The sequence below is a fragment of the Gardnerella sp. c10Ua_31 genome (assembly GCF_055700915.1).
In genome coordinates this window covers 461,373-576,715 of sequence record NZ_JANUYG010000001.1, presented here as the reverse complement: position 1 = coordinate 576,715, position 115,343 = coordinate 461,373, and the positions used below count along the sequence as shown (strand labels likewise).

General features: G+C 44.4%; 77 protein-coding genes, 5 tRNA genes and 1 pseudogene (2 of these 83 cut by a window edge). 61 read left to right on the top strand and 22 right to left on the bottom strand.

Going from position 1 to position 115,343, the window contains the following annotated elements:
* A protein-coding gene (locus NYP55_RS02260; RefSeq protein WP_004112141.1) for an ABC transporter permease crosses the window boundary here: on the bottom strand, nt 1-716 show its 5' portion. The gene continues 148 nt to the left of window position 1, outside the view; only the first 716 of its 864 coding nucleotides appear in the window; its start codon is at nt 714-716; its stop codon lies beyond the left edge, outside the window.
* 177 nt (nt 717-893) lie between these two features.
* Between NYP55_RS02260 and NYP55_RS02255 the strand changes: the two genes are divergently transcribed.
* Together NYP55_RS02255 and NYP55_RS02250 are read left to right on the top strand one after the other, a co-directional pair.
* Complete coding sequence (locus tag NYP55_RS02255; protein WP_472781494.1) at nt 894-1,736, top strand: NAD-dependent epimerase/dehydratase family protein; 843 nt, start codon at nt 894-896, stop codon at nt 1,734-1,736.
* A 64-nt stretch (nt 1,737-1,800) separates the two neighbouring features.
* On the top strand, nt 1,801-2,772 hold the full coding sequence (locus tag NYP55_RS02250) for a glycosyltransferase family 2 protein (protein ID WP_472781493.1): 972 nt from the start codon (nt 1,801-1,803) through the stop codon (nt 2,770-2,772).
* Nucleotides 2,773-2,844: 72 nt separating this feature from the next.
* Here the strand turns inward: NYP55_RS02250 and NYP55_RS02245 are convergent, their stop codons facing one another.
* Nucleotides 2,845-4,533: a glucosyltransferase domain-containing protein gene (locus NYP55_RS02245; RefSeq protein ID WP_472781492.1), complete on the bottom strand. Its 1,689-nt coding sequence runs from the start codon at nt 4,531-4,533 to the stop codon at nt 2,845-2,847.
* Between the two features lie 154 nt (nt 4,534-4,687).
* Here NYP55_RS02245 and NYP55_RS02240 point away from each other — a divergent pair, with 154 nt between their 5' ends.
* The 6 genes from NYP55_RS02240 (at nt 4,688) to NYP55_RS02215 (ending at nt 12,533) form a co-directional block, all read left to right on the top strand.
* Nucleotides 4,688-6,010, top strand: coding sequence for a glycosyltransferase family 2 protein (locus tag NYP55_RS02240; RefSeq protein WP_472781491.1), 1,323 nt, complete (start codon nt 4,688-4,690; stop codon nt 6,008-6,010).
* 88 nt (nt 6,011-6,098) lie between these two features.
* Entirely contained in the window at nt 6,099-8,042 is a 1,944-nt protein-coding gene (locus tag NYP55_RS02235) for a rhamnan synthesis F family protein (protein ID WP_472781490.1), read from the top strand.
* Complete coding sequence (locus tag NYP55_RS02230) at nt 8,035-9,186, top strand: acyltransferase family protein (protein WP_004132768.1); 1,152 nt, start codon at nt 8,035-8,037, stop codon at nt 9,184-9,186. Before NYP55_RS02235 ends, NYP55_RS02230 begins: the two co-directional genes overlap by 8 nt.
* 1 nt (nt 9,187) lies before the next feature.
* A complete protein-coding gene (locus NYP55_RS02225) occupies nt 9,188-10,084 on the top strand; it encodes a glycosyltransferase (protein WP_004132767.1) in 897 nt (298 codons plus the stop codon).
* Nucleotides 10,085-10,103: 19 nt separating this feature from the next.
* Nucleotides 10,104-11,246, top strand: coding sequence for a glycosyltransferase family 2 protein (locus NYP55_RS02220; RefSeq protein WP_032843041.1), 1,143 nt, complete (start codon nt 10,104-10,106; stop codon nt 11,244-11,246).
* Between the two features lie 57 nt (nt 11,247-11,303).
* On the top strand, nt 11,304-12,533 hold the full coding sequence (locus tag NYP55_RS02215; RefSeq protein WP_032819470.1) for a UDP-galactopyranose/dTDP-fucopyranose mutase family protein: 1,230 nt from the start codon (nt 11,304-11,306) through the stop codon (nt 12,531-12,533).
* A 93-nt stretch (nt 12,534-12,626) separates the two neighbouring features.
* Here NYP55_RS02215 and NYP55_RS02210 read toward each other — a convergent pair.
* Nucleotides 12,627-12,711: transfer RNA gene (locus tag NYP55_RS02210), tRNA-Ser, on the bottom strand.
* 550 nt (nt 12,712-13,261) lie between these two features.
* Between NYP55_RS02210 and NYP55_RS02205 the strand changes: the two genes are divergently transcribed.
* The 5 genes from NYP55_RS02205 (at nt 13,262) to NYP55_RS02185 (ending at nt 23,595) form a co-directional block, all read left to right on the top strand.
* Nucleotides 13,262-14,209 carry a DMT family transporter gene (locus NYP55_RS02205; protein WP_004132758.1) on the top strand — a complete coding sequence of 316 codons (948 nt, stop codon included), beginning with the start codon at nt 13,262-13,264 and terminating at the stop codon, nt 14,207-14,209.
* 11 nt (nt 14,210-14,220) lie between these two features.
* A complete protein-coding gene (locus NYP55_RS02200; RefSeq protein ID WP_421782058.1) occupies nt 14,221-14,889 on the top strand; it encodes a tRNA (cytidine(34)-2'-O)-methyltransferase in 669 nt (222 codons plus the stop codon).
* Nucleotides 14,890-14,953: 64 nt separating this feature from the next.
* Nucleotides 14,954-15,715, top strand: coding sequence for a peptide ABC transporter permease (locus NYP55_RS02195; protein ID WP_472781489.1), 762 nt, complete (start codon nt 14,954-14,956; stop codon nt 15,713-15,715).
* A gap of 200 nt (nt 15,716-15,915) precedes the next feature.
* A complete protein-coding gene (gene rpoB / locus NYP55_RS02190) occupies nt 15,916-19,482 on the top strand; it encodes a DNA-directed RNA polymerase subunit beta (protein ID WP_472781488.1) in 3,567 nt (1,188 codons plus the stop codon).
* Nucleotides 19,483-19,575: 93 nt separating this feature from the next.
* Complete coding sequence (locus tag NYP55_RS02185; RefSeq protein WP_116689748.1) at nt 19,576-23,595, top strand: DNA-directed RNA polymerase subunit beta'; 4,020 nt, start codon at nt 19,576-19,578, stop codon at nt 23,593-23,595.
* Between the two features lie 48 nt (nt 23,596-23,643).
* On the opposite strand, the gene NYP55_RS02180 is transcribed toward NYP55_RS02185, so the two are convergent.
* Complete coding sequence (locus NYP55_RS02180; RefSeq protein WP_004132749.1) at nt 23,644-23,778, bottom strand: hypothetical protein; 135 nt, start codon at nt 23,776-23,778, stop codon at nt 23,644-23,646.
* Between the two features lie 304 nt (nt 23,779-24,082).
* Between NYP55_RS02180 and NYP55_RS02175 the strand changes: the two genes are divergently transcribed.
* From NYP55_RS02175 to NYP55_RS02160, 4 genes are all read left to right on the top strand, one after another.
* On the top strand, nt 24,083-24,859 hold the full coding sequence (locus NYP55_RS02175; protein WP_472781487.1) for a hypothetical protein: 777 nt from the start codon (nt 24,083-24,085) through the stop codon (nt 24,857-24,859).
* A 98-nt stretch (nt 24,860-24,957) separates the two neighbouring features.
* Nucleotides 24,958-29,880, top strand: coding sequence for a PD-(D/E)XK nuclease family protein (locus NYP55_RS02170; RefSeq protein WP_472781486.1), 4,923 nt, complete (start codon nt 24,958-24,960; stop codon nt 29,878-29,880).
* Entirely contained in the window at nt 29,870-34,117 is a 4,248-nt protein-coding gene (locus tag NYP55_RS02165) for an ATP-dependent DNA helicase (RefSeq protein ID WP_472781485.1), read from the top strand. The genes NYP55_RS02170 and NYP55_RS02165 overlap by 11 nt, the downstream gene beginning before the upstream one ends.
* 87 nt (nt 34,118-34,204) lie before the next feature.
* Nucleotides 34,205-34,885 carry a GNAT family N-acetyltransferase gene (locus tag NYP55_RS02160; RefSeq protein ID WP_472781484.1) on the top strand — a complete coding sequence of 227 codons (681 nt, stop codon included), beginning with the start codon at nt 34,205-34,207 and terminating at the stop codon, nt 34,883-34,885.
* Nucleotides 34,886-35,073: 188 nt separating this feature from the next.
* Here NYP55_RS02160 and NYP55_RS02155 read toward each other — a convergent pair whose 3' ends face one another.
* Entirely contained in the window at nt 35,074-36,477 is a 1,404-nt protein-coding gene (locus NYP55_RS02155) for an MFS transporter (RefSeq protein ID WP_102704921.1), read from the bottom strand.
* 327 nt (nt 36,478-36,804) lie between these two features.
* Here NYP55_RS02155 and NYP55_RS02150 point away from each other — a divergent pair, with 327 nt between their 5' ends.
* The 6 genes from NYP55_RS02150 (at nt 36,805) to NYP55_RS02125 (ending at nt 44,874) form a co-directional block, all read left to right on the top strand.
* A complete protein-coding gene (locus tag NYP55_RS02150) occupies nt 36,805-36,948 on the top strand; it encodes a hypothetical protein (protein WP_004132738.1) in 144 nt (47 codons plus the stop codon).
* A 152-nt stretch (nt 36,949-37,100) separates the two neighbouring features.
* Nucleotides 37,101-39,056 (top strand): ribonuclease J, encoded by a 1,956-nt coding sequence (locus NYP55_RS02145; protein ID WP_032843039.1) that lies wholly within the window; start codon nt 37,101-37,103, stop codon nt 39,054-39,056.
* 115 nt (nt 39,057-39,171) lie between these two features.
* The gene (gene pepN, locus NYP55_RS02140) at nt 39,172-41,784 is read left to right on the top strand and encodes an aminopeptidase N (RefSeq protein ID WP_472781483.1); all 2,613 of its coding nucleotides are present in this window, start codon (nt 39,172-39,174) and stop codon (nt 41,782-41,784) included.
* A 132-nt stretch (nt 41,785-41,916) separates the two neighbouring features.
* A complete protein-coding gene (locus tag NYP55_RS02135) occupies nt 41,917-43,497 on the top strand; it encodes an aminopeptidase P family protein (protein WP_472781524.1) in 1,581 nt (526 codons plus the stop codon).
* Between the two features lie 277 nt (nt 43,498-43,774).
* On the top strand, nt 43,775-44,671 hold the full coding sequence (locus NYP55_RS02130) for a carbohydrate kinase family protein (RefSeq protein ID WP_004132728.1): 897 nt from the start codon (nt 43,775-43,777) through the stop codon (nt 44,669-44,671).
* Between the two features lie 26 nt (nt 44,672-44,697).
* Nucleotides 44,698-44,874 carry a hypothetical protein gene (locus NYP55_RS02125; protein WP_155237437.1) on the top strand — a complete coding sequence of 59 codons (177 nt, stop codon included), beginning with the start codon at nt 44,698-44,700 and terminating at the stop codon, nt 44,872-44,874.
* 287 nt (nt 44,875-45,161) lie between these two features.
* On the opposite strand, the gene NYP55_RS02120 is transcribed toward NYP55_RS02125, so the two are convergent.
* A tRNA-Ile gene (locus tag NYP55_RS02120) sits at nt 45,162-45,235 on the bottom strand.
* A gap of 160 nt (nt 45,236-45,395) precedes the next feature.
* Nucleotides 45,396-46,112, bottom strand: coding sequence for an ECF transporter S component (locus tag NYP55_RS02115; RefSeq protein ID WP_472781482.1), 717 nt, complete (start codon nt 46,110-46,112; stop codon nt 45,396-45,398).
* Between the two features lie 337 nt (nt 46,113-46,449).
* Between NYP55_RS02115 and NYP55_RS02110 the strand changes: the two genes are divergently transcribed.
* Nucleotides 46,450-47,904, top strand: coding sequence for a bifunctional folylpolyglutamate synthase/dihydrofolate synthase (locus tag NYP55_RS02110; RefSeq protein ID WP_032839658.1), 1,455 nt, complete (start codon nt 46,450-46,452; stop codon nt 47,902-47,904).
* 74 nt (nt 47,905-47,978) lie between these two features.
* On the opposite strand, the gene NYP55_RS02105 is transcribed toward NYP55_RS02110, so the two are convergent.
* The 6 genes from NYP55_RS02105 to NYP55_RS02080 all read right to left on the bottom strand — a co-directional run bounded on the left by NYP55_RS02105 (nt 47,979) and on the right by NYP55_RS02080 (nt 53,573).
* A complete protein-coding gene (locus tag NYP55_RS02105) occupies nt 47,979-49,760 on the bottom strand; it encodes a UDP-N-acetylmuramoyl-L-alanyl-D-glutamate--2,6-diaminopimelate ligase (protein ID WP_472781481.1) in 1,782 nt (593 codons plus the stop codon).
* 143 nt (nt 49,761-49,903) lie between these two features.
* On the bottom strand, nt 49,904-50,674 hold the full coding sequence (locus NYP55_RS02100; RefSeq protein WP_018637528.1) for an exonuclease domain-containing protein: 771 nt from the start codon (nt 50,672-50,674) through the stop codon (nt 49,904-49,906).
* A gap of 167 nt (nt 50,675-50,841) precedes the next feature.
* Complete coding sequence (locus tag NYP55_RS02095; RefSeq protein ID WP_369803150.1) at nt 50,842-50,916, bottom strand: 50S ribosomal protein bL37; 75 nt, start codon at nt 50,914-50,916, stop codon at nt 50,842-50,844.
* A gap of 69 nt (nt 50,917-50,985) precedes the next feature.
* Complete coding sequence (ybaK, locus tag NYP55_RS02090; protein WP_016794941.1) at nt 50,986-51,486, bottom strand: Cys-tRNA(Pro) deacylase; 501 nt, start codon at nt 51,484-51,486, stop codon at nt 50,986-50,988.
* A gap of 95 nt (nt 51,487-51,581) precedes the next feature.
* Nucleotides 51,582-52,637: a type I glyceraldehyde-3-phosphate dehydrogenase gene (gene gap, locus NYP55_RS02085; RefSeq protein ID WP_004130004.1), complete on the bottom strand. Its 1,056-nt coding sequence runs from the start codon at nt 52,635-52,637 to the stop codon at nt 51,582-51,584.
* 198 nt (nt 52,638-52,835) lie between these two features.
* Nucleotides 52,836-53,573, bottom strand: a complete 738-nt coding sequence (locus tag NYP55_RS02080; RefSeq protein WP_472781480.1) for a thiamine diphosphokinase — start codon at nt 53,571-53,573, stop codon at nt 52,836-52,838.
* 255 nt (nt 53,574-53,828) lie between these two features.
* Here NYP55_RS02080 and infC point away from each other — a divergent pair, with 255 nt between their 5' ends.
* The 5 genes from infC to NYP55_RS02055 all read left to right on the top strand — a co-directional run bounded on the left by infC (nt 53,829) and on the right by NYP55_RS02055 (nt 57,844).
* A complete protein-coding gene (gene infC, locus NYP55_RS02075; RefSeq protein ID WP_016636400.1) occupies nt 53,829-54,596 on the top strand; it encodes a translation initiation factor IF-3 in 768 nt (255 codons plus the stop codon).
* Nucleotides 54,577-54,771 (top strand): 50S ribosomal protein L35, encoded by a 195-nt coding sequence (gene rpmI / locus NYP55_RS02070; RefSeq protein WP_004112988.1) that lies wholly within the window; start codon nt 54,577-54,579, stop codon nt 54,769-54,771. Before infC ends, rpmI begins: the two co-directional genes overlap by 20 nt.
* 54 nt (nt 54,772-54,825) lie before the next feature.
* The gene (rplT, locus tag NYP55_RS02065) at nt 54,826-55,209 is read left to right on the top strand and encodes a 50S ribosomal protein L20 (RefSeq protein ID WP_004114536.1); all 384 of its coding nucleotides are present in this window, start codon (nt 54,826-54,828) and stop codon (nt 55,207-55,209) included.
* 241 nt (nt 55,210-55,450) lie between these two features.
* A complete protein-coding gene (glmM, locus tag NYP55_RS02060) occupies nt 55,451-56,860 on the top strand; it encodes a phosphoglucosamine mutase (RefSeq protein WP_472781479.1) in 1,410 nt (469 codons plus the stop codon).
* A 330-nt stretch (nt 56,861-57,190) separates the two neighbouring features.
* On the top strand, nt 57,191-57,844 hold the full coding sequence (locus NYP55_RS02055; protein ID WP_004130015.1) for a peptide deformylase: 654 nt from the start codon (nt 57,191-57,193) through the stop codon (nt 57,842-57,844).
* A gap of 100 nt (nt 57,845-57,944) precedes the next feature.
* On the opposite strand, the gene glnA is transcribed toward NYP55_RS02055, so the two are convergent.
* The gene (glnA, locus tag NYP55_RS02050) at nt 57,945-59,381 is read right to left on the bottom strand and encodes a type I glutamate--ammonia ligase (RefSeq protein ID WP_004112221.1); all 1,437 of its coding nucleotides are present in this window, start codon (nt 59,379-59,381) and stop codon (nt 57,945-57,947) included.
* A gap of 123 nt (nt 59,382-59,504) precedes the next feature.
* Between glnA and NYP55_RS02045 the strand changes: the two genes are divergently transcribed.
* The 5 genes from NYP55_RS02045 to NYP55_RS02025 all read left to right on the top strand — a co-directional run bounded on the left by NYP55_RS02045 (nt 59,505) and on the right by NYP55_RS02025 (nt 66,864).
* On the top strand, nt 59,505-61,145 hold the full coding sequence (locus NYP55_RS02045; RefSeq protein ID WP_174191389.1) for an AI-2E family transporter: 1,641 nt from the start codon (nt 59,505-59,507) through the stop codon (nt 61,143-61,145).
* Nucleotides 61,142-62,368, top strand: a complete 1,227-nt coding sequence (locus tag NYP55_RS02040; RefSeq protein ID WP_018637507.1) for a glycosyltransferase — start codon at nt 61,142-61,144, stop codon at nt 62,366-62,368. Before NYP55_RS02045 ends, NYP55_RS02040 begins: the two co-directional genes overlap by 4 nt.
* Before the next feature lie 148 nt (nt 62,369-62,516).
* Entirely contained in the window at nt 62,517-63,398 is an 882-nt protein-coding gene (locus NYP55_RS02035; RefSeq protein WP_472781478.1) for an ABC transporter ATP-binding protein, read from the top strand.
* 20 nt (nt 63,399-63,418) lie between these two features.
* Nucleotides 63,419-65,071: a hypothetical protein gene (locus tag NYP55_RS02030; protein WP_472781477.1), complete on the top strand. Its 1,653-nt coding sequence runs from the start codon at nt 63,419-63,421 to the stop codon at nt 65,069-65,071.
* A 140-nt stretch (nt 65,072-65,211) separates the two neighbouring features.
* Nucleotides 65,212-66,864, top strand: a complete 1,653-nt coding sequence (locus NYP55_RS02025) for a D-alanyl-D-alanine carboxypeptidase/D-alanyl-D-alanine-endopeptidase (RefSeq protein WP_472781523.1) — start codon at nt 65,212-65,214, stop codon at nt 66,862-66,864.
* Nucleotides 66,865-67,238: 374 nt separating this feature from the next.
* Here NYP55_RS02025 and tilS read toward each other — a convergent pair whose 3' ends face one another.
* Nucleotides 67,239-68,327 carry a tRNA lysidine(34) synthetase TilS gene (gene tilS / locus NYP55_RS02020; RefSeq protein ID WP_472781476.1) on the bottom strand — a complete coding sequence of 363 codons (1,089 nt, stop codon included), beginning with the start codon at nt 68,325-68,327 and terminating at the stop codon, nt 67,239-67,241.
* 69 nt (nt 68,328-68,396) lie between these two features.
* On the opposite strand from tilS, the gene hpt reads away from it, so the two are divergent.
* The 9 genes and pseudogenes from hpt (at nt 68,397) to NYP55_RS01975 (ending at nt 85,159) form a co-directional block, all read left to right on the top strand.
* Nucleotides 68,397-68,951: a hypoxanthine phosphoribosyltransferase gene (gene hpt / locus NYP55_RS02015; protein WP_472781475.1), complete on the top strand. Its 555-nt coding sequence runs from the start codon at nt 68,397-68,399 to the stop codon at nt 68,949-68,951.
* 170 nt (nt 68,952-69,121) lie between these two features.
* On the top strand, nt 69,122-71,986 hold the full coding sequence (gene ftsH, locus NYP55_RS02010) for an ATP-dependent zinc metalloprotease FtsH (RefSeq protein WP_472781474.1): 2,865 nt from the start codon (nt 69,122-69,124) through the stop codon (nt 71,984-71,986).
* Nucleotides 71,986-72,495, top strand: a complete 510-nt coding sequence (locus NYP55_RS02005; RefSeq protein ID WP_016803229.1) for a DUF3180 domain-containing protein — start codon at nt 71,986-71,988, stop codon at nt 72,493-72,495. The genes ftsH and NYP55_RS02005 overlap by 1 nt, the downstream gene beginning before the upstream one ends.
* Nucleotides 72,496-72,599: 104 nt before the next feature.
* Nucleotides 72,600-74,276, top strand: a complete 1,677-nt coding sequence (gene ettA / locus NYP55_RS02000; protein WP_004130043.1) for an energy-dependent translational throttle protein EttA — start codon at nt 72,600-72,602, stop codon at nt 74,274-74,276.
* 212 nt (nt 74,277-74,488) lie between these two features.
* Nucleotides 74,489-75,544 carry a lipid II:glycine glycyltransferase FemX gene (locus NYP55_RS01995; RefSeq protein ID WP_472781473.1) on the top strand — a complete coding sequence of 352 codons (1,056 nt, stop codon included), beginning with the start codon at nt 74,489-74,491 and terminating at the stop codon, nt 75,542-75,544.
* Nucleotides 75,545-75,802: 258 nt separating this feature from the next.
* Nucleotides 75,803-81,596: pseudogene (locus NYP55_RS01990) on the top strand (MiiA motif-containing surface protein).
* An 819-nt stretch (nt 81,597-82,415) separates the two neighbouring features.
* Nucleotides 82,416-84,290 carry a DEAD/DEAH box helicase gene (locus tag NYP55_RS01985; RefSeq protein ID WP_415697509.1) on the top strand — a complete coding sequence of 625 codons (1,875 nt, stop codon included), beginning with the start codon at nt 82,416-82,418 and terminating at the stop codon, nt 84,288-84,290.
* A gap of 293 nt (nt 84,291-84,583) precedes the next feature.
* On the top strand, nt 84,584-84,856 hold the full coding sequence (locus NYP55_RS01980) for a hypothetical protein (protein ID WP_115757313.1): 273 nt from the start codon (nt 84,584-84,586) through the stop codon (nt 84,854-84,856).
* Nucleotides 84,857-84,874: 18 nt separating this feature from the next.
* Nucleotides 84,875-85,159 (top strand): hypothetical protein, encoded by a 285-nt coding sequence (locus NYP55_RS01975; RefSeq protein ID WP_415697511.1) that lies wholly within the window; start codon nt 84,875-84,877, stop codon nt 85,157-85,159.
* 213 nt (nt 85,160-85,372) lie between these two features.
* Here the strand turns inward: NYP55_RS01975 and NYP55_RS01970 are convergent, their stop codons facing one another.
* Together NYP55_RS01970 and NYP55_RS01965 are read right to left on the bottom strand one after the other, a co-directional pair.
* Nucleotides 85,373-87,835, bottom strand: coding sequence for a LacI family DNA-binding transcriptional regulator (locus tag NYP55_RS01970; RefSeq protein WP_472781472.1), 2,463 nt, complete (start codon nt 87,833-87,835; stop codon nt 85,373-85,375).
* Nucleotides 87,836-87,897: 62 nt separating this feature from the next.
* Nucleotides 87,898-89,217 carry a sugar porter family MFS transporter gene (locus tag NYP55_RS01965; RefSeq protein ID WP_472781471.1) on the bottom strand — a complete coding sequence of 440 codons (1,320 nt, stop codon included), beginning with the start codon at nt 89,215-89,217 and terminating at the stop codon, nt 87,898-87,900.
* Nucleotides 89,218-89,438: 221 nt separating this feature from the next.
* On the opposite strand from NYP55_RS01965, the gene NYP55_RS01960 reads away from it, so the two are divergent.
* Together NYP55_RS01960 and NYP55_RS01955 are read left to right on the top strand one after the other, a co-directional pair.
* Nucleotides 89,439-89,993 (top strand): helix-turn-helix domain-containing protein, encoded by a 555-nt coding sequence (locus tag NYP55_RS01960; RefSeq protein WP_016636318.1) that lies wholly within the window; start codon nt 89,439-89,441, stop codon nt 89,991-89,993.
* A gap of 23 nt (nt 89,994-90,016) precedes the next feature.
* Nucleotides 90,017-90,718: an IS3 family transposase gene (locus tag NYP55_RS01955; protein WP_415697513.1), complete on the top strand. Its 702-nt coding sequence runs from the start codon at nt 90,017-90,019 to the stop codon at nt 90,716-90,718.
* A gap of 5 nt (nt 90,719-90,723) precedes the next feature.
* Here the strand turns inward: NYP55_RS01955 and NYP55_RS01950 are convergent, their stop codons facing one another.
* Entirely contained in the window at nt 90,724-91,881 is a 1,158-nt protein-coding gene (locus NYP55_RS01950; protein WP_472781470.1) for an IS3 family transposase, read from the bottom strand.
* 328 nt (nt 91,882-92,209) lie between these two features.
* Nucleotides 92,210-92,632: a DUF3052 domain-containing protein gene (locus NYP55_RS01945; protein ID WP_004130062.1), complete on the bottom strand. Its 423-nt coding sequence runs from the start codon at nt 92,630-92,632 to the stop codon at nt 92,210-92,212.
* A gap of 237 nt (nt 92,633-92,869) precedes the next feature.
* Between NYP55_RS01945 and nrdD the strand changes: the two genes are divergently transcribed.
* The 6 genes from nrdD (at nt 92,870) to NYP55_RS01915 (ending at nt 100,928) form a co-directional block, all read left to right on the top strand.
* Entirely contained in the window at nt 92,870-95,317 is a 2,448-nt protein-coding gene (gene nrdD, locus NYP55_RS01940) for an anaerobic ribonucleoside-triphosphate reductase (protein ID WP_472781469.1), read from the top strand.
* Between the two features lie 121 nt (nt 95,318-95,438).
* The gene (gene nrdG, locus NYP55_RS01935) at nt 95,439-96,146 is read left to right on the top strand and encodes an anaerobic ribonucleoside-triphosphate reductase activating protein (protein ID WP_016636315.1); all 708 of its coding nucleotides are present in this window, start codon (nt 95,439-95,441) and stop codon (nt 96,144-96,146) included.
* A 418-nt stretch (nt 96,147-96,564) separates the two neighbouring features.
* A complete protein-coding gene (locus NYP55_RS01930; RefSeq protein ID WP_472781468.1) occupies nt 96,565-98,448 on the top strand; it encodes an ABC transporter ATP-binding protein in 1,884 nt (627 codons plus the stop codon).
* Nucleotides 98,438-100,624, top strand: a complete 2,187-nt coding sequence (locus tag NYP55_RS01925) for an ABC transporter ATP-binding protein (RefSeq protein ID WP_472781467.1) — start codon at nt 98,438-98,440, stop codon at nt 100,622-100,624. Before NYP55_RS01930 ends, NYP55_RS01925 begins: the two co-directional genes overlap by 11 nt.
* A gap of 115 nt (nt 100,625-100,739) precedes the next feature.
* Nucleotides 100,740-100,813: transfer RNA gene (locus NYP55_RS01920), tRNA-Asp, on the top strand.
* Nucleotides 100,814-100,855: 42 nt separating this feature from the next.
* Nucleotides 100,856-100,928 (top strand) — tRNA-Phe (locus NYP55_RS01915).
* 81 nt (nt 100,929-101,009) lie between these two features.
* Here NYP55_RS01915 and galE read toward each other — a convergent pair.
* Complete coding sequence (gene galE, locus NYP55_RS01910) at nt 101,010-102,020, bottom strand: UDP-glucose 4-epimerase GalE (protein WP_472781466.1); 1,011 nt, start codon at nt 102,018-102,020, stop codon at nt 101,010-101,012.
* A gap of 201 nt (nt 102,021-102,221) precedes the next feature.
* Here galE and trmB point away from each other — a divergent pair, with 201 nt between their 5' ends.
* The 7 genes from trmB to NYP55_RS01875 all read left to right on the top strand — a co-directional run bounded on the left by trmB (nt 102,222) and on the right by NYP55_RS01875 (nt 109,729).
* Entirely contained in the window at nt 102,222-103,163 is a 942-nt protein-coding gene (gene trmB, locus NYP55_RS01905) for a tRNA (guanosine(46)-N7)-methyltransferase TrmB (protein ID WP_415697579.1), read from the top strand.
* A gap of 145 nt (nt 103,164-103,308) precedes the next feature.
* Nucleotides 103,309-103,380: transfer RNA gene (locus tag NYP55_RS01900), tRNA-Glu, on the top strand.
* 118 nt (nt 103,381-103,498) lie between these two features.
* Entirely contained in the window at nt 103,499-104,236 is a 738-nt protein-coding gene (locus NYP55_RS01895; protein ID WP_020759091.1) for a hypothetical protein, read from the top strand.
* Nucleotides 104,237-104,261: 25 nt separating this feature from the next.
* Nucleotides 104,262-106,976, top strand: coding sequence for an HAD-IC family P-type ATPase (locus NYP55_RS01890; RefSeq protein ID WP_415697580.1), 2,715 nt, complete (start codon nt 104,262-104,264; stop codon nt 106,974-106,976).
* Between the two features lie 62 nt (nt 106,977-107,038).
* A complete protein-coding gene (locus tag NYP55_RS01885; protein WP_101896641.1) occupies nt 107,039-108,517 on the top strand; it encodes an L-serine ammonia-lyase in 1,479 nt (492 codons plus the stop codon).
* Between the two features lie 267 nt (nt 108,518-108,784).
* A complete protein-coding gene (locus tag NYP55_RS01880; protein WP_004132678.1) occupies nt 108,785-109,192 on the top strand; it encodes an FKBP-type peptidyl-prolyl cis-trans isomerase in 408 nt (135 codons plus the stop codon).
* A gap of 57 nt (nt 109,193-109,249) precedes the next feature.
* Nucleotides 109,250-109,729: a GreA/GreB family elongation factor gene (locus tag NYP55_RS01875; RefSeq protein ID WP_004132677.1), complete on the top strand. Its 480-nt coding sequence runs from the start codon at nt 109,250-109,252 to the stop codon at nt 109,727-109,729.
* A 186-nt stretch (nt 109,730-109,915) separates the two neighbouring features.
* Here the strand turns inward: NYP55_RS01875 and lexA are convergent, their stop codons facing one another.
* The gene (gene lexA / locus NYP55_RS01870; RefSeq protein WP_102704945.1) at nt 109,916-110,638 is read right to left on the bottom strand and encodes a transcriptional repressor LexA; all 723 of its coding nucleotides are present in this window, start codon (nt 110,636-110,638) and stop codon (nt 109,916-109,918) included.
* Between the two features lie 160 nt (nt 110,639-110,798).
* On the opposite strand from lexA, the gene NYP55_RS01865 reads away from it, so the two are divergent.
* Nucleotides 110,799-111,158, top strand: a complete 360-nt coding sequence (locus NYP55_RS01865) for a LysM peptidoglycan-binding domain-containing protein (protein WP_415696358.1) — start codon at nt 110,799-110,801, stop codon at nt 111,156-111,158.
* 312 nt (nt 111,159-111,470) lie between these two features.
* Nucleotides 111,471-111,917 carry a transcriptional regulator NrdR gene (gene nrdR / locus NYP55_RS01860; protein ID WP_032812895.1) on the top strand — a complete coding sequence of 149 codons (447 nt, stop codon included), beginning with the start codon at nt 111,471-111,473 and terminating at the stop codon, nt 111,915-111,917.
* 234 nt (nt 111,918-112,151) lie between these two features.
* Here the strand turns inward: nrdR and NYP55_RS01855 are convergent, their stop codons facing one another.
* Nucleotides 112,152-114,428 (bottom strand): HelD family protein, encoded by a 2,277-nt coding sequence (locus NYP55_RS01855; protein ID WP_102704947.1) that lies wholly within the window; start codon nt 114,426-114,428, stop codon nt 112,152-112,154.
* A gap of 199 nt (nt 114,429-114,627) precedes the next feature.
* Between NYP55_RS01855 and mraZ the strand changes: the two genes are divergently transcribed.
* On the top strand, nt 114,628-115,343 hold the 5' portion of the coding sequence (mraZ, locus tag NYP55_RS01850; protein WP_102704948.1) for a division/cell wall cluster transcriptional repressor MraZ. The gene runs 82 nt beyond the window's last position; 716 of the gene's 798 nt are visible here — the first part of the coding sequence; it begins with the start codon at nt 114,628-114,630; its stop codon lies beyond the right edge, outside the window.

Below are 115,343 nucleotides of genomic sequence, written 5' to 3'. Positions count from 1 at the left end.
AATCCGCGGTGGAATGCTTCAACGCTTATTGCAATAGGATTTGCATAATACATCTCTAAAACCCATCGTGGCGCGTGGGCTGCAACCATTTGCCACGTGTAGAAGCACGGCGCAAGCCATACAGCAACCATTGCTACCAAGTCTGTAATGTTTTCTGCATCTCGGTAAAAAACGTTTATTGCTCCAAAGAATAATCCAAGACCAAACGCAAACGTACACACGCTAATAAATCCGATTATTGCCACTATTACGCCTGCAAAATCTGGAATCCACCCCATGCATAAGGCTCCGATTATAAGCACGATTACTTGTGGGAAAAAGTGCACAAAAGCAACTCGTAGCGATGCAAGTGGGAATAGTTCTCTAGGAAGATAGATTTTTTGTATTAAGCCAGCATTAGAAAGTATTGATCTTGTGCAATTAGAGAATGCTTCTACAAAAAAGTTTGTTACTATGATTCCGCTAAAAAGGTACAGTGGGTAGGCTTGAATTCCACCTCCGCGGCCAAGTCCTAAGAAAATTCCCATTGCAACGTAGAACACTACAAATTGTGTTATTGGCTTTACGTACGTCCAAGCCATACCGAGCCAAGAACCGCGATATCTTATGCGTACTTCTTTTTTTACAAGTAAGTCAAGCAAATAAAGGTATCTTGGAATGTCAATCAGACCTTTGCTTCTACCAGGGTGATAGATGGCGTCAGACTTTGTTGTCATCGCTGCCTTTCTTACAAAATTTGCAGTGTGCATGCACGTATAACTTTGTTAAGTTTACATTTGGGGATTGATTTGTGCTAATAACTAGCACGTGTTTTGTGTTAGGTTGCTTTTGTTTATAGCTTTACTGTGCTTGGCATGTTTGAAAGTTTTTATACGCTGCTAAACTGAAAAATTATGAGTAAGCGAATTCTTGTTACTGGTGCTGGTGGGTATATTGGTCGTCACGTTGTTAAAGCTCTTTTAGATGCAGGCGCTAGCGTAATTGCTTCCGACTTGCGTTTAGACGGTGTTGATGAGCGCGCAACGCGTATTGAAGCGAATATTTTTAGCGATGATGCTGATTTGTTTGCAAAGCTTGGGTCTCCAGACGTTTGCTTGCACATGGCTTGGCGCAACGGTTTTAAGCATGCTGCAGACACTCATATGGAAGATTTATCGAATCATTATCGATTTATTCGTCTTATGCTTCAAGGTGGCTTAAAGCAGATTGCTGTTATGGGTTCTATGCACGAAGTTGGCTACTGGGAGGGCGCTATTGATGAGAGCACGCCTTGCAAGCCAGCTTCTATGTATGGCATTTCTAAGAATGCTTTGCGTGAAGCTACTTTGCTTTTGGGTAAAGAGTATAATGCCACTGTTCAATGGATTCGCGCGTACTACATTGTTGGCGACGACGCTCGTGGAAACTCTATTTTCTCTAAACTTCTTCAAGCTGCTCAAGAAGGAAAGAAGACTTTTCCGTTTACCACTGGAAAAAACAAGTACGATTTTATTAATGTAGACGTGTTGGCTAAGCAAATTGCTGCAACCGTTTTGCAAGATGAAGTAAATGGCGTAATTAATTGCTGCACGGGGGAGCCTGTTTCGCTTGCAGATCGCGTTGAGCGTTACATTCGCGAGAATAATCTTGATATTTCGCTTGAGTATGGCGCATTTCCAGATAGACCATACGATTCTCCAGCAGTTTGGGGAGATAATAGCAAAATCCAAAAGATTATGAGTGATTTTCTAAAATAGTTATTGCAAATCGTCACTTTTCTGGATTTTAATGTTAAATTATCGTTTTTAGAAAGGATTAAAGTTGCGTGAAACATTACAAAACGGCAAGTGCCCATGCATATATTTTGTTCTTCCTTGCTACAACGAGGAGCCTGTTCTTCCGCATACTTCTAGTATTCTTTTAAGCAAAGTTACTTTTCTTATTGAAAATAAGATTATTTCGGATTCTAGCCGTATTCTTTTTGTGGATGATGGTTCTAGAGATTCAACTTGGAATATTATTTGCGATTTACACCAGTCGAATCCTTCGCTTTTTGGCGGAGTAAAGCTTGCGCATAATCGTGGTCATCAAAATGCTTTGCTCGCTGGCTTAACTACAGCATATAAATCGGGTTGCGATGCTGCAATTTCCATGGACGCTGATTTGCAAGACGATGTTGATGTTGTTGATCAATTTATTGCAAAATATGTGGAAGGCTACGAGGTTGTGTATGGCGTTCGCTCGTCTAGAGAAACAGACACATGGTTTAAGCGCAACACTGCATTAGCTTTTTACAGTGTTTTTAAGTGGATGGGTGCAGAAACCGTTCCAAATCATGCCGATTATAGACTTATGGGCAAGAATGCGTTGAAAGCTCTTTTGGAATATAAAGAAGTTAATCTTTTCTTGCGTGGCATAGTGCCGTCGATTGGCTTTAAGTCAACAAAAGTTGAGTATGTACGCGGTAAGCGCAAAGCTGGCGTGTCTAAGTATCCGCTTAAAAAGATGATTTCGTTTGCTATAGACGGCATTGCGTCTTTTTCTACTAAGCCTTTGAGTTTTGTAACATTTGCAGGATTCGCGTCTATTTTAGTTTCGCTATGCGTATTTGTTTACGTAATAGTTTCCGTTTTGCAAGGGAAAGCAGTTGCTGGTTGGGGCTCTGTTATGTTCTCAATGTGGTTTATTGGCGGATTGATTATGCTTTCAATCGGCATTGTGGGCGAATATATTGGAAAGATTTACATGGAATCTAAGCATCGCCCACGTTACGAGATTGAAACACTTATTTAAGTTGCTAACGCCTTATACTTGTTTGTTTGGTACATTTATAAAGCGTTAACAACTTTATTTTTAGTTAGTAATTTAGAATTTTACGATTATATACTTGTTATCTAAAACAGTAGTGCATTCATTCGAAGGCCAAGAAGGAATATCTTGCGCGGCTTTTTCTGCATTCATATAGTCGGATTCTGATCCAAGTGTTTCTAGATTAACTCCAGTAGTTGAGCTTATGAAACCACTTTTTACCCATGTGCCGTGAGTAGTTGAGAATCCAATCTCAAACATTGATCGCCCAATAAGTTCAAGCTGATTTGGCTTAAATTCACTAGGATTGTAGTTTGCTTTATGATTTCCAACGAATACTACTTTAAGCGGATTTTTATGATTTGCTTGTATTGCTTCTATTCTTCTAACAACGTCTTGAGCAATGTAATAGTCTTGGTTGTAAGTCATGTATTCCGTGTAGTACAAGCGGTTTACTGTAAACGACTGGCTTAATCCAATAATTGCAAGAAGAACGCATGCAATAATCGTTGTTAAAGTCTTTTTGCTAAATTGCATAATGTAATGCAACAAATACATGCATGCAAAAGCTCCAGCAAGAGGGTATGTTAGTTCCGTTCGCGCTACTCCAGATGTGCCAAGTATTACGCTCATCATCATAGGGCTTGCAACTATAGCAATAGCAAAAATAATAGTAAAAGCGTTAAGTTTTTTACGAATCACTTGAACAATAATTAACAGCACTAAAGCAATTAATGCAATTGTTATAAATACGCTATGGAATATTGTTCTTCCTAGATACATGCTTTTTGCATGCGAAAGTATAGTATGAATGATTGTTGATATAGGGTCTTTGCCCCAGCGCATTTGGTTCTTAATGTATGGATCCGTAAAGGTGTGGTTGGCAGCCATAACAATCTTGTTCAAAATCGCATAGCATGCATAACTTGCTATAAACACGCAAATATACGTAAAAACGTAAGTTACTGTGTTTTTGAATTTGCATGCATAGTTTCCTTTAACTATTAGCGCAATCATGGCTGTTCCAGCAATAAAAACAGTAGTCATTGCTAGGTAGATTGTGAATCCAAAAAGTGCAAAAACAATAGCCATTAGTGAGTATGTTAAAAGAGTTTTAAGTTCTTTACGAGTTTGGTACGCGTTATGCGCACACATAAGCGATATGCTAACAAACATTAGCGCACAAGCTACATCATCTCCCATAAGCAAGAATCCAAGCATTTCTGCAAGAATAGGAGCGCTTATAAACGGAATTATAAATAAAGCTGGGTGGAATTTTGCGCCTAAATTATGCGATTTGCTAAACAAGTATGCCCATGTTGTTGCAGACGCAAAAAGCGCAAGAACCATTAAGATTCCAGCTAATGAATTGTTATACCAGTATCTTCCTGTAATGTACTTAAAAGCTAGCAATCCAAAGCGTTCTAGGCGAATCCAAGAATTATAAAGATTGTTTGCGCGTGCAATCATCCCCTCTGTATCTATAGAGAAAGTGTTAGAAAAAGCTTTTTGGCCGTATGCAATAATCAAAAAAATCGCGCTTATTGCAAGTTCTGCAACATTAGATTTACAAAAATAAATGAAGTCTTTAAAAGAATACGTTTTTTCTGCAACTGTATCAATTGCGTTATTATCTATGCTTTTTTCGTTATTTTTTACTAGCACGTTATTTTTTACTAGCACAGATGAGTTGTGTATTGGATTATTATTTAGTGTTTTAATGCCACTAGACTCCGTTTGATTCATGATACAACCTTTCTATGCGTTTAATCTATATGCGCTACTTACAATTGTATTATAAGATTCTATACATGCTCAACAAGCTATAAGGATTACGTTTAGTAGTACAATAGACATGATTTGTGCTGTTTTACTGATTAGAGTGCAATGGAGACGATTTATGAATCCTGCAATTTCCATAGTGGTTCCCGCTTATAACAAAGAGCCGTATATTAAGCAATGTATGGATTCACTTATTAATCAAACTCTTAAAGACATTGAGATTATTGTTGTTGACGATGCTAGTACAGATAATACTTTGCAAATTCTTCGCGATTATGAGCATAAAGATTCTAGAGTAAAAATTATTGCTAAGGCTTTGAATGGCGGATTGCATATGGCTCGCAAAACTGCTGTTGAGGCAACTACTGGAGATTACGTTCTTTTTGTTGACGCAGATGATGAGATTGAGCTTAAAACTTGCGAAGTTCTTTACTCGTACGCTAGTAGTCATCCTGCAGACATATTGCATTTTGGTGTTTCTATTCACCCAGAAGGCAAATCGGAGGAGGATTTTGCATACAGATACGATCAAATGTTTGCGCAAACTAATGGGGATCAATCGGGAGACAATATTATAAAATCGTCGTTTTCTAGCAATCTTGCTCATTGGGTGCCTTGGAGTATGTTAACAGCACTTTTTAAGGGTGATTTAATACGCGCTTCTTTTGAAAAAACAGTTTCTACTAGACTCACTAAAGTCGAAGACGCATACGAATACTTTGTAACGGCATCTTCTGCTAATACTTTGAAGGACTTAACGGCGTTCCGCGCGCTTAAATACCATATTGGCAGAGGAATTTCTGGAAGATCTAAAATAAGCGTTGAAAGATTTAGCACGGAACAGCAATACATTAAAGATGTTGTGAATGCTTTTTGCGATTTTGCTGGCGATTTTGTTGACGATTCCAACGGTGCTTTTGTTAATGATTCTTTCGACGATTGCGCGCTGAAAAGTCGCAAGCAAACCGTTGAAGAAGCTGCAAAATGGTTTAATAATCGCGCTTTGAAAATAGTAAAAGATGAGTTCTTTACAAGACTAAAAGTCGAGGATTTTCAAGAAGCAATAAACGCTGTTATTGAAACATGGGGATTAGAGCGCGCGTGCTTGATTGTGCTAGAAGAGCTTGTGCACCTTATGAATCAAGTTGTAGAAGATGATTGCGTAATAAAACACGGCTCCGTTTGTGATGCTCTTCTTAACGTTTACCGAAACATTAAACCAGATAGTTTTAATGATTCACAGAACGCAACTTATGCTGAGCAAGTAGACTTAATGTCTTTGCATATTATGCAAGTGAGTAAACAAAAATACGAAGAAGAACAAAAACGTTTGCAAATTGAAGAGCAAAAACGTTATGACGCAATGCCAGCTTATAAGCGTTTTGCAAAAAAGATAAAAAATATGGTTAAAAACTTAACTAAACCAAAGAATGATAAATAAAGTCTAAAAAATAAATTTGAGATTAAACAAAATACAAAATTACACAATAGAATAATCAAAGATAATTAAAGGTAAATCGGGAGATAACATGATTTTGGAAAATCCAAAGCGCTTGGGCATTTTCTTCTTCTATGATGCGCAAGGTCACGCAGACCGTTATGTGTCTACGTTGCTTGACGGATTTAAGCCATTCTTTAACGAGCTTGCGATTGTAGTAAACGGAAAAATAGACGAACCAAGCAAAGCAATGCTTAAAAGCTATGCGAATAAGTTTATTTTGCGCGAAAACAAGGGTTTTGACGTGTGGGCGTACAAAACTGCAATGGACTCTTACGGTTGGGAGAATCTGGAAAAGTTTGATGAAGTAGTGTTATTTAACGCTACGATTATGGGGCCAGTTTATCCGTTTAGCGAAATGTTTAACGCTATGAACGCAAAAGACCTTGATTTTTGGGGCATAACAAAGTTTCATAAGGTTAATGGAGACCCGTTTGGATACAGTCCGTACGGATATTTGCCAGAACATATTCAATCGCATTTTCACGCATACAGAAAAAGCTTTGTTCAATCCAAAGATTTTCAGGATTATTGGAATAATCTTCCACCAATCAACAGCTACTTTGAGTCGGTTGGATTACATGAATCTGTGTTTACAAAGCGATTTGCAGACAAGGGATACAAGTGGTCTGTATACGTTGATACGAGTGATTTAGAAGGCTATTCTTATGGTCCAATAACGTATGCTGCAAGGCAGATTGTGGAATATAAGCGTTGCCCGATTTTTAAGCGCAGGTCGTTCTTCCACGATTACTCCGACGTTTCTACGCAATCTGTTGGAAACCAAGCATTGGATTTATACGAGTATTTGCGGGATCACACCGATTACAACACGGATTTGATTTGGGAAAATGCTTTGCGAAGCATGAATATGGCAGATTTGATGAAGAATCTTCATTTGCGATACATTTTGCCGCAAAATCAGATTGTAGAAAACTCATCAACAGCTACATCAACATCTACTGCTAAGCCTGCATCTAAGCCAAAAGTCGCGTTGTGCATGCACTTGTATTACATGGATTTGCTAGATAAAAGTTTGCACTATATTCAATTCATGCCGCAAGGATGTGACGTTATTTTAACTGTAGGATCGAAAGAAAACCAGCAAATCGTGAAACAACGCGTGAAACAACTTCCGTATAACGTAGACGTGCGGTTGATTGAAAATCGAGGTAGAGATGTGAGCGCATTCTTAGTGGGCGGCGGCGCAGATCTTATGAAGTACGATTACGTATGCTTTGCTCACGATAAAAAAGTCACGCAATTATCTCCTCGAAGCATAGGTGACGGATTCGCTTACAAGTGTTTTGAAAATATTCTTGCAAGTAAAGAGTATGTGCAAAACGTTATAAATCTATTTGAAACGCATCCGCGACTTGGAATGGCAATGCCAACGCCGCCAAATCATGCAGACTACTTCCCAGGATTTACATACACTTGGGGTCCAAACTTTGAGGGTACAAAGAAATTCCTAGAAAAAACGTTAGGAATTAGCGTTCCGTTAGACGAAAATAAAGACGCTATAGCTCCGCTTGGCACAATGTTTTGGTTCCGTACAAAAGCACTGCACGGGCTATTGGATAGAAAGTGGACTTACGAAGATTTTCCAGCAGAACCGCTAAAAATAGACGGAACGTTGTTGCACTTTATAGAGCGAGCATACGGGTATGTGCCGCAATCCAACGGATACTACGACGCATACATATTCTCCAACCACTTTGCGCGAATAGAAATGACGAATCTAGAATTCGATGTTCGAGAACTATCAAAATCTGTTAGCACGCCGTGGATTAAGCACAATTTGGAAGAAACTTGTAGAGAAGTAATGCGCGGAAAGCGCTTCCGCTACACTGTTTTAAGAGTGCTAAAAAGTATCGCAAAACGCGTATTTTATAAGGCTTTGTACATAGCTCAAAGAATTGTACACATTTGTCGTAAAGGTAACGTTGGTAGTGAAGGTAAAGAAGATGAGTGATATAAGCGTAAATACAGACGCAACAAAATGCGTTCGCGCGCGCGCAAAAAAACCGCGACTTTTCTATTTGGATTGGATTCGCGCAATAGCTGCGATTTTGATTGTTGTAACTCATTTTAACAATCCGTATTTGGAGCCTACGCGATTCTTTGTAAATAGGCCATTTGGAATTTACATTGGTGGATTAGGAGTATCGCTATTTTTGATTATTTCTGGCGCCGCTCTTATGTACAACTACGGGGATAGAGAAAGCCTGGATTTGCGCACATTCTACACAAAGCGCGCAAAAACGTTGTATCCAATGTTTTGGGTGGCATTTGTAGTGGCGAATATTTTACTGTTTGTTCGCAATAATGGCTATATTTTTGTACCAAGGCATAAGATAACAGTAATTTTTTCGCTTTTTGGAATGGATGGATATGCTTCTGCATTCGGTGTAGGCACATTTTACACTTTAGGTGAATGGTTCCTCGGATTCATAATACTGTTTTACATAGTGTTTCCGCTTTTAAGAGTTGGTGTAAACAAAATGCCAATAGCAACTGTGTGCATTGTGTTGACTCTATATGCTGTAACAGTTGTGTTCTTTATGTTTTACCAGATTCCACGAGTGCCGTCTGATATTCTTTTAACAACAAGATTGCCAGAATTAGTATTTGGCATGATTTTTGTAAAGTTTATTAAAAAAGTGCCGCATTGGCTTGCTGCAGTATCTTTTGTGATCCTTGCAGCACAACAATTAACGCACATATTAAAAGACAATATTGCAGTTACGATTGTAGGAATATTTGCATTCCTATTGCTATCTTATATTGGCGAACTTGTTAAAAGTTTTAAGCCACTAAGCGCGTGCACAAAGTTTATATCCGCATATTCGTACCCGATTTTTTTGGTTCACCACGTGTTAATAATGCAAGTGTTTACAGTAATATACCCTGTGTGGCTTAATCGCTGGCAAGCGTACGGATTGCTAATCGCAGAGTTTGTGGTGATTCTTGTGCTTTCTGTAATACTCAAGCGTTTTACAAACTTGATTGTTGGTTTTGTGAGCAAATATTTAGTGAAAAGTAGTAGCAAAAATAGTGTTGAAAGTGCTGTGAGGAATCGCAGTGATAATAGCAGCACGAATCGCAGTTTGGATTAACATGCATATTTGTGCAGGAATAATCACCTATAATCCAACTTTAACAGACGTAAGCACGTGTTTAGAAGCGCTATGCAATCAAGTAGAGCGCGTAATAATCGTAGACAATGCGTCTAAAAATGTTAAAAGCTTGCAAGAAGTTGTAAGCAAATACACAAACGTGACTTTAGTTAAAAACAGTCAAAATATTGGTTTTGCAAAAGCATTGACGCAAGTGTTTGAGTGGGCAAAATCGCAAGGTTTCAACTGGGTTCTAACGCTTAACGACGATTCTGTTGTGCCAAGCAACATGATTAGCGAATACAAGAAAATCCTAGAAAATCAGGGAAGTCTTGTAAATCAAAAAAATGCAAAAAATTCAAAAATCGCAATTGTATGCTCTTTGCTAAAAAACCGTTTAGACGGCACGATTTTACACAGCAAGTGTCACGAAGACGAATGCATAACGTCTGGAAGCTTAACAAGCGTAGAAGCGTGGGCTAAGATCGGCGGATTTGACGAATGGCTAGAAATCGACGGAGTAGACTTCGACTTTTCAAGGAGACTAGTGCGCGCTGGCTGGCAAATCGTAGAGTGCCAAAACGTTATAATGGAACACCAAATCGGCAAAGCGCGCTCAATAAACTTGATTATAAAACACCCAATCGTGTGGAATCACAACGCAAATCGCAAGTACTACATAGCGCGAAATATGCAAGTAGTGGACTACAAAATGGGAACATACTCGTATGCTAAGTCGTTGCGTGCAGTTGTGCGAGATATGATTTTCGTTGCGCTGTGGGAAAAGAATAAATTTGCGAAAATTCGCGCGATGATACGCGGATTTAAGGATGGGCAGCAAAAGATTCGTCAAATGCGCAAAATCTCATCTTGTAAAGCAGAACAGAACGCGGTTTGAAAGGATAGCAATGACAGCAATGGAAAATTATGCTAAAAACGAAAATCCGCTAGTTTCTATAATCGTGCCAGTTTACAATTCTGCAAAATATTTGAGCGGATGCGTGGACTCGATTCTTGCGCAAACTTACAAAAACATAGAGCTGATTTTAGTAGACGACGGATCCAAAGACGACTCGGGTAAAATTTGCGATTCATACGCATCAAAAGATTCGCGAGTTAAAGTAATACACCAACAAAATGGCGGAATATCGCGCGCGCAAAACGCGGGGCTTGATGCGGCTCGTGGCGAATTTATAGCGTTTGCAGACAATGACGATATTCTAGATTGCAAAAATATTGAGATTTTGTTAAACGCGCTTTTGCAAAGCGGAGCTAGCATGAGCAAAGCAAAATGGCGTCAATTTGGGCTAAGTAGCTTAGAGCAGATTAAAAAAGAAGCTGGATTGGATGCGCGTGGAGTGGATGCGAGTGACTTGCGTTCGGAAAAGTCGCCAGCAACCGCGCGTTTAGAGAACATGCCTCAAATAAAAATCGTAAAAAATCCTCTAAAAGCGTATCAAACTGTATTTTGCAAAATATTTAGAATAATCGGAAACAAGCTGGGCAAAAACAGCGAAGCGCGCTACTTTAACGAAGCGAATTGGTGCAGGCTGTACAGGCGAGAGGTTTGGGAAGGAGTGCGATTCCCAGAAGGAAAGTTTGCGCAAGATACGGCTATGGCGAGCGTGCTGTACTCGCGCATGAATTGCGTGGCGCATGTGGACGCAGTGTTGTATTACTGGCTGCAACGCGCAGATTCCGTAACGCACAAAATGCGAGACGCGGACTTTTACCACGATCATATAGACGCTGTTCGAGCAAATTGGGATTTGTGCTTAGAACACAACGTTGTGCCAGCAAGAAGCTACTACACAATGGTTGGAAATTTGAGGTACGAGCGATGCGCGCTGAAAAGCGGAGAAAATACGCTTAAAAGCGGAAAAAATAGCGACGCAGAAATCCAAAAAATATACGAAAAAAATTATGATAAAGACGTAAAATTTGCTAAATCAGCTGTTAAAAAGCTTACGATTTTACAGCGCGCGCAATGTTTTACGATGTCGTGTGTAAGAAATCTTGAAAAAATAATCTACGATTGCAAAATCAAAAATATGAAGTAATGCAATTAAAAATCGAAGAGTAAAGTGTAAATCAGAAAGCAAGAAATGAGTGGGAAAATGAGCGAATACCCAGATTTAGTAGTTGTTGGAGCAGGATTGTTCGGCTTAACCGTAGCTCAGCAGGCTGCAGAACGCGCTGGCGCTCGCGTTGAGATTATTGACGTGCGTAATCACATTGGCGGCAACGCTTACTCGTATTTTGACGAGCGCACGGGAATTGAAATTCACAAGTATGGCGCGCATCTTTTCCACACAAGCAACAAGCGCGTGTGGGATTATGTGAACCGCTTTACAACGTTTACTAACTACGTGCATCGCGTTTATGCAACGCATGATGGCGAGGTGTATTCGTTGCCAATCAACTTGGGTACAATTAACCAATTCTTCCACGCGCACTACACGCCAGAAGAAGCAAAGGCGCTTATTGCAAGCCAAGCAGGGGAGTTTGCTGGTAAAGATCCGCAAAATCTAAACGATAAGGGTATTAGCTTAATTGGGCGCCCGCTTTACGAGGCGTTTATTAAGAATTACACGGCAAAACAGTGGCAAACGGATCCTTCTAAGCTGCCTGCTGGAATTATTAAGCGCTTGCCTGTGCGATTTAACTACAATAATCGCTACTTTAAAGACACTTGGGAAGGATTGCCAACGGACGGATATACGGCTTGGATGCAGCGCATGATTGACAATCCGCGTATTCACGTTTCGCTTGGCGTGGACTTTTTCGACGAATCGCAGCCGTTTAACAAGCGCGCGCTGGCGGAAGCTGGAGTGCCAGTGGTTTATACGGGGCCAGTGGACAGGTATTTTGACTACGCACTTGGCGAGTTAAAGTGGCGAACTGTTGACTTTAAGGAAGTGCGTTACAAGGAGAGCGACCACTTTGGCTGCCCAGTTATGAACTATTCAGATGCAGATGTTCCGTTTACGCGCGCGATTGAGTTTAAGAACTTTAATCCAGAGCGCGAGGAGGTTGGCGATTGCGAGGCTGGCGGCGTTGCTAGCTGCGATGCTGATTTTGTGCCAGGTAAAAGCGTTAAAGCTGGGGAGACTGTTGTTTGGCAGGAGTATTCTCGCGCTGCAACTCGCGACGACGAGCCGTATTATCCAGTGAATACTGAGGAAGATAAAGCCTTGTATGCGCGCTATGCAGAGCTTGCAGCTGCTGAGCCGAACACTGTTTTTGGTGGGCGATTGGGAACGTACAGTTACTACGATATGCACAATGTGATTGATATGGCTTTGCGCGCTTACGAATCGCAAGTAGCGCCACTTATTGCGCGTTAAGCGTAAATAAGGCTGGAGCAAGTAAGGCTGGCGCAAAGTATATAAGTACGAAAAAGGGTTCCAACCAACAGTACTGGCTAGAAACCCTACTCGCGGAGAATACGAGATTCGAACTCGTGAGGCTGTTACACCAACACGCTTTCCAAGCGTGCGCCATAGACCACTAGGCGAATTCTCCACATCAATCATTGCGCTAAACACACAACGAAAGACAACTTAAATAAGATAACATAGTGTGCGGATAATGCAAAATCGCGCGTTGCGCGACGACCTGCCTTTTCGCTTAAAGCGTAGCGCGAATCGACGATTTCGAGCTGCATAATGCGCGAGAAATCACCTCGATTCGCTGAGCCGCTCAAACGTAAAGTCCAGTGGACTTTACGTGCGGCGAAGACGTTAGCGCGCTTAGACCGCGCTAACGATTTTCCAATTCGGAGCGCTGAGCCGCTCAAAGCAGAAGCACTGCTTCTGCGCTGCGAAAACGTGAGCGCGCTGTAACGCGCGAGCGACATTTTTAACGTTTTTACGATTCTTAAATCACCTTAATAGATTTATTGCACACACAATCCTTGCAATTGCGTGTTGTTGATTATGTGCGTGTTGTTGATTATATGATAGTGTAGATTTTTCATATGTAGTAAGCGATTTGCGATTTGCGACTTACTACAGATGCGCAAAACTACAGGATTATTAGCAAATACAGGATTTAAGTTTAGAAGGTGTTTAGCATGGATGTTGGTTTTGTAAAGAATATCCAAAAAATAAAGCCTAAAAAGACAAATCCTGCAGTTGATCATAGTCCGCGCACAATGATGATTGGCATAATCTTAACAATTCTTGGCGGCGCACTTTGGGGCACAAACGCTACAGTTTCTAAGATTCTAATGTCTAAATACCTTGTAAGTCCGTTGCAAATCGCGTGCGTTCGTCAGCTTGCTGCAGGTGTGCTTTTTGTAATTGTTGCCTCAATTGTTAATCGCAAGCAACTTGTTGGCGCATTAAGCACAAAAAAATCATGGCCAATGCTAGTCGTAACAGGTATTGTGTGCGTGCTTTTAACGCAAGTTGCGTATCTTTTTACAATCGACTGGACTAACTCTGGAACAGCTACCGTTTTGCAAAGCCTCAATCTGCTTTTTGTGCTTGTTTACGTGTGTTTGCGGTCAAAAAGAACTCCGACTTTGCGCGAAAACATTGGTGTTTTGCTTGCGTTTGCAGGAACTGCGCTTATGGCAACGGGCGGCAATTTTAGCTCGCTTTCACTGCCGTTAATGGGGCTTTTGTGGGGATTAGCAGATGCTGCAAGTACGGCGGCGCTTGCGATTATGCCAGTTAAATTGATTGCAAAATGGGGAAATCTTACTGTAAACGGAATCACGTTTATTATTGCAGGTCTTATTATGCTGCCATTTGTGAAGCCATGGCAAACAATGCCTCCTTTAGATTTGCGTGCGTATTTGCTGTTTACTTTTACAATTGTTGGCGGAACTTTTGGCGCATATTGGATGTTTTTGGCTGGCATTATGCGAGTTGGATCTGTGCGCGGAACGCTTTTAGGTGCGAGCGAGCCTGTTATGGCTGCAATCACGGCTGTTGTATTTACGGGAGCTGTGTTCTCGTGGGCTGATTTTGCAGGATTTGCGCTTATTTTTATTATGATGATTTTATTGAGGTGATTATTACGAATATGCAAGATGCACAAAACACGGATGCACAAAACCTAGATGCACAAAACCCAGTCAATCGCGTAGAGCAGATGTATGAGTACGGCTACCGAAAGTCAAACTACGGCCCAGACGAGCTTGTAACAGACGCGCACGGAAATCCAATCAGCGTTATGGATGCCATGCTAAGCGCGCAAGATGCAAGCACTGCGCAAACTCAAACTCCGCACTTGTGCTTCTATTCGCCTAGAATCCCAGGAAACACAGGCTCTGCGATACGCCTTTGCGCTGTAACGGGCACCATTTTGCATCTTGTAGAGCCGCTTGGATTTAATCTTCAAGACACAAAGCTTCGTCGTGCGGGTCTTGATTATCACGATATGGCACACGTTGTTATGCATCCGAATTTTGAAAACCTTGTTGAGTCAATGCCAAATTCTCGCATAATTGCGTTTACTGCAAACGCCACAAAACTTTACACAGATGTTGAGTATAAGCCGAACGATATTTTGCTTTTTGGGCCAGAGCCAGGAGATGTTCCAGACCCAATGGATATTATGGCAGGCCCGCATGTTGCGGAACAGGTTCGCTTGCCAATGCGTCCTTCGCTTAGAAGCTTAAATCTTACGAATTGCGCATCAATCGCCATTTATGAGGCGTGGCGTCAGCTTGGATTTGAGGGCGGAAAATAGTAATAAATAGCTAGAAATCGCCATAAATAGCCAAAAATAGTCTTAAAACTACTCATGCATTACAATGGTTAATATGCCTGTGTTAAAACGTAAACCGAAGCGGAAGATTAGTGCTGCGCGACGCCGCATGTACATTCGCCGCCGAATCGTAGTTTGCGTGGGGCTGCTGGCTGTTTTAGCATTCTGCATTTTTTGCATAGTCAGCATTTTTAAGGGCATTAGCGCAATTGGAACCGCTATAAACAAGCATTCAGACGTTACGTTATCTAAACAACTTGTGCCAGATCCAAGACCCGTTGGAATCATAAAAAAATGCAATTCAAAAGACGTTAGAATTGAGCTATCTTCTTCGTCTCAAGCTATTCCAATGGGCGGAAGTGTAGAGTTTAATGCTCATATTGTTTACGAAGGCGATGATTCATGCAGGATTGACGCTTCGAGCGGAAGAATGGTGTTGACTGTAGGCCAAAGTGCAAGCGATTCATCGCAAGCGGCTGGCGATTCTTCTGGCGCAAAAGGTAGTAAGTCGAATAAGCAAAATAAATCGTCTAAATCTAAAACAAAAGAAAAACCGCAAGCAGCTGTTCCGCAATGGCAGTCAGATATGTGCGTAATTCCACTCAAGCCGCTACTTATGGCAAAAGGCGATTCGTACGATAAAAAGTTTACTTGGAATGCAAACGCTACGATTGGCACGCCGAGTGGAGAAAATTGCGCGAATGACTCCGATTTGCCTAAAGTTTTGCGCGGAACATACATTGCGCAAATAGAGCATAAGGACGTAGCAGGGTTGCAAAGCAATCCCGTGGTTATTTCTGTTCGCTAGTGCCTGCATAAATGACGATAGAAAGTCGAAGCGAAGGGGTAAAATCGTTTCTTTGTACACGGTGTGTCATATAGCGGGCATACTCAAGGAACCGAAGAAGGCGCCCGCAAACCCAAAATCATTGATTTTAAGCGCGTTTGCTGCGATTTTCTAAAGCTCCCAAGGATTAATAAAACTAGCTAGCGATAAAGGAACGTCCATTGGCTGCTGAACAAGCTACGACGAACACCACCAAAGTCATCGCGCGTGCCGACGAGCACAGCATTAAATTGCACAAAGCGTCGGATCGTGTGAATTTCGGCTCCATTTGTGAGCCAATCGATGTGCCATACCTCCTCGGTGTGCAAACCGACAGCTTTGACTGGCTGATCGGCTCCGAGCGTTGGAAGAAGCGCGTCGAAGAAGATGAGGCAAATGGCACTCACACTGTGCCACACGTCTCTGGTCTGGAAGAAGTGTTCCAAGAGATTTCTCCAATCGAGAATTTTGCTGAGACAATGAGCCTCACATTCTCGGATCCATATTTTGAAGAGCCACGTCACACTGTGCTTGAGTGCAAAGAGAAGGATTACACATATTCCGCTCCTTTGTACGTAAATGCAGAGTTTGAAAACGGCGAAACTGGCGAGATTAAGAGCCAGACTGTTTTTATGGGTGATTTCCCATTACAAACCCCACACGGAACATTCATTATTGGCGGCACTGAGCGCGTAATCGTGTCTCAGCTTGTGCGTTCCCCAGGCGTGTACTTCGATCGCACGCAAGATCGCACTTCCGATAAAGACGTTTTTGGCGCAAAAATCATTCCAAGTCGCGGAGCGTGGCTTGAGTTCGAGATTGATAAGCGCGATGTTCTTGGCGTGCGCGTAGATCGCAAGCGCAAGCAGTCTGCAATCGTATTCTTAATGGCAATCGGCATGACTAAGCCAGAAATTGCCGAAGCATTCCAGGGTTATCCTCTTGTTCTCGACGCTCTAGAAAAAGAGCCAATCGATACTCAAGACGATGCTCTTACAGACTTGTACAGAAAGATTCGTCCAGCAGATACAGCAACTGCCGACGCGGGTCGCAATTTGCTCGAATCCTTCTACTTCAACACAAAGCGCTACGATTTGGCGCGCGTTGGTCGCTACAAGATTAATCGCAAGCTTGGTTTGGAAGCGGATTACAACGATCGCAGCTTGAATCGCGAAGACATTATTGCAACAATCAAGTATTTGGTTACTTTGCATGCTGGCGAAAAGACCTTCCCAGGCAAGCGCGATGGCGAAGATGTGCAGTTGCGTGTAGACGTAGACGATATTGATCACTTTGGAAACCGCCGAATCCGCCAGGTTGGCGAGCTTGTACAGAATCAGATTCGTACTGGCTTAAGCCGCATGGAGCGCGTTGTGCGCGAGCGTATGACAACTCAAGACGCTGAGGCGATTACACCACAGTCATTGATTAACATTCGACCAGTTAACGCTACGATTAAGGAGTTCTTCGGAACTTCCCAGCTTAGCCAGTTTATGGATCAGAATAATCCTTTGGCAGGCGTTACAAACAAGCGTCGTCTCTCTGCGCTTGGTCCTGGTGGTCTTTCTAGAGACCGCGCATCTATGGAAGTTCGAGACGTGCACCCATCCCACTTTGGTCGTATGTGCCCAATCGAATCCCCAGAAGGTCCAAACATCGGTCTTATCGGCTCTCTTGCAACCTTTGGTCGCATCAACCCATTCGGCTTTATTGAAACGCCTTATCGCAAGGTTGTTAATGGTCATGTGACTAACGAAGTCGAATATATGACTGCAGATCGCGAAGCCGAGCACGTTATTGCTCAGGCAAACCAGGAGCTTGACGAAAACGGCAACTTTGTTGGCACTCAGGCTCTTGCTCGCGTGGACGAAGAAGAGGCAGTCGATGTGCCTGTTAGCACTGTTGACTACATGGATGTTTCTCCACGTCAGATGGTTTCTCTTGGCGCAAGCTTGATTCCATTCTTGGAGCACGATGAAGGACACCGTGCATTGATGGGTACCAACATGCAGCGTCAGGCTGTGCCGCTTATTAAGTCGGAGCGTCCACTTGTTGGTACGGGTTCCGAATGGCGTGCTGCAGTTGATTCTGGAGACGTGATTCTTTCCGAAAAGCCAGGCGTTGTAACCTACGTTTCTGCAGATATTATTCGCGTTATGAACGATGACGGAACTCAATCTAGCTACAAGCTTTCTAAGTTCCAGCGTTCCAACCAGACTACTTGCTACAACCAGGTGCCGCTGATTAAAGATGGCGAGCGCGTTGAAGCAGGAACTGTACTTGCAGACGGTCCTGCAACTGAAAAGGGTGAACTTGCATTGGGTAAGAATTTGCTCGTTGCGTTTATGCCTTGGAATGGCTACAACTACGAGGATGCTGTGATTATTTCTCAGCGACTCGTGCAAGACGATACGCTTTCTTCGATTCACATTGAAGAGTACGAGATTGACGCGCGCGAAACCAAGCTTGGTGCCGAAGAGATTACTCGCGACCTTCCAAACGTTGGTGAAGACGCTATTGCAAACCTCGACGAGCGCGGTATTATTCGCATTGGTGCCGAGGTTGAAGCTGGCGATATTTTGGTTGGTAAGGTAACACCTAAGGGCGAGACCGAGCTTACTCCAGAAGAGCGCTTGCTTCGCGCAATCTTTGGCGAAAAGAGCCGCGAAGTTCGAGACACTTCGCTTCGTGTGCCTCACGGCGAAACTGGTACCGTGATTGCTGTTAAGGAGATTACTCGCGAAGACGCTGAAGACGATGGCGATGAGCTTCCAAATGGCGTAAACCAGATGATTCGCGTGTACATTGCTCAGCATCGCAAGATTACGCAGGGCGATAAGCTTTCTGGTCGTCACGGTAATAAGGGTGTTATTTCCCGCATTTTGCCAGAAGAGGATATGCCATTCTTGGAGGATGGTACTCCAGTAGACATTATGCTTAACCCGCTGGGCGTGCCTTCTCGAATGAACTTGGGCCAGGTGCTCGAGCTTCACTTGGGTTGGATTGCTCACGCAGGCTGGGATATTAACTTGGATCCAGACCTTGAGGCTGCTTGGAAGAAGTACGTGCCAGAAGGCGCCGAGCACGGCGATCCATGCACTCCTGTTGCAACTCCAGTGTTCGACGGCGTGCGCCCAGAGACTTTGAAGGGTCTTTTGAGCACTACGCTTGCAGACCGCGATGGCAATAAGCTTGTTGGCTCCGACGGTAAGGCAACACTGTTTGACGGCCGCACTGGTGAACCATTCCCTAAGCCAATTTCTGTTGGTTACATGTACATCTTGAAGCTGCATCACTTGGTTGATGATAAGATTCACGCTCGTTCCACTGGTCCTTACTCTATGATTACCCAGCAGCCGTTGGGTGGTAAGGCTCAGTTCGGCGGCCAGCGCTTTGGTGAGATGGAAGTGTGGGCGCTTGAGGCTTATGGCGCTGCGTACACATTGCACGAAATGATGACCACAAAGTCTGATGACGTTGACGGTCGCGTGCGCGTGTATGGCGCTATTGTTAAGGGCGATAATCTTCCACCTGCTGGTATTCCTGAGTCCTTTAAGGTGTTGCTCAAGGAAATGCAGTCGCTCTCCTTGAATGTTGAGGTGCTTAACTCCGAAGGAGTGGCAATCGACATGAAGGATGAAGATGATGATCCGGTGTCGTCTTCTGAAAATTTGGGCTTTAATATTGGTGCACGACCAGATTCGTCTGCCAAAGAAGACCAAGTTATTCAAGAACCTGAATACCAGTGATACAAGTGTTACAAGTGTTTTAATCACTAATCACTAATCACTAATCACTTTAAGAAACTTAGAAAAACAATTTCATGAGACAGGACGATAATAGTGCTGGACGTCAACGCATTTGACAAACTGAGGATTGGACTGGCCACTGCCGAAGACATCCGTAGCTGGAGCCACGGCGAAGTTAAGAAGCCAGAAACCATTAATTACCGTACCCTTAAGCCAGAGAAGGATGGTCTGTTCGGTGAGCAGATTTTTGGTCCTACTCGCGATTGGGAGTGCGCGTGCGGCAAGTATAAGCGCGTACGCTTTAAGGGAATCGTGTGCGAGCGATGCGGCGTGGAAGTTACACGCAGCCGCGTTCGCCGTGAACGCATGGGTCATATTGAGCTTGCGGCTCCTGTAACACACATTTGGTTCTTCAAGGGTGTGCCAAGCCGCTTGGGATATTTGCTCGATATTGCTCCAAAAGACTTGGAAAAGGTCATCTACTTTGCAGCCTACATGGTTACTAAGGTGGACGAAGAGCAGCGTCACCAGGATCTTCCAGACTTGCAAGACGAGTTTGATACTGAGATTGGCAATCTTCGCAAGCGCCGCGACAACGAGATTGATGCGCGTGCAAAGAAAGCAGAAGAAGATCTTCACGAGCTAGAAGAATCGGGCGAGGCAAAAGGTAGCGCAAAGTCTAAGTTGCGTGCTGGAGCTGAACGCGAAATGTCTGCTATCCGTACTCGCTACGACGAGCAAATTCAGCGTTTGAACGCAGTTTTCGATCGCTTTAAGGGCTTGCGTGCAGGAGATATGGAAGGCGATGTTGATCTTTGGCGAGAGATGGAAGATCGCTATGGCGATTACTTTGAAGGATGCATGGGCGCGGAAGCAATCAAGAAGCGCTTGCAAGACTTCGATCTTAAGTCTGCTGCTGTAGAACTTCGCGAAGAGATCGACAATGGCACTGGTCAGCGCAAGGCGCGCGCTTTGAAGCGACTTAAGGTTGTGAACGCGTTCTTGACTACTGGAAACAAGCCAGAAGCAATGGTTTTGGATGTTATTCCAGTAATCCCACCAGACTTGCGTCCAATGGTTCAGCTTGATGGTGGACGTTTTGCAACATCCGATTTGAACGACTTGTATCGCCGCGTAATCAACCGTAACAATCGTTTGAAGAGGCTGATTGAGCTTGGCGCTCCTGAAATCATGCTTAATAACGAAAAGCGCATGCTTCAGGAAGCTGTTGATTCGCTGTTCGACAATGGTCGCCGTGGACGCCCAGTAACTGGCGCATCCAATAGGCCACTAAAGTCGCTTTCCGATATGCTTAAAGGTAAGCAGGGTCGATTCCGCCAGAACTTGCTCGGTAAGCGAGTTGATTATTCTGGCCGTTCCGTAATCGTTGTTGGTCCAAGCCTTCGCATGCATCAGTGCGGTTTGCCTAAGCCAATGGCGTTGGAGCTGTTTAAGCCATTCGTTATTAAGCGTTTGGTAGATCAGGGCTTTGCACAGAACATGAAGAGCGCCAAGCGCCTTGTGGATCGCGGAGATTCCGAGGTTTGGGGCGTGCTCGAGGAAGTTATTTCCGAGCATCCTGTTCTTCTTAACCGCGCACCTACGCTTCACCGCTTGGGTATTCAAGCATTTGAGCCAATCTTGGTTGAAGGTAAGGCAATTCACTTGCCACCACTTGCTTGCGCAGCATTCAACGCCGACTTCGATGGTGACCAGATGGCAGTGCATTTGCCACTTTCCGCCGAAGCTCAAGCAGAAGCTCGCAGCTTGATGATGGCATCCGACAATATCTTGAAGCCAGCAGATGGTCACACTGTTACAATGCCATCTCAGGATATGATTTTGGGCTTGTACTACTTGTCTACCGTAATCGACGGTGCAAAGGGTCAAGGCCGAATCTTCTCCTCGCTTGCAGAAGCTCAAATGGCGCTAGACAAGCACGAGATTGACATGCAAGCTAAGGTGTTAATTCGCGTTCCTGCAGACTTTGTTTTGCCAAAGGATTGGGAGCCTTCCGAGCTTAAGGTTGTAGACCCAGAGCCAGGCAGCCCAGATGTTGTTCACGAAGAGCGCTTTAAGGATGGAACTGTTCTGTTTGCAACGTCTTGCGGTCGCGTGCTGTTTAATAGCACTCTTCCAGAGGACTATCCGTTTGTAAACCAGCAGGTTCCAAAGGGTGTTCTTTCTAAGATTGTTGACGACATTGCTACGCGTTATTCCACCGCGCAAGTGGCGGCAAGCCTTGATGCTTTGAAGGATCTTGGCTTTACGCGCGCACCTTGGTCTGGCGTTACAATGGCATTCTCGGATATTGTGCTTCCTCCAAATCGCGAGCAGATTGCGCAAGATTACGAGGATCAGGCTGCAAAGATCAACTCCCAGTACGATATGGGTCTTCTTACAGACGAAGAGCGTCGTCAAGAGTTGATTAACTTGTGGACAGAATGCACAGATAAGGTTGCAGACGCAATGCGCGAGAACTTCCACGACGACAACAACGTGAACATTATGGTTCAGTCTGGCGCGCGTGGTAACTGGATGCAGATTCGTCAGATTGCTGGTATGCGAGGCTTGGTGGCAAATCCTAAGGGTGAGATTATTCCTCGTCCTGTTAAGTCAAACTACCGCGATGGCCTTTCCGTGTTGGAGTACTTCATCTCTCAGCACGGTGCTCGTAAGGGCTTGGCAGATACCGCACTTCGTACAGCAGAATCTGGTTATTTGACTCGTCGTCTTGTGGACGTTTCGCAGGAAGTTATTGTTCGCGAAGAAGATTGCGGCACGAAACGTGGCCTTATGATGAAGATTGCGGACCGCGACGAAAACGGCAATTTGACGCTTGTTAAGGCTGCTGATGGTGGCCCATACTCTCGCTTGCTTGCTGCAGACGTGCTCGATCCTGCAGACGGTACAACAGTTTTGGCAAAGTGTGGAGACGCGCTTTCTATGGACGTTTTGCGCAGTTTGGTTGCGCACGGCGTTGAAGAGGTTAAGGCTCGCTCTGTGCTTACTTGCGAGTCTAAGCGCGGCGTTTGCGCAAAGTGCTACGGCTGGTCTTTGGCTACAAGCCGACTTGTGGACGTTGGTGAGGCTGTTGGTATTGTTGCAGCACAGTCCATTGGTGAGCCTGGTACGCAGCTTACGCTTCGTTCCTTCCACTCTGGTGGCGTTGCTTCGGCAAGCGATATTACGCAGGGTCTTCCTCGTGTTACCGAGCTTTTCGAGGCTCGTACTCCTAAGGGTGAGGCTCCAATCGCAGAGTTCCCAGGCGTTGTAAAGGTAGAAGATACGGATCACGGCCGTCAAGTCACTTTGACTCCAGACGATACAACCGTTGAGCCAATCGTTTACCCAGTAACTCGCCGCGCTCCAATGCTTGTTAAGGATGGCGACCACGTTGAGGTTGGCACGCAGCTTATTGAGGGTTCTGTGGATCCTAAGAAGATTTTGCGAATCCTTGGTCCGCGCGCTGCTCAGGTGAATATTGTGGAAGAAGTTCACAACGTTTACCGTTCTCAGGGCGTTGATATTCACGATAAGCACATTGAGGTTATTGTTCACCAGATGCTTCGCCGTATTACGGTGATTGATTCTGGAGACACTGAGCTTCTTCCAGGTGAGCTTGTGGATCAGGCAAAGTTCCGCGAGGCAAATCTTGCTGCCGTTAAGAATGGCGGTAAGCCTGCTGCTGGCCGACCAGAGCTTATGGGTATTACCAAGGCTTCTTTGGCTACGGATTCTTGGCTTTCTGCCGCATCCTTCCAGGAGACTACACGCGTGCTTACTGAGGCTGCTTTGAGTCAGAAGGAAGATGATCTTAAGGGTCTAAAGGAGAACGTGATTATTGGTAAGCTCATTCCAGCTGGTACTGGTTTGGCGCGCTACCGTAATGCGGATGTGTCTGCGGATCCAGAAGTTCGTGACGCTATGTATCCAAATCTTGCTGTGACTGCTGAAAATAGCACTCCATCAAACTTTGGTGAAAGCGACATGGCGGATGTTGACTTCTCTAACATTGATTTTGGAGACATGAAGCTCGGTGATGATTTTAATCCAGATGATTACCTTGACGATCAAGGTGGTCAGAGTGATTACGATGATGACATTGAGTAATCATGTGATTGCTTAATTGGGTGATTGCTTAATTGGGTGATTGCTTAATTAAGTAAGTCCACTTCGACTAGCCGTTGCAAGTTGTTTTACGCATCTTGCAGCGGCTTTTTTGTTCGCTTTGACTGAGCTTGAAATTGCATAACGCGTTTCAAGCTCCTTCAAAGCGTGATTTGGCTCAGGCATAAAGTCCAGTGGACTTTATGTGCCAAATCAGCCGAGCGGCTGCTAATAGCCGTGCGCTCCGACCTGCCTTCTCGCGCTACGCTTTAAGCGAAAAGGTAGGTCGTCGCGCACGTTGCTGCAGATTGTTTGGCATTATCTACAAAAATCGCCATTAAATTTTGCAAGTTTTGCTATTTATAGATCGGAGTCAAGTATAGTAAATCTTATTTATGTAAAACGAAATGTGTTTATGTGAAAAATCGAAAAACATAAATAATCGAAGAACATAAATAAGAATTAAAACTTATTTGAAAGCGAGCTTAAAATGAGCGAAACACTAGTCCTAACGCGCAAAGATTACGTTACAAGAACCATAATTCGAGTTATTGCAATAGTTTCGTCCATTTACGGAATGGCAATGTCTTGGGATTCAATGGCACTAACGTATTTTACGAATCTTTCTAACTTGATGATTTGCTTTGCGCTTTTTGGCTCGCTGATTCTAGACACGCGAAGTGCTCTTAAGTCTAAAAGCGATGAGCAGGGTGTGCAGGCTGAGCGCACTGGCGGCTGGGTAGATTCAAAACCAAACGCATGGTACATTTTTAAATTTATGATGACGATTTCAATCGCTGTCACTTTTACGCTATACCTGTGCTTTTTGGCTCCTACAAACAAGCTCGGATTTGTTGGCGCGTATATGAACAATGGGTGCTCAAGCTTATGCGTGCATTTTATAACGCCGTTGCTTGCGATTTTTGACTTTATTCTTTTTGATTACAAGTACAAGTCCAGCCGCGCGCACGTTTATTTTGCTACGATTCCGCCGCTCACTTACGTTGCGTACGCTGTTGCTCTAAGCGAGTTTGCTGGCGTGCGTTGGGGAGAGCATGCTATGGCAGCGCCGTACAACTTTTTGAACTACAAAGCGCCTGCTGGGTGGTTTGGTTTTGCGCCAAACACGTTTAATTCCACAACGCTTGGAGTGGGTGTTGTTTATTTGCTTGTGATTTTTACGCTGATTTTTATTGGCATTGGAATAGCATTTCTTGCGATTAAAAACGCTCGCGCGGATTATCTGCGCTCGCGCGTTACGCTTTGAACGCGAAGGCAGGTCGTCGCGCCCGTGTTTGTTCCCAAAATTGGCCAAAACGTAAACAAACGCGGGAATAGCTCGCGTCAGTTGGTAGAATTGTGTTTATGTGTACGGAAGATTCTGCGCTGGATGCTGTTCAATCGTTGTTAAATGGCACTCTTAAAAACGCGCATGGACGCAACACCAATGTTTTGCTTGTTTTTGGAGCACCAAACGCTGGCAAGTCAAGCTTTGCGCTTAACTCGTTGCTTTTGGGTTTGCGTTTTGATTGGAGCGCGGCATCTGATTCGCCTTGCTTGCTCAATAATCGCGCTGCGCAGCTTTTGCTAAAAAATGCTATTCGTAGTGATATCGCTGTTGCTGCTGCTCAAAATCGCTCCACATCTGCACGAATGTCGGATTACGTAATTCAAAACTTGGGTGTTTCGCACCAATCGCGACCAGTTGGCACGCTTTCCGCACTTGCGTTTAGTTTGATTTCCGCGCGAAATAAGCTTTTTGGCATGCCTGCGCCTAAGTTGCTTAATGGCGCCGAGCAAGACGTGCTTCTTCGCGAAGTTGTGTGCGTACACGTTAATCACGTTTTGCAAGGCGATAGTGGCAATTGCAAAGTTTGCGCTCTTTTTAGCGAGTATTTTGCTAGCGACTATTCTAAGAATTCTTCGTCTAAAGATTCTTCTTCTAGTGATTCTTCTAAAAATTCTTGGATTTACACAATTTCTAAATTACAAAACGCGCAAAATAGCGATGATTCGCTCGATTCACCTGATTCGCTAGATTCTAATTACATCTCTAACATCTCTGTAAATAGCGCTTTTATTCACCAACTTCGAGATATGCTCGCGCGCTTAGACGAGATGGGCATTGTAAGCGATTTTGCGGAAAAAAATATGTTGAACAGTTTGGACTCGCATCTTAGTGTTAACTCGGATTTTGTATCGTCTATTATTGTTAGCCGCATTAGAACTCAATGGAATTTGGCTTTTGCTCTTAGAAGCGAGTATGCGGATTGTGTGCGCAAGAAGTATCCAAACGCTTTTAGGCTTGATTCTTCTAGGCTTTTGGCAAGTGGCGTTCAAATTTTGAACGATATTTTTAATAATTTACATTGCGATAGTGCTAATGAATCTTCGGCGGCTTGCGATTCTTGCGATTCTTCCCTTGAGTTTTACGCTCTTAAACTCTTCCTTCCGCGCATGTTAGTTGTTGACGATTTTCACGACGTAACGCTTGCTGGCTTGGCTTTTCTTGAGTCGCTAGCGCGCTTGGGCGTGAGAATTGTTTTAACGGCAAATCCCGACGAATCCGTGCAATCCTTCCGTGGATCGTACCCCGATTACGTTGTTGAATCAGCGCAAAATGGCGTTATGCAAGCTGCTGTTTCTAAAATTTGCGATTATAAAGTCGAAGGATTTGGCGAAGATTTTGCAAAACAGATATCGCAAGATGTAAAGCGCCAAGAATCGCATAATCTACCTGATTTTATAAACCATTCCAATCGCTCAATTTCGCTAAATCTTTTTTCTGCACGCGTTTCGCTTTCGATTGCTTCGCTTATGCCAACGCAAACGCCTATCGCCCGCAGGGCTTGGAAAATGGCCAATATCCAAGGTGCTTTTCCTATAGAAAAAATCGAATTAAATTCGCAAAAAACAGAAAATTCTTCGGTTTCTGGCGATTTGTACAGAACTCCTAGCCAAGAGATGGATTGCGTTATTTGGCAAATAAAGCGCGCTCATTTAGACAATAAGATTCCTTGGAAAAACATGGCTTTAATTGCGCACGATAATGCAACAGTTCGCGCGTTTGGCGAGCGTCTTAGAAAAGACGGTGTTCCTGTGCGCTACTCGAGCGTCACGCGCGCGCTTAGAGACGAGCCGTTTATTAAAGCGCTTTTTGCGATTATTGAGTTAGCGCAATTTAGTCAAAAAAGTGTTGATGATTTAGCAAAAAGCGTGCATTCGGGTAATTACACGCTTTATTCGATTGCACATTTTGTTCGCTCTAGAATAAAGACCGTTTTGGAAAGTCCGCTTGTGGATTCTGGCGATTACAATTGCGCGGATTTGGCGGCTGTTGATTCTCTTATGCGCTCAATTTGTTCACTTAGCGAAGTGATTTCAGGCGCAAATGCAAGTGGTGCAAAGGCGAACGGTGCAAAGGCGAACGGTGCAAATGCAAGCGGAGAAAATTCGCCATTACACGGTCTTATAGAGCAATGGAAAGCGCTTAGCAATCGCCTTTTAGGCGCAAACGAGCCATCTGCGATTGAAAGCGCAAGCGTTACGGTTGACAATCGCGTTTTTAGCGCGCAACCAAACGCAAATAGCACGCAATTTAGCATTGAGTCGTGTTATCTTTTGATTCTTAAGGCGCTTATTGACGGCTGCTCTGCGGATTCTGGCGATTTAGGTGATTCAGAAAACGAAGAGAATCAAGGCGTAAAATCTACAGAAATCTTTTCTGTTTTGCAAAAAATGCGCCCAAACAGTGTTCATATGCGTGCGTTGATGCGCGTGTTTAATATTGTTCTAAGACTTTCTAAAAATCTAAAAAATAACCTTGAAAAAGTTAAAAACAGCGGAGAAAATCAAGTTAGCTACGTTTTAAGCAAGGCTTGGAATCTTTGCAATTGCGCTAAAAAGTGGCAAATTCAAGCGCTTAGTAATAGTGATGAAGGCCGCGCGGCAAACGATAGGCTAGATGCTGCAATGCGTCTTTTTGAGTACGCGGATTCGTTCTCGTATACAGTCTCACAAGGCCAGCAGACGCCTAATGGAGTCTCGGCTGCTCCAACAATCGTGGAGTTTATTGATCAAGTTCGCCAAATGGAAATCGAAGCGGATTCGCTTGCAAGCGTGGCGCCTCTTCCAGACGCTGTGACTCTTACAACGCCTTCTGGCTCGGTTGGAAGAACGTGGGATTACGTGTGGATTCCTGCGGTTCAGCAGCGAGTTTGGCCGAATACTGCCGCTAGAAGCACTATGTTTGCTTCGGAAACGCTTGTTGATATTGTGCTAAATAGCAGGATTTTAAGTGGAGAAAGTGGAGATATAACGTACTTTTTTGACGCGTATTCTAAAAATCCTAATGGCATTTGCGTAAGTGATAAGCAAGCGATTTTTACTGGCGAACAGCGCAGCTTGCTAATGGCAATTACGCGCGCTCGCAAGCATCTTTGCATAAGTGCGGTTAATAGTGATGATTGCGTTCCTTCGGACTTTTTGTACTACTATTTGCCAGAGATTTATTGGAGAAATCAAGACGGAAGCTGCGATTACACAGATTTTTGTGGCGATTTTGCGGCGGTTGATGCCGATGCAAGAGGTCTTGTTTGTGCGTCTAGAATCACGCTTGCTAAAGAGGAGTGTGGCTCTAATGATGGCCATAAAATGGCAAAAAATTCTACGATTCAAGATGCGTTAGATGCGTTAAATCTGCTCAAAAACAACGGAGTTGATGCAGCAAATCCAGATAATTGGGATTTTATGCGTAAAAATTACGATTCTGCGATTGGTTCTGCGAAGCCAGAATCGCAAGCAACCGAAGAATCGCAAGCAACCGCTGAATCGCAAGAAGAATCGCCACTAAAGTCACAAGAAAAGTCACAAGAAAAAATCTCCACTAATAAAAATCTTGTAACTCTATCTCCTTCAATGGTAGATAAACTTTGGTCTTGCCCAGTTTGTTGCCTTTTGGAGAGTAAATTTGCTGGCCCGACTGTAGGAAGTACGGCAGCGCAATTCGGCACGCTTATTCACGAAACTGCAAGGTGGGCAAGTCAAGATGAGCATTTAGACAACGATTATTTGCGCAAAAACTACCCACAGCTTCAAGCTTTTGTTAGTGGGTTTGTTGGCGCTCGCGCGCAGGAATTTTCGGACTTTGATTTTTCGTTTGAATCGTTTAGTGCTTTGCAAAAAAAGGCGATTGAAGATGTTGCGAATAAGATGATTGAGCATTATTATTCGATTTGCCCAAGTGATTCTAGTATTTCTAATGTAAAAGACCGCTACCGTTTTATAAAAAACGATTTGAATGTTCGCCGCGCGCTTTACACGATTGCTCAATATTTTGTAGGCTCGCTAAACGGGCAGAATTACCCGATTCTTGCGCAAAAAGACGAAGATGGTGTTGTAACAAAGATTCTGCCTGCTCCAGAAAAGTCAAAAACAGCAAAGCCGACTATTGCAGATGTTCCTTTGGGTAGTCTCGAGGAAGCTTATTGCGAGTGCAAAATAAACGCCACTTTTGGCTTTGACGATATTCTAAACGCGTACAATCTTGCTGCTAAATCGCAAATAAGCTTGGAAGATCTTTATTCAATAATGGGATTTTTGGTAGGCGGATGGCCTAATGGCGGCTCATGCGATTTGCGCGTTAGAATCCAGGGGCGAATCGACCGCATGGAACTTAGAAAGTTAAACGACAACACGCAACAAATTCGCCTAATCGACTATAAAACAGGAAAAGTTCCTAAAACACAGCAAGTTTTTAATGATTTGCAGCTTATTTGCTATCAACTGGGAATTGTTTTTTGCTCCGAAAACAATAAAGACTATGAGCAATTGCTAAAGCTTAAGCACACAAAAATCGCGCGAAGTGCGCTGTTCCACGTTGTGTACAAGGATTCTCCTGCGCAAGATAATGGCGTTGCAGAGAACATTTGTCAGCCTTCGCTGTTTGATGAGGATGGCTCGTTAAGCGCTAGTGAAATCATAAGTCGTTACAGATATTCTAACAATAATCGCCTTTACGATCTTCCAAATATTGATGCTCAAAATCCTGCGCAAGGCGTAAGTCAAAGTGCGTGGGCGGATTTTGTAGGCTTGCCAATGCGCGCAAAATGGTCGCTTATGATGATATCTCGCGTATTTTTTGCCGCTGCTGCTGTTAAATCAACGAGTTTTGCTGTAGAGCCAAAAGCGGATCATAAAAATTATTGTAGATGTTTAGACGTTTGCCCTGCGTGTGCGGAAAAAGTGGACACTGTTTACGAAGTGATTGAAGGTAAAAATGAGCAATAACAACGTTAGCGCCATAAAGTCCACACATAATAGTGGTCCAAGCTTAGAGCAAAAAAACGTTATAGAAGCGCCGATTAATCAAGACGTGCTAATAGTTGCTGGAGCTGGAAGCGGCAAAACGTACACCATGACTCGTCGCGTAATACATTTAATTAAAAGCAAAGTTCCGCCAGAGTCTATATTGGGTTTAACGTTTACAAACAAAGCTGCTGCAGAATTGCTAAGTCGCGTTTCGGCGGAGGTTAGTGCAAGCGGAGCAAAGTCATTCTTAAAGCCAGAAGTTATGACGTATGACGCGTTCTTTCAATCAATCGTAAGAAGATACGGCCTTTTGGTTGGCTTTAATCAAAACACAATGCCATTAAGCGACGCTGGCGCGATGGAAATCATAAAAAGTATAATCGGAAAATATTTAGATAATCCACAAAATAACGCTAAAAATTTAAGTAAGCTATATAATTTTGACACTTTGTGTGCTGATGTTATTAATCTTTGTGCCGAAATATCGTGCTCGATGATTGGAGTAGATAGTATAGGCGAAACGTGCTCAAGCGTGTCTCAAGCTGTTCAAAAAATACGCGAGTGGAATAATGAGTTTGCAAAACACTTAAAAAATGTTATTGCAGATAGAAAAGTAGAATCGCCGCTAAGCGCAAAAGCTCCAGCGATTCCAAAATACAAAAAAGTCAAAAAAACAGCTGGAATGAGTGAGCAAGACGTGGAGAAAGCGTCTGCGGAAAAATTTAAGAATGCGTGCAAAAATTACGAAAAATATTGGAATGATTCGTGCTTGCAATTTTGCATAAATCTATACAACGCTTGCCTAAAACGAGACATTTTGCTAGATCTTGTTTTACAATTTGACGCCGAAAAAAAGCGCGTAAACATGGCGCAATTTAGCGATTTTACGATTGCAGCTTATTATTTGGTTACGCATTTTCCTTCGATTTGCGCGCAATACAGGAATCAATATTCGCAAGTTCTTTTAGACGAGTATCAAGATACTTCTACAACGCAAGCAATGCTTATAAATACGCTGTTTTATGGTAATGCTGCTGCAGAAGGGAATCGCACGCATGTTATGGCAGTAGGTGACCCGTTCCAAGCAATCTATTCGTTTAGAGGTGCTTCGACTGGAGCTTTTTGCAAGTTTGAACAAGACTTTAACATAAGCGCGCAAAACAAGTATTCGCTAACTGTTACGCGCAGAAATTCGCTGTTTATACTAAAAGTTGCAAACGCGCTAACCGAGCCGATGCGCGCGGAAAATGGCGATAATTCAACGCAAAACGCAAGTCGTAGATTTAGCAGCATTGACGATCGCGAAGTGCAAGTGGAAACTTTAAAGCCAAAAGATGATGCGCCAAATGGAACTGTTTGCGCGTTGTTTATGCCAAATCAAGGCGAAGAAATTGATGCAGTTGTGCAATTCGCTAAGAAAATCGTTGAAAAATATGGCGAAAATCCACTGGAACCACAACTTGCGATTCTTTTTAGAAGTAAAGCAAAAATGCCGCAATATGCTCAAAAGCTGGAGGATGCTGGTATTCGCACGAGCATAGTTGGCTACTCTTCGCTTATTGAAAAGCCTGCTGTTAAAGATGTTTTGAGTTTGCTAAGAGTGATTCAAGACCATAGCGACTCCAATTCGCTTATGCGTCTTCTTGCCACTCCTCGTTTTGCGCTATCTACCGCGGATTTGGGTGTGTTGGCATCAATCGCAAATAGTGCGAATACGGAATATCTTTACAACGTGTATGCATCGGCTGGGCTTGTTGAGGATGGATTGCCTAGAAGCCAGTGGGATTCTGCCGTTCGCAATCTTAGAAATAAGGCGAATAGTGGGGAAATATCGGCGCAAGTCATAAATATTTATGGCGGAGTGTATTTAGCGGATTTGATTATGCGCGATTTTGGCGATTTTGGGGCGAGTGGGGATTCTGGCGATTCTGGTAAGTCTGCGGTTGCTGGCGATTATTGGGTTAGCCAAATGCGAGAAAAGCTGAGCGCACATGCATTTGCTGCAGTAAGTCGACTTAGTAAAATCCTAAATAAAGTTGATCGCGTGCAAAGAAATTCTCTAACAAGCGTTATGCAATCGGCTGTTGAAGCGCTTAACGTAGATATTGATAGCGCTGTTGGAGCGGCCTTAAAATACAAGGATTTTAGCAATCAAACAATGCTTAACGACATGCACAATGTTCTAGATTCGCTAAACGCGATTGTAGAAACGTATGTGCAAGAGATGGGCGAGTGGCAAGATGTTAGTTTGCGCGGACTAATCAATTGGATTGACTCAGCAAAAACGCTTGATTTGCAAGCTTCTGGAACAGAGCAAAATAGTGCGCAAGTTGTTTTAATGACAGTTCACCAATCAAAGGGTTTGCAATGGCCAGCAGTTGCTGTAGTTGGGCTAAACGAGGGCGCTTTTCCAAGCAATCAAGGCGATTCGCTAAAAGTTGATGATAATGGGCAAGCCAGCGCTCGCATACCGATTGAGTTTGCTGCAAGCGTGCCTTCTGCGTTGCGCGTGGATGCCAATATTTTGCCGCATTTTCCGCATACAGTAACGCGTGCCGAGGCAATGCATCCGCAAAAATCCATGCAAAGTTTAGATAGTGTGCAAAAGATTTTTGACGAGATTAAACCAGATAGAATCAAAGCTTTGTGTGATTTTGCGGCTGCTGTTCAAGAGGTGGATGCTGGCTCTGAGGATTGTGGTTCTGCGGATTCTGGCGATTTTTTGAGCGAAGAAACTCGCCGTGTGTATAATGCGTATAAATCCCAGCAAAGCGTTGATTTTATGCCATTTACGCAAAGTGAGGAGCGCGGAATCCAGCTTCACATGGACGAGCGCCACCTTATGTACGTTGCTCTTACGCGCGCAAAGTTTGCAGCGCTTTTAACTGGTTCAGCAAATTCGGGAGATTCGGAAGAAAATGGGCGTAAGCGTGCAGCTTCGGTGTTTCTTAAGGAGTCGATGGAAGCTATAAAGTCGCTTAATGGTGTGATTGAAGTTAAAAAATGCGAGGCGGAAAATTCTGGCGATTCTGTCTCTGGTGATGCTGCGAATCCTAGTAATTCTGCGGATTCTGGCGATTCCGGCGAAGACGTTTTTGGCTTTATTGCAGGCGATTTTGCAGGTGAGCTTTCTAAAGAGTTTGGAAAAATTAAAGTTCAAAGCGATTCGCGTGCTAAAGAAAGCGTGCTTGAATGGCCTTGTGCTTTGAGTGAAGATGTAGAAAATGCGCTTCAAGAATCTGCAAAGCTTGTTAAGGGTGAAGATGTTAAAAGTGAAGATTTTAATGGTGATTTTAGTGGCAATGCCGATGGCGAATCTTCCTTAATATCACATCAAAAATCGCTTTATTACCGCGCAAAAGCGTTTGTTCAAGACGCCGATTTAACATCGCAAAACGCTGGCGATTATTCTCTAGAAGACTTAGCAAAAAAGGTGGAAAAGATTTCCAACGGATCTAGGCTTAACGTAACGTCTTTGCAAAAAATAAGCAAAGTTGCGCCTGATGTAAACGCAAACGCAAACGCTAGCGCGCGCGCAAACGATCGAGTTTACAACAATCTATTGGCTTGCATTCGCCCAATTCCGTCCGTTTCGTCGATGGATGCAAATCTCGGTACAAAATTCCACGCGTGGGCGCAGCAATTTGTGGATTCGGCAGTGTCTTCTAGTGCATCCGAGTGCGCTAAGTGGCGTACTATTGTAAAAAATGGCACTTTGCTGGATGAGCAATTTATTCCTCAAGATCGCAAAGATTTGCTTTACGAGTTTAATCAGAATCGCAAGGATTCGGATTCTCAAAGTTGCGCACTAAATCAATGGAAGCAACGGCTTATAGAATCGCGTTGGGCAAAACGAGTGCCGCTTGCTGCAGAAATGCCGATTTTAATGCAAGTCGATAATACGGAGTTTGCAAATAGAATCATCAACGGCACTTTGGATGCTGTTTTTGCAGGAGGATTAGACGCTAACGACGAATCAAAACTCTACACAATCGTTGATTGGAAGACGGGTAAGCGGCCAAAAAGTGCGGAAGATATTCGCCTAAAACTTGAGCAGCTTGACTGGTATAGGCTACTGCTTGCGCGCGCTACAAACGTTGATTTAAGCTGCATTGACGCCACTCTTTACTACGTTAGCGAGGCGCGTGCGGAAAATCGCGAGATTCACGCGCTGTGCAAAACTCGTGACGAGATTTTGAGCGAGGCATCTTTTTAGAATCAACGTATTTGGTAATCTAAAAGTAGAGCATAAGCCGATTTAAGTTAGTAAAAGTAAAGTTAGTAAAAGTAAAAGAAGGACAAAATGACGGTTGAGTTTCGTCCAGTTAAAATTAACGACATTGACGCAATCGTAGAAGAATACGAGCGCACATGGGGGATTGCGAATGCTGTTGGAGCAGACGCTTCGCGCAATCTTTCTAGGCGATTCGTGCTGCACTATTTGGAGCCTTCTACTTACGGAACTGTTGCAACAATAAACGGCAAATTTATGGGGCTGCTTCTTGCGCGCGTGTACGGAGATAAAGTGCTGTTTAAGCAAGTTCAGAAGATGCTAGAAGAGCAAGAAGCAAAGATGTCTAGCAAAGACGATTCTTTGCACGTAAAAGCGCTGGATTCTGCGATTTCAATGGGTCAGATTGAGCGCAAGTTGGAGGCGATGAGCCATATAAACGACTTGACTCAGGCAGAGTTGGAGCTTTTTATTGTTTCTCCAGACGCTCGCGGGCACGGAGTCGGCGGCGGATTGTGGAAGCGCACAATGCAACATTTGCGCAGCCGCGGAGTGAACCGCTACTTTTTGCACACAGACACGGCTTGCGATGTTAGTTTTTACGATTATCACGGGCTTAGGCGAGATGCTACGTGGGCTAAAAAAGATCACGAAAAGTATGCGGATCGCGTAAAAGACCTTGTTGAGGACTTGTACATATACTCGGGCGAGCCGTTTGTAAACCGCACCAGACGCACGCATCAATCGCGTTGATTAACTCCGCTTTTTGTACCAAATTTGGCCAATCGTTCGCGCGGTCTAAGCGCGCGAACGTCTTCGCCGCGCAGAAGCAATGCTTCTGCCTTGAGCGGCTCAGCGCTCCGAATTGCCCTCGCACGCTACGCTCTAAGTGCTCAGGCAGGTCGTCGCGCGTACAAAATACGGAAGAATGCTTGCGCGTATTAGCTGCGCTTGCGCGTTACAATAATCCACCCAATTGACGCGATTGGAATCGCAACAAGCGTAGAAATCCACGGAACCATCATTCCGCCGTGCGAACTCCACGCGTCAATCGCAAAGCCTGCAACCATGGATCCAAGCGAAGCGCCAGTAGCCGATGCTGTTGGCAGCCAAGATAATCCTTCGGTAAGCGAATGCTCTGGAATCGTGTCTTTAACAATAAGGTTTCCAGTTGCAAAAATCGGCGAAACGCATAATCCACTTAAAAGCTCAAAAATGCTTAGAAGCACAAGTCTATCTATGTTAATGTTCATAAGAATAAAGCCAATGGTAAGCAGGCTTAGAAACACGATTAGATGAGACCAATTAGAACCGCGGAATTTATGCGAGCCAAAAATAACGGCTCCAACTAAAGACCCGCATGCAAACAGCGCAAGTTGCAAGCCGATCAGTTTGTCTAATCCTTGTGCGCGCATTGCTGCTGTAACAGATACGTCAAAGGCGCTAAAACTCATGTTAAAAACAAGGAACATAACAACAAGCGGTATAATTCCGCGGTATAGAAGCACGTTTTTTGACTTGTTTTTGCGATTTGTGTTCCTCAGCTGTTTTAGTGAAAGCCTATCTCTAAGATTTTTTGCGATTAGTTTCTTGCCATTTTTTGACGAGTCTTCCGCCGAGTCTTCCGATGTACGGTAAGGGCCATTTTCCAGCGCAGCTCGCACATCTTCATCATTTGCGGGTGCGCTTTCTACTTGCACAATTTTAACAACCGCAGGTTGCGTGTTTTTAAGTGACAAGAACCATGCTCCGCCTAGTCCGCTTGCCAAAACTGGCACAAAAAGCTGAGATACAGGGTGAACGCTAGTGGCAAGCCACGCTGCAAGAATTGGTCCGAATATAAACACAATCTCGTCGATTCCAGATTCCAGCGCGTATGCAACGTTTAGCAGCGTGTCGTCAGTTTGACTTTTAAGAGTGTATGCCCAGCGAGTTCTAACAAGCGCGCCGAACGCAAATTGTGTAACACCCATTAAAATTGCAAGCGCAAACAGTATTGGCAAAGGTATGTGGAAAAGTGCGGCGGTTGCAAACGACAGCATGCAAACAACTTGCGCACTTAGGGCGATTACACCCACTTTTCGCTGGCCGAATCTATCAAAAAGCTTTGCATATAATGGCGTTACGGCTGCTTGCGATAGCACGTATGCGGCGCTCATAGTGCCTGCAATTGTCCAATTATTATAAATGTGGTTTAAGGCTAGAACAATTCCTAAGCCCATCATCGAAATAGGCAGCCTTGCTATTGCTCCAGATATGCAAAACGCTCGTGTTCCTTCAAAAGAGAACAATTTTGCGTAGTTTGACATAGGCGAAGACTTTTGCTGCGCCGATTGCGATGACATATTCACTTCCCTTAAATTTGTACGCGCTTAGCATGTTTAGCATGTTTAGCATGATTGATTTTTGAGTGTCTTTCTAGTCTACATTATGGCGTCAAAGTTTGCCGATGTTGTTTTGTTTTCCCGTGTTTGTACGTGTTTTGGGTCAAATGTGGTACAAAGTGCGGAAAAGTTTTCGCGCAGATTAGTCGCGTCTATTGCGATGTGATTGTTTTTACGATTTTTTGCGATTGTATATAGAGATTATCTTTTGAAGAAAAGTATTGTAGAATTAGAGATAATTGATTTTCTCTAATAAAAATGAGAAACAAGAATTTTAGAAGGTGCGTAATGTTTGGTTCACTTATTTGCTCGGCATCTGGATTTGCTAACATTCAATCAGGTTCTGCAATACTTGGCTCCATGATTTTTGCAATCGTGGTTGTTCTTGTTGGTATTGGAATTAAGATTTGGAAAAAATACGGCAAGCACTAGAGTGCATTAGAGTATTTGATTGCTAGAGCATTAGATTTAGCTTAATATTTTCGACTTTTATTTTTTACGGCATTTTTGTGATTGCCGCTTTTGTTGACGTGCGAAGTCGCAGTTTTGTAAATCCGTTGAGGCTTAACGCTACAATAGAGCAGATGAGTGATACAACGATGCAATCGACGGATGAGATTCTTGCAGAGATTGTAGACTCTGTAAAAATTCCTCAATCCTCAGATATAAACAATAAAAAGTCAACAAAAACTGTGAAAAAAGAAAATAAAACTACAAATAAAAATACAAAAACTAAAAAAACTAAAGACTCTGAATCGAATAAGGTGAGTAGGGCATCTAAAGGATTTAAGTCTCCTAAAAGCTCTAAAGCCACTTACAATGCGCTTCCGCCAGTGGTAAATGATCAGCGAGAGGGCGCGCTTGTTGCGCCTCCAAAGTATCGCAAGGGGTCAATGCGAATCGTTCCGCTTGGTGGATTGGGTGAAATTGGCCGAAATATGAACGTTATTGAATATAACGGCCATATTTTGCTTATAGATTGCGGAGTGCTTTTCCCAGAAGAAGAGCAGCCAGGCGTGGATCTGATTTTGCCAGACTTCCACTACATTCAAAACAGACTAGATAAAGTAGACGCGCTAGTTTTAACTCACGGCCACGAAGACCACATTGGCGGCGTGCCGTATTTGCTTAAAATGCGCCCAGATATTCCGCTAATCGGGTCTAAGCTCACTCTTGCGTTTGTTGAAGCAAAGTGCGAAGAACACAAGATTAAGCCAAAAACAATTCAAGTAGAAGGCCGCTCAAAGCTAAAAGTTGGCCCATACAATTTGGAGTTTATTAGCGTAACGCATTCAATTCCAGACGCTCTTGCTGTATGCGTAAAAACGCCAGCGGGAACGATTATAGACACTGGAGATATAAAGTTAGATCAGCTTCCACTAGACCATAGGCTTACTGATTTAGTTGAATTCGGAAAGCTTGGCGAGCAAGGAATTGACCTATTAATGGCTGATTCCACAAACGCTGAGATTCCAGGATTTGTTAAGCCAGAAACCACTATTGGACCGGCTTTGGATCAAGCGTTTGCTAACGCATCGCGCAAGATAATCGTAGCAAGCTTCTCTAGCCACGTTCACCGCGTTCAGCAAGTCGTAGATGCTGCGCACAAGTATGGTCGAAAAGTGGTGTTTGTTGGGCGATCAATGGTTAGAAATATGTCGATTGCGGCCGATCTTGGCTACTTGCATATTCCAGAAAATACTGTTGTAGATCTAAAGCAAGCAAAAGATATTCAAGACGATAAGCTTGTTTATATGTGCACAGGATCTCAAGGCGAGCCAATGGCAGCACTTGGACGAATCGCAGACGGAATACACAAAGATATTACAGTTAACGAGTTCGATACCGTTATTCTTGCAAGCTCTCTAATTCCAGGAAACGAGCACGAAGTTTATAAGGTTATTAACAAGCTTGTGCAAATGGGCGCTCGCGTAATCAACAAAGACAATGCTGCAATCCACGTATCTGGTCATTGCAACGAGGGTGAGTTGCTCTATTTGTACAACATTGTTAAGCCAAAGTGCGCTATGCCAATCCACGGAGAACACAGGCATCTTGTTGCAAACGGTTTGATTGCTGTTAAAACGGGCGTGGACCCTAAGAATGTTGTTTTGGCAGAAGATGGCGATGTTGTGGACTTGTACCACGGAAATGCTGCTGTTGTTGGCTCTGTTCCATGCGGATACGTGTACGTTGACGGCGATTCCGTTGGAGAGCTTACAGACGAAGAGCTGGAAAAGCGCAGAATCCTTGGTACGGAAGGCTTTGTGTCTAGTTTTGTAGTTGTAAATACAGATAGCGCAGACGTTGTAGCAGGTCCAAAGATTTACTTGAATGCTGTTGCAGAAGACGAATCTGATTTTGAAAAGGTTCGATCTCAGATTGTTTTCCAGCTTCAAGATGCCATGATGCACGGCGAGAAAGACACGCACAAGCTTCAGCAGATTATGCGAAGAACGCTTGGAAGTTGGATTGCGCGCGCGTTGCGTAGAAAGCCAATGATTGTGCCTGTTGTTGCGGATCTTGCGCAAAAGGATTAGTCAAGTGATTAGTCAAGGACTAGTCAAGCGATAAGAGCCACGTAAAAATCATAAATAAAGTAAAATCACCATAAATACACAAGTAAATACACAATAAACACAAAAGGAAGTTAATATGCCAGGAGCAAATCTGACTCGCGTAGAAGCTGCGGAACGTTTTAGCGCTATCCAAATGCCAATTCACTACACTGTTGCACTTGATTTAGGCAAGGGTGGCCGCGATTTTAAGTCGCACACAAAAATTGAGTTTGGCGCAAAAGTTGGTGGAACAAGCTTCCTCGATTTGATTGCAAACAGTGTTGAATCCGTTGTGCTTAATGGCGTTTCTCTTGACGTTTCTAAGGTTTTTGCAGATAGTCGCATCGAGCTTGCAAATTTGGCTGAGCACAACACAGTAGAAGTTGTAGCAAATTGCCAATATTCCAACACGGGCGAAGGCTTGCACAGAAGCGTTGATCCTTCCGACGGCAACGTTTACCTTTACACGCAATTTGAGGTTCCAGACGCTCGCCGCGTTTATGCAGTGTTTGACCAGCCAGATTTGAAGGCTGTTTTTGACTTTAGTGTGGATGCTCCAGAAAGTTGGATTGTTACTTCCAACATGCCAGTTAAAAGCGAAACTGCGATTGAAGGGCGCAAGACGGAAGATGGCACTTTGGAAAATGGCGCTGTAGAAGGCATGAAGCGCTGGGTGTTTGAGTCAACTCCAAAAATGAGCTCCTACTTAACTGCGATTTGCGCAGGTCCTTACGCGCAATGGCACACGTCTTACAACAATGAGGACGGCCGCGTAGTTCCAATGGCAATGTACTGCCGTCAAGCACTTAAAGACGCGTTTGCAAAAGACGTTGACTACTTGTTCGATATTACAAAGAAGGGCTTTGCTTTCTATGCTAAGACTTGGAGAGTGCCATACCCATACGCAAAGTACGATCAGATTTATGTGCCAGAATACAACGCTGGAGCTATGGAAAACATTGGTATGGTTACGATTCGAGACCAGTACGTGTTTGAATCCAAAGTTACGGACGCTTATGCTGAGCGCCGCGTTGTAACAGTTTTGCACGAGCTTGCACACATGTGGTTCGGCGACTACGTAACTATGAAGTGGTGGAATGATTTGTGGCTTAACGAGTCTTTTGCCGAGTTTACGTCTACGCTTGCAACTGCTGAAGCAACCGAATGGCATGACGCTTGGAGCACTTTTAATTCTGGCGAGAAAAGCTGGGCGCTTAATCAAGATCAGCTTCCAACAACGCACCCAATCGTGGCTCCAATCAACGATTTGAACGACACTTCCGTAAACTTCGACGGCATCACTTACGCAAAGGGTGCTTCTGTATTAAAGCAACTCGTAGCGTATGTTGGCAGAGAAAAGTTCTTTGAAGGAATCCACAACTATTTGAGCAAGCACGCTTATAGCAACGCAACTTTGGCTGATTTGTTGCATGAGTTAGAGCTTACAAGCGGACGCGATCTTAAGGCTTGGAGTGCGCAATGGCTTGAAAAAGCTGGAATTAACACGATTTCTACCGAAGTCGAAGAAGCAGCTGATGGCACTATTGCTTCCTTGCTTTTGCGCCAGAGCGCGCCAGATGAGCATCCTGTTCTTCGCGCACACCGCTTGGCTGTTGGATTCTACAATGTAGACGAAGCAACTGGCGAAATTAAGCGCACAAAGCGAATTGAACTCGATGTTGATGGCGAAGTGACGGAAGTTGTTGAGGCGCGCGGATTGCAAAGGCCTGCGCTTATTCTTGTAAACGACGACGACTTGACTTACACAAAGCTACGTTTTGACGCAAAGTCGCTTGAGTTTGCTGCCGAAAATCTTTACCGCTTTAAGGATTCTTTGACGCGCTCTCTTATTTGGCTCGCATTGTGGGATATGACTCGAGATGCGGAATTCCCAGCAGAGCGCTTTGTGGAACTTAGCCTTAAGGCCTTGGCAACCGAGCGCGAATCTACGACTTTCCGCTATGCTCTTGGTCAAGTAAAGGTAACTGCAAGCCACTACGTTGTTCCAGAGCGCCAAGCACAAGTTGCAAAGCATGTAGCTCATGAACTTTGGCAGTTGGCTTTGGCAGCTTCTGCAGGCTCCGACGAGCAATTCCAGTTGCTCAAGGCTTATCTTGGATATGGCGAAGTTGGAGATGCTGAGTTTGTGCGCGTAGCTAACGGATTGCTTGACGGCTCTGTGCGCTTAGAAGGCTTGGAAATCGACAACGACTTGCGTTGGAGCATTCTTATTGCGCTCGCAGGTGTGAATGCTTTGGACGAAGCTGGAATTGATGCGGAACTCGCTAAGCGCGATACTACCGAGAATCGTGAATACGCATATCAGGCTCGTGCGGCTCGCTCAACTGCAGAAGCTAAGGATTGGGCTTTTGAACAGGCTTTGCGCAATCTCAATTTAACTAATATGCAAATGGGTGCTGTTGTTGCTGGATTTGCAAGCACTGCTAAAGGTGATTTGGTTAAGTCTTATGTTGAGCGCTACTTTGCGGAAGTTGAGTGGATTTGGAAGAATCGCACATTCCACATGGCGGAAACTTTGATTGAAGGCTTGTATCCAAATTATGCGGATGTAGACGAATTAGTTGAGCGCGGGCAAAGCTGGCTTGATGAGCACAAGGATGCCGACCTTGCTTTGCGTCGCATGGTGCTCGGCAAGCTCGATTCTTCTCGACGCACGCTTAAAGTGCAGCATTACAACGCTTCGCTCTAGTTTTTTGCAATCAAATAGCAATTTTCAATGTACATTCCTAATAAGAAAATAGGGAAATGTAGATTGAATCTAAGTTGATTAAGATTAAGTTGATTAAGATTAAAATCAAGGAGTCGCAAGATGGCAGAAGATATGCATCAATCAACACCAACAATACATGGAGAGCAACTAAACGCGGATGGCACGCAAAAAGCACAAGACCGCGTAAACAATCGATCTTTGCGACCAAACAGCGATTCCTTTAAAGAGTTTATGACTAGCGGCTGGGATAACCAGGAGCCTCAAATCGAACCGCTTGAATCGTCGAAATACACACCAGCGCGTCTAGAAGCGCTTGGCAAGCGATTCCCAGGTGAGCGCCTTGTTGTTCCAGCAGGTCAGCCAAAAGTGCGCAATAACGATTGCGACTACGCTTTTAGGCCAGACACAACTTTCGCATATTACACTGGCTTGGGTCAGGATTACGAGGCTGGCGCTGTGCTTGTACTTGAGCCAGTGCAAGCAGGCAGTTGCGAGGAGGCTGCTGGCAAAACTCACATTCCGCAGCTTTTTGTTGCTCCTCGCGCAGACAATAGCACTGCCGCATTCTACAAAGATCCGCACTACGGCGAATACTGGGTTGGCCCTCGCGCAGGACTTAAAGAGCTTAAGGCTATGACTGGCATTGAAACGCGCGATATTGCCGAGCTTGACGACGCGATTGCAAAAAACGTTAGCGACGATAATAGCGCTGCAGAAAGCGTGCGCGTGCGAATTGTGCGCGAGTCGGATGCTGATTTAACTGCGCGCGTAGATGCTTTAAGAGAAGCGAGTGGATTTAGCGACGAAGATGCTAACATTGCTGCAGACGATAAGCTGCACGAAGTGGCTGCCGAGGCACGAATGCTTAAAGACGCTTACGAGATTGGCGAAATGCGCAAAGCTGTTGCTGCTACAAAGTTGGGCTTTGATCGCATGCTTACGCGTTTGCCTCAAGCTTTGGGCAAGGAGCATTCTGAACGCATGATTGAAGGCGCTTTTAACTCCGTTGCTCGAGAAGTTGGAAACGAAGTTGGCTACGATACAATTGTTGCTTCTGGCAAGCACGCTCCAATTTTGCACTGGATGCGCAACACTGGCGTGGTTTCTAGCGGCGAACTTTTGCTTATTGACGCAGGCGTAGAAGTCAATAGCCTTTACACTGCAGATATTACGCGAACCTTCCCAACAAACGGCAAGTTCACGGATTTGCAAAAGAAGCTTTACCAGTGCGTTCTAGACGCACAGCAAGCTGGTTTTGAGGCAGCTAAGCCGGGCGCAACTTACAGCGATATTCACCACGCTTGCATGCGCGTGCTCGCGGAGCATTTGCACGAGTGGGGTATTCTAAAGGTTAGCGTTGAAGAATCGCTTTCTCCGCAAGGTCAGCAGCATCGCCGTTGGCATGCTTGCGGTGTTGCTCACCACTTGGGTCTAGATGTTCACGATTGCGCTCAAGCTCGCTACGAGGCGTATCAGGGTGCAAAGATTACTCCAGGAATGATTTTCACAATCGAGCCTGGCTTGTACTTTGCTGCCAATGATCTTATGCTTCCGCCAGAAATGCGCGGAATTGGAATCCGCATTGAAGACGATGTTTTGATGACGGAGAATGGTCCTGAGTGGCTTTCTATTGATATTCCTAAGCAAATCGAAGATGTTGAAGCTTGGATGGCTCAGCGCGCTGCTAAATAGTGTGCTGCTATCTAAACGGATTGTCTAGGATTATTTAGAATCATCTAAGATCATCTAAATTAATTATCTAATCTTTACGCAATAATGTTGTTATAGCACTTAGTTGTTATAACAACATTACTTTATTGCGGCTTATGTGGCTTGTGTGCTGCATAAGCTTTATATGTTTCATGCGTTTTATACATTTATGTGTTTTATGCATTTATGTGACTTGTTGCAATAAAGATGTTGATTAACTAGTCGCAGCAAAATCATCGATACTCTCGAAAGGAATACAATGACTAAGCCAATCGTTCTTTCACTTGGAGAACTACTGTGGGATTTGCTTCCCCAAGGAAAACGAGTTGGAGGTGCTCCAGCGAATTTTGCGTATCACGCGCAATGCAATGGTGCAGAAAGCTACGTTATTAGTGCTGTTGGAGAAGATTCTCTTGGCAATGAACTTGTTGAAGAAGTTGAAAAAGCAGGGATTAAGCACGTTATTCAGCGCAATGCTTGGCCAACTAGTACGGTAGATGTTTCGCTTAGAAATGGTATTCCAGAGTACACGATTGTGCGAAACATTGCGTGGGATCATATTGTTTATACGCGCGAACTTGTGGATCTTGTTAGCAAAGCAGACGCGATTTGCTTTGGAACTCTTAGCTTAAGATCGCAAGAAACGCACGATACTGTTTTGGAGCTTTTAAAGCATGCAAAGCCAAACGCCATGAAGTTCTTCGACATAAACATTCGTAGCGATCATTATTCAAAGGATTTGATTGACGCTCTTCTTAAAGAGGCAACTGTTTTTAAGCTTAACGATTCTGAGCTGCTTCTTCTTAGAGATATGTTCAATATTCGCGAAACTTCCGACAATGAGGCTTGCAAATGGTTCCAGGCTCGTTACGGTTTGGATTACGTGATTTTGACTGGCGGATCTACTTTTAGCGCAATCTTTACTAAGAATGGCGAAAGCTCTACCTACCCAACTCCTCATGTGGAAGTTAACGACACTGTTGGCGCTGGAGACTCATTCTCTGGCACGTTTACTGCAAGGATTTTAGCTGGCGATTCGCTTAAAGACGCGCATCGTGCTGCAATCAACACTGCTGCGTACGTTTGCACTCAAGCAGGAGCGTGGCCAGAGTACCCGAGCGAAATCCCAGACTATCTTTCTAAAGCAGGACTGTAGGCTGTAAAGAATATAAAGGTATGCTCATGGCTGATTTTGTTTGGGACGATAATAAGGCTAAGCACTATGATGGCAAAGAATCCGAGCAGATGATTCAAGCAATGTTTATGCGCGCAGCAGATGATGCGCCAGACATTGATACTGCTGTAAGGCTTCTAAGAGCTGGACGGCCGCGGCAAAATCCTGGACGACACTACTACTGAAAATAAGTGGCGCGCAATATGCTCAAAGTATTCTCTAATTGAGAATACAAGTTGAAAATTAGTAATTACCCCTCGCTCCATGCGGGGGGTAATTTTTTATACTCTTAACTTTTTGTGAAAATGATATAATAGAAGTAGGTTCTTTTTGGCGTGTCACACGCGGTTTTAAGAGCAGTTTAATCGCTTAAACATGCTTAAACATAGTAGTCTAGGTGTGTCGTTTGGTGTGTCGTTACTGTTTGTGACTTGCTGAAAACGTTGAAATAAAGCCATTTTGAGTTATTTAGTGGGGCCTCAGGGGCTTGAACCCTGGACCGACGGATTATGAGTCCGTTGCTCTAACCGACTGAGCTAAAGCCCCACGCTAACAAAGTTAGCAACGACTAGATTAGCACACACCCATAAACGTTTAACACGCTGTTTAACATGCTGCGATTCACGCTACGATTAGCGCATTGTTTAGCGAGCAAAATCGCATGAGTGCGCGCAAGACAAGTCGCAAGCAGCTTTAGAGCAAATAGCTACGCTACTACTTCTTGGTCTCTTCCAGAAGCAAAATTGCTTAAAGCTCCAGTCTTACGAACTGCAACGAATAGAATCCAAGGAACAATTCCTGCAATCACAAAGCCGCTTATAAGCTCGCAAATCATGTGAATTGTAAGATAGTTTGCGCTCTTGCCCTGGTAAACCACAAACATTAAGTAAATGCCATATTCCAGAGCAGTGAGAGTGCCAGAAATTACGCTTAAAGTAAGATTGTACTTTTTGTAGCGAGCAATAGCAAAAGGAAGCTCGCTAAACACGGCTTGCAAAGCAGCGGAAGCAAGAACCATAAACGCAGAGTATTGCTGGCCAAGAATGTTCTCAAACACGGCGCCAACAACGTTTACGTAAATCGCAGCACCAGGCTTGCGGATTAAAAGGAGTGCAAGCGGGCCAGACATGTACCAAACGCCGTGCAAAATGCTGCCAAATCCAGGCAAAACCGTGCGCAAAATAGGGGAGATTTGTGAGAAGAACACAATGGTAAAGCCCCAGTAGATTATGCCAAACAAGGCGGCTAGAGCGGCGCCGAGCGATATATCTGCAACGCGCCATTTAAGACTTGCGATTGTTGTTGGTGCAGGATTTGCGTTTGCACGAGCCTTATCGGTTATTGGAGTTTCGGATTGTGCGGAGTATTGTGCGTTTTCTTCGCTTTGATTGTTTGCGGATTCGTTGTTTAGAATATCACTCATTAGTGTTCCTAACTATTGATTGCTGCGCATTGTAATTTCTTTGAGCGTTTCTCGACCTACGCAGCCTGGGCAGAAACGCCAACGTGTACTTTACCATTTAATCGCCACTAACACGCCTTTATGCGCTAGTTTTGTGCGATTTGTAACGTTTTTGATTATTGCAGAAATCTATAACGCGCTATAAAACCGATTATTCAACGCAAACTCTATTTCCGCTTTTTGTTGCTCGACACGCCGTAAATCAGGTACAAAAACACTACAGTTATTAATCTAGATAGTTGGAAAAATGAGCGAAACGTAAATCCGAAAACGTAAATCAAAAATAGGGGAGCACAAAATGTCGATGGAACATCCAAATCGCACCAATGAGCGAATTGTTGACGTTGAGCGAGATATTATGAGCCGCGCTCCAGAGCATAACAAGACAAATCTTGATTTAGATAGAATGCGCTTAATTCTTGATATTTTGGGGCATCCAGAGCAGTCTATGCACGTGATTCACATTACTGGCACCAATGGCAAAGGCTCCACGGCGCGCATGGCGGAGGCGATTTGCCGCGCGTACGGTTTGCGCACGGGTCTTTACACTTCGCCGCATTTGCAACGCGTAAATGAGCGAATTATGATTGACGGTCAAGAAATTAGCGATGACCAGTTTGTTGACGTGTTTGATCAAATGAAAGACATTATAAACATGGTTGACGCTCGCATGGATGCTGATGGCAAGCCGCGCATGAGCTTTTTTGAAGTGCTTACAGCTATGGCGATTTGGGCTTTTGCTGACGCTCCTGTAGATGTTGCTGTGATGGAAGTTGGCATGGGCGGCGAATGGGACGCCACTAATGTTATGAACGCGGATGCTGCGATTATTGGCCCTGTAGACATGGACCACATGCAATGGCTTGGAAACACGGTTGAAGAGATTGCGCGCACAAAGGCTGGGATTATTAAGCCAAATTGCACTGTGATTTTGGGGCCGCAGCCACACGAATCGCAAGTTTTGCCGATTATTCAAGAGGTGGCAAATCGCAATAATGCCAAGCTTTTACGCGACTTTAGTGACGGAAGCGGCGAGTTGGAGGTTGTTTCGCGCACTCCAGCTGTTGGTGGTCAAGTTGCCACTTTGCGAACTCCAAATGGCACTTATGAAGATGTTCCAATAGATAAGTTTGGTGTGCATCAGTCGCATAATGCTTTGGCGGCGCTTGCTGCTGCGGAGGTTGTTCTGCCTGTAAATGGCGCTTTAGACGGCGATTTGGTTGCCGAGGCTTTGAGTCAAGTTAAGGTTCCTGGCCGAATTGAGCAAGTTCGCACTTCTCCAACGATTATTATTGACGGCGGCCACAATGTTAATGCTGCTGAGTCTCTTCGTAAAACAATCGAAGAAAACTATAATTTTGAGCAGCTTATTGGCGTTGTGGCAATGATGGCAGATAAACAAGTTGAAGAATATTTAGGTGTTCTTGAGCCGATTTTAACTAAGATTATTGTTACGCGTAACTCTTGGCGCGACCGCGTGATGGACCCTAAAGACCTAGAGAAGATTGCGATTGGCGTGTTTGGTAAAGATCGCGTGATTCGCGTTGACGATCTTCCAGACGCTATTCAAACGGCAGTGAATCTTGTTGACGAAGACGATGAGCTTGGAGTTGGGTATGGTCACGGAGTGCTGATTTGCGGTAGCTTTGTTACAGCAGGAGATGCGCGCACTATGCTGATTGAGCGCGTTAATCCAGACTTAAAGAAGCCAAAAGATCAACGCGCTAACGTTCATCCAAATCTTGCGGAATGACTTTAGCTACGGATTGACTTGAGCTAAAGAGTTGCTAGCTAAAGAGCCGCTAGCTAAATAGGCGCTTAGCTAAACTAGCTAAATAGGCGCTTAATAACAAGCGAATCGCTTTCGTAAGGAACGTGCTTGTTGTTGTGCTTAATCCAGCGCTCGTCGCCCTTTCCAATAATGAGGATTACGCTTAATAAGTCGTTATCTTCATCGCGTTTGCTGTGCTCGCCGCGCTCTCTAGCTTCGTTTACGCTGTGCTCAATCGCTTGCGTTCTATCGATTATTATTTGCGACTTAACGCTTGGGATTGTTATGCAAGATTGCATATCGTTGCAAATATCCATTGGATCTTCGGTGTTTGTGTCTTCGATTGTAAACACAAACTCGTCGATTCGATTTTGCGCAGCTTGAACAATCTCTTTGCGTCTGTCGTAAGCTTTGTTTCCAGCAGACCCCGTAACAAGAGTAGTGTATAAACTCTGGCTTGCGTATCTTTCTTCAACAAAGTCCAGTAGCGCTTTTACAGAAACGTAATTATGCGCGTAGTCAACGATTGCAATCGTGTTGGATTTTGGATCCTCAAAAATCTCCATGCGCCCTGGAATTTCAACGTTTTCAATCGCGTGCAAAGCTTCAACATTGTTGATTAAATCTGGTTGCGCGTTTTGTGCAATTGCAATCGCAGCCAATGCGTTCTCGTAGTTAAAGTCGCCAGCAATCTTTAGATTGAATTTGTCTATAGCGCTGTAATTAGGCATGTCTTGATTTACGTACTCGCTAGCTTCGCCTTCCAAAATCGCAATACAATGCTCTTGCGAACTTGGTAATTCTTGCGATTCTTTCAACCCTTGCGGCTCTGGTATCGCTACATACCTTGGCAAAACAAGCTCTGGGTATTTTTCGCTGTTTTCGTAAGGATGAATATCGGAATAATCGCTGCATTCTGGGCAATTGCAAGTATTTCCGTCTAGTTCTTCTTTGTGTATTCTGGAAAAAGTCGTGACTTTTACGCCATTTTTTTGTGCGTCTTGAAGAAGCAAATCCGCATGCGCGCAATCCGCATTAAGCACAAGTGCATCCGTATTTTTTACGATTTGACGCTTGCAATACAAATAATCTTCAAAAGTCGGGTGTTCGATTGGGCTTATGTGATCTGGGCTAATGTTCAAAAATGCCGCAACATTAAAGTGCAATCCATACACGCGGTTGACTTTGTACGCTTGCGACGAAACCTCCATAACAAGGTATTTCATGCCATTTTCTACAGCCTGGCTCATCATTCTAAACGCGTCTAGGCTTTCTGGCGTAGTCAAGTCCGACTCAACATATGTTTTACCGTCTAAACAATTGTCTACCGAAGAGAATAGCGCCGCTTTGCCATTAGAATGTGCGTTCAAAATAGCATGAGTAAAGTATGCTGTGGTTGTTTTGCCTTTTGTTCCCGTAATGCCAATAGTCGTAAGCTTTTCTTGCGGATTGTTAAAGAACGCAGCCGAAAGCACACTCATTGCTTTACGAACGTCTGTTACAATCAACCCAACCGCATTAGTGTATTCCGCGTAGCAATCCTGAGCAACGTATGCGTTTAAGCCATTTTTATCTGCGTCTTTAAGATATTCTGGCTTAAAATTGCCCTTAATAAAAAGCAATGTGTTTGGCTTAATATCGCGCGAATCGTACGTTATATGGCTGTACGGCTTTGAGTGGCCATTAAAATCGCTAGCATCGATTGACCAAGTTTGGTCGTTTTCGTGCGTTAAATCGTCATGTTTTTGTGCGCTTTTATTTTGTATTATTTCTCGCAAAAGATTTTGCTTCAACAAAATATTGCATGCTTCGTCTAGAGATAATTTTTGTAAAGGCATTTCGCTTTTCCGTGTTGTTTTCCGTGTTATTTTTATTATTTACGTTTTATTTTAGTTGATTTTATTTTATTTTAGTTGTGCTTATTTGATGTGCGGCTGCTTGCGATTTTTCCGCGCGCAAATTGCACAAGAATCGCCATTAATCACAGCCAGTTTCCTTCGCTAGCTGGTCTTCCTTTAGACTTAAGCCAGCTATCAAAGTTTAATTTCCACTTTGCGTAAGCGTCTCGCTGCCAAGTCATAATCTCGCATAACTTAAGATTTGCAACGTTTTCGTGCAACTCGCTTATAGGCTCAATCAAATCAACTGCAGCAACTGTATCTGCTGTAGCATCGTGAAAATTGCCAATTGGCTCCACGCCGTAAAACTGCGTTGTGTATGTAAGTGTGCGTTTGCCAGTGCGCTTAGAAATGGCTCTATCTATAACAAGCGGGTCTACAATAAGCATCTCGCCGCCATTAATTGTGCTTTTTGGGCGATTTTGCAAAGAGTCAAGACTCCATCTTTGCAAATCATGATTTAGCATTTTAACGTCAAAAGGCGCATTGTATGCAAGAAGTGGAATATTCTTGCTTTGTGCAAGGCTAATGGCTTTTCCAAGTAATTCGATTTCTTGAGTTGGTTCGCCTCCGTTTTCTTGCAAAAACTCGTTTGTAAAGCCGTTTACTTCGCTTGCTTTAGGGTTGATTTGCTTATGCGGGTTTACAAGCCACGTTGCAATAACGTCATTGTTACGCCCACGCGCTGGGTCTCTAAAAACGAGCGTTGCAGAGCATATTGAATCACTGCCAATAATCGCGCCCGTTGTTTCTGTGTCGAAGCCAAGCAGCATTGATTTGCACAATGTTGTGTTTTTATCTTGCTGCGGTGCTTTTTCTAGTGCTTCTAGCAACTCATCTATGTTCTTTGCCATGCAATAATCCTAGAATGCAGCGAAGACCCTTGCGTGCGTTTTGAGTCGTTTGGTAGTTTGATTAAAAATCACGTAAACAAAAAACCCACGGTAATAAATCCGTGGGCTTTTAGTTACAAATTTATACGCAAATCAAACGTATTAAGCATTTGCATTAAGCATTTGCATTAAGCATTTGGCCTTTTGCCGTGATTTGCTGCCTTTTTGCGGCGAGCCTTGCGCTTGCGTCCACGCATACCCATAATAAACTCCTAACGATTAAAATGAACAACCTTACGGATTATCGCACGTTGCCACGACGTTTGCTAGCTTTAAGCTAGAATATTTGCCACAGTCGCGTTAAGCAAGCTAACCAAATCGTTTGGATTTAGAACAACGTCAAGACCGCGTTTTCCTCCAGAAACAAGAATCTCGTCAAAGTGCATAACGCTAGCGTCCAACACAGTTTCGTGATGAGTGCGCTGACCAAATGGGCTGATTCCGCCAACAACATAGCCACTTTCTCGTTGAGCTACGTCTGGGCTTGTCATGCTGGCTTTTTTGGCATTTACTGCGCTCGCAATCGCCTTCATGCTTAATCGAGCGTTTACTGGCACAATGCCGACTACGCGCTTTTCGCCTGTGTCTACCATAAGCGTTTTGCAAACTTGCTCTGCGTTTACGCCTAATTTTTGCGCTGCTTCCATGCCGTAGCCTTCATCCATATGATCTGCATCGTGCTCGTAGTCAACAACGCGGAATGTGATTCCAGCGTTCTCTAACTGTGAGATTGCTGGCGTTGCTTTGCCTGTTGTAGCATGTTTTTTGCCCATTTTTACCCCCGTGTGCAATGCGTTGCGAAAACCCCCTGCGATGAGTCACCGCAAGGGGTTTGTAGCTTTATTTAGCTTTATTTGTTTCGCTAATTTTACTCAGCAATCTCAGCGAAGTAAAGCAATGTGCGAATCATGTTAGCAGTAAAGCCGTATTCGTTGTCGTAGAAGGTAACGGTACGAGCCAAGGTTACGCCGTCAACAGTGTTAACGTCGGTTTGAGTTGGATCGAAAACGCCACCGTGGGTATCGCCAATAATGTCGGAAGACACAATGCTATCGGCGTTGTAGCCAAAGTAATCGCAGTTTTCGAATGCCTTCTTAAAGGCTTCGTTGATTTCTTCGGTGGTTGCTGGCTTCTCGAGAACAGTAGTCAACTCGGTAACGGATCCATCTGGAACCTGAATACGCTGAGCGTGACCCTGAAGCTTGCCATTAACCTCTGGAACAACCTTGCCGATTGCCTTAGCAGCACCAGTGGAGTGCTCGATTGTGTTGCAAGCAGCAGAACGGTTGTTGCGTGGCTTGGAGCCGCGTGGGCCGTCGAGAATCATCTGGGTGCCAGTGTAAGCGTGGATAGTGGTCATAAAGCCAGACTTAATGCCCCACTTATCTTGCAAAAGCTTAACCATTGCAGCCATGGAGTTGGTGGTGCAAGAGCCAGCAGACACAATGTTATCGGTTGGCTTTAAGATCTCTTGGTTTACACCAAACACAACGGTTGGAGTGGTTTCGTCTTTAGCAGGAGCAGAGATAAGAACCTTCTTAGCTCCAGCGTTCAAGTGAGCCTGGGACTTTTCTGCAGAAGTGTAGAAACCAGTGCACTCGAGCACGAACTCAACACCATCGTTCTTAACCCATGGAATGTTGTTTGCGTCTTTTTCGGCGTAAACCTTGTAAGTCTTGCCATCTACCACGATTGCGTCTTCGGTGGAAGTCACCTCAACTGGGGTGCCATCGTCGTGGCGGAAAGTGCCATGAGTGCTGTCGTACTTAAGCAAGTAAGCAAGCATTGAAGGAGTGGTCAGATCGTTGATGGCTGCGACTTCAATATCGCCAGCTTGACCGCCACGAGCTTGAAGCTCAAAAATACGACGGAATGCCAAACGGCCGATACGTCCAAAGCCGTTAATACCAATCTTGACTGTCATGTGTGATCTCCCTTGAGTGAAACCTTAACGCACGGTTTTTGCGATTTTTCGCGATTTTTAACAATACGTTTTTGGTCTTCGTTATTTAAACTAACATGTTCATTTTAATGTGCGGCATGTACTACGTTAGTGCATCATTTTGTATTACACTTGTGCAACATTTTGCCTTGTTGCATCGCGCATTTGCGATTATTCGCACTACTTTGGCGAAACGGCGAGAGCGCTTGAAACACTAGCGTTTACATCTCCCAAATCGCCAACTGGTCGCTTAAACCAGCTAACTTGCGGCAGTGGAGCGTCTATAGGGAATGTGATTACAAGAGTGCCTTCGTGAACGTCAATATGCGCAGGAGTGTCGTTTAGTAATTCGTTGCTTAATCCTTGAACGGCATCGCCATACATAGTTTCGTGCTGAAGTTGATATTTAAGACCAATCTCGTTTACATCGCTAGAAATAGGCGTGTGTGAGAACACAGAAACCATTCGGCCTTCGGGGCCGCCTGACGCAGGAAAGTCAAGGGAACCGTTGTGAATTGCTGTAACAATCGTGCCGTCTCCATACAAGAATCCAATTCCGCCTCTAACTGCAAGTCGAACCATAAGTTGAATGTTGGAAATCGTGTGATCAACGCGGCCGCCTAAGCCGCCAAAAATATGGAATTCTCTAGAGCCTTTAGACCAGCCAACTTTAAGAGCAGAAAGCAAATCAGGGTCATCTTTTTCGGCAGGAAGTCGCGTAATCGCAGCGTCTGTTGGGAGTTTTAATCGCACGGAGTCAAAGTCGCCAATTAGAGCATCAACATGCAAACCAAGTCTGCACGCATGATCCCAGCCACCATCGGCTGCAATAGTTAAAGCGCGATCAGGAACGTGTTCGCGCGTATGGTCGTAATAATCTCCAGCTGCTAAAACAACGCAGCGCTTCAAAGGCTCCATAGTCATATAATATCGCGCGCGCGGAATTGCGATTATATCGCGTGTTTTGTTGCGGCTTGTTGAGATTTAATGCGACTTGTTTAGTATTTTTGATCATGGTTGATTATTGTCAAGGCTTCAAGTAGAATGAATATTTGGCTTGAGTAATCAAGAAAGTGGTATATCCCACCTGGAAGCCTAAAGGGTTTCGGGTTCATGACTTCGGTCACGTAGCAATATGCTTGCTATAGCGCTATTCTTAAGCGCATTTGATTGATGTTTGAACTTGAATTTATCTTTGACCTTTTGGTGCGCTGTTCCACTGTTTTAACAAGGATTGGAGTCATCATTAGCGACGAACCACGCATTAACGAAGAGATTCGCGTCTCACAAGTACGCCTTATCGGTCCGAAAGGCGAGCAGGTGGGTGTTATTGCGACCTCGGTAGCGTTGAACCTAGCAAAGGAAGCAAACCTCGATCTTGTAGAGGTTGCGCCTACTGCTAAGCCTCCTGTAGCCAAGCTTATTGACTACGGTAAGTACAAGTACAACGAGAAGATTAAGGCTCGTGAAGCGCGTCGTAATCAAAGTACGGCCGAGATTAAGGAAATTCGTTTCCGACTCAAGATTGACGATCACGATTTCGACGTTAAGAAGGGTCATGTTCTTCGATTCCTAAATGGTGGAGACAAAGTAAAAGTCACCATTATGCTGCGTGGCCGCGAACAGTCGAGGCCTGTAGGCGGAGTTGAGTTATTGCGTAGGCTTGCAGATGAGGTTTCCGAAAGTGGAACCGTGGAGTTTGCCCCTAAGCAAGAGGGTCGTAACATAATAATGACTCTCGCGCCTAAGGGTAAAAAGATTCATACTCAGTCTGAGCAGCGTCGTAGAGGCGCTGAATCGCGCGCAGAGCGTCAAGCTCGTCAAGCAGCACGACTTGCGGCAAAGCAAGGAGCTCAGGCAGCGGCCGATGTGTCCGCAAAAGCTTCTGTAGAATCTGATCAGAATCATAAGGAGGGCAGCAATGCCGAAGATGAAAACTAATTCCGCAGCGTCCAAGCGCGTTCGCCTCACCGGCACTGGTAAGGTAATGCACGATGGTAGCGCAATGCGCCACAACTTGGAGCATAAGTCTGCTCGTAAGCGTCGTGCTTTGTCTGCAGATAAGGTTTTAGCTACAGCACAGAGCAAGAATTTGAAGGGCTTGCTAGCTAAGTAAGTGCAGTAAAACGAAGACGCAATTAAAAATTTTTAAGAAAGCTGAGGAATACTTATGGCACGAGTAAAACGCGCAGTTAATGCTCACAAGAAGCGTCGCGTTGTTCTTGATAGGGCTTCGGGTTATCGCGGTCAGCGTTCCCGCCTTTATCGCAAGGCAAAGGAACAGCTGCTTCACTCATTTACTTATAACTTCCGCGACCGCAAGGCTCGCAAGGGCGACTTCCGCAAGTTGTGGATTCAGCGCATTAACGCTGCTGTTCGCGCAGAAGGAATCACCTACAACCGCTTTATTCAGGGCTTGCGCTTAGCTGGCATCGAATTGGATCGCCGCGCTTTGGCCGAGCTTGCTGTTAGCGATGTTGAAACCTTTAAGGCAATCGTCGAAGCTGCTAAGGCTGCTTTGCCTGCAGATGTTAATGCTCCAGTAGAGGCCTGATTTTAGATTATCGGTTTTATTGAGTGATTTAATCACTTTAAGCATTAAATAGCATTAAATATTAAGTCCGTCTTTTTAGGCGGACTTAATTGTTTTTGTGCATATATTAGATTCATAACCTGGTTTTGTGTTTAATTATTAAGTGCTTAAGTCGTAGGGTGAAACTGTGGCGCGTCTAGCGCATTGCAGAGTAAAATGGAATGCAGTGTGTTTTTTGAAATCTAATTGAAAGAGTCTGATTATGCCAAATATGTTCGGTACCGATGGCGTTAGAGGATTAGCAAATCGCGATTTGACTGCACAATTAGCGTTAGATTTAGGCGATGCTGCCGTCCGTGTTTTAGGAGAAACGCATAGCAGCGAGTCAAATAGCGAAGATACAGGGAAAAAGATGCACGCTAGGAGAAGGGCGCTGGTTGGTCGCGATACTCGCGTTTCTGGTGATTTTCTAGCGTCCGCTTTAGCTGCAGGCATGAGTGCAGGCGGATTTGACGTTATAGACGCTGGCATAATCCCAACTCCTGGCGTGGCCTTTTTAACTTCTGTGCTAAACGTAGAGATGGGTGCAGTAATATCTGCTTCGCATAATCCAATGCCAGATAATGGAATCAAGTTCTTTGCGCGCGGAGGTTTTAAGCTTCCAGACAGTAAAGAAGACGAGATTGAGGCGGTTTTAGGCAAGGATTGGCAGCGTCCTACGGGAAGCGGCGTTGGGCGAATCAGTCACGATACTACTACGGCTACAAATCTTTATATTGATCATCTTGTTTCTTCTGTAGCGCCTTTAAGTAGTGAGTCTTCTACTCGTCCTAAGCCTCTTGCAGGTCTTAGAGTGGTGGCGGATTGCGCAAACGGTGCAACGTCTGTAGTAGCTCCAGAAGCATTGCGCAGAGCTGGTGCAGAAGTGATTGTTATTAACGCATCTCCAGACGGCTACAACATTAACGATCACGCGGGTTCCACACATCCAGAGCAGTTGCAAGCCATGGTTAAGGCATCTAAGGCCGATTTAGGAGTGGCTTTCGACGGAGATGCGGATCGCTGCTTGGCTGTAGACGAAAACGGAAACATGGTTAATGGCGACCAAATTATGGGCATTCTTGCGCGTTCTAAGAAGGCCGAAGGCAAGCTGAATCACAATACTCTTGTTGTTACTGTAATGAGCAATCTTGGATTAAAGCTTGCGCTAAAAGACATGGGCATTTCTACTGTTCAAACAAGCGTTGGAGATCGCTACGTTCTAGAAGAGATGCTTAGAGGCGATTATTCTCTTGGCGGCGAGCAGTCTGGGCACGTGATTAATCGCGAGTTTGCAACCACGGGAGATGGCACTCTTACAGCGCTTACGTTGTGCCGCGAGGTTGTGCGCGAGGGCAAGAAGCTTTCGCAAATGGCTGCCGACTTTCCGCAGCTTCCGCAATGCCTGGTAAATGTGCCGAATGTAGATAAGATGGCTGCTAAGACAAATGCTGCTGTTCTTAATGCTGTAGAGAAGGAAAGTGCGCTTTTGGGAGACACGGGTCGCGTTCTTCTTAGACCAAGCGGAACGGAGCCACTCGTGCGCGTTATGTGCGAAGCTGCAACGCAAGAGCAAGCAGATGAGGTTTGCGCGCGACTTGCACAAGTTGTAACGGATAATCTTAAGTTGTAGTTTTACCGACTTTGTACGTGATTTGGCTCAAATTTGGTACAAAGTGCGGAGTTGTTTGACGGGTTTTGTACGTGATTTGGGTCGAATTTGGTACAAAATGCGTCAATCTTTTCCGCTTTTTGTACGTGATTTGGGTCAAATATGGTACAAAGTGCGGAGTTATATTCCGCTTTTTGTTGTTAGACACGCCGTTTAGAGCTACAAAAAGCGGATAATCTTGATATACTAGCTCTTTTGGTATTGTTGTTGATGTACGTGTTTTATCAACAATAGTCAAAGTTAGACTTATAGAGTTAGAAGTTTTATGAATCGCATGGGTAAAGGAGTCCTATGTTTACGCATCACGCAAGTGTCGATACTAAGCTTAGCCGCGCAGTAGAGCGACTTTTGGATTCTGCTACAGAAGATGGTGTTTTGTCGATTGTTCAAGCAGGGGAGCCTGTTTTAAGGCAGCGCACGGTTGCTTACGATGGTCAGCTTACGCGCGCAACGCTTAACAAACTTATTTCGCTTATGCACAGCACTATGCTAGACGCTCCAGGTGTTGGTTTGGCTGCGCCGCAAATCGGGCTTGGATTAGCGATTGCGGTTGTAGAAGATCACGTTAGAGACGACGAAGACGACCCTAGAGATATTGCGGAATTGCCATTTAGAGCGATTATTAATCCGCACTATGAGCCAATTGGCACGCAAACGCGCAGTTTTTACGAGGGCTGCTTAAGTGTTGCAGGGTATCAAGCTGTTCGTCAGCGCTGGCTAGACATTCAAGCCACTTGGCAAGACGAGGATGGAAAGCAGCATTCGCAGCGCTTGCACGGTTGGCCAGCGCGAATCTTCCAGCACGAGACGGATCATTTACGCGGTGAGCTTTACATTGATCGCGCAGAAATGCGCTCGCTTTCTAGCGACGAAAACCTTGAGGATTATTGGGCAGATGAGGCAGTTCCTGTAAACGCTGCTAGAACACTCGGATTTGCGATTTAAAATAAAAGACTAATGTAAATTAAAATCCCCCACAAGTTTTCTTGCGGGGGATTTGCTTATCGCTTATCGCGAGTTATTACGCATTGTTACGTAGTTGCTATCAGATGTGGAAGTAAAGCTCATACTCAAGTGGCGTTGGAGCCAAACGAGCCATATCCATCTCTTCGTGCTTTAGATTAAGCCAAGTCTCAATCAAGTCGCTAGTAAACACATCTCCTTGCATAAGGAAGTCGTGATCTTCTTCCAAAGCCTGCAAAGCTTCACCAAGCGAAGAAGGGACCTGCTTAATGCCGTCGTGCTCTTCTGGAGGAAGCTCGTACAAATCCTTATCAACAGGAGCAGGAGGCTCAATGTGGTTCATAATGCCGTCTAAGCCAGCCATAAGCTGAGCAGAGAACGCCAAGAATGGGTTGCACGAAGGATCTGGCGCGCGGAATTCAATACGCTTAGCAGAAGGAGCCTCGCCAGCAAGAGGAATACGAATAGCTGCAGAACGGTTACGAGCAGAGTAAACCAAGTTGACTGGAGCTTCGTAGCCTGGAACCAAGCGGTGATAAGAGTTAAGCGAAGGATTTGTAAAAGCGAGCACAGAAGACGCGTGCTTAATAAGGCCGCCAATGTACCAACGCGCAATATCGGAAAGCTGAGCATAACCAGTTTCCGCATAGAACAATGGCTTGCCATCTTTCCAAAGCGATTGATGGCAATGCATGCCAGTGCCGTTATCTCCAGCAATTGGCTTTGGCATAAATGTTGCAGCCTTGCCAGCCAAAGCAGCGGTCTCGTGAACAACATACTTGTACTTCATTAAGTCGTCGCCAGCGTGAACAAGCGTGTTGTAACGGTAGTTAATCTCCTGCTGGCCTGCTCCGCCAACCTCGTGGTGAGAACGCTCAAGAATCAAGCCAACCTTTTGAAGATTGTAAACCATGTCGTCGCGCAAGTCTTGGTTGTGATCAACAGGTGGCACAGGGAAGTATCCGTGCTTTACGCGATTCTTAAAACCAATGTTGTTGCTGCCATCGTCTTCGGTGTCGATGCCAGAATTCCATGGAGCCTCGTTAGAATCCACCTCGTAGAAGGAGCGCTGCATGTCGTTTGCAAAACGAACCTTGTCGAAAATAAAGAACTCGGCTTCTGGCGCAAAGCTTGCGGTATCGGCAATGCCAGTTGCCTTTAAGTAGGCTTCGGCTTTAATCGCAACTTGGCGAGGATCCCTAGAATAAGGCTCGTCTGTTACAGGATCCACAATCGAAAAAGCAACGTTCAAAGTCTTGTGCTTGCGGAATGGGTCAATGTATGCGGTGTCTACGTCTGGAATAAGCTTCATGTCGGACTCGTTAATAGCTTGGAATCCTTGCATAGAAGAGCCGTCGAAAGCCATTCCATCCGTAAATGCGCTGTTTAAGAATTCGCTTGCTGGCACAGTAAAATGCTGCTGAACACCAATCAAATCAGTAAATCGAACAGATACGTACTCAATGCCTTCTTGCTTAATCAAAGCCTCGGCATCTTCTTTAGTTTGCAAAGTGGTCATGCCATGATCCTTTCATAAAAATCTCAGTAAATAGTTTAGATTGTTATATATGATTTTGTATTTCAGCGACTCGACTATCTGGTTACGATTGTGTTACACGCTTTGTAAAGTACAATGGAATTTATGACAAATAAAGAAAACCACGAAAGCCGTATGGATAGCAACGGCACAAGCGCAAAAATCGACTTAGCTTCGATTTTTCCAGCTAAGGGAGATAATCGAAGGCCTCCTGATTGGCTAAGTCGCGCGCTTATGTATGCGGTAATCGCCGCGTTTGTTGCGATTTTTGTTTGGTTTGCGTGGGGAAGTATAGCTTTTATAGTTTTCGACGTTGTAATCTCCATTTTTATAGCGTTGGCAATAGAGCCACTTGTTGTGCGCCTTATAAAACACGGTTGGAGTAGGGCTTTTGCGTCTTTGGCAAGCTTGGTTGGGCTGCTTGCGGTTATTATTTTGCTGCTTGTTCTTTTTGGCAATCTTTTTGTGCAACAAGCTGTTTCCATGGTTCTTGGTTTACCTGATTTATACAACCAATTTGCGCATTTTGTGTTAAATTCCACTGGATTTAAGATGCCAAATATCGAGCAGCTTGGAATGGAGATTTTGCGCAACATTCAAACATCGTGGGTTGTGGATTTTGGCGGTTTTGCACTTAACACCACCTGGGGTTTGATGGCCGCTTTGCTTGATTTGCTTACCATTTTGATGGTTACTTATTATATTTCGGCTGCAGGTCCTGCAATGCGTAGAAGCGTGTGCCGCTTGCTGAATCCTAAGTCTCAAAGGCGATTTTTGTTTATATGGTCGGTTGTTCAAGAGCAAATATCGAGCTTCTTATTCTCGCGCACAATTTTGGCTGCGATTAATGCAACGGGTACTGCGATTTTCCTAATATTTATGAAAGTTCCGTATTGGCTTCCGCTTGCGCTGTTTTGTGGAATAGTTTCGCAATTTGTGCCTACGATTGGTACGTATTTGGGTGGAGCTTTGCCAATCGTGTTTGCTTGGAGTTCCAACGGTTTTGCGTCAGCTTTGGCTGTTCTTGTTTTTGTGACCATCTATCAGCAGATTGAAAACATGGTGATTTCTCCTAAGATTTCCGAAAAAACAATGGACTTAAATCCTGCTGTAGCATTTTTGTCGGTGTTGGTAATGGGTGCTGTTTTTGGGGCGCTTGGAGCATTTTTGGCGCTTCCTGTTACTGCCAGCTTGCAAGCTATTCTTAAGGTTTGCACAAAGCAGTACAAGCTTGTTGATTCTCCATTAATGAACGATCCAAAGCCTAATCGCAAGTCGATTATGGTTACGAGTGTTGAAGCGATTGGCAATAGTTTTGTAAAGCCTGTTAAAGACAAGGTTCTTCGAGTTATGAAAGGCTCGTCTTCTAGAGTTTCGATTAATGAAGACATTATGTATTGGTATAAGCAAGCTTATGTTTCTTCTAGTGATTCTAGCCTTTCTTCTAGTGATTCTAATGAAAGTCAAAATTCTCAAGAAGATTCTGGATATATTGCTACTATGGCGATTTCGCGCGATGTTCTAGATGCAGTTAATCGCGATATTGCTAAGAAACGCGCGGAAAATGCGGATTTGGATAGTGGGCAAGCGGATCGCGAATCGCAAGCAGCCGACGGGTTGCATGCGAATGCTAAAGATGAGTCGCAAGATAAGTCGAAAGCAAATAAATCTGCTACAATTCCAAGCGAAAGTAAAAACAAAAAATCGAACACAAACACAAATCCACGAAGCGGGTGGAATAAATGATTCTTTTGTCTATTTTCGACGTTTTAGTAATCATAATCGGCGTGAGCAGCGTTATTTACCAAGGCGTTTGCGCAGTGGCGTCGCTTATTGCAAAGCCAGTGGTTTTCCCTCCAGCGCCAATGGACAAGCATTACGCGGTTTTAATATCTGCGCGAAACGAGGAAGCTGTAATCGGGAATCTTATAGAGTGCATACAGCATCAAACTTATAACCAACAGCTAATAGATATTTGGCTAGTTGCCGACAATTGCACAGACAGCACGGCGCAAGTTGGAAGAAAGTATGGGTGCAATGTTATAGAGCGATTCGATAAGCAGCATATTGGCAAGGGCTACGCGCTTAGCTACCTTTTGGACCACATAATGGAGCTTGGAAAAGACAAAGATTACGACGCGTACTTTGTTTTTGACGCCGACAATAAGCTGGATTTGCATTATTTTGAAGAGATGAACAAGGGATTCCACGCTGGGTATCAGATTTTAACAAGCTACAGAAATTCCGTGAACCTATCGGATAATTGGGTGTCTTCTGGGTCCGCATTGTGGTTTATACGCGAATCGCGATTTACCAACAATTCGCGCATGCTTTTTGGGTCTAGCTGCCACGCAGGCGGAACGGGATTCATGTTTTCGCGCGAAATTATGCACAGAAATCGTGGGTGGAAGTTCCACCTGCTTACAGAAGATCTTGAGTTTACAATGGACTCGATTTTGCACGGCGACAAAGTGGGTTATTGCGGGTCGGCGGTTCTTTACGATGAGCAGCCTGTATCGTTTAGGCAAAGCTGGAGGCAAAGGCTGCGCTGGAGTAAGGGCTTCTTGCAAGTGTTTAGATATTACGGAGCGGCTCTTATACGCCACGGAATCCGCGAGCGCGATTTTTCGTCGGTTGATTTTACGCTTATGCTTTGCCCGTTTATGGTGCTTGCGATTATTCGCCTTATACTCGGATTTATCTTTGCAGCATTTGGATTTGTTACGTGGGCAAGTCAGATTGATTCAACGCTTAGCTTTATAACCACTACTGTTACAAGCGTTTTGGGTATGATGGTGTTTGTTTCGCTTACTATTCTTGTAGAACACGATAAGCTTGGAGCCACTAACAAAGAGCTTTTTGCGTACGTTCTTAGCTTCCCGATTTTTATGCTTTCGTATGTGCCGATTGCGTTCCAAGCTGTGTTCTCTAAGAGCGAGTGGAAGCCGATTCATCACACGGGGCGATAGTTTTGCTGCGTTCTGCGCGAACGACATGACCTGCCTCGTAGTGTGTTTATACGCAAGATATGAGATAATAGAATCCTTGGTGTAAACGTGCGATTGCGCAATTAATGTGGCGCAATACGTGCGTTTATCTGTATGTTGCGAGGTTTATATGGTGGATTCTGTTCCTTCTGCAAATGTGTCTGGCAGTGTTCCAGTTTTTGGCGTAAACACTTATTCGAGTGATAGTAGTGCAGAAGTTCCTGCGGTTTCTATTCGCGGATTTGTTAAGACTTTTGGCAAGAAAGTTGCTGTAGATAATCTTTCGCTAGATATTCCAGCAGGCTCTTTCTACGGATTGGTCGGCCCTAATGGTGCTGGCAAAACCACTACGATTAAGATGCTTACGGGCTTGCTTATGCCAGATGCTGGCTCGGCTTCGATTTTTGGCAACGATGTTTGGAGTGACGTAAATAGCGCTAAGCGCGCAATCGGTTTAATGCCTCAAGCAGACGAGATTTTTAAGACGATTACTGGCCTTCAGCTTTTAACATACGCTGGCATGCTTCGCGATATGAGTCGCGCAGAATCCGTAAAGCGCGCAAACGACTTGCTTTCTGCTTTCGACTTAACAGAAGCTGCAAACACTATGGTTTCTGACTATTCAACTGGTATGACTAAGAAGATTTGCCTTGCAACAGCAATGATTCACAGCCCGCGCGTGCTTGTGTTGGACGAGCCTTTTGAGGCAGTGGACCCTGTTTCTAGCGCAAATTTGAAGGATATTCTCGCCGAGTATGTTTCTACTGGCGGCACGGTGATTATTTCTTCGCACGTTATGGAATTAGTTGAAAAAATGTGCTCGCACGTGGCGATTATTAACGAAGGCCACGTTGCAGCTTCTGGCACGCTTGAAGAAGTTGCTCAAGGCAAAGATCTTGAAGATCGCTTTATGGAGCTTGTTGGTGGACGTCATTCTGCTGCGCGCATTGATTGGCTTAACGGCGGCGAGTCTTATAACGCAACGCCAATCGCAAGCAACCACAACGCGTGAGCGAAAGGCGGTAAGTAATCATGTCTATGATTTTTACAATGGTTCGCCTTCGCTGGGCGCTTACTTTTTCTGTTATGCGAAAGTCAATTTGGCAAAAAATCGGCTTTGGTATATCAATTGTTTTTGGACTCGCGATTATATGCGCTCTTGGTTTTGCAGGCTGGGAAGCAGGAAAGTATCTTAATCCAGGAATGCTTGCAGATACTAAAAATTGGCAGGAATTCCAATTGGCTCCAATAATGGTTGCGTCGATTGTGTCAATTTTTACGCTGTTTATAAACGTGTTTATGTTTGGCAGCGACACAACACTAAAATCGCGTAGTTTTGCGCTTTACGGCATTCCTTACGTAAAGCAGCAAGCTGGCATGCTTCTTGGCTCTCTTTTTGGAGCGCTTTCAGTAAGCTGCACAATCGCGCTTGCTTTGTGGTCTTTAGCGTACCGAAACTTTGGAATTGTGCCAGTTTTAGTAAGCGTAATCGCGGCTCCGCTTTATGTTGCAACAATCGTGTCTTTAAGCAAAATGCTTATTGAGCTTTTGGATACTATTTTAATAAACAAGCATTCAAGAAACATTTTTTACTTTGCTATTTTCGTAGCGTACATGATTTTTGTTGCCACTGTGAATATTGGTAACAAAAATCCAAGCGGAATTGTGCTTGGCTCAAGTTTCTGCGCTGTTTCCGCTTTTACGCCGTTAAGTGCGTCTATGGCTTTGCCTCTTGACGCCATTAATGGCAATTGGCTTGCACTTGTTATTCGCTTCCTTATTTGCGTTGTAACGATTGCTGCTTGCTTTGCAATCTCTGTATTTTGTGCAAAATTAGAGCCGAAGTTGCTTCGTGGTGAGCAAAAAACAGTTGTTAAAACTAAGGGAATCGGCTTGTTTGCAGCAGTTCCAGACAACACAGTTGGTGCGATTATTGCGCGAATTATTAGCGTTATGAGAAGAGATATGCGTCAACTATTTTTGCTTATTGCGCCGCTTTTTATGCTGGTAGTTGCAGGAGGAACTAGTTTTAACGCTAAAGGATTTGGTTCTATAGCACAGGACATAGGCGTTTCTGGATGGATGATATATGCTGCGACGCTTATGGGAATGGTTGTTGGAAACAATATTGCATACGATGGAACAGCTTTTACTATGCATGCGATTATTGGCGTAAAAGGTTTGCACGATCGTTTAGCGCACGCAATAGTTTGGTCCGTGATTTGCGCTGTGTACTTTGCAATTCTTGGAATAGGGGTTTACGCTTTCCTTTTCTTTGTAGCAAATGTCCAGCAAAATATGAATGCAGTTATGTTCCAAACTCTTTCTCCAATCGGAGTAGCTTTTGCTACCATAGGCATTGGCTTAATTTCTTCGTGCATTGCAATGTACCCTGTATCGTCAATCGAAAAGCCATTCTCTAGGCCGCAAGGAAGTGCTGGCGGGCGAAGTTTTGCAGCTATCGGCTTTATGCTTCTTTCTGTAGTTTGCATGATTCCTTCGGTTGCGGCTGTGATTGCGTTTATTATTCTTGCGCCGCAACTGCTGTGGATTGCATGCATTCTGTTCGTAGTGAACGGAGCAATTGTGCTGGCTGTTGGCGTAATTATTGGCGGCAAAGTAATGGATAAGCGCATGATTCGCATTGTAGAAAACTTGCGCAGATTTGCCTCGATTACTGCTTGAGTATTAATGCGCACGTAAGAGCTGCGATTTATGTGTGCAAGCGTATAGCTTATGTAGGCTTTATGTAGTTCTTATATAGTCTGCGCGGCTTGTATAGTTATACAGAGTTGCAATTAATCGGTAAAACAGGCGGCGTGCACATGCAAGACGATGAAAACGTTAAGAATCCAGATAATATAATCGAGATTCCAGAAGATGCTTTTACGTCTAAAGAATCAAGAGAAAAAGCTGGATTTACGTCTAGCTTAGGCGCGCAAAAGCCGCCAAAGTCACGTAATCGCGCTGTTGTGTGCTTAATCGCAGCTGCAAGCGTTCTATCACTAATGTGCGGATACATCCTGTTTGATAGCAAAGATCTTTTGCAAAATCGCGATTTTATTCAGTCGCGAATGGCAATTAAAAACAATAAATCTTTGCAAGAGCTAAGCAGTCCAAAACCTAAGAAAATAGCGCATTACGCGTCTTTAATAAAGCAATTAGATAAAAACAAGACAGTTGACAAAGATGCTGCGGAAAAGGTTTTGCAAACATTCCTTGAAAATCCCGCGCTTGGGCCAAATGCGGCGGCTGTTATAGCGGATGCAAACGGGAAGATTATTGCTGCAAAAAACGAAGATCTTGCTTTGCAACCAGCGTCTACAATGAAAACGCTTACAGCACTAGCGGCCTCGCATACTTTAGACATGGCTTCAACGCTAGACACGCTGGTCTATGCAAGCTGCGACGAGAGTGGGAGTGCTGCGCGAATTGTTTTGCGCGGCGGCGGAGACATGCTGCTTGGGGCTGGGCAAAGCGACCCGAATCACGTAAACGGTAGAGCAGGTTTAGAAACTCTTGCAAATAAAACGGCTGCAGCTCTTAAAAAGCGGGGCGTTAAGATTGTTCAGTTTGCTGTTGACGATTCGCTGTTTGGCGCAAAAAGGTATCCTGATCTTATTAACGAGAACGACGAAGAAGGTAGATTCTACGCTCCAACTTCGTCTGTTGCGGTAGATGAGGGGCGCAATCGCGATTTTGCGGCGTGGGTTTCGTACGGAAACGACGCGGACGATACCGACGATTATCCGCTTTTAGACAGGCATCCTGCGGTTAGTACGGGTTTGATTTTTGCAAATTTGCTGCAAAAGTCTGGAATTGACGTTCGCGAATGGAAGGGTGATTCTGCAAAAATCACTAAGGCGGCTAAAATTTCTGGCGCAGACTCCATGCATGTTAGCTACAAAAAATCGCTTATTTCCGCCGATTTTAGCCAGATTGCGCGCGTTTGTTCTGCTCCGCTAAGCGAGATAATGGCGTATATGCTTAGGCATTCCGACAATTCCCTTGCAGAAGAGTTTGGGCGTTTAACTGCGCTAGCTATGCGTAAGTCAAATTCTCCAAAGGGTGCAACTTTGGCTGTGCAAGATGTTTTGCGCGATTTAGGTATTGATATAAACGGATTGCACATGTCGGATTGCTCGGGACTTTCTCCTAAATCCGCTGTTCGCGCGGTTACTTTGATTCAAGTTCAAGCGCAAAATCTTAAGGCGGGGCTTGGTGCGGCAGCGGCAGAAGGCTTGGCTTTGCCAGGCGTTTGGTGTACTTCTGCTAGAAAGCGTCTTGTTGATAAGTCGGCCGCTGGATTGATGCGTGTTAAAACTGGATTTTTGGGTGATGTTTCGTCTATGGTTGGCAACGTTTCTAGAAAGTCGGGAGGAGCGCTAACCTTTGCGGTTGTTGTTAATCCTCCTGGAGACGTTAACTACACTTATGTTGGCGTTAATAAGATGATGGCGGAGCTGACTAATCTTTAGTTGCTCGCGTCTTTGCTTGTTGTTGCGCGAGGTTTGAGTATTTCTCTCCTCGCAAGTGACGCGCACTTTTACGGATAGTTTATGAACGTTAATATTCTAAGGTTTTAGGTTTTAGGATGGCGCTATTTATTGCTCGTAGAGAAATACATCAAACCTTCTGAATATCTAGAACAATTGCGTATCTTTCATCGCCGAGATTTTCGATTTTTCTTCTTCATTCGATGAATCACCATTTCATGCTGAGGTTCATCTCATTCAGTGCGAAAAATCTCGAATCTCTACTTCACTTGGCGGAAAAACTTCCGCATTTTGTACCATTTTTGACCTAAATCACGTACAAAAAGCGGAAATATCGCGCGCGCGACGACCTGCCTTCAAGCGCGTTCAAAGCGTGCGCAAATCGTTATAGTCTGCGATTTTCTGCTTGCTGAATATCCTCCTGGAAGCGCAATCGGCTTTTGACCATGCCAGTTTGTTATTAACTCGTCGATTGATTCTATATGATTTGACGAAAAGCGTATTCCAGCAGCACTTAGCGCGCGAGCTATGATTCTCCGCCTAATCGAGATATGGCTATTTTCTAGAGTCGCAAGTTTGATTTTGACTTTGCAATCCTCTTTTACAATCGCCTCTTTTTCTACAAGATTTACTTGCGAGTTTATGTAGTCTAGGTCGTCTTGAGCAAATTTTGCTCCCTTTGCAAGCAGCAAAGTCATGTCTGACGCAAAAAATCGCGAAATATACGGCATAAGGGTATGCCTGATTCTAGAGCGCAGCGGGTAGGATTTTGGCAGCTCAACATCGATTGGCGATGAATCGCCGTTTGTTGGATCGTCCCACCATTCAACGCCCAAATCCTTGCAAATCTGCGTGGTTTCAAGTCGCGTAAGATTAATCAGCGGCCGCGCAAATAGCACATTCTCTCTAACTGTAACGTCTTTCATTCCAGCCACGGCCTCCAAGCCAGCAGAATCGCGCAATCCCATTAAAACCGTTTCTGCTTGGTCGTTTGCTGTGTGTGCTAAAAGAACCGCCGACGCGCGCAAGTCTTTTGCAACTTCAATAATCGCAGCGTATCTAGCATCCCTAGCTGCGCTTTCTTCTCCCTCTTCGTTATCTTTAACTTGCACAGATTTAATAAATACAAGCGACTCGTCTACTCCAAGTTTTGCAACAGTTTTAGCAGCATTAAGCGCCACTTTGCTGGAGTTTTTTTGAAGATTATGATTTACGATTATTGCAGCGCATTGAATCCCTCTGCTTGCGCACACTTTTGATGCAAGCGCCGTTAGCGCAAGTGAATCGCGACCGCCTGAGCATGCGACCAACACAATAGGAGCGGATGGTAAAGTTGCGTGTTCGCCGTGTTGCAAGAATTGCGGGTCTTGCACGTTTAACCCTATGTTATTAAAGCAACGTTTTACTTGGCCGATTCCTTTGCGCCAACAAGATGAGTACACCATGCTTATAGTCTAAATCCTAATGTGTAAGTTGTAACATGTCCGTCATTCTCTTATGCAATCATAGTTAGCATGCAAGTTGCAGATATAAGAGATGATATTGATTACGAATTAATCAGCCACGAAGAGCTTATGAAGCGCATTCGCGAGGTTGCCGCTCAAGTTAGCAAAGACTACCAAAACCGCGATATTTTGCTTGTTGCAGTGCTTAAAGGCGCTGTAAACACGCTTGCTGTTTTCTCGCAGGAGCTTAGTCTTAACGCGCCGATGGACTTTATGAGTCTTTCTAGCTACGGCAGTGGCACTAAGACCAGCGGCCAGATTACGGTTCGCGAGGACTTAACTACAGATGTTCGCGGTCGAGATGTGCTGATTGTGGAAGATATGGTTGATTCGGGCAAGACTCTGGACTGGCTTGTTAGGGAGCTTAAGGGCAGGGGAGCTGCAAGTGTAAAGGTGTTTGCGCTTTTAACAAAGCCAGCTCGCCGAGAAGTGGAAGTAGATATTGCGTACACTGGTTTTGAGATTCCAGACGCGTTTGTGGTCGGTTTTGGCATGGACTACGACGAAAAGTACAGGAATCTTAATTCTATTGCGGTTCTTAAGCCTTCTGTGTATGAGTCTTGATTAACGGTCTTGATTAGATGGTTGCAATTGAGTAATCTTGATTGATTACATGCTATTTATTTAGCGATTAATTACAGCGATTGCAGCAGCTACTCTTTGATTGCTTGCGATTAGTGATTACGTGTTTAGTCGAGTGTTGTTAGTTAGAATCCTGAAAGGAGTCTGATTGTATGGGCGCTTCTCCAATGTCGCCTCGCGGACCTATGGGTGGACCTATGAAAAGTCCTATGGGAGGAAACGGCAACAATCCGTTCTTGCCTCCTAATTTTGGAAACAATTCAAATAAGAACAAGAATAAGAACAATAACGGCAATAAGAATAACGGCAATAAGAATAACGCCAATCCAAAGGATGGCAATAATTCCGATTCCAATCGTAAATTCTTTAAGTCGCCTTGGACTTGGATTGTTATTTTAGTTTTGCTTTCTGTAGCTGCATTCCAATTGTTTGTGCATAATGGTTCGCAAACAATCGACACTCAAGACGGATTAGAGTTGCTCGATAATCGTAGTGCAAATTACGTTGAGGTTATAGACAATAAGCAGCTTGTTAAGCTTACTCTAAACAATAAGTACGTTAAGTTAGATAAGCGAGATAAGCAAAAGCACGATTACGGAAAAGACGTTCAGTTCTACTACACGATTGCTCAAAGCAAGACAGTTGTGCAAAAGATTCAAAAGGCTAAGCCAGCAAACGGTTGGACTGTTAGCATACAAACTTCTAGCTTTTTCTCGTACTTGATTACGTCTATGCTGCCGATTTTGATTCTGCTTGGACTTGTTTGGTTCATGTTTGGCAGAATGGCAAGCGCAGGCGGCGGAATGCTTGGCATGGGTGGCGGCCGCGGCCGTGGAAAGCTTTTGGAAGGTCAGACTCCTAAAACTAAGTTTGCGGATGTTGCAGGCGAGCAGTCTGCTGTAGAAGAAGTTGAGGAGATTAAGGAATTCCTTAAAGATCCTTCTCGCTACAAGGCTTTGGGTGCGCGCATTCCGCGTGGAGTGCTGCTTTACGGCCCTCCAGGAACTGGTAAAACTCTTCTTGCGCGTGCTATTGCAGGCGAAGCTGGCGTTCCGTTCTACGCAATGGCTGGATCGGACTTTGTTGAGATGTTCGTTGGTCTTGGCGCGTCTCGCGTGCGTGAGCTGTTTGATGAAGCTAAGAAGAACGCTCCAGCAATCATCTTTATTGACGAGATTGACGCTGTTGGACGCCGCCGCGGAAGTGGCATGACTGGCGGCCACGATGAGCGCGAGCAAACTCTTAATCAGCTGCTTGTAGAGATGGACGGCTTCGATAACGACACTAATTTGATTATTATTGCCGCTACAAACCGACCAGATGTGCTTGATTCTGCGCTTTTGCGACCAGGCCGATTTGATCGCCAAGTGGCTGTGGAAGCTCCAGATTTGGAAGGCCGAGAGGCGATTCTTAAGGTTCACGCTAAAGGCAAGCCTTTTGTTCCAGACGTAGATCTTCATATGGTTGCTGTTAGAACTCCTGGATTTACGGGCGCGGATTTGGCTAATGTGCTTAATGAGGCGGCTTTGCTTTGCGCTCGTTCTGGTGCTCAGCTTATTGACAATCGCGCTATTGATGAGGCGATTGACCGCGTTCAGGCTGGTCCTAGAAAGAAGTCTAAGGGCATGGCTTTGGATGAGTTGCGTAACACGGCTTATCACGAAGGTGGCCACGCGCTTGTTGCTGCGGCCTTGCATCACACGGATCCTGTTACTAAGGTTACGATTTTGCCTCGCGGCCGCGCTCTTGGATACACGGCGGTTATGCCAACTAGCGACCGCTATTCTCAGTCTCGAAACCAGCTGCTAGATCAAATGGCGTATGCTATGGGCGGCCGTACTGCGGAAGAGGTTGTGTTCCACGATCCAACTACTGGCGCTTCTAACGACATTGAAAAGGCTACAGCAATCGCTCGCAAGATGGTTGTTGAATATGGCTTCTCGTCTAAGCTTGGCGCTGTAAAGTGGATGGATGCAGATCAAGATTCTTCTGGTTCTTTGGATTCTTTGCAATCGCGTAAGTTCTCTAATAAGACTGCGGAAGTGATTGACGAAGAAGTTCATAAGCTTATTGAAACGGCTCATACCGAGGCTTGGCAGATTATTAACAATAATCGCGATATTTTGGATGAGCTTGTTAGCAAGCTTCTTGTTAAGGAGACTCTTAACGAGAAGGAACTTGAGCAAATCTTCTCTAAGATTCGTAAGGCGCCAGAGCGCGATTTGTGGCTTTCTAATGCGGATCGCCCAGATTCGCCGCTCCCGCCTGTAGAGATTCCAGAAAGCTTAAAGAGGAATGTTGCAGGTGCGAGTTTAGAGAAGGGCGATAAGGATTCGGATTCTAATGCTTCTAAGGCTGGTGCTGCAGCGGATGCTGAAGCGCAAAAGTCGCAAGCAACCGCAGAAGTGCAAGCAACTGGCGAGTCGCAAGAATCGCACGAGTCTTCCTATGTCTCAAATATCGCAAATACTACAAATGCCCTAAATAGCCCAATGCAAACAACCGCAGTGGTTTCTATGCAAGGCAAAAAGAGCGATTCAACAATGCGCGCAATGCTAAACGTGTTAAGCGGACTTGAGCATAAAGATTCGCATAGCGTAACTCAAGTCAAAGGCGTTTCGGCGCTTTACCAGGCAAGCAATGCAAACGGTGAAGATTTTTGCGCGGTTGTAGTGGCGTCTACAACAATGAGTAATCAGGAATTTGCGCAAAGAATCGAGCAAATGCAACGCGATCAAATTGATGGCGATTCTGGAGATTCTGTCGATTCTGCCAGCTCTTTAGATTTGCGCTTAAACGTTGTTGGAATCAGGGAATACGGCTTAGACAGCGCGTCTACAAAGTCAATGGATTCAAGCAATCCTTTGCACTTAAGCGCCGCGCAATTGGAGCCGTGGATGCAAGTTGAGCCAGACGCTGCAATTGATGGCGAGCCAGTCTCTTACAAACTTGCACTTTTGCAAGATGCTTCGCAAGTTGGCGTTTATTCTGAGCGCTGGATTATTGGGGAGTGCTGATGAAAGCTTACCGTACGCCTTGGTGGTATTTTGCGCTTGGACTATTGTTTGGATTCGTATTCGGCGCGTTTTTGGTGTCGATTACAGAATCTAGCGCAATATCGCTTTCGGGAGCTCCGTGGATTGTTTTGGCTGTTATGATAATCGGCGGAATAGTCACGTTTGTTCTTGCTTGGCAAACGCATCAATACGCTACTTCTAAGCCAAAAGAGCGCAAGCCTTTTAACATGCAAATGGCTGTTTCGGCGTTAATGCTTGCAAAATCGCTTGGAATGGCTGGTGCTATTTTAACGGGCTGGTATGCAGGTCAGATTTTTGTTTGCTGGCCGCATGCGGATATTCCGCTTTATTCCAACATTATTCGCGAATGTGTTATTGCTGGAATCGTGTGCATTATAGATATGATTATTGGCATTGTTGGCGAATGGATGTGTCAGATTCCTCCAGAAGATGGAGCGGATGCTGCTGGCGATTCTTCGGATCGAGCGCAGAAAGCGGCGGCGGTTTAATGGAGGTTAGCTGCGATTAATGTAGAAAATGGCAACTAACGGCAACTAACGGCAACTAATAGCAACTAAAATAGCGGTTTAACAATTTTAAGAAAGGTATTACTTTGGCTGAATTTATTTACCAAATGATTAAGGCACGCAAGTCTTACGGAGATCGCGTAATTCTAGACGACGTTACCTTAAGCTTCTTGCCGGGCGCAAAAATTGGCGTTGTTGGACCTAACGGCATGGGTAAATCAACGTTGCTAAAGATTATGGCTGGATTGGAAAATGTTTCTAACGGCGAAGCTTCGATTACTCCAGGCTACACCGTTGGCATTTTGCAGCAGGAGCCGCCGCTGGATGAGACTAAAACCGTTGGCGAAAACATTAAGATGGCTTTTGGTGAGATTGCTCAAAAGGTTGATCGATTCAACAAAATCGGCGAAGAGATGGCAAATCCAGATGCCGACTTTGATGCATTGATGGAAGAAATGGGCAAGCTGCAAACGGAGATTGATGCGGCTAACGGTTGGGATTTGGATTCTCAGCTTGAGCAGGCAATGGACGCTTTGCAATGCCCAGACCCAGATTCGCCTGTTTCTGTGTGCTCGGGTGGAGAAAGGCGACGCGTGGCATTGTGCAAGCTTTTGCTTGAAGCTCCAGATTTGCTGCTGCTTGATGAGCCTACAAACCACTTGGATGCGGAGTCAATTCTTTGGCTGGAACAGTTCTTGCACAAGTACGAAGGCGCTGTTATTGCTGTAACTCACGATCGCTACTTTATGGATAACGTTGCAGAGTGGATTTGCGAGGTGGATCGCGGCCAGCTTTACCCATACAAGGGCAATTACACTACTTACTTGGAAACTAAGGCCAAGCGTATGGAGATCCAGGGCGCTAAGGACGCAAAGCTTGCTAAGCGCTTGAAGAATGAGCTTGACTGGGTGCGTAGCTCGCCAAAGGCTCGCCAGGCCAAGAATAAGGCTCGTTTGGAGCGTTACGACCAAATGGAGCAAGAGGCACGCAATTCCAAGAAGCTTGATTTTTCGGAGATTCAAATTCCAGCAGGTCCGCGCTTGGGATCGCAAGTTTTGGAAGCGAAGCATATTCACAAGGCTTTTGGCGATCGCGTGCTAATCGACGATTTGTCGTTTACGTTGCCTCGTAACGGCATTGTTGGCGTGATTGGTCCGAATGGCGTTGGTAAGTCTACGCTTTTCAAGACGATTGTGGGCTTGGAGCCACTTTCTGGCGGCGAGCTTACTGTTGGAGACACTGTAAAGATTTCGTACGTAGATCAGAATCGCGCAGGCTTGGACCCAAATAAGAATTTGTGGGAAGCTGTTTCGGGAGGCCTTGATTTTATTGAGGTTGCAGGCGTTGAGATTCCTACTCGCGCATACGTTGCAAGCTTTGGTTTTAAGGGTTCGGATCAGCAAAAGCTTACGGGAGTGCTTTCTGGCGGCGAGCGTAACCGCTTGAATTTGGCTTTGACTCTTAAGCAGGGCGGCAACTTGCTGCTGCTTGATGAGCCTACTAACGACTTAGATGTTGAGACCTTGGAAAGCTTAGAGAACGCTTTGCTTGACTTCCCAGGATGCGCTGTGGTTGTTTCGCACGATCGCTGGTTCTTAGACCGCGTTGCAACGCATATTCTTGCTTGGGAGGGCACAGACGAGAATCCTGCAAATTGGTACTGGTTTGAAGGCAACTTCCAGGCGTACGAGGAAAACAAGATTGCGCGCCTTGGTGAGGAAGCTGCTCGTCCGCATCGCTTGCACAGAAAGCTTACGCGCTAATCGCAAGTTGTGTGTTGCTGCGGCTGGCGGCTGGCAGCTAATCGCAAGCTGTTGGTGGCAAGTCGCTAATCGTAAGTTGCTGGTCGCAAATCGCAAGCTTTTAGCAGCAAGACACAATCTGTTGGCGGCAAATCGCCTTGTAAAACGCTAAAGCAAATATCTTAAACGGTAGTCGCGCTAAAATCGTGTATTGAGCTAAAAAAGGAGTGCAAATGCCAATACTAGATAAAAATGATTCTGCTAAAGTTAAAGAATACGAGGACTTTGTAAAAAATTCTCCGTACACTAATGCAATGCAAGACATGGCATGGGCAAAGGTTAAAAACAACTGGTCTAGCGAATACGTTTATCTGGAAGAAAACGGCAAGATTACTGCTGCAGTGTCTATTCTTGGCATTAAGGCTGTAGATGATAAAACGCTGTTTTACGCTCCTAGAGGCCCAGTTTGCGACTTTTACGACGTTGAAACCACTAAAAAGCTAATCAACGAAGCAAAGCCACTTTTTGAAAAGTACAACGCGTTTTTGCTTAGAATGGACCCTTGCGTTCAAACTGACGAGGCTCTTATAGAAAAGTACAGGGCTGCTGGCTACACGTTTAGAGGCCAGGGATTCCACCCTAAGTCTTATTCCAACCCGCTTCACGAGATTATGCTTAAGGTTGAGGGCAAAACCGAAGAAGAGCTTATGGCTGGTTTTAGCACGCTTACAAGAAGGCATATTCGTGCTGGCATTAAGGCTGGTGTTGTAACTCGCTGGAGTAGGTCGGAAGAAGACTTGCAAACCTTCTACGAGCTTACAAAGATTATGGCAAACAGGCATGGCATTAAATATAGGCCATTTGAATACTTTGAGCGCTTGCTTGCTGCGTTCCCGCAGATTGAGATTTGCACTTGCGAGTACGAGGGTGAGCCAGTTGCAAGCATGCTTTCGTTCCCTTACAAAGACACTTTGTGGTACATTTACGGCGCAACGCAGACCATGCATGGAAAGGTTGCTCCAGGCTATACGTGTATTTGGAATTTGATTTTGCGCACTAAGGAACTTGGCTTAAAGTGGTTCAACATGGGCGGAACTTACTCGCTTAGCATGGATGAAGGCCTTTACTTCTTTAAGAACGGTTTTTGCAGAGCGAATGATCCGTTTACTTGGATTGGCGAGTTAGACGTTGTTGTTGACCAAGACGCTTACAAGAAGTTTGTTGGCAGGTGGGATGATTTGCCAGAAGCTAAAGCTGATGCGGAGAGCGCATCCGCTAAGTCGGAGTAATATTTAGCTCTAATAGCGCTTTTGCGACTAGTTGCATGTTTTGTGGCTAGTCGCTTTTGTTTTCCGTGCGAGTCTTTCCGCTTTTTGTACGTGTTTTAGGTCAAATTTGGTACAAAGTGCGTTAATCGCACAAAATTCATCATACGAATTAATCTTAAATTGTATAAAACAATTAGTAAAATATGCCTTGCATAGTTGTGTGGATTTTGCGGTCGGGTTGGCGCATTAATCCAAAGAGTAAGATAATGGAGTAAGAGTATGTCTAAGAAGATTCGTGTAGTTAAGCACTATTCTGGCGTTTATTCTGGTGTTGGGGCTGATTCTCAGCCAGTTCTTTCAAAGAGTGTTTGCGCTGCAATGCTAGCTGGCGCAATGGTTCTAGGGGGGGGGGGTATTCGTTTCCTCGCCTGCCTATGCTGACGGTTATGTAGACGGCACTGGCAACAACATTTATTACGGTTTTAAAACGGACGCAAAATATGCCGAGGCTCATTTCAACATTGACGTTGAGTATTACGATACCTTTGAGCATGCCAAAGCTGGCGGAACCACAGGCATAGATCCTCTTGGTAAATTTGTTCGCGTTCATTATCTTTCTAATTGCAACAACAATGCTACAGCAGATGACTGGCGATTCCGCCCAATGTGGTGGTTTGGCGTTCCTGCTGGTTTGAAGGATCCTCAAGATATACAATTTAAGCGTATAGAAAAGTTAACAAAAGACGGCAATAAGCAGGTTAAACCTGCTGGTTCTTCGCAATATGTTCAAACCGACGCAAATGGTTATGGTGCTGTTTCTGACAAACATTTTAACAGTCCTAAGGAATGGAATAATATTTCAAACTTCTACTTTAGTGGGGAAAATATTGCAAGCAAAGGTTGGAAGCGGCTTGTTGGACTTTCTGATAAAGCTGGTAGCAAGACTTACGACAATGCTGGTGATACAGAGAAGCAGTGGAATATTTATAAGCAAGATACTCAAGGTCTTAAGGGTATTTTCGTAGACTGGGAGTCTGCTGGTCGGCGTTGGTATGACATGACCTACGTTTCCGAGATGGAAGATACTGCATGGAAGAATCGTGATAAGAATCCTTTGCGATTTGCTGCTGGTGTGTATCGCTTTGCAGGTAATTGGCATTATGCGGTTGGTCAAAAGCACAATACGCCAAAGATTGCGGACCATTTCAATCTTACTTATCCAGCTGTGACTAAGGTGAAGGATACCAAAAAGCTCACTGGTGACGAACAGACAGCTGTTAAAGAAAAAATTGAAAATGCAAATAAAAATGCAAAGTATTACTCGGATTTGGTAGAAAAAGTAGAAGTATCCGAAAAGGGTGTGGCTACTATCACCTTTAAAGACAAGACGACTCGCACTATGCCAGCTAGCTTGCTTGTAACAAAAGATGAGACTGATAAAGATAAGTACAAGCCAGTCATGCCTGAGCGCACGCCTGTAGTGAATTTGAAGAAGCTCACGTCTTATGAAAAAACTAAAATTCGTCAAGCGATTATTGATGCTAATGGTAAGGGAAATCCAAACGATTTCTTGAAGCATATTAAGAAAGACAGCACTGGTGGCTACGATTTTAAGGTTGCGGATAACGGTGATGTAAGTGTTGAATACCAAGATGGCTCAAAGATTACAATCCCTGCTGAAGATTTGGTGTTCCAAGGGCCAAAAATCGCCGATTGGGCGCCGTATGTTGTGCCAGATGCGATTGAGGTTACAGATCCTGCAAAATTAAATGCCGATGAGCAAAAGAAAGTAACCGATGCTTTCGATAAAGCAAACGCTGACTTGGATGTTTATACTAAAGCTAAGAAGGAAGGCAAAACTCCTGTAAGCTTTGATGATGGTTTCAAGAACGCCATTATTACCTGGGCAGACGGTTCAACAACAGAGATTCCTTCTTGGCAATTCTTAAAGAAGAAGGCTGCCGAGCAAACTCCAACTCCAAAGCCGCCAACTCCAAAGCCAGCTGAAGAAAAGAAGATGTTCACGGTTGATTTGCCTGATTCTCCTACCCAAGTAACATTTGATCCATTTGATAAGAATGCTACTGTTGCTCCAGGTTTAATTACAACACTTCAAGACCAGTTAAAGAAGCGTACTGCAAAAGATGCAAACGATGCTAGTAAATCTGTGACCATAACATCTGCAACGATTAGTATTGCGGATGGTACCGTGACCTTTACGGCTGAGGGATATGAGAAGAAGGTTTATCCAATCGGCATCTTCTATAAGAAGAAGGTAAATGGAACTGGTACCCAGAATCCTACGACGCAAAAAGATGAAGATAATAAGGATGGATATAAATATAAAATTCCTCATGTCAACATTGCTGGTGATTCTCCAACGTTAGCAGAAGGGCAAGAGGCTCTTAAGAAGTTCGTTGAGTTGAATTACAACGGTACAGTTCCTGTAATAAAAGACGACGGTAGTAGTAGTACTATCACAATTGAGGGTTCTAATTTAACTGCAAAAGATCCATCAATGGCTCCTTATGGTAGTGGAAATGGCCATATTGTAGATGTAATGGTTTCTCATTCGGGAGGAGACATAACAATTAATTATGATATTACACCTGTAGATGATGATGATACTGATCATAGTATGACCCAACAGCTATTTATTAATAGTGAAGATATTTACATCAAGAAGAATAACAATAAAGACAACACCATTGATCAGTTGAAGGCTCTTGCTAAGCAGATTCGTGATCAGCGAAAGAAAGATGGAGAGTTAACAGAAGATGCTATAAATACTCTCGGAGCTACTGACGAGAAAATTAATAGCATGACTGATGAGAAAGATCTTCGTGAGCTTATCAAGAAGATTTCTGATTATCAGAAGCCAAAGCCAGTTGAGTATAAGTACAACTTTGAGAAGTTGACGTTGGATCATGAGGGTGAGCCAAATGATGCTGACTACAAGAAGATTGTTGTAGAGCAGTTCTTGAAGAAGAACTATACGACTGACAATGCAAAATGGTCAACACTTGAGGGTGCTTATTCTAATAAGACTGTTGTTCTTTCTGGTAACAATGCGAACACGTATAGCTTAACTCCTGTTACAAGTGGAACATCTGGCTTAAATATTTACACTGGGGATAAGCAAGCAGGTGGTGTGACGAGTGTAATTGTTGATTCAAAGACCGGAGATTTAGTTGTTCGTGGCTGGAAAGCAGGTACTACCAGCACTAATGCGAAAGAACTGATTTGTATTAAGAAAGCTGATTTGTTTACTCCTAAGCCTAAGGATCAAACCCCAACCCCATCTGCTGAAGACCTCAAGAAGCTTAAAGAGCAGGCAAAAGAGATTATTAATCGTAATCCTAAGCTTACTGATGATCAGAAGACCCAGTATAAGAATGAGATTGATCAGGCTGATACCAAAGATAAAATCCAGGACATTCTAAAGAAGGCCAACGAGCAGGCTGGCAAGAATAATGTAAAGCCTGACGACATTAAGAAGAAGGAAAAAGAAGAAAAGGAAAAGCGCGAAAACGAGCAAAAAGAAAAGGATAAGAAGGAGCGCGAAAAGAAGCAAGAACAACAGCTTCAAGATGACAAGAAGAAAGCTTCTGATGCAATTGGCAATCTCGGTAATCTGAGTGATGAAGAGAAAAAGGCTCTCAAGAAAGAGATTAATGGTGACAGTACGCCAGGAGATTCACAAGGCGCAACAACACCTGAAGCCGTAAAGAAGATTCTTGACAAGGCTAAGGCTATCGATGGTGCTAAGGGTGCGTTGCAGAATGACATCACCAAGGGTGCTCTTCCGTTCCTTGATCACGGTAATTTTGATGACAGTAAGAAGGGTGAGGCTTCTCACGCTGATGATGTAGCCTTGCATGAGTTGCTCGGTGGAACTCCTGGTAAGGATCAAACGCTCACCGATTTAGATAAGGCTTTAACTGCAAAAGACGCTACTGCAGAAAGCATCAATAATGCTCTTGCTGCAGCTCAGCGCCAGAACGCGATTAACGAAGAAAATGCTAAGAATGCTGGTATTGCGAAGCTTGATGCTAAGAAGGCAGAGCTTGATGCAGCATACAAGGCGTTGAATGATGAGCAGAAAGCAAAAGCTAAAGATAAGTATGAAGCTGCCACTAAGGCAATCGATGATGCCAAGAACACTGTTAACAGTGCAACAAAGCCTTCTGACATCAAGAATGCTGTTGATGGCGTGAAAACTTCGTTTGATGACGCAAACAAGGCAATCGAAGATGCTAAAGGCAAGCGCGATACTTCTCAGAACACATACGATGATCAGTCTGTACTTAATAAAGAAAAGGAAGATCAGAAGAAACGCATTCAAGATAGTGATCTTCCAGATGCTGAAAAGCAGAAGGCTATTGATGACATCAATGATGCAAAGAAGATTGGCGACCCAACTGCTATTGCTAATCGCGCTTTGAAGGCTAAGAAGATAGAGGATGCTAAGAAGCAGATTGCTGCGCTTGATCATTTGAACAATGCGCAGAAGGAAGCTTTCAAGAAGATTATTGAAGATACTGATGCTTCTGATCACAAGAACGCTGACGGTACAACTTCTGACGACATCGACGACGCGCTTGCCAATGCTACTGCAACCGATACTGCCATGGCTCGTCTTGAAAAGCTGAAAGAGATCGCTGATAAGTTCGCTAAGGGCGACAAGTATAAGGGTCTGCAAGAAGGCAATGAGCAAAAGAAAGCGTTTGACGATGCTGCTACTGCTGCTGGAGCCGTGCTAGACAAAGCTAATGGCGATCCTAAGGATGCGGATCAGGTTAATGAGCTGTATAAGGATCTTCTTAAGGCAATGCAGGCGATTGATGACAAAGTTAAGGGTGTGGGCGTAAGCACTGATTTACTTCAGGCTGAAGTAGATAACGATTCTAAGCTTAAGCCAACGCCAGCTGATCCTAACGATTCCACTAAGCCGGCTACACCTGGCGATCCTCTGTACACGACCGCTTCTAAGGAGAAGAAAGAAGCATTTGACAAGGCACTCTCTGACGCGGAAGCGGCATTGAAGAAAGCTAAAGAAGATAACGAAAACGATAAGAATCTAGACTCTACTCCGCGCACTCCCGAGCAAGAGGCTAAAGATCAACAAGCGGTAGACGACGCACTTCAGAAGCTTGAAAATGCGCGTAAGGCGCTTGATGGTGTTGATACCAAGCCGTTGCAAGATGAGATTGATAAGGATAGCAACGTTAAGAACTCAGATAGGTATACGTATTCTACTACGACGGAAAAGAAGACTGCGTTTGATAAGGCTCTTCAAGATGCTAAGGATCTTATCGATAAGCTAACTGGTACGAAGAAGGCTGCTGCAGGCGAGGAAGATGTAACAACTAAGACTCAAGCTGAAAAGCAGAAGCTTGTTGATGATGCTCTTGCAAAGCTTAAGACAGCTGAAGAGGCTCTTGACGGTAAGAAACCAACTCCTGGTTCTGGTTCTGAAGCTGGTTATGGTGTGAATGATAATGCGCCTGCTACTGTGGATAAGGGTGAGTTGAATGTTCAGATTCAGGGTGCTGAGTCTGATTCACAGCCTGGAAATGCTGGTAATGGTAACGCTGGTGCTGGCGTAAACTCGGGTAATGCAGGTAACGCTGCTAACACCAATGCTGCCAACGCTAACGCTAATAATGCTAATGGCGCAAGTTCTGCTGCTGTGAACGCTGCTGTTGAGAATAATCCTGCTGTGAAGCAGGCGGATACTAAAGTTTCTAAGGCTCAGGCGGCTTTGGATGCTGCTTTGGCTGAGGCTAAGAAGGTTGCTGCTGATCCTAACGCAACTCAGGCTCAGGTTGATGCTGCGGCTAAGAAGCTTTCTGCTGCTCGTAAGGCACTTGCGGACGCTCAAGCCAATGCCGCAAAAGTGCGTGCAGCTGTTCGCAGCCGCGTTATAAAGGGCATGCGTTCTCGCGGAAGCGCATCCACTGCGACTGGCGCAAACGTTGCAACTGCTGGATTGATGGCAACTATGATTGCAGCAATTGGCGGAGCGTTTGTAACTCGTCGCATGCGCACAAAGCACGCTAATCGCGATTAATGCTTAGTTGCTACTTATGTAGGTCGTCGTGCGACGACCTACATAAGCGCTCAAAGCGTAGCGCGCGGTTTTCTTACTTGGTATTGCGCGAGGTTTGAGTATTTCTCTCCTCGCAGGCGCGCCAACCTGCCGGAGCGCTTAAAGCGTAGCGCGCGAAGGCAATTTGGCGCGCTGAGCAGCTCAAGACAGAAGCACTGCTTCTGCGCTGCGAAGACGTGAGCGCGGCTAATCCGCGCGAGCGATTTTCCTTACTTGGTGTGTAGGAGGGCTGGCTAATTCTTGTCTCACAACGCTCCGCCTCTTACGTGTTGTTTTATGTTGCGGTTGTTCCGATTTGGCTTTGATTTTATTTTTGGCTGAAGTTTGTTTGTGGTGGTGGCTCATTGGATTATCTGGTATCGGCTGCCGCTCTTATACTGTTCGACCAAGAATCACCCAGCCCTCTTGCATGCTAGAACTTTTTCGTATCTTTAATCACCGAGATTCTCGATTTTTCTTCTTCATTCGATGAATCACCATTTCATGCTGAGGTTCATCTCATTCAGTGCGAAAAATCTCGAATCTCTACCTAGTTTGCGCTCCGACCTGCCTTGTAGTGCGTTTGTACCGAATCTCAGTGTTTTTTGATACAAACGCACTACATGAAAGCGCTTATGCAAGCCGATTCGCAGCCCTCTTAAGCACTTGAATAATTGCATATATCTTAAATACCTAGTTTTTGTGTGTTTTTGTGTGGGGTGTGTGCTAATCTCGGTTAGTTCATGACTTTTTATAGATTCGTCAATCGAATTGTTCAATCATAAAATACGAAAGGCTATTGTGCCACATACTCATTATGATGCGTTTGCTAAAACGCAAGGCTCTAAGAAAACTGCTGCTAGAAAATCGAATAGTAAAAAATCCGCTGTAAGTCAAAGCGCTAATAAGAATTTTTCTAAAAAAGGCCATAAGTCCAAAGAAAATCCGTTTGAATATAGAAGAAATCGCAAGAATAACGATTTTAACGCGCGTAAAGCACGCAATCGTAAGGCAGATAAAGCTAGAAGTCGCGCCAGAGAAAAAGCTTTGCAATACGAAGAGATGGCAATTCAAGAAGCTGAGAAGGACTTTGGAGAGAAGAGCTTTACTTCGCAGGACTTTAGCAAGCGTGATTTTGATAAGCGTGATTTTAAGAATCGTCATCTAAAAAATCATGATTCAAATGAGCAGAATCAAAATAAGCAAAATCAATATAATCGTAATCAAAATAAGCAAAATTCAAATAAGCAAAATCAAGAAGTCGAAAAAAACTCCGTAATGATTCCAGATACAGCTGTGGAATCACGCGAAAACTACAGCGATGACGTGACCTTTGCGCAGCTAGGCGTTCCGCAGCCTTTGGTGGAAGTTTTGCGCGCAGACGGCAAAAACACGGCTTTTCCAATACAGCAAGCGACTTTGCCAGACTCTTTGCAAGGTGCGAATATTCTTGGGCGCGGACGAACAGGAAGTGGCAAGACGCTAGCGTTTTCTATTCCGCTTGTTGCGCGATTGGCTGAGAACTTTGTTGATTTAATCAACTCGGGTCGCGCTTCCAGAAAAAACAAGAATCGCAAAGAAGACGATATTCCAGAGCCTCACGCAATGATTTTGGCGCCGACTCGCGAGCTGGTGCATCAAATCGACGACGTAATCGCGCCTCTAGCGGCTGCTTACGGCATGAAAACTGTAACGGTTTATGGCGGTGTGCGTTACAAGCAGCAAATGGCGCTTCTTAAGCAGGGAGCGCAAATCGTAGTGGCTTGCCCAGGGCGATTAGAGGATTTGCTGCGTCAAGGCGCGTTAACGCTCGAAAAAGTGATGGTAAGCGTTTTAGATGAGGCCGACGAGATGGCAGATATGGGATTTTTGCCAGCCGTTACGCGCTTGCTTGAGCAGACTGATTCAAACGGTCAGCGCATGCTGTTTTCTGCTACTTTAGATAAGCAAGTTGCGACTATAGTAAATCGCTTCCTGCCAAATGCGCTTGTTCACGCTGTAGATGACGCGGATTCGCAAGTAGACACAATGACACACTACGTTTTTGGCGTTTCTGCGGCAGATAAGTACGAAGTTTTGCGAAAGCTGGCTTCGGGCAAAAAGCGCTCAATATTCTTTACGCGCACAAAGTATCAAGCCAAGAATATGGCAAAAAAGTTTGTGCAACAGGGGATTCCTGCAGTTGATTTGCAAGGAAACTTGTCGCAAAATCAACGCGATAGGCATATGAGCGTTTTTGCTAGCGGAGATGTGCGCGTGCTAGTAGCTACGGATGTTGCTGCGCGAGGCATTGATATTAGCGATGTGGCGCTTGTTGTGCAAACGGAGCCGCCAGAGGACCCAAAGTCGTTCTTGCATAGGTCGGGTCGTACTGCGCGCGCAGGCGAGTCGGGTAATGTTGTGACTCTTGTGTTGCCTAATCAAAAGCGAATGGCGCACACTATGTTGAGGCGTGCTGGCATTAACGCTAAAGCGCAAGACGCTAAGCCAGAGTCGCCGATTTTGCAAGAGATTGTTGGCGATTTGGCGGATTTGCAAGAGGGCTGGAGTATGCCAGAGCCAGAGCAGCCAAAGCGCAAAGGCCGGGGTAGAGGCCGAGGCAAAGGTAGAGGACGCGGACGTTCGCATGATTCGCGCAGTTCGCGTGACTCGCATAGTTCGCAACGTCACGCATAATTTTCCGCTTTTTGTACGTGATTTAGGTCGAATTTGGTACAAAGTGCGGAGTTGTTTTCCGCTTTTTGTTGTTCAACACGCCGTAAATCGCTACAAAGTGCGTCAACTTTTCCCGAAAATGTTGTTCAATACGCCGTGATATGTACCCCCTTTCACTAACTGTCCAGAAAAAAGGTGTATATATCATTGGGTGTCTCGGTCCGGATACTACAAATGGGCTGGCAGTCAGCAACTATTACACGGAAGAACAACGGTTGATTTTTGCGTATTCTCCGAGCTATGCGAGCGGTTCGGTGTCTGAGAAAGGGATGCAATCCGCGGCGGCGCAACGCTACATTGCTTTTCACGAGGCTGGCAAGGCTCAATGGCAGGGAATTCTTGATGAGGCTAAGCAGCCTTCGAGTGGTGTGTCTGGGATTCCTGGGGCTGTGGGTGGTGTGTCGAAGGTGTCGAGTGATCCGAAGGATGTTTTTGCAAAGTATGCGGATCGTCTGGAGAGCCTGGCGGGTGCTTTGAATGATTCCCAGAAAGCGACTTTGGGCATGATGTATAAGCTCGCTTCGTAGAAGGGAGGCGAGGGCTCTATGAAGAAGGTTGATGCGTTGGCGAAGACGTTTACGACGGCGAACTTTATGGAGGTGATGTTGCTTCCGGGTAAGGATAAGGACGGTAAGTCGACGACGAACCTGCTGGATATGCTGGTGTGGATGAAAGATGTTCCGAACCAGGCGGATTTCTTGCAGTCTGTGTTGAATAAGAAGAACGAGGCGGCAATTGCGAAGGTTGAAGAGAAACTCGGTATTGACCTCGGTTCGAAAGCGGGTCTGAACAAACCAACCACTGCAACGTCGGCGCATATTGACACCTAGGCATAGCGCTTTGAGAGTATTTACGAAACACCCTCGTGATTTCAACTAAAACCTGGCGACCGGTTTTTAACAGGGCCGCTCGCGCCCGCCGCTACTTTCGCGCATTTGTAGCATCTTCGGCAACTATGAAACCAATTAGGAAAATTTGGGTCGCCCGGCAAGAAAGCTGGGCGACCCAATATCTATCTAGAAACTTCTAGGCTTCGATGTTTTTTAACGCAGTGCACGCGGTAGGCGAGTACCGTCGTCATCAAAAGCAGATAGCCGGTAGAAAGTTGCTTGTAGATTTTCTGATAGCTGTAACTGGAGCGAGCCTTGCGGATAGATACGCTGCGTAAAAGAGGGAGTATCGTCTTGGAATAGCTCCACTAATGATCCATCTACCCAGAGCGTAGCCGGATTGCTAATCTCTGCGGAGAAGAGGATTTCATTAGTGCTCGAATCAAGCAAAGCAATAGTCCCGATGCCAGCTATATCTAGAGAGAATTGCAAAGTATCGGGGAGCTCAGTAATCACTTCCACTTTCCCTTCTCGCAAAGCGAAGAGTTCTTGGGCAGGTGCAGCCCACACTCTTCCTTCCGAAATATGCAAACGGCGCGGATGGGTGAGTGCTCCGTTATATCCAGATGCGTCAATATCTGCATCGCTGCGATCGGAGCCTTCCCACGTCCAACCCCACATGAGAATGCGATCTTTATCTACTACGCATTGGGGAGCATAAAAATCGGGGCCGGCGTCTAATTTGCCGCCGGTGCGCGGAATGAATCGGGGATATCCGGCACTCATATCTAAATCACCTACCAGGTAGGCAACTCCGGTTAAGTGATCCATAAGCATTTCGGCTTCTACCCATTGCGAAGCAATAAGTACCCAAGAATTTCCGATTTTTACCAGTTGCGGGCATTCCCAAATTGAAGCGGGGGCGTAAATAGAAGCAATAGGATCATCTCCTACGAGCAGTGTATTTAGATACTTCCAGTTGTACCAATCAGTGCAGTCATAAAGGAATATAGCGGGCGTGCCGTCTTCAAAACCGCCGCCGTGAATAGCGTAAGTAGTGCCATCTACTTCAAAAACGAAAGGATCGCGCATAGCGCGGATATTTTTAATAGGAGGCATGGTGGCCACTACCTTCGTAGGCTCCCAGCCGGTGCTGTCAGCTGTTTCCTCTGCTAGTACCGTGAGAGAGGGGCCATCGAGCTGCGTGACGGCGGTGTAGAGCAAAGAAGAAATTCCTTCATGCACCAGCCCTACCCCAGACCAGCAGCCACTTGCATCCGGTTTACCAGAGCGCGGTTTTAGCGCAATTTCTTGCGATTTCCAATTTACTAGATCTTTGGAAGTGGCGTGCCCCCAATGAATGTGATCATGCCAAGGAGCTTTCGGGTTGAACTGGTAGAACATATGCCAAGTATCTCCGACCTTGTGAATTCCATTCGGATCATTCACCCAACCGAAATCAGGGCGCATATGCAGGCCAGGGAAGAATTTATCGGGGAAATTATTAGATTTAGTCATAGTATTTTCTTTCGTACTAGATAAGATATTTTTTCGATTTTTCGTAATTTGTGGTTTATCGGAAATCCATCCGGCATGCCGCCGCCCATGTGCAGAGGCATAAAGAGGATGTGATTCCGTTTCTGAAGGCGGTATTTCCTGCTCAACAGCTGGGCAACCGCAACTTGGGCCACTAACTAGCGGGCAAGGTACTAAGTCGATATAGGATTCAGTATTGGCTCCACTTTGGGTGCGCAGAAAATAAATAATTTTCTCAATTACTTTCTCTGCCACTTCTTCTAACGGGTCGATTGCGCGCAAGAAGAAGTGATCATTGAAGATTTCCGAATCTTCAAATACTCCCACTCGGATATCTTTTCCGATAGTGAGCCCGCGGCGGCGAATTTCTGCTAAAGCGGGTGCGCACATAGCAGAACTGCCCAATACAAGTGCATCGATATGCGGGAAATTATCCAAAGTCCAAGATATGTGCCGCTGGATTCCCCTCGGAGAGGATGGAGTATTTACCAGTTGCCGGCGCGTTACCCGGTATCCTTTTTCAATCAAGGCTTCTTCGAATCCCCGCAAATGCTGCGATCCGTTATTAATGCGTCTATCTGGATAAAAAAGTACGGGATACCGTGCTCCATGCTCCAGCAGATGCATAGTAATATCTCTAATAGCTTGCTGATGATCGGTGCATATCTGCGGCGCAATCACAGCTAAATCGTTGCTATTGACTACCACAAATGGAACTTTGTGTTTGCGTAAACGGGGCAGAGAATGCCGCCGCCATCCTGGTATAGGACTAATGACTACCGCATCGATTTGATGGGCAATCAAAGCATTCAGAGCGGCTTCTTCTGTAAGCACATTTGCGCCAATATCCGATAAGAACGGTGTTAATCCACTATCGGTGGCTTGCCTTGCTAGCTCTAGATTTAATGCAGTTCCACTCGGATTTCCAAGCAAGGTGCCGACGATTCCTATCTTCGGCAGTGCTCCTGCTTGTAAAGAGCGCACAGTGTGCGGACTACTGTAATTTAGTGCCCTGCTAGCTGCTAGAACTTGCATCTTCGTAGATTCATCGACGCGGCGAGTACCATTGAGGACATGAGATACGGTAGTGATGGATACGCCAGCGCATTGCGCTACGTCTTTCATACTTACTTTTTGCATCTTTTCATCCTCTGCAAGTACGGATTTAATTTTGGCCTCGCTGCTGAGCTAGATTGCTCTCTTTAGACTTCTTCGAGGATAGATCCCTTTGTTTCCGGCATCATAGTGCATGACCAAATCACTGCACCCAGCATACAAGCTGCATAGAACAGGAATGTGAAAGTCATAGAGGCTTTAAACATTACGGGGAAAGTGCTGGAAATAATCGCTGCCGCTACCCAATGTGCAGCCGAACCAGTGGCTTGCCCATTGGCGCGGTGTTCGGGTGGGAAGATTTCCGAGATGAATACCCATAGTACTGAGCCGATTCCCAACGCCAACGCGGCAATGAATACGATAATCAAAAGCAAAACGATAATGCCCGTAGTGGTAGATAGATTATTGCCGGAGAAGTAGAAAATACCTGCAATTGTTACCAAAGCTAACAGATCTATTCCAGCTCCCAAAGTTACTAACGGCCGCCGCCCCACTTTATCTACTAGTAAACGTCCCAGCAGTGTGAACACTAAATTCGTCAACCCTACTAATATGGAGGATGCGAAAGCGGCATCGCCCGCAATACCTGCTGATTGTAGGAGAGAAGGTGCGTAGTAAAGTACCGCATTAGTGCCAGCGAACTGGGAGAAGAAGGCGATAAGAATAGCCATCGCAATTGGGCGGGCAGTACGGCTGGAGAAGAAAGGTTCTTTTGTCTTTACTTGTGGAACGGCCTGTTGCATGTTGGCCAATACTTCTGCGGCTTCTTCGTTTCCCCATAGATCTTTCATGACTGTTAAAGATTCTTTTTCTTTACCGCGTTGATGTAGCCACCGCGGGCTCTCGGGAATGAAATAGCAAACTGCGAGGAAAATTAACGATGGAATTGTTTGAATTCCGAGCATCCAACGCCAGCCTACTTCGATAGGCATCATCTTAACTATAACGTAGTTAGATAGATACGAAACTACTATTCCGATAACTATGTTGAGTTGCACGGTAGCTACTAGTTTTCCGCGGCGGGCAGCTGGAGATATTTCTGCAGTATATAGTGGCGCTATTACGGAAGATGCACCTACTGCTATGCCGCCTAGCATACGAAATACTAAGAAAAATGCCCAACTGTTGGCGATAGCTACGCATATGGAGGTCAATAGGTAGAGGGAGGCCACTCCTTTGAGAACTGGCCGGCGTCCCCACCGATCCGCGGGGATACCGCCGAATAAAGCGCCAATAATAGTGCCGATCAGCGCGCAAGATACGGTAAAACCGAGTTGCCCAGCGCTGAGATCCCATTTATCTTGCAGGGTGGCTGTGGTTCCCGAAATTACTGCCGTATCGAAACCAAAAAGGAAGCCACCCAGTGATGCAGCAGTGGCGGAAAATGGTACTAGATGTTTTTTCATAATTTCCTACTCGTCTTTGAAAACAATTATCTGGCAGCCGTATTGATAGAGATGCTAGGAGATGCGATCTTTGCATCCAGAGCAACTCTACTATTTGGGCTGGTATCTAAATGTTAAGAAACATATCGCGCACAAGATAGAGGCTGGAGAAAAGTTTTGCGCAAATTTCTCAAGGAGATTTTCTCCGCGCTCTGCCGGCTAATAAATGATATTTAAAGAGCATGAAAGCCATTAGGGGGTGCGGACGGATTGTTGGAGAGTATTTTATGAATGTTTCGTATTCTTTGGAGCAGCGACGTGAGGCGTTGAGGGTATATAGGCGTACGGGGTCGGTAACTAAAACGATTTTGTTGCTGGGTTATCCTGGGCGTTGGACGTTGCATAAGTGGATTCGGGAGGCGGGAAAGCCGGTATTGAAGCCTAGGCGGGCTGAAAGACCTACTCATTATCCTTTTAAGACAAAGCTTAGCGCGGTTAAGATGTTCAACAAGGGTGCGCGTCCTAGGCAAATCGCTTCGCGCCTGGGTTTGTGTAGCCCGATGAGTGTATACAGTTGGGTGGGGCGCTACCGGCAGGAAGGAGAGTGGGTATTAATGAGTAGAAAGGAACGAGGGCAAGCGGCTAAGTTACCTACCGTTAAGTCGCTGGAGGCGTCCTTGCCTGATGATCCGCAAGAGTTGAAACGCTTAGCAGCCAAGCTAATCGTGGAAAAGGCGGTGATGGATCAGGAACTGGAGTTAATAAAAAAGACGTCAGCGTCCTACCCGGAGCTTTGACGAATCGTCACAAAGCGTAGGTAGTGGACGCTCTTAGAGATACATATCCGTTGGGAATGCTCCTTGATGTTGTGGGGTTGTCTTCCTCAAGTTTTTACTACCAGCTTCACGCAATGGCTCGCAGGGATAAATATTGCCAGTTACGTAAAGATATTGCCGCTATTGCTGGTGAGTCTTTCCATACTTATGGTTATTGTCGTATCTGGCATGTATTGCGTGTTCGTGGAATACGAGTCAGCGAAAAAGTAGTGCGTAAGATTATTAGCGAAGATAAAATCCTTGTGCGTTATCCGCGTCGGAAACGGCGCTATTCGAGCTATAACGGTGAGATAGCGCCTGCTCCTGAAAATCTTGTAAAGCGTAACTTTCACACCAATGCCCCTGGCAAGCTATGGCTTACAGATATAACCGAGTTCATCACGACGGAATCGAAACTGTATATTTCAGCTGTTATCGACTGTTTTGACGGCAAGATAGTCGGGTGGGCTAGCGGGCTCCATCCCAGTAATGAAATAGTAATGGCTTCAATGAATATGGCTCTTGAAGAACCCATTAGCGATAATTCGTTGATAATTCATTCTGATAGAGGATCCCACTATCGTGGCGGAGATTTTGCAGCGTTTTTACGATGTCACCACATCATACAATCAATGTCTAAAAAAGGGTGCTCACCCGATAATGTGATATGTACCCCTTTTTTCTGGACACATATCCCTTTTACTTAATCACACTATCTACGCTGCATGGATGCTTTCCTGCATTTAACAGGAGACATCCGCCCAGTCTTCTTCTGGATTCTCTCATTATTGTAATAATAAATATATTCTTTTAACGCTCTAGCAAACTCAGCGAACGAAACAAACTCATGCTCGTAACCGTAATACATCTCGTTCTTAAGCCTACCAAAAAACGATTCCATAATCCCGTTATCATAACAGTTAGCCTTACTGCTCATAGACTGAATAATCCCGTGTTCTTTCAAAGAACCTATAAAATAATCATGCCTATACTGCCAACCCTGATCAGAATGAAACCCGAGCCCTTTAAACGTTGAAAAACGCTTAAAAGCCTTACTTAACATGCGTTTTATCTGCTTTAAATCAGGATGTAAGGATAAATCGTAAGAAATAATCTCATTTGTATGCATGTCAAGTATTGGTGAAAGATAACACTTACCCCACTGGAAAGTAAACTGTGAAACATCAGTAGTCCACTTCTGTAAAGGAGCAGTAGTAGTAAAATCACGGTTAATAATATTATCCGCGACTCTACCAGCCTCACCCAAGTATGAATGATATTTTTCCTTCGGACGCTTACCAGCCAGTCGCATAATGCGCATTAAACGTTGAACACGCTTATGGTTAACCCTAAACCCAAGGTTTAATAGCTCACCATGCACTCTTCTAACACCATACCTGCCTTTATGGTGAGTAAATATTTCTTGAATAAGCTCCATTAAATCCTTGTTTCTCATATAAACAACATGTGATTTACTTATCTCGAAATAGTAAGTAGACCTTGGCATTCCTATAGCATGAAGAAGATGCTTCAGCTTATATCCCTGTTTAACAAGTTGTTTAACTGATTCTGCTTTTTCGCCTTGAGTAGAGCAGCTTTCTTTGCTTTGCTCAAGGCATCGAGTTTTTTTTATTATTGCATTCTCCGCTTTAAGATACTCGTTTTCTTCACGAAGAAACTTAAGTTCTTCACGCTCACTCATTGTTAAAGGATTAACATTTTTCCTGTTTTTACTGTTCATACGAGGCTCTTTTACTGGTTTTTTACGAGTATGTTTTACTAAACCAATATAACCTTCAGTTTCGTATATTTGCACGCATCTTTTTACTTGGCTTATCACTAGCCCGTTCTCGATTGCGACCTGGTTCATATTTTTCCCAGCAAGAACTTGGTTTACTAAGCAAAGTTCTTCCGCGGGATCCCAATACTTATATTTGGTATGTGGTTTAAGTACCTCAAACCCTTTAGCTTCTGCTAAACACGACCAAAGCAATACAAGATTGAAAAACTACGTTTACTAACATTATTAGGTGTTGGTAATTCCAGGTTTTGACGATATAGTTCAACACACTTCTTTTTAAACTCGTAACTATATTTACTAGTTGACATGAAATAACCCTTTCACTAACTGTCCAGAAAAAGGGGTACATATCAGTGTTGAGCTACAAAAGCGTCAACTATTTACTATTTACTATTTACTACTTGCTTTGGCCTTTGCCGAATGCGCGCAAACGAATACCATTCCAATCTTCGCTAACTGTTAAAGGCGTTGCGGCGTTCATTCCAGCAGTCATTGCTGCTGCTTGAACAGTGCTCGAGCTTGGAGAGCCAGCACGCCCTGGCTTAGGTGTTAAAACCCACATAGGTGCGTTGCTGTTCAACATGTTTGTTGCGTCCATAATGGTGTCTGCTAGCTCGTCTTCGTCGTCGCCGTCTCGCCACCAAATAATCACTCCGTCAACAGTGGAGCTGTAATCTTCGTCAACAAGTTCTTCGCCAGTCAATTCTTCGATATTGCTGCAAATCGCATCGTCAACGTCATCGTCCCACAGCCACTGCTGTACGATGTCTCCAGGTTGGAATCCAAATTCTTCTGCATGTTGAAAAGCTGTCTGTTCCACGTGACTCAATATATCAAAGCGTCAAGAATTTGCGCGACTCGCCCTAGCTGCGCACACGGCACGCTGAGACACGCCTGGAAAATCGCCAGAAACCACAAAATCACTATATATAGTTTGTTATTTATGTAAGTTGCCCTAGATATTGTGCATGCAATGGGTTATAGTAGAGCAAGTTGTTGCGAATCATAAGTCGATTTGCGATGCAAAATACACGGTAGATTGAGAAAGGTCTGTAGAATGCAGGTCTCTGATATGACTTTAGAAGATGCCACTTTGCAAGATGAGCAAGCAGCCGCTTTGGGCGATTTTAATGGCGTCTTCAACGACTCTTCTAAGAAGTCTCGCGTGCAAGTCGAAAAGCGCGATGGCCGCGTTGTTGACTTTGATCAGATGAACATAATAATGGCCATTAAAGCTGCGTTTAAGGATTTGCGCAAAGAAGTTGGTCCGCAAGAAGAGCAAATGATTCGCGATATTACGGATCATATTGAGGCCGAGATTCAAGACCGTTACAATGGCCCTGCAAAAATCGAAGATATTCAGACTCTTGTTGAGCATGGTCTTATTGAAAATCACCTTTACGAAGTTGCGCGTTGCTACACAAGCTACCGCCTAAACCGAGATATTGACCGCGCTAAGGCAACCGATATTAACGAAGCTGTGAATCGCCTTGTAAACCGAGATGAGTCGCTTGTGCGCGAAAATGCTAACAAGGATTCCAACGTTTACGCTACTCAGCGCGATCTTCTTGCAGGCGCTGTTTCTAAGGCTTCCGCGTTTTCTATGCTTCCACACGCGGTTTCTAACGCGCACATGAAGGGCGATATTCACTTCCACGATGCCGATTATTCGCCATTTACTTGCATGAGCAATTGCTCGCTTCCAGATTTTGGAAACATGCTTGCTAAGGGATTTGCGCTTGGAAACGCAATGATGGATAGCCCAAAGTCGATTGGCACGGCGGCTACTCAAGTTACGCAGATTATTAAGGATATTGCAGGCGCGCAGTACGGCGGCCAAACTGTAAACCGCGCAGACGAGATGCTGGAGCCTTACGCTAAGTGCGATTACGACAAGAATCTTGCTATGGCTCAGGCCATGATTCCAGATTCCACGCCAATCGAAGTTGCTAAGGCTATGATTGACGGCTTAAAGGCTCAGGAGCCTAAGAATCTTCATTGTTCAGATAGGGATCCTCTTCCAGAAGACACTCCTTTTGACGAGAATTTGAGTGAGTTGGATCAGCTTCGCGAAGTTTACGCAAAGATTATGACGCGCAAGGCGATTTACGACGCTATGCAAACAATGGAATATCAGATTAATTCCAACCGCGTTTCTAACGGCCAGACTCCGTTTGTAACTGTTGGTTTTGGTCTTGGTACGTCTTGGTTTGCTCGCGAAATTCAGCGCGCTATTTTGCTTAATCGCATTCGCGGACTCGGCAAGGACCGTCATACTGCTATCTTCCCTAAACTTGTGTTTACTATTAAGCACGGCGTTAACGCAGACGCAGGTGACCCTAACTACGATTTGAAGCAGCTTGCGCTTGAGTGCTCTACAAAGCGCATGTATCCAGACGTTGTGTTCTACGAGAATATTGTTAAGATTACAGGCTCCTTTAAGGCGCCTATGGGCTGCCGATCCTTCCTTCAGGGCTGGATTGATCCAAAGACTGGCAAAGACGTGGAAGACGGCCGCATGAATCTTGGCGTTGTAACAGTTAATGTGCCTCGCATTGCGCTGGAGTCTCACGGAGACGTAAACCGCTTCTGGAAGCTTTTTAACGAGCGCATGGAAGTGGCACATCAAGCTTTGCGATTCCGCATTATGCGTTGCAAGCAGGCAACTCCTGTAAACGCTCCAACGCTGTTCCGCTACGGCGCGTTTGGGCGTTTGGGCGCTAACGAGAGCGTGGATCAGCTGTTCCGCAACGAGCGTGCAACCGTGTCTCTTGGCTACATTGGTTTGTATGAAGCTACATCCGTGTTCTTTGGCAAGGATTGGATGCAAGATCACAGCTGGAACGAAGATGGCAAGCAATTTGCGCTTTCTATGGTTCGCCGCATGAATCAGCTTTGCCAGCAGTGGTCGAAGGCAGAGGGATACCACTACTCGGTATATTCCACTCCTGCTGAGTCTTTGACGGATCGCTTTAACCGCATGGATCGCCAGAAGTTTGGCAGCATTGAAGGCGTTACAGATCACGACTTCTACACTAATTCCTTCCATTACCCAGTGTGGTTGCAGCCAACTCCTATGGAGAAGCTCCGCTACGAGGTTGACTTCCCGTACCTTGCTTCTGGTGGCTTTATTAACTACTGCGAGTTCCCATGCTTGCAAGCGAATCCTAAGGCTTTGGAGGCTGTTTGGGATTATGCTTACAAGATTGGCATTGGCTACTTGGGTACGAACACTCCGATTGACCATTGCTTTGTTTGCGGATTCCAGGGCGATTTTGAGCCGACTAAGGAAGGCTTCCGCTGCCCAGAGTGCGGCAACAGTGACCCAGATAAGTGCAATGTGACTAAGCGCACTTGCGGCTACTTGGGTAATCCTGTTCAGCGACCAATGGTTCACGGCCGCCACGAGGAGATTGCTCACCGCGTAAAGCACATGTCTGGCGAAACTGGCCATGTTGTTCTTAACAATGGCGAGTCTCGCGAGTGGTACGAGGAAACTAAGTAGTGCGTAGGATTGCGGCGTAAAATTGCGGAGCGTGTAATCGCGTAAAGTCGCAGCTTAAAGTCGCTTAAAGTCGCATAAAATAAAGTAAAAGCTAGGCTAAATTACTAAAAAGGTTGGAACCATGGCTCGCATAAGTTTGCACGATTTTGCACCTGCAGACGTTAACCGCGGGCCTTGGATTCCAACCTCTCTTTCTAATAATCCGCGCGCAGGGCAGTGGTCCAGTGAGCGCATGAGCAAGGGCATGATTGCGGATTATAAGCGTTTTTTGATGACGGATGGCGAAGGAATCCGTTGCTCGCTGTACGTTTCTGGCTGCCCGTTCCATTGCGTTGAATGCTATAACGAGTCGATTTGGGATTTTCGCGCAGGATACCCATACACGCAAAAGCTTGAAGACCAGATTATGGAAGATTTGGCGCTTCCGTACGTGCAAGGATTGACGCTTCTTGGCGGAGAGCCGCTTCTTAACACTGGTATTTTGCTGCCACTTTGCAAGCGTATTCGAAGCGAGTTTGGAAATACAAAAGACATTTGGAGCTGGACTGGTTACACTTGGGAAGAGCTTATGCGCAAAGGCGAGACGCCAGATAAACTTGAGCTTTTGCAATACATTGACATTCTTGTTGACGGGCGATATATGAAGGATCTTCATGATTCGCTGTTGCAATTCCGCGGATCTAGTAATCAGCGGATTATTGACGTGCCAAAGTCGCTGAAAAATCCGATTGATCCGCCTGTAATCTGGGAAAAGCTTCACGATCAAGAGCGTTTTATTCCATCAATCTATGGCAAGGATCGAGCTGTTGGCGAAGGTGACGCGAGTTAGCTAATGGTTGTTAGAAATAGCGCGCTTAGACCGCGCAAGTGATTTTCCTATTTAGCGTTGCGCGTACCTTCCTATTTGGTGTGTAGGAGGGCTGGGTGTTTACGCTCGCGCGTTACATCGCGCTATTCCTCGCGGCTATTAGCAGCCGCTCGGCTGATTTGGCATGTAAAGTCCACTGGACTTTACGTTTGAGCCAAATCACGCTTTGAAGGAGCTTGAAATACGTTATGCAATTTCAAGCTCAGTCAAAGCGCTTTGCCGCACAGAAGCAGTGCTTCTGCTCTAAGCGGCTCAGCGAATCGAGGTGACTTCTCGCGCATTATGCAGCTTGAAGTCGTTGATTCGCAATCGCACTACAATCCAAAATAGTCAGAAGTGATATGATTAAGCGTATAAATTCTTTTAATAGAGAGGTCGCATGAAAGCAAAATCGCATAAAAAACACAAGGATTACGCGCCTAATGCGTTTCGCACAATAATGCCGCTGTTAAAGCGCTATCGTATGCTTGGTGTAATCACGTCTGCTGCGATTTTTGTGGAAGCATCTATGCAAATTGCGATTCCAACAGTAATGTCTAGTCTTATTGACTTTGGAATTGCCGCAAAATCCCAAAATGCTGTTAAATACTACGGCTTGCAATTACTCGCTTTTGCCGCAATATCAATGATTTTTGGCGTTATTTCTGGCGTTTGTTGCGCGCATTCTAGCGCGGGCTTTGGCAAAAATTTGCGATGCAAGATGTTTAGTCGCTTGCAATCGTTGAGTTTTTGCGATCTTGACCGTTTTTCTACTGGAACGGTTGTTACGCGCCTAACTAGCGACGTTTCTAATATTCAATTTGCGTATCAAATGGTTATTCGCGCAGGCGTTCGCAGCCTTGTGATTATTGTTGCAGCATGGTGGTTTACTTTTTGCATAAGCCCTTCGATTTCTTGGGTTTTTCTTAGTCTTATTCCAATTGTTGGCGTTATTTGTGGTATTGGCGCCAAGATTGTTGCGCCCATTTTTGCGCGAATTTACGGCACGATTGACAGCATGAACAGCATGGTTAGCGAAAATTTGCGCAATATTCGCATTGTTAAGTCGTATGTTAGAGAAGACTACGAAAACCGCCGTTTTAGGCGCATATCGCATAAAATTTACAGCTATTTTTTAAAAGCGGAGTATATTCTAAATTGTAGTATTCCTCTTTTTAACTTGTGTTTTTATGCGTGTTTGCTTCTTGTTGCGTGGATGGCTTCTAAGCAAATCGTTGCTTCGGGAAATAATCCTGCATTTGGCTTAACTACGGGAAATCTTGCTGCGCTGGTTGTATATGCGTTGCAAATTTTGTTTGCGTTGGCTAATTTGGTTGTAATTTTTGTTATGACGGTTACTGCGCGCACGTCAATGCATCGTGTTGCAAATGTTTTACAATCGCATAACAGTGAGTATGTTCATAAAAACGCGATTACAGAGCTTGCAGATGCTTCGATTCGTTTTAATAATGTTGATTTTGCATATGATTCTGCGCGCGTAAATGGCGATTCGTCTTCGGCTGCTTGCGATTCGTCTAAAGGTAGTCAGGAAATTTTACACAACATAAATCTAAATATTCCTTCTGGCTCTACTATTGGGATTGTGGGCGCAACGGGTAGTGGAAAGTCAAGTATTATAAATTTGATTGCGCGCATTTACGATGTAACAAAAGGCACTGTTTTTGTAGGCGGATCAGACGTTCGTTTTTATGATTCCAAAAGTTTGCGCAACCAGATAGGAATTGTGTTACAAAAAAATATTCTGTTTAGTGGCACTATTGCGCAAAATCTTCGATGGGGCAACGAGAATGCGAGTGACTCCGACTTGCGCGAGGCGTGCAAAATCGCTTGCGCTCAAGAGTTTATAGACGATTTGCCGCATGCATATAACACGAATCTTGAGCAAGGCGGCAAGAATCTTTCGGGCGGTCAAAAACAGCGACTTTGCATTGCGCGCGCGTTGCTAAAGCGGCCAAAAATCTTGATTTTAGACGATTCAATGAGTGCAGTAGACGTTAAAACAGACGCCAAGATTCGCGAGAATTTAAGGTATTTTATGCCCGATTCCACGCAAATCATTGTTGCGCAACGCGTGTCTTCTTGCATGCACGCGGATTTGATTGTTGTTCTTAAAGATGGGCGTGTTGTTGCTAAAGGAAAGCATAGCGAGTTGATGAAATCGTGCGAAACGTATAGAAAAATGGCGATTTCTCAAGGTGTAAAAATGATTGAATCTAAAAACAGCGAAGGCAGTGAGGGTGGCAGGATTAACAATGGAAAATAAGGAAAAGTCGCAAGAAAAATCTGCGTTAAAGTCTGCACAAGAATCTTCGCAAGAATCTTCGCAAAAGTCGCAAGAAAACTTAGACCACAAATCGCAAGAAAAATTTGCTATAAATTGGCGCGTTCTAAAGCGCTTATCGTCTTATATTATGGCTTACAAGATGCAAGTTTTTGTTGTTATTGCGTCAATTATTATAAGCTCCATTGTTCAAGCTGTAAGCGCAATGTTTTTGCAATCGCTTGTAGACGCGTACATTTTGCCTCTAATTGGCAAGCGTAATCCCGATTTTGCGCCACTTTTGCGAATGATTGCAATTATGGCATGCGTGTGCGCTATTGGTGTGTTCTTTAGCTGGCTTTGGAGCAGGCTGGTTGTAAAAATCGCGCAAAGTGTAATGCGAAACCTTAGAAATCAAATGTTTAAGCATCATCAAGATCTTCCGCTTGGGTACTTAGACGCTCACGGATATGGCGATGTTATGAGCCGATACACAAACGACACGGAAGCGCTCCATGAAGCGATTTCTTGGTCTTTTCCCGATTCGTTTGGCGCGCTAATGTCTATTGCGGCGGCGTTTTGCGCGATTATTTGGCTTTCGATTCCTGTTGCGATTTTTATTGTGATTTTTACTGCAATTCTCTTGCTTCTAGTGCGTTTTATGCTTAAGCGTTCTGGCAAGCTTTTTGTGCAATTCCAGGCAGCTTTGGGTGATTTGAACGAGTTTGTAGAAGAGGCGGATTCTGGTAGAAAAGTTATTAAGATTTTTAATCACGAGCGTGCGGCGGTGGAAAAATTAAGTGATTTGGCGATTCACGTGCAAAAAATTTCTGCTAGCGCCAATTCTTACGCAAATAATGTTATGCCTGTGATTAGTAACGCGAGCTACCTGTTTTACGTTTTGCTTGCGATTTTTGGAGCGTGGGCGGTAAATGCTGGCGTGTATTCTGCTGGATTGAGCGGCGTTTTTGGTGTGAATTCAAGCACGCTTACAATCGGCACGCTTATATCTCTTCTTACGCTTTCTCGCGCGTTTATAAACCCGATTGGTGAGATAACAATGCAACTAAATTCGCTTATGATGGCGACTGCAGGAGCGAATCGCATCTTTGCGCTTTTAGATGAGCCTGTTGAAAAAGATGATGGAACAGTTAAGCTCGTTAAAATTCGCGCAAAAATCGTTGAGTGCTGTAGTGGAGATGGCGATGATAGTGGCGATAAATCGCAAGTAAATCAAGTAGATTCTACAGACGCTAAACAGTCTTATTTGCAAGTTTTTAACGAAGTAAGCGAAGATTCTTGCGGAAGTAATGTGTATTGGGCGTGGAAAAATTGCTCTAAAAATTTAAGTGGCGGTTCTTCAAATTGCGGTTCTTTAAGCTCAGATTCTTGCGCAGATGCCCAAAAACACGCGATTCGCTCTAAAGATGGCGTGTACACGCTTGTTAGGGGAGATGTTCGCTTTGAAAACGTTACGTTTGGTTACGAGCCTTCTAAAACTGTTTTGCACAATATATCTTGGTATGCTCACGCGGGTCAAAAAGTTGCGCTTGTAGGTGCAACTGGAGCTGGCAAAACCACTATCGCCAATCTTCTTACGCGTTTTTATAACATTGCTGATGGTCAAATCTTGTATGACGGAATCGATGTTCGTAATATTTGCAAAAGTGACTTGCGCCATGCTGTTGCAACCGTTTTGCAAGATGTTGGATTGTTTAGTGCAAGCATAATAGACAATATTCGCTACGGACGCCTTAATGCTAGCGATTCGGATTGCGTTGCTGCTGCCACTCTTGCTCATGCGGATTCCTTTATTTCCAAGCTGCCAGACGGATACAACACGCATATTAAAAACGGCGGAGCAGACATTTCTCAAGGCCAAAAGCAGTTGATTGCGATTGCGCGCGCTGCTGTTGCGAATCCGCCTGTTTTGATTTTAGACGAAGCAACTTCTTCGATCGACACGCATACGGAGGCGCTTGTGCAGAGCGCGATGGACGCTTTGATGCAAGATAGAACCGTGTTTGTTATTGCGCACAGGCTTTCTACAGTGCGAAACGCGGATGTGATTATGGTTTTGGACCATGGCAGGATTGTTGAGCGTGGGTCTCATGAAGACTTGATGAAAAAGCGTGGTGAATATTATCAACTTTGCACGGGTGCAATGGAGCTGGAGTAGCCAGCGTCGTGTTTGCTTGATATTCTGCGGCAACACGCCGAATACGCTTTTGAACTTGCATTTTGGCGTGGATTCTGTAAGATAGTAACTCGGCTGTTCAATGGAACAAAGCCACGGCCCCGTAGCTCAGTTGGTTAGAGCGCCGCCCTGTCACGGCGGAGGTCACCGGTTCAAGTCCGGCCGGGGTCGCGATTAGTAAAGGCCCGGTTCGCCGGGTTTTTTATTCATCATGGCTCTGTAGCTCAGTTGGTAGAGCGAGCGACTGAAAATCGCTAGGTCAGCGGATCGATCCCGCTCGGAGCCACAAGTAAATAAATAAAAACCAAATAACAAAACGCGCAGCATTTTTGCCGCGCGTTTTTTGTTTATAAGCTAGTCAATCTGCTTAGTCAACTTGCTTCCACGATTCAACGTCAATATGATGATTTGGATTTGCTTGCCAAGCTTCCCATGCGGATTCCACAATATCCTTAACGTTGTAGCGCGCATGCCACCCCATCTCTTCGTTAATGCGCTTAGTGCTTCCAATCAATTGTGGCGGATCGCCAGCTCTACGCCCTAAAATCGCCTCTCTAAATGGCAATCCAGTAACGCGCCTAACTTCGTCTACAATTTGACGAACAGAAGTGCCTTTGCCTGTTCCAACGTTAAAAGCGTCATACTTGCGCTCATCGCGATCTAAATAAGTAAGCGCTGCAATGTGCGCGTCTGCAAGATCCGAAACGTGAATGTAGTCGCGAATGCAAGTGCCGTCGGCAGTAGGGTAGTCATTACCAAAAATCGCAGGAGCTTTGCCTTGCTGCAACCTATCTAAAAGCATAGGAATCAGGTTCAAAATCGCAGGATCTTCTAGCTCCACAGGCCCGCATCCCGCAACGTTAAAGTAGCGAAGTGCGCAGAAACGAATTCCATAAGTGTGTTCGCAAGCGCGTGCCATCCACTCGCCAAAAAGTTTAGTTTGGCCGTACGGATTAATCGGAAGCATTGGCACAACGTCTTCTGGCACAACTTCTACAGGCGGCTCGCCATACGTGGCCGCGCTAGACGAAAAAACAAGCTTTTTAGCACCGCTTTGGCGCATTCCTTCTAAAACGTTAAGCATGCCATTAATGTTCTGCTGGTAGTACCAAAGTGGCTTTTCTACGGACTCTCCAACTTGCTTTCGCGCAGCAAAGTGAATTACAGAATCGACGTTATTTTCATTCATTATTTGCGCAAGTCGCGCTCCAGCGTCTGGGGAAGCAATGTCCATTCCGTAAAGTCGTGCGCCTTCGATTCTTGTAGGCTTTCCGTAGCTCAAATCGTCTACAACTACAACGTTTTGCTTTGCTTGGTGAAGAGCGTGTACAACGTGTGCGCCAATGTAGCCGCATCCACCTGTAACTAGAATAGTCATTGTTTACCGTTTACCTTTCTTACATATGCTGTTTTGCATAATGTTATAGTGAAATTATAGCGCTTGAATCATATTGTGTTTTTGGCATTGTTTGTATTTGTTCCAGTGTTTGTGTTTGTTGCAGTGTTTGTGCTTGTGCTGGTATTTGTGCCAGTGTTTTGCGCGTTTGATATTATGCGATGAGTTGTGATTCAATCGCGTATGCAAGAAAATAAGGAAGATTGGCTAAAAATGAACGATTTTAATGTAGATAGTGCAAGTGACGATTTGCATAGTGGCCACTCTTTTGGTGATTTGACTGCTGGCGCGTATGATTGCGCGGTTGCTTGCGACTCTTCCAAGCCTAAACAAACGCACGCATCTGCTAGGGCTATTCTTTCGTTTGTGCGAAGGTCTGCTAGGCTCGACGCGCGCTTGGAAAAAGCCAAGCAACGCTACTCTGGTACTTATTTGCTATGCATTGCAGATGGCGATGGGTCTTTGCGCGTAAAAAGCGATTTATGTGTTGATTCGCAATGGATTGAGGCCAATTGGGGCAATGCTAATCCGTTGATTGTAGAAATCGGCTCGGGTCAGGGCGAGAACATTGTTGCGGCTGCTGCAGCAAATCCGAATACGAATTTTCTTGCGCTAGAAGTTTACGACCCAGGCGTAGCGCACACTATGCTTTTGGCTGGAAAGCAGGATTTGCATAATTTGCGAATTGCTCAAGTTAACGCTCCTGATTTTCTTGCAGCGTGCAAAAGTGGTGTTTTGGCAGAAGTTTGGACATTTTTCCCAGACCCTTGGCCTAAAATGCGTCATCACAAGCGCCGAATTGTTCAGCCATCTTTGGCTAAGTCTGTGCATAATGCGCTTGTTGTGGGCGGAGTTTGGCGAATTGCTACAGATATTGAGGATTACGCGTTGCATGTTCACGAGGTTATGGATTCTTTGGCGTGCTTTGAAAACGCTGGAGATTTGCGCGTGAGTTTGCCTACGGAGCATGTTGGCAAGGGGAATGCACAAGATGCTGGCGATTTGCCTCATGCGGATTTTGTTGAGTCGCGTCGCTTTGATGGGCGTGTTTTGACGAATTTTGAGCGCAAGGGATTAGATGCTGGTCGCGTGATTCACGATTTGACATATGTTGTTAAAAAGTGAGTTGTGTATTTGATTGTGATGCAGTGCGTAATGCGTAGCGCGTGCTTGTGTGGTGTGCTTTGTTAGAATCGCGTTATCTTCCTTCAACACGCCGTAATTTGCAAGAACTGCGCATGAGTGTTAATATCATATGGTTTGGTTAAAAGCCCCCTTCGTCTAACGGTTAGGACACCAGACTTTCAATCTGACAACAAGAGTTCGACTCTCTTAGGGGGTACAAATTTTGCGCCGCTAGTTTTAGCGGCGTTTTTGTTATCTACGATGTTTGCCGCTTACCACGAACTCTTGCGCTGTTCTCAATATGCTTCGTTCCTAATTTGTGCTATAAAAGTCTTATGGTCTTTATGCGCAAAACAAAACACGTTCTTATGCGTGCGATTCGTGCTGTTTTGTGCAAACGTAGTTATGTTGTTTCGGCTTTTGCGTCCGCATTGGTGATTTTCTTATTTGCGTCTCTAAGTGCTTGCACTCCTCAGGGCCACGCTGTTGGCGATAGCGGGCATTTGGACGACATTGTTCATGATGGTATTGATGTAGAAGACATAAAGTTGTTTGTAGTTGGATCCAGGCAGGCGGCTCTTGATTCTAAGCTTTTGCATATGTGTGAGAAATCTGGTTTGCATGCATCATATACTTCGATTGCAGACGTCAAAAATGCTAATTTTGCTTCGCAAGAGGCAATTACAGATGCTTCAAATCAGCCTGTGTCTATTATTTTGATAAACAATATTAATGTTGATAGATTAGATCGCGTTGATTATAGCGTTAAAAGCAATGCTGGTGGTGCGCATGTTGATCTAAAGGCTCGCAAAGCTTGGACTAATGCGCTTGAATATGTGCGCTCTGCTGGGATTCCTGTTGTGCTTGTTAATCCACAAAATCCACCTAAGGACCGCACTTTGTATGCAGCAAAGCTTTATATTCTTAAGGATTTAGATGGCGAGAATTTGTTTGACACAAATCTAATTAAGAGTTTCGGTAAAATCCAACATTCTAGTCTTCTAAAAATCGTTCAATCTGTGATTGACAATACGCCTCACAGTAGGGATGTGGTTATAAATGACAAAGATTAGCGCTAACGTTACGAGTTTGCAAAAAATGCATGATTCGCAAAGCTCTACAGATTCTACAGATTCTGTGAATATCTCCGATTTCCCTGATTTGCCAGAGGTTAGCGAACAAGGTTTAACGCAAAGCGAAGTTTTTGATGCTGTAAATCGCGGATTTGTAAATGTTACGAATAATCGAACATCTAGGTCCGTTCTTTCTATTGTGCGCGCAAACGTGTTTACTCTTTTTAACGCAATCATTTTTGCAGCAATGGTTGTTGTGCTTGTCACTGGCTCTTGGAAAGACGCTGTTTTTGGTTTTGTGATTCTTATTAACACGGGTATTGGTGTTGTTACGGAGTTGCGCGCAAAGCGTACGCTCGACCGTCTTTCGATTCTTGTTGCTTCCAAATCGATTGTTCGGCGCGAAGGCAAAAATGTTTATGTTGATCATAGCGGTATTGTGCTTGGTGATTTGTTGTGGGTTCGTTCTGGCGACCAGGTTCCTGCAGATGCAAATGTTGTTAAATCTTGGGGCTTAGAAATGGACGAGTCCATGCTTACGGGCGAATCTGTGACCGTTCGTAAGGCTGCGGACGACTTTGTTTATTCTGGGTCTACTGCGGTTTCTGGCGTTGCTTTAATGCGCGTTACAGCTGTAGGAGATAACAGCTATGCGTCTAAGCTTGCTGCACAAGCAAAGGTCTATACAAAAACAATCTCCGATTTGAGTCGTGGAATTAACACGATTCTAAAGTGGATGACGATTGTTGTTGTTCCTCTTTGCGTTTTGCTTGTTTGGTCGCAAATCAATAAGGTTGGCGGATTTGCTGTAGCTTTACAGACCGGGCAGTGGAAGAGCGCTGTTGTTTCTGCTGTTGCTGGCGTTGTTGGCATGATTCCAGAAGGGCTTGTTCTTTTAACTTCGCTTAACTTTGCTGTTGCTGCAATGCGTCTTGCGCGTAAAAAAACGTTGGTTCAGGAGCTTGAATCTGTTGAAACTTTGGCTCGAGTGGATTGCCTTAATCTAGACAAAACTGGCACGATTACGGATGGTGGAATCGCGTTTGTTGGTGTTGACTTGATTGGTGATGACTCGAATCGTTTGGTGAATCAAGCTCTGTTTGACTTATCTAACGAAGAAAATCCAAATGCTACAGGTTCTGCCATTATGGAAGGCCTTAAAGATCAAGGTGTTTCCTCTGCTTCTAGTGTTAGCGCTCGCTTGCCATTTTCGTCTGCAAGAAAGTGGAGCGCAATACGCTATGCGCTGAAAGACGGTAGATTTGAAACGTGGTATATGGGTGCTCCAGAGGTTTTAGCAACTGCGATTTGTTCACGCGAATCTAGCGTTGTTTCTAGCGATTTGCACGGTTCTATTGCTCCAGCGGTTGCAGAAGGCGGAATCAGCGATTCTGCGGTTTCTGGCGATTCTCCTTTCGATAATTGCCATTTAACGGATTCGTTTAAGCAAATTTTGAATCGTGTAAACGAATACGCTCAGCAGGGTAATCGTGTTCTTCTTCTAGCTGTTGCTTATAGTGATTCTGGCGATTCTAATGATGCAACGTTCTCCAGTTCTCCAGTAGTGTCTACAAGCGCTCGCCCTGTTGCTTTAGTTCGATGCTCAGAGAAAATACGTGCTGACGCTCGTCAAACTCTTGCTTGGTTTAGGCAGCAAGGCGTTAGGTGTCGCGTTATTTCTGGCGATAATCCAACAACTGTTGCCTCTGTTGCCGAAAAAGTTGGTCTAACTGGTGACTCAAAGCCTGTTTCAATGGACGCAAGACAGTTGCCTACAGATATAAATCAACTTGCCGAGGTTCTTGAAAACGTTGATGTTTTGGGTCGCGTTTTGCCAGATCAAAAGAAGGCGATTGTTCAAGCTTTGCACTCTAAAGGCCATGTTGTAGCTATGACTGGCGACGGTGTGAACGACACGCTTGCGCTCAAAGAAGCAGACTTAGGCGTTGCAATGGGTAACGCTGCTCCAGCTGCTAAGGCTGTTGCGCAAGTTGTTCTTGTTGACTCACGTTTCTCGCATCTTCCAGACGTTGTTGCTAGAGGTCGTCAAGTAATGGCAAACATGGAACGTGTTGCGGGACTGTTCCTTGTTAAAACAGTGTATTCTGCGCTGATTTCTGCAGGTGTGGTTTTGCTCGGTCTTAATTTCCCATATTTGCCTCGTCACATAACCTATATCGGTTCGTTAACCATTGGTATTCCAGCATTTTTGCTCGCTTTGGCTCCTAATACAAGGCGCTATGTTCCTGGATTCTTGCATCGTGTTGTTCGTTTTGCTTTACCAAATGGTATAGCTGTTGCTGTGTCTGTTTTGGTTGTGTCCATTTTTGCTCCTTTAATGCTTGCGCGCGGTCTTGATTCTTCTAACGCTAACGCTTCTAGGCTTATTGTTGAATCCGTGCACGCTGTTGGTGTAACTCGCACTATTTGTGCTGTTACTGTTTTTGTGCTCGGTGTTGCAGTTTTGGCTACAGTTTCTAAGCCACTTATTTCTTGGCGTGGAATTATGGTCTTATGCTTTGCTGCTGCTGGCGTTATTGGTGCATTTATACCGTTTGTTGCGCATTTCTTTGATTTGCATGTTCCTGTGAGCGGAAATGCAATGTTTGTTATGATTTGTGCTGTAATTTTTGCCTTTGTTATCTGGTTAGTTTTGCATCTTGTTAGTCACTTGATTGAAAACTGGATCGATAATGTAAACGATGGTAGTGCTTTGCACTCTTATGATAGTGATCGTTGACGTAGCGTGTCGTGCCTACTAACAATTGTGCTTACAATAGATATGTGTTCAGTATTTTAGAAATGTTCTCGGTTGGTGTAGGTCCTAGTTCTTCGCACACTGTTGGACCTATGCGCGCAGCGAATGCTTTTGTGACTTCTATTCAAAAGAGTGGAAAGCTTAAAGACGTTTCGCGTGTGCGAGTCACACTGTATGGCTCCTTGTCTCTTACTGGATTGGGGCATGGCACGGATCGTGCATCGGTTGCTGGTCTTGAAGGTAACCTTCCAGACGATGTTGATACGGAACACATGATGACTATTCGCGAAGATTGTAAGAAAAGCGGAACTCTAACACTTGCGCATAGTCATACTATCGAATTTGATTATGATTCCGATGTTGTTTTTGAAAAGTGGCGGCGCATGGCTGCACATCCTAATGGCATGCGGTTTGTTGCTTTGGACTCCTTTGGTAATACTGTTGACGAACAAGTTTGGTATTCGATTGGTGGCGGATTTATTCGCAAAGGTAATGCCAACGATAAGATGATTGGTTTGCATGACCGCGTTGATGAAAATGTGGAAGAAAGTGAAGATAGTACTAAAGATTCCAATCTTAAAGATTCTGAATCTTCTAGTGATTCGCATGAAGACTCTTCTGTTCCATATCCTTTTACAACGTGCAAAGAACTTATCTCGATTTGCAAAAAAGAGCATAAGAGCATAAGTGACATTGTTTGGCAAAACGAACTTGCTTTGCATAACGGTAATTCCGAATATGTTCGTTCCTATTTGTTGCATGTTTGGGAAGTTATGGAAGAGTGTGTTGAACATGGATGTAACTCTAAGCAGCAGATTCTTCCAGGCGGACTTGAGGTTCATAGGCGTGCTCCTCGTATGTATGCTCGTCTTGCTGCAAATTCCGATATGCTTAGGCAAAATCGTAGGCGAGCCGACTGTGCTCTGGAAGCTTCTGATTCTGCTTGGGTAAATCTTTTTGCTCTTGCAGTAAGTGAAGAAAACGCTGGGGGTGGTCGTATTGTTACAGCTCCGACTAATGGATCCGCTGGTATTATTCCAGCCGTTTTGCAATACTATTGGCGTTTTGTAGACAGTTCTAGCGAGGAGGGAATAATAAAGTTCCTTCTTGCTTCTGGCGCTATTGGCTATTTGTTTAAGCGCAATGCTTCTATTTCTGGCGCAGAAGTTGGGTGCCAGGGAGAAGTTGGTTCTGCGTGTTCTATGGCTGCTGCAGGCCTGTGCGAAGTTCTTGGCGGAACTCCGCAGCAGGTTGAAAATGCTGCCGAAATTGGTATTGAGCATCATCTTGGTCTCACTTGTGATCCGGTTGGCGGCTTGGTTCAGATTCCTTGTATCGAGCGCAACGCTATGGCTGCCAACACTGCTATTAATGCTGTTAGAATGGCTCTTTTAGGTGATGGCTCTCATATTGTTAGCTTGGATAGTGCTATTAAAACTATGAAGGAAACTGGCCAAGACATGATGTCTAAATATCGCGAAACATCTAAGGGAGGCTTAGCTGTAAACGTAGTTGAGTGTTAGTTATAGTCTTTGCGTTTATAGTTATTTTTGTTACGTTTTCCTTAAGAATGTTTGCATATTTGCTTGCATTGTGTTGCTATACTGTTGTGCAAGTTACATACGTATTGGCATAGGTAGCGGTTGAGTGCTAATCTAAAACACGCTATAAAATTGCAAAACTGTTATAATATTCAATGTTTTTAATGAATAGTTTGTAAATGTTAGTGGCTTTTTGCAAGCATTTACACATGTTTGTAAGGGATTATAAGAGGTTATAAAGGAGGCAAAATGGCACAGGATATGCCAGAAGTAGTTGCGGAATTTGGTGCTACGCCAACGGTGACGTTCCCAGCGCTTGAGCCGCCAGCAGGGCTTAAGGTTGTTGAATTGGTAGAAGGCAATGGACCTTTGGTTCGTGCTGGAGATACTGTTACCGTTAATTACCATGGCGTTGTTTGGGGGGCAAGTGAGCCTTTTGACTCTAGTTTTGCTCGACATACACCTGCCAGCTTTGGTATTGGTGTTGGCCAGGTTATTCAGGGATGGGATCGTACTGTTCCAGGACATAATGTTGGTTCTCGCTTACTTGTTTCTATTCCGCCTGAGTATGGTTATGGTTCACGAGGTGTTCCGCAGGCTGGAATTGGTGGTTCGGACACACTCGTTTTTGTGATTGATATTATTTCTACTCGCTAAACGCGAGTGGTTATTTTGTTACTTTTACTCTTTGTTCTTTGTTAAGGAGATTGCAAAATGGCTGAAGAAAAAATAATTCTGTTGACTAAAGAAGCCTACGATAAGCTTAAGGAAGAATTAGCTCATCGCGAAGGTGAATATCGTGATGAAATCACCGAGCGTATTGCTGCTGCTCGCGCCGAAGGCGATTTGTCTGAAAACGGTGGCTATCAGGCTGCTCGCGAAGAGCAAGGCAAGAACGAGGGTCGTATTAACGAGCTTATTGTTAAGCTACGCAATGCAAAGATCCTTGAGGCTCCAGAGGAAGGCCTTGTTGGCAATGGCTCTGTTGTTACTCTAGATCTTGCTGGTCGAGAGATGACTTATGTTCTTGGCTCTCGTGATATTGCTGTTGCTACCGATTACGATGTTATTAGTCCAGAATCTCCGATTGGTGCTGCAATTATTGGCGCTAAAGCGGGTGATACTGTTAGCTACTCTGCTCCAAATGGTCGCCAAATTTCTGTAACCATTAAGGACTCTCATCCACTCGCTTAAACAATGAATTTGTTTTAATAAGCGAGCACATACTTGTTATCTATCTATTTTCTCTAATCGCTGTGATTTAGAATCTATATGATTTATAGGTCACAGCGATTTTATTTATATGCTTATTTGTATCCGTTTAACAGTATCGCTCTTTAGTTGTTTTAATCTCGTAAATCTTGTAAATCTCTTAAATCATTAAATTTTTCTTAAAATGGTAACAACTTTGCCCATTATCTTTGCGTGAGATCCATCTATAGGGGAATACGCTGGATTGTGAGGCATAAGCCAAACGTGACCATTTTCTTTTCTAAACGTTTTTACAGTTGCTTCGTTATCTAGCAGTGCAGCAACAATATCTCCATTTGTTGCTTCGTTCTGTTCTCGTACAACAACATAATCGCCGTCGCAAATTGCTGCGTCAATCATTGAATCTCCATGCACTTCTAGCATGAACAGATTTCCGCTTCCAGTAAGTCTTTCTGGTAAACGCATAACATCTTCAACATGTTGTTCAGCTGTTATAGGTGTTCCTGCAGCGATTCTTCCAACAAGAGGAACATCGTGAGAGTTTATCAAAGACTCACTGTTATACATGCTCACATCGATAGCTGATTGTTTTTCAAGCAACGCATGGGCTTTTTCTTTATTTTTTTGTATAAAATCTCCAATAACTTCAATTGCTCTACCTTTATTTGCGCTTATTCGTATTAATCCTTTCATTTCGAGTGCTCGTAATTGATGTTTTACGGAAGAAGGACTTCTTAAGCCTACAGCTTCGCCTATTTCTCTAAAAGATGGAGGGAATCCATGTTCTTTGAGGCATTGCTGTATAGCATCCATGATTTTTCTCTGGCGATCTGTTAGTGGCTCAGCGTTGTGCGCCGCAGAATCACTAAGCTCGTTTTGCGTGGTATTCATGGTGTCTCCTTTCGTTGTTTTACATTCTAATACACTTTTCTAAAAAAATCAAACATATGTTCGACACGCCGTTGCATCTTTAGAACAAATGTGTCAAGATTAATACACTTGTTCGATAGAACAAATGTTCATGTCAATTAAAACGTAAGAAAGGATAGTTATGTATAAGAACTTGAACTCTTCCAATGGTAGTTATTCAACACTAAATCGTGCCGCTTTGGCTAATAAGGGTTACAAAAAACGCAAAAATAAATTATTTATTCGTTTTATAGTTTTTTCTGCGTTAGTTTGCTTTGCTTGGATTATTTTTATGCCAAAGCCAGCTGTTTCAGCCGTATCAAAATCCTTTATAACGTATACTGTTCGCCCTGGAGATACATTGTGGAGTTATGCAAAATCCATAACAGATAAAAATGGCAATATTTCTGATTCTGTTGATTACCTTATGCAATTAAATAATCTTGATTCTCCAGATTTAGAAGTAGGGCAGTCTATACGCGTACCTTTTATTGACAACTAATTTTATTATTACAAATATTATTAGAATGGAGTATTAATGAGTCCAAATTATGAATATAATTCGTCAGAATCATACGATTTGTTTACATTATATTATTGCGATGATTCTGCATGTTGTAGTTGTCATGATCTAAGCGTTAAACCAATTGTTGAACCAATTGTTGTTATGGATGTATCTATATATCCATCTATTCGAGTGTTTTGCGATAAATTTTATAAAATATACGAGGAAAAATATGAAAAAATCGATTTATTTATATAAAACATTGAAATATATATAACATATTTAATTAATTTTTAGTATGCTGTATATATGCATTGTCCTTTTTGTAAGAATTCCGATACTAAGGTTATTGACACTAGAATCAGTGAGGATGGATATTCAATCCGTCGTAGGCGCGAGTGTCAGATGTGTGGTAATCGTTTTACAACAGTAGAAACTACGCAATTGCTTGTTATGAAGCGTTCTGGTTCTGTGGAACCTTTTGATAGGGCAAAAGTGGTTGCTGGTGTTGGAAAAGCTTGCCAGGGTAGACCAATAGATTCTGAGGAGCTAAAGACTCTTGGAATGGAAGTTGAAGCTGATTTACGCGCTCGTGGATTAGCTCAAATAACATCCGAAGATGTTGGAAAAGCAATATTAAAGCCGTTGCGTGAACTAGACGAGGTGGCGTATCTTCGTTTTGCTAGCGTATATCAGAATTTTACTGGTTTGGAAGATTTTGAACGTGCAATAGATGATCTTAAGAAAAGCAAGTGATTGTGCAATGTTTTACATTGAGTGAACACTTTGCGAATGTTGCTAAAAGTATAGGTTTGAGTATTTGAGTTTGTGTGAATGTTGATTTGCTGTTTGTTAGCGAATCGTTGAGTCTTAGAATAAATATGGTTATAGTGTGAGGGATAACCTGATTTGTTCGACCCAATTAAAGGGTCAAACAAATAACAAGGTCGTTAATAGTTGGGTTTACTCAGTACTTTTACTTCGCGATTATTACTTTGAAAAATTGGCGTCGTCTTGTGTGCGCAAGACAACAAGACGCTGTGTTGGTCTTGTCATTGCTACGTATAGATTTGCCGCTGCGCTAAGTCTGGATGCTGCTTCCTGCTCGATGGCAGAAGGTTGCATTAGAATTACCGCATCGTATTCCAATCCCTTAACATCTTCCGCACTGCAAACGCTAATTTGACTATCGTCAAAGTTTTGCTGAATTATGCGTGCATATTCCTTAGTCGAAAGATTCTTGCTAAGAGTATTTTTAACGATTTTGTTTGCATGCTCTATTAGTTCTTGAGGAACAATAATTGCTACGCGTCCGCTTCCGTCTTCGGAAACAAATTCGTTAAATAAGTCAATGCAATATTTAGCAAGCATATTATTAAGCTCATTTTGATTCTGAACCGTATGTGTAACAAGCGAATCTGGAACAGATCTAACTGCATTAACTGTTGATATATATAAGCCAGAATTATTTGCAACTTTTCCTGCAGCTTCAGAAACTTCTTTAGGATTACGGTAGTTAATTGTTAGTTCATAAAGATCCCAGTTGTCATTTCCAAACAATGAGCTCATGTTTTTTTGCCAACTATGTGTACCACCCAAAGAGGAGGTTTGTGCAACATCGCCAACAATTGTAAATGAGCGTGAAGGGCACCTGCGTATTAGCATACGCCAATCCATTGCAGTAAGCTCTTGCGCTTCATCTACAACAACATGGCCATAAGTCCACTCTCTATCCGACGCGGCAAGATTTGCAACCATACTTGCATCGTTACCTTGAATATTCTCAATAAGCATATCGGCGGTAATAATGCCATTTCCTATGCCATTTTGTGCAAGAGTATCGGAAGCATATTGCTGTTCTTCGAGTTTTTTACGGGCGAGAGCAGCGTTTTGTGCTTCAATCTTTGGATCTGGGCCTAGTAGCTCCATAGCTTCGTCAAGAAGTGGGATGTCGGACTGAGTTAAAGGACTTCCTTTTGGTCTAATTAATGCACGAATATCATTTTCACTTAACCAAGGAGCATATATGCGAAGTTGTTCAGGTTTAGAAAAGAGTTGGTCTATAAGCCAATTGGCATTCATAGGTAGCCAAGCAAGATTTAATGTAATCTTGAGCTTATTTTCCATTCTAAGTTGCGAAGTAATATCGGATATTTCCGCTTGGGAAGGAGCATAATCAAGTTGTTCTAGATACCTGTTTCTAAGCGAACTTATAACTGACTTTACAAATGTTTTACGTGCCTGGTTGTGAGGCTGGTGTGTGCGCTGAGCGTCTAATTGTGCAAGCTCTATATCTTCCTTCTTTAATTGCACAGCAAAACCATTTATGCGTAGTGTTGGCAAATCTTTAGGAATACGTATTCTTGCGCAAATAGCGTTTTGAATAACGTTTTTCATGCGGTACATTCCCTTAAGTTTTGCTGCATGAGGAGTGTCTTGCACTGTTGCATGAATATTTGGAATTAAATCCGCTATAGTTATGCTAACAACACCAGTTTCACCCAAAGATGGCAAAACTTGATCTATGTATCTTAAGAATGCGGAGCTTGGTCCTACGATCAAAACGCCTGATCTTTCAAGCTTTCTGCGATGCGTGTAGAGCAAGTATGCTGCTCTGTGTAAAGCTACTGCAGTTTTGCCTGTACCAGGTCCACCTTGAACAACAATTGTACGGTCTAGAGGAGCGCGAATAATGCGGTCTTGTTCTGCCTGAATGGTTGCAACAATATCCGTCATTTTTCCAGTTCTACGAGAACCTAGAGAAGCAAGCAATGCACCTTCGCCAGTAAGTGTTCCTTGCTTAGATGCTTTGTTTACTTCTTCTGAATGAATATCTAGAATCTCGTCTTCAACTCCTACAACTTCTCGGAATTTAAGAGTTATGTGCCTACGCATAACAATGTCTCCATGATTTGAAGGAGTTGCTTCGTAGAATGGTCTGGCTGCTTCTGCTCTCCAATCAGTTAAGATTGGGTCGTGATTTTCGCTTAGTAAACCGATTCTTCCAATGTAACGTCTTATGCCTTCTCGGTCGTCTAGTCTGCCAAACACAAGTCTATCTTCTACAGCTCTAAGTTGCGTTAAACGATCTTCGTACATTGTTGCAAAAGAATCTCGTTCTGTTCGCTGAGTTGGTGAGCCATGCGAGCCTGCAGCGCGTACGGAATCAAGCCTTGTGCGAATTGTTGAACGCAAGTTATCTAATCGATTGTAAGCGCAATCAACCGCTTGTTGTTCTTCGCTGAGTTGTGAGGAGTACGTAGACATTTGTGTCCGTTCTTCTTAAAAGTTGGGCTAAAACTAGGCGTTTAAGTATACCTCGAGGCTAATACACGTTGCATGTTTCCAATCTAAGGTAAAAAAATATTATTTTTTTACAAAAAAGTGGGGATTTTTGGTGAGAAATGGGGTAAAATGGTGAACGATGTGCAAGTGGCATATTGCATGTTGAAAAGGAGGTGGATTTATGGCTAGTAACAATGCTGGCGCAAATGCGCAAGATAAAGCCAATTCCTCCTTTAAGCATGCTCAAAATCCATCTGGTTATGATTCTCAAAATACGGCTCAAGCTAATGCACAAGATGCGCATATGCCAATGCAAAATTCTCAAGCGTACGCTCAGCCTTATTATGTGATTCCGCAAATGCAGCAAATGCAGCAAATGCCGCAAATGTATCAAGCGCAGCAAGTGCCGCAAATGCCAGTTATGCAGCCTGTTATGCAATCTCAACCTACGTCTTCGGCTTTTACATCCACTCCTTTGCCGCAAGACGCAGTTTTTGGTGATAATAATTTGCAAAGTCAGGCTAATAATCACGTAAAGAATCCGATACTTCTTGGAACTTATTCTCCAAAAATAGATGCAAAGGGTCGTGTGGCTTTGCCAGCAAAATTTAGATCTCAACTGGGTGATGGTTTTGTTATGGCTCGCGGCCAAGAGCGATGCGTTTACGTTCTTCCAATGCAAGAGTTTGAACGTATTACAACTCAAATTCAGCTCACATCTATGAGTAATAAGTCCGCAAGAGACTACCTTAGAGTCTTCCTTTCTGGTGCCGTTGATCAGGAGCCAGATAAGCAAGGACGTATAGTGGTGCCTCCAATGCTAAGAGATTATGCCAATCTTGGAGATGAGATTGTTGTAATTGGTGTTGGAACTCGTGCAGAAATATGGAATAAATC

Coding starts and splice junctions, on each gene's coding strand:
- hpt (WP_472781475.1), top strand. CDS start 68,397: ATGCAAGTTGCAGATATAAGAGATGATATTGATTACGAATTAATCAGC.
- NYP55_RS02240 (WP_472781491.1), top strand. CDS start 4,688: ATGAATCCTGCAATTTCCATAGTGGTTCCCGCTTATAACAAAGAGCCG.
- NYP55_RS01890 (WP_415697580.1), top strand. CDS start 104,262: ATGCATGATTCGCAAAGCTCTACAGATTCTACAGATTCTGTGAATATC.
- glnA (WP_004112221.1), bottom strand. CDS start 59,381: ATGACCACTTTGCAAACTAAAGAAGATGCCGAGGCTTTGATTAAGCAA.
- NYP55_RS02255 (WP_472781494.1), top strand. CDS start 894: ATGAGTAAGCGAATTCTTGTTACTGGTGCTGGTGGGTATATTGGTCGT.
- ftsH (WP_472781474.1), top strand. CDS start 69,122: ATGGGCGCTTCTCCAATGTCGCCTCGCGGACCTATGGGTGGACCTATG.
- NYP55_RS01875 (WP_004132677.1), top strand. CDS start 109,250: ATGGCTGAAGAAAAAATAATTCTGTTGACTAAAGAAGCCTACGATAAG.
- NYP55_RS01930 (WP_472781468.1), top strand. CDS start 96,565: ATGAAAGCAAAATCGCATAAAAAACACAAGGATTACGCGCCTAATGCG.
- infC (WP_016636400.1), top strand. CDS start 53,829: ATGTTTGAACTTGAATTTATCTTTGACCTTTTGGTGCGCTGTTCCACT.
- NYP55_RS02175 (WP_472781487.1), top strand. CDS start 24,083: ATGAGCGAAACACTAGTCCTAACGCGCAAAGATTACGTTACAAGAACC.
- lexA (WP_102704945.1), bottom strand. CDS start 110,638: ATGAATACCACGCAAAACGAGCTTAGTGATTCTGCGGCGCACAACGCT.
- NYP55_RS01855 (WP_102704947.1), bottom strand. CDS start 114,428: ATGTCTACGTACTCCTCACAACTCAGCGAAGAACAACAAGCGGTTGAT.
- NYP55_RS02125 (WP_155237437.1), top strand. CDS start 44,698: ATGGCTGATTTTGTTTGGGACGATAATAAGGCTAAGCACTATGATGGC.
- NYP55_RS02135 (WP_472781524.1), top strand. CDS start 41,917: ATGCATCAATCAACACCAACAATACATGGAGAGCAACTAAACGCGGAT.
- NYP55_RS02215 (WP_032819470.1), top strand. CDS start 11,304: ATGAGCGAATACCCAGATTTAGTAGTTGTTGGAGCAGGATTGTTCGGC.
- NYP55_RS02230 (WP_004132768.1), top strand. CDS start 8,035: ATGAGTGATATAAGCGTAAATACAGACGCAACAAAATGCGTTCGCGCG.
- NYP55_RS01885 (WP_101896641.1), top strand. CDS start 107,039: ATGTTCTCGGTTGGTGTAGGTCCTAGTTCTTCGCACACTGTTGGACCT.
- NYP55_RS02145 (WP_032843039.1), top strand. CDS start 37,101: ATGAGTGATACAACGATGCAATCGACGGATGAGATTCTTGCAGAGATT.
- NYP55_RS02055 (WP_004130015.1), top strand. CDS start 57,191: ATGTTTACGCATCACGCAAGTGTCGATACTAAGCTTAGCCGCGCAGTA.
- pepN (WP_472781483.1), top strand. CDS start 39,172: ATGCCAGGAGCAAATCTGACTCGCGTAGAAGCTGCGGAACGTTTTAGC.
- NYP55_RS01975 (WP_415697511.1), top strand. CDS start 84,875: ATGAAGAAGGTTGATGCGTTGGCGAAGACGTTTACGACGGCGAACTTT.
- NYP55_RS02205 (WP_004132758.1), top strand. CDS start 13,262: ATGGATGTTGGTTTTGTAAAGAATATCCAAAAAATAAAGCCTAAAAAG.
- NYP55_RS01880 (WP_004132678.1), top strand. CDS start 108,785: ATGGCACAGGATATGCCAGAAGTAGTTGCGGAATTTGGTGCTACGCCA.
- NYP55_RS02225 (WP_004132767.1), top strand. CDS start 9,188: ATGCATATTTGTGCAGGAATAATCACCTATAATCCAACTTTAACAGAC.
- gap (WP_004130004.1), bottom strand. CDS start 52,637: ATGACAGTCAAGATTGGTATTAACGGCTTTGGACGTATCGGCCGTTTG.
- NYP55_RS02180 (WP_004132749.1), bottom strand. CDS start 23,778: ATGCCTGAGCCAAATCACGCTTTGAAGGAGCTTGAAACGCGTTATGCA.
- NYP55_RS01970 (WP_472781472.1), bottom strand. CDS start 87,835: ATGCAAAAAGTAAGTATGAAAGACGTAGCGCAATGCGCTGGCGTATCC.
- NYP55_RS02005 (WP_016803229.1), top strand. CDS start 71,986: ATGAAAGCTTACCGTACGCCTTGGTGGTATTTTGCGCTTGGACTATTG.
- NYP55_RS01925 (WP_472781467.1), top strand. CDS start 98,438: ATGGAAAATAAGGAAAAGTCGCAAGAAAAATCTGCGTTAAAGTCTGCA.
- NYP55_RS02025 (WP_472781523.1), top strand. CDS start 65,212: ATGCAAGACGATGAAAACGTTAAGAATCCAGATAATATAATCGAGATT.
- rplT (WP_004114536.1), top strand. CDS start 54,826: ATGGCACGAGTAAAACGCGCAGTTAATGCTCACAAGAAGCGTCGCGTT.
- NYP55_RS02105 (WP_472781481.1), bottom strand. CDS start 49,760: ATGCCTTTACAAAAATTATCTCTAGACGAAGCATGCAATATTTTGTTG.
- NYP55_RS01960 (WP_016636318.1), top strand. CDS start 89,439: ATGAAAGCCATTAGGGGGTGCGGACGGATTGTTGGAGAGTATTTTATG.
- NYP55_RS01865 (WP_415696358.1), top strand. CDS start 110,799: ATGTATAAGAACTTGAACTCTTCCAATGGTAGTTATTCAACACTAAAT.
- NYP55_RS02100 (WP_018637528.1), bottom strand. CDS start 50,674: ATGGCAAAGAACATAGATGAGTTGCTAGAAGCACTAGAAAAAGCACCG.
- NYP55_RS02130 (WP_004132728.1), top strand. CDS start 43,775: ATGACTAAGCCAATCGTTCTTTCACTTGGAGAACTACTGTGGGATTTG.
- NYP55_RS02220 (WP_032843041.1), top strand. CDS start 10,104: ATGGAAAATTATGCTAAAAACGAAAATCCGCTAGTTTCTATAATCGTG.
- NYP55_RS01950 (WP_472781470.1), bottom strand. CDS start 91,881: ATGAACCAGGTCGCAATCGAGAACGGGCTAGTGATAAGCCAAGTAAAA.
- NYP55_RS02115 (WP_472781482.1), bottom strand. CDS start 46,112: ATGAGTGATATTCTAAACAACGAATCCGCAAACAATCAAAGCGAAGAA.
- NYP55_RS02045 (WP_174191389.1), top strand. CDS start 59,505: ATGACAAATAAAGAAAACCACGAAAGCCGTATGGATAGCAACGGCACA.
- NYP55_RS02035 (WP_472781478.1), top strand. CDS start 62,517: ATGGTGGATTCTGTTCCTTCTGCAAATGTGTCTGGCAGTGTTCCAGTT.
- NYP55_RS02030 (WP_472781477.1), top strand. CDS start 63,419: ATGTCTATGATTTTTACAATGGTTCGCCTTCGCTGGGCGCTTACTTTT.
- NYP55_RS02200 (WP_421782058.1), top strand. CDS start 14,221: ATGCAAGATGCACAAAACACGGATGCACAAAACCTAGATGCACAAAAC.
- NYP55_RS02155 (WP_102704921.1), bottom strand. CDS start 36,477: ATGTCATCGCAATCGGCGCAGCAAAAGTCTTCGCCTATGTCAAACTAC.
- NYP55_RS02040 (WP_018637507.1), top strand. CDS start 61,142: ATGATTCTTTTGTCTATTTTCGACGTTTTAGTAATCATAATCGGCGTG.
- nrdG (WP_016636315.1), top strand. CDS start 95,439: ATGGCTCGCATAAGTTTGCACGATTTTGCACCTGCAGACGTTAACCGC.
- glmM (WP_472781479.1), top strand. CDS start 55,451: ATGCCAAATATGTTCGGTACCGATGGCGTTAGAGGATTAGCAAATCGC.
- ybaK (WP_016794941.1), bottom strand. CDS start 51,486: ATGGGCAAAAAACATGCTACAACAGGCAAAGCAACGCCAGCAATCTCA.
- rpmI (WP_004112988.1), top strand. CDS start 54,577: ATGCCGAAGATGAAAACTAATTCCGCAGCGTCCAAGCGCGTTCGCCTC.
- NYP55_RS02160 (WP_472781484.1), top strand. CDS start 34,205: ATGACGGTTGAGTTTCGTCCAGTTAAAATTAACGACATTGACGCAATC.
- NYP55_RS02110 (WP_032839658.1), top strand. CDS start 46,450: ATGTCGATGGAACATCCAAATCGCACCAATGAGCGAATTGTTGACGTT.
- NYP55_RS02195 (WP_472781489.1), top strand. CDS start 14,954: ATGGTTAATATGCCTGTGTTAAAACGTAAACCGAAGCGGAAGATTAGT.
- NYP55_RS01995 (WP_472781473.1), top strand. CDS start 74,489: ATGCCAATACTAGATAAAAATGATTCTGCTAAAGTTAAAGAATACGAG.
- NYP55_RS02080 (WP_472781480.1), bottom strand. CDS start 53,573: ATGGAGCCTTTGAAGCGCTGCGTTGTTTTAGCAGCTGGAGATTATTAC.
- NYP55_RS02165 (WP_472781485.1), top strand. CDS start 29,870: ATGAGCAATAACAACGTTAGCGCCATAAAGTCCACACATAATAGTGGT.
- NYP55_RS01965 (WP_472781471.1), bottom strand. CDS start 89,217: ATGAAAAAACATCTAGTACCATTTTCCGCCACTGCTGCATCACTGGGT.
- NYP55_RS01895 (WP_020759091.1), top strand. CDS start 103,499: ATGGTCTTTATGCGCAAAACAAAACACGTTCTTATGCGTGCGATTCGT.
- nrdD (WP_472781469.1), top strand. CDS start 92,870: ATGCAGGTCTCTGATATGACTTTAGAAGATGCCACTTTGCAAGATGAG.
- nrdR (WP_032812895.1), top strand. CDS start 111,471: ATGCATTGTCCTTTTTGTAAGAATTCCGATACTAAGGTTATTGACACT.
- NYP55_RS02245 (WP_472781492.1), bottom strand. CDS start 4,533: ATGAATCAAACGGAGTCTAGTGGCATTAAAACACTAAATAATAATCCA.
- galE (WP_472781466.1), bottom strand. CDS start 102,020: ATGACTATTCTAGTTACAGGTGGATGCGGCTACATTGGCGCACACGTT.
- NYP55_RS02170 (WP_472781486.1), top strand. CDS start 24,958: ATGTGTACGGAAGATTCTGCGCTGGATGCTGTTCAATCGTTGTTAAAT.
- NYP55_RS02235 (WP_472781490.1), top strand. CDS start 6,099: ATGATTTTGGAAAATCCAAAGCGCTTGGGCATTTTCTTCTTCTATGAT.
- tilS (WP_472781476.1), bottom strand. CDS start 68,327: ATGGTGTACTCATCTTGTTGGCGCAAAGGAATCGGCCAAGTAAAACGT.
- trmB (WP_415697579.1), top strand. CDS start 102,222: ATGCAAGAAAATAAGGAAGATTGGCTAAAAATGAACGATTTTAATGTA.
- NYP55_RS02150 (WP_004132738.1), top strand. CDS start 36,805: ATGTTTGGTTCACTTATTTGCTCGGCATCTGGATTTGCTAACATTCAA.